This window comes from Streptomyces sp. NPDC003247 (genome assembly GCF_042888135.1).
In the GTDB taxonomy this organism is placed as follows: Bacteria; Actinomycetota; Actinomycetes; order Streptomycetales; family Streptomycetaceae; genus Streptomyces.
Genome location: NZ_JBIAPF010000020.1, coordinates 1 through 114,143, shown reverse-complemented (window position 1 = coordinate 114,143; position 114,143 = coordinate 1). Strand labels below are relative to the sequence as shown.

The following is a 114,143-nucleotide window of genomic DNA, read 5'->3' as shown; positions in this document are numbered from 1 at the left end:
CCGCGGTGATCTCCCTCGCGCTGGTCGCCGTCGCCGTGTTCGTCTATCTCCCCGGGACGTACGCGGACCTGGACGGCGTCACCGACGCGGCGATCCAGGGCAAGAGCGGCGACCCGCGGATCCTCGCCCTCGTCGCGGTGGCGATCGGCATCCTCCTGGCGGCCGTCATCCAGCAGCTGACCGGCTACTTCACCGAGACCACCCGCCGCCCGGTCCGCGACATCGGCAAGACGTCGCTCACGGGCCCCGCCACCGTCGTCCTCGCCGGAATCTCCGTCGGACTCGAATCGGCCGTCTACACCGCCCTGCTGATCGGCCTGGGCGTGTACGGGGCGTTCCTGCTCGGCGGTACGTCGATCATGCTGGCGCTGTTCGCCGTGGCCCTGGCCGGCACCGGGCTGCTCACCACCGTCGGTGTGATCGTCGCGATGGACACCTTCGGCCCGGTCTCCGACAACGCCCAGGGCATCGCCGAGATGTCCGGCGACGTCGAGGGCGCGGGCGCACAGGTGCTCACCAACCTCGACGCCGTCGGCAACACCACCAAGGCCATCACCAAGGGCATCGCCATCGCCACCGCCGTCCTCGCGGCCTCGGCGCTCTTCGGGTCGTACCGTGACGCGATCACGACCGGCGCGCGGGACGTCGGGGAGAAGCTCAGCGGGGACGGGGCGCCGATGAGCCTGATGATGGACATCTCGCAGCCCAACAACCTCGTCGGCCTGATCGCGGGTGCGGCGGTCGTCTTCCTCTTCTCCGGGCTGGCGATCAACGCGGTGTCGCGGTCGGCGGGATCCGTGGTGTTCGAGGTACGGCGGCAGTTCCGTGAGAAGCCAGGGATCATGGACTACAGCGAGACACCGGAGTACGGCAAGGTCGTCGACATCTGTACGAAGGACGCGCTCAGGGAACTGGCGACCCCGGGGCTGCTCGCCGTCATGGCGCCGATCTTCATCGGGTTCACGCTCGGCGTCGGCGCGCTCGGCTCCTACCTCGCGGGCGCGATCGGCGCGGGCACGCTGATGGCGGTCTTCCTCGCCAACTCCGGGGGAGCCTGGGACAACGCCAAGAAACTCGTCGAGGACGGTCACCACGGCGGCAAGGGCAGCGAGTCCCACGCGGCCACGGTGATCGGCGACACGGTCGGCGACCCCTTCAAGGACACGGCCGGCCCCGCCATCAACCCGCTGCTGAAGGTCATGAACCTCGTGGCGCTGCTCATCGCGCCCGCCGTGATCAAGTTCAGCTACGGCGACGACGCGAACATCGGCGTGCGGATCGTGATCGCGGTCCTCGCGCTCCTGGTGATCGTCGGCGCGGTGTACGTCTCCAAGCGGAGGGGGATCGCCGTGGGTGACGAAGACAACGCCGACTCGTCGTCCAAGTCGGCCGATCCGGCGGTGGTTTCGTAGGGCACGGACAGGATGTGCTGATCAAGGGGCGGGCGGACGGCGCGGGTTGACGTGCCGTCCGCCCGCCTCCGTCGTGCGCGGGCCCGGCCCGTGAGCCTTCTCTCTCTTGGTTCAAATGGATCCATTCATGGAGACAGTGGACATTCGTCCTGGGGCTGTCGCCCGGTCGGCGTGTATGTTTCCGGGGCCGAGAGCCATGGAAGGGACCGATCCGGTGAACAAGAAGCTCGCGGCCGCACTGTCCGGCGGTGCGGTACTGGTGCTGGCGCTGTCGGGATGCAGCAGCAGCGACGACGACGGCAACAAGGAGCTCGACGCCTGGGCCAAGAAGGTCTGCGACGCCCTGCCCGCCCAGGACGCCAAGGTCGACGCGGCCAACGAGGCCATCAAGCAGGCCGCCACGGACAACAACGCCCCGGCGAACGTCCAGAAGACCGACTCCCAGGCCTTCCAGGACATGTCCGACGCCTACAAGGCGCTCGCGCAGGCCGTCCAGAAGGCCGGCACGCCCCCCGGCGTCGAGGACGGCAAGAAGAAGCAGCAGGCGGCCGTCACGGCCCTCAACGACCTCTCCGCCTCGTACGCCGACCTCAAGACGCAGGTCGACGCGCTCGACACGAAGGACCAGGCGAAGTTCGCCGACGGCCTCCAGGACATCGCCACCGATCTGGGCGCACTCAGCCAGAGCGGCAACACCGCGCTGAAGAACCTGGAGCAGGGCGACGTCAAGACGGCCATGGCCCAGCAGGCCAGCTGCAAGAAGGTGGCGGCCTCCGCCTCGGCCCGCGCCACGACCGGCTGACGCCGGTCATCCCCGCCCGACCCCGTTCCTCCGCCCGACGCCGTTCCTCCGGTTCGTCCCCGGTCGTCACCGGGGCCGTCGGCCGATCCGTGCCCGTCGGTAGATCCGGGCGGGGCGGCGGGTCCGGGCGCGGCGGCCGGTCGGGCGGGGTGGGCGGTCCGGGCGGGGCGGGCGGCAGGCGTGCGGGACACAATGGGGGGCGTGAGTAACGCCACCCTCTCCCCCCTTCCCTCCGCCGACCGCCCCGACGTCGCCGCCCGGCTGCGCGAGGCCCTGCTCGCGGTCTCCTTCACCGCCGACGGGCTGCTCGACCTCCTCGGCGCCCCCGCCTACGCGGCCCTGGCCCGCAGCGAGGTCGTGCCCGCGCTGCGCGCGACCCGCGGGGACACGCCGCTGGAGACGCTCGTCCGGCTGTTCCTGCTCCAGCAGCCCGTTCCGCACGCGCGCGTGGAGGGCGTTCTGCCCGTCGACGCGTGCGTGGAGACCGGCTGGCTGAGGCGGGCCGGCGAGGACGACGTCGCCGCGACCGTGGACGTACGGCCCTACGGCGGGCCGGACGGCGAGGACTGGTTCATGGTGTCCGACCTGGGGTGCGCGGTCGGCGGGGCCGGAGGCATCGGCAGCCGGGACGAGAACGTCGTCCTCGGCGTCGGCGGGGCGTCGACCACCCTCGCCGGGATCACCGTGCGGACGCCCGTCGCCTCCGCCCTCGACCTCGGCACCGGCTCCGGGATCCAGGCGCTGCACGCAGCCCGGCACGCCACCCGCGTGACGGCGACCGACCTCAACCCGCGCGCGCTGCACATCACCGCGCTCACGCTTGCGCTGTCCGGCGCTCCGTCGGCCGACCTGCGCGCGGGGTCGCTCTTCGAGCCCGTGCGGGACGACGAGACGTTCGACCTGATCGTGTCGAACCCGCCGTTCGTGATCTCGCCGGGGGCGCGGCTGACGTACCGGGACGGCGGGATGAGCGGGGACGATCTGTGCCGGTCGCTCGTTCAGCAGGCGGGGGAGCGCCTGAACGAGGGCGGGTTCGCGCACTTCCTCGCCAACTGGCAGCACGTGGAGGGGGAGGACTGGCAGGACAGGATCAGGTCGTGGGTGCCGCGCGGGTGCGACGCGTGGGTCGTGCAGCGCGAGGTGCAGGACATCACGCAGTACGCGGAGCTGTGGCTCAGGGACTCCGGTGACCACCGGACCGACCCGCAGGAGTACCAGGCGCGGTACGACGCGTGGCTGGACGAGTTCGAGGCGCGCAAGGTGAAGGCCGTCGGCTTCGGCTGGATCACCCTGCGCAGGACGGCGTCCGCCGAGCCCACTGTCACCCTCGAGGAGTGGCCGCACCCGGTCGAGCAGCCGCTCGGCGACACGGTCCGGGCGCACTTCGAGCGTCTCGACCATCTGCGGGCGCACGACGACGCGGCCCTGCTGGCCGGGCACTTCAGGCTCGCCGCGGAGGTCGTGCAGGAGCAGGTCGGGCTCCCGGGCGCCGAGGACCCGGAGCACGTCGTGCTGCGCCAGCACCGCGGCATGCGCCGGGCCACCAAGGTGGACACGGTCGGCGCCGGCTTCGCGGGCGTGTGCGACGGCTCGCTGAGCGCGGGCCGCATCCTGGACGCCATCGCGCAGCTCGTCGGCGAGGACCCCGTGCTGCTGCGCGACCGCACGCCGGCGCAGATCCGGCTGCTGGTGGAACAGGGCTTCCTGGAGCCTGCCTGACGGATGCCTCGTTCCGGCGCCGGAGACGTCCTGGCGCCGGAGAGGCCCCGATGCCGGAGACGCGCCCCGATGCCGGAGACGCCCCGGCATCGGCGACGTTCTCCTGGCACCGGCGACGTCCTGGCACCGGCGACGTCCCGGGCGCGCCCGGTGTCCGAGCCGCCCTCACGGATCGCGACACAGCGCACACGCACCACGCGACACAGCGCACACCCACCAGGTGATCGGAACCGTGCAGACGCCCGACAAAAAAGAGCTGGAAGAAGGGCATCGACAACGCGGTCCGGTCCGTTCCGACGAATTCGAGTCGGTCCGGACGCCCGGTTCGCAGCGCGTCGCGGCCCGAAGGGCGACCGATGAGGATCAGGGGAACACCGGATTCGCCAAGATCTTGTGCGCGATGAGCGGAGTCGGCGACGGGAACACCACGGGAACGACACCCGCGCGCCGAACGGTGTGAGACCGGTCGCACTCCGGCGCGCGGCTTCCGGCGGCACGCCGCCCCCGACCGTCGACCGGGCGTTCACCCCGGGTTCGCCCGGGCGCCGCCCGCGCGTGTCAGCCTCGCGGGACGGGGCACGCGCGGGCAGCGGAAGAGGGGCTCGGACGATCATGGAGAGTGGACCGGCGATCTTCGCTGGAGCGGTGTTCGCCCTGTTCGGAGGCGGTCTGCTGCTGTGGACGGCGGTCCGGGTACGACAGCGCCAGCCCGTCGCCCACGGTGTGAGCCCCCTCGCATCGGCGACGCTCGCCGGCATCGCCGCCGTGGTCGCCCTGGCCCTCGGAACGTGGTGCTTCACCCGCCTCTGAAAACCTTGCGAAGCGGCGGACAGGCGGCGCCGAAGACCTTGCGCGAGGCCGCGTGAGAACCACGTCGGCGCGGCAGCGCGGACAATTGAGAGGTCACGCTCCGGTCCGGCGGAAAAGTGCGGGTCGGCACTCCGGGCGGCAGGAATGGCGGTAGTCGGGTTACCGTTCGAGTGGCCGTTGCGGGCTTTTCCCGTTTGACACGGGGGCGGGCTGTACCGTCACACTCCGCAGCGTCACCATGACCCAACCCCGGGAGCAAGGCCTGGGGAGGCCCCAGCGTCGACCGGAGAGAAGAGCGAAGTTGTCCCCGACCAGCGAGACCGCGAAGGGCGGCCGCCGACTCGTCATCGTCGAGTCGCCTGCCAAGGCGAAGACGATCAAGGGCTATCTCGGCCCCGGATACGTTGTCGAGGCGAGCGTCGGGCACATCCGCGACCTCCCCAACGGCGCCGCGGAGGTGCCGGAGAAGTACACCGGCGAGGTCCGCCGCCTCGGTGTGGACGTCGAACACGACTTCCAGCCCATCTATGTGATCAACGCCGACAAGAAGGCACAGGTCAAGAAGCTCAAGGACCTGCTCAAGGAGTCCGACGAACTCTTCCTCGCCACCGATGAGGACCGGGAGGGCGAGGCGATCGCCTGGCACCTCCAGGAGGTCCTCAAGCCGAAGATCCCCGTCAAGCGGATGGTCTTCCACGAGATCACCAAGGACGCGATCCGAGCGGCCGTCGCCAACCCGCGCCAGCTCAACCAGAAGCTGGTCGACGCCCAGGAGACCCGCCGCATCCTCGACCGCCTCTACGGCTACGAGGTCTCGCCGGTCCTGTGGAAGAAGGTTATGCCGCGCCTGTCGGCCGGCCGGGTTCAGTCGGTCGCCACGCGGCTCGTCGTCGAGCGGGAACGCGAGCGCATCGCCTTTCGTTCGGCTGAGTACTGGGACCTGACGGGCACCTTCGCGACCGGCCGCGCGGGAGACCCGTCGGACCCGTCGTCGCTGGTCGCCCGACTCCAGGCCGTCGACGGCAGGCGGGTCGCGCAGGGCCGCGACTTCGACTCCCTGGGACAACTGAAGAGCGCGAACACCCTCCACCTCGACGAGGCGAACGCCCGCGCGCTCGCCGCCGCCCTGGAGGACACGCGGTTCTCCGTGCGGTCCGTCGAGTCGAAGCCGTACCGCCGCTCGCCGTACGCCCCGTTCCGGACGACGACGCTGCAGCAGGAGGCCAGCCGTAAGCTCGGCTTCGGCGCGAAGGCCACGATGCAGATCGCGCAGAAGCTGTACGAGAACGGCTTCATCACGTACATGCGTACGGACTCCACGACGCTGAGCGACACCGCCGTCACTGCGGCCCGCGCCCAGGTCACGCAGCTGTACGGCGCCGACTACCTGCCGGACCGGCCGCGCACGTACGCCGGCAAGGTCAAGAACGCGCAGGAGGCGCACGAGGCGATCCGCCCCTCGGGTGATCGTTTCCGCACGCCCGCCGAGACGGGTCTGACCGGCGACCAGTTCCGGCTCTACGAGCTGATCTGGAAGCGGACCGTCGCCTCCCAGATGAAGGACGCGACCGGCAACAGCGTGACCGTGAAGATCGGTGGCACCGCCGCCGACGGCCGGGACGTCGAGTTCAGCGCCTCCGGCAAGACGATCACCTTCCACGGCTTCCTCAAGGCGTACGTCGAGGGCGCCGACGACCCGAACGCCGAGCTGGACGACCGCGAGCGCCGCCTGCCGCAGGTCGGCGAGGGCGACGCCCTCACCGCAGAGGAGATCACGGTCGACGGGCACGCCACCAAGCCCCCGGCCCGCTACACCGAGGCCAGCCTCGTCAAGGAGCTCGAGGAGCGGGAGATCGGCCGCCCGTCGACGTACGCGTCGATCATCGGCACGATCCTCGACCGCGGCTACGTCTTCAAGAAGGGCACGGCCCTCGTGCCGTCCTTCCTGTCCTTCGCCGTGGTCAACCTCCTGGAGAAGCACTTCGGGCGGCTCGTCGACTACGACTTCACCGCCAAGATGGAGGACGACCTCGACCGCATCGCCCGCGGTGAGGCGCAGTCCGTGCCGTGGCTGAAGCGGTTCTACTTCGGTGAGGGCGAAGGCGCGGGCATCGGCGGCGCGGCCGAGGCCGGCAACGGCGACGGAGACCACCTCGGCGGCCTCAAGGAGCTGGTGACCGACCTGGGCGCGATCGACGCGCGGGAGGTGTCGTCGTTCCCCGTGGGCAACGGCATCGTGCTGCGCGTCGGGCGCTTCGGGCCGTACATCGAGCGGGGCGAGAAGGACGCGGAGGGTCACCAGCGGGCCGACATCCCCGACGACCTGGCGCCCGACGAGCTGACCCTCGAACTGGCCGAGGAACTGCTCGCCGCGCCGAGCGGCGACTTCGAGCTGGGCACCGACCCGGCCACGGGCCACCAGATCGTCGCCAGGAAGGGCCGCTACGGGCCGTACGTCACCGAAGTGCTCCCCGAGGGCACCCCGAAGACCGGCAAGAACGCGGTCAAGCCGCGCACGGCATCGCTGTTCAAGTCGATGTCGCTGGACACGGTGACCCTCGACGACGCCCTCAGGCTGATGTCGCTGCCGCGGACCGTCGGCACCGACGCCGAGGGCGTGGAGATCACCGCGCAGAACGGCCGCTACGGCCCGTACCTGAAGAAGGGCACGGACTCGCGGTCGTTGCAGTCCGAGGACCAGCTCTTCACGATCACGCTCGAAGAGGCGCTGGAGATCTACTCCCAGCCCAAGCAGCGCGGCCGCGCCGCCGCCAAGCCGCCGCTGAAGGAACTCGGCGCGGACCCGGTCAGCGGCAAGCCGGTCGTCGTCAAGGACGGCCGCTTCGGACCGTACGTCACCGACGGGGAGACCAACGCGACCCTGCGCTCCGGCGACAGCGTCGAGGCGATCACCCCGGAGCGCGGGTTCGAGCTGCTCGCCGAGAAGCGGGCCAAGGGGCCCGCGAAGAAGACGGCGAAGAAGGCGCCCGCCAAGAAGACGGCCGCGAAGAAGGCGGCACCGGCGAAGAAGACGGCCGCCAAGAAGACCGCGGCGAAGAAGACGACGACCGCGGCGAAGAAGACGACCACGACGGCCAAGAAGGCGACGACGTCGAAGGCGGCGGCCTCGAAGACGTCCGGAGAGGACTGAGCCGCCCGGGGCCGCCCGGGGCCTCCCCGGCGCCCGGCGTCCGGCGCCCGGCGTCCCGCCTCGGTCGCGCCGGGGCTGGGACTAGGGCTGGGACTGGGACTGGGACTGGTGGGGCGTGTGGGGATTCCCCGCGCCTGTTCCTCGAAACGCACGCTCCGGCATCGCTTTGGTGTCGGGGTGTGCGCGGGTTGGTGTCGGCGTGTGCGGGTGCGTGGACGGGTGACTCGGTGTGTCGGTCGCTGCCGATAGGCTGAACGCATGACGCGAGCCGAGCAGCCAACGGCCCATCACCCGGCCCCAGACGACGCCCTGGTAGCGGACTCCCGCGAGCGCGCCGTCCGCGCCCTGCTCCGCCGGCCGCAGCTCAGGCGGTTGTGGAGCGCGCAGTTGGTGAGCGGCGTCGGTGACGCCCTCGCCCTCCTGGTGCTCGTCCTCCTCGCCCTCCAGGCGGCCATCGCCGAGGGGTCCTTCGGAGGCGGCTACCGGGGTGTGGCGTTCGCTGTGGCGATCGTCTTCGGGGTGCGGATCCTCGCCACCCTGCTCTTCGGCGCGGTCCTCCTCGGGCCGCTGACCTCGCTGACGTCGCCGGACGGTCCGCTCGACCGCCGCTGGACCATGGTCGGCGCGGACGGCCTGCGTGCCGCTCTGCTGATCATCGCGCCGCTGTGGATCGACTGGATCCCCGACGACGCCCTGGCCCTGCTGCTGGTCACCGTGTTCGTGACCGGCGTCGCCGAGCGGTTCTGGACGGTCGCCCGTGAGGGTGCGGCGCCCGCGCTGCTGCCCGCCCCGCCCTTGGAGGGCGCCACGGTACGGCCGCTGCCGGACCATCTCGACGCGCTGCGCCGGCTGTCGCTGCGCACGGGCTTCGCGGCGATCCCGCTGGGCGCGGCCGCGCTGCTCGTGGCGGCGCTGCTCAACAACCTGCTGGGGGCCGGCATCGCCTGGTTCGACCAGCACCAGGCGGCCCTCGCCTCGTACGTGGCGGCGGGCCTGTTCGCCGCTTCGCTGTCCGTCGTGGTGTTCCTGGAGCTGCCGGGCACGCGCACCCCGCGCGCGCGGTCCCCGCTCGAAGGGCTGCGCCGGCCCCGCACCGCCACCGGCGTCGACACGGGCCGCACGGGCGTGATCCCGCTGCTGGTGCTCGCCTGCGCGGCCGTCGCCGGCGCGATCGCGGCCGCGGTCGCCGTGGCGGTGCTGCACGCCAAGGACCTGGGCGGCGGCCCGGTGACGTACGGCCTGCTCGTGCTCGGGCTGACCGGCGGGGTCGTCGTCGGCGTCCGGACCGCGCCGAAGGTGCTGGTCACGCTGTCGCGGCGGCGGCTGCTCGCGCTCGCGATCGCCTTCACCGGCGTGGCGCTCCTCGCGGCGGGTCTGGTCCCGGACGTCACCAGCGTGCTGCTGATCGTCACCCTGGCCGGCGTCGGCTCCGGCGTGGCCGCCAACACCGGGCACGCGCTGCTCGACCAGGAGACCGAGGACCACCGCCGCGCGCGCGTGACGGAGCACCTGCACGCGGTCGTCCGGGTCGTCGTCGCGCTGGCCGCGCTGATCGCCCCCCTGGTGGCCGCGCTGATCGGGCCGCACCGGCTGGAGAACGGCAAGTTCGTCTTCGCGCACGGCGGGGCCGCGTTCACGCTGATGCTGGTGGGTGCCCTGTTGCTGCCGGTGGCCGCGCTGGTGCTGGCCAAGGTCGACGACCGCTCCGGAGTGCCGCTGCGCCACGACCTGCGGGACGCGCTGCTCGGCGGCGACGACCCCGTGCAGGCCCCCGCGTCGAACGGCTTCTTCATCGCCCTGGAGGGCGGTGACGGCGCCGGCAAGTCCACCCAGGCCGAGGCGCTCGCCGAGTGGATCCGGGCCAAGGGCCACGAGGTCGTCCTCACCCGCGAGCCGGGGGCCACGCCCGTCGGCAAGCGGCTGCGGTCGATCCTGCTCGACGTGTCGAGCGCGGGCCTCTCGCACCGCGCGGAGGCGCTGCTGTACGCGGCGGACCGCGCGGAGCACGTCGACACCGTCGTACGTCCCGCCCTGGAGCGCGGCGCGGTGGTGATCACCGACCGGTACATCGACTCCTCGGTGGCCTACCAGGGCGCCGGCCGCGACCTGTCGCCGACGGAGATCGCCCGCATCTCCCGGTGGGCCACGAACGGGCTGGTGCCGCAGCTGACGGTCCTGCTGGACGTCTCCCCGGAGACCGCCCGCGAACGCTTCACGGAGGCGCCGGACCGGCTGGAGTCGGAACCGGCCGAGTTCCACGCGCGCGTGCGCTCCGGCTTCCTCACCCTGGCCGCCGCCGATCCCGGCCGCTACCTCGTCGTGGACGCCGGTCAGGAACCGGAGGCCGTCACCTCGGTCGTCCGGGCCCGGCTCGACCGGATGCTGCCGCTGTCCGAGGCCGAGATCAGGGCCCAGGAGGAGGCGCGCCGCAAGGCCGAGGAAGAGGCCCGGAAGAAGGCCGAGGAGGAGGCCCGCCGCAAGGCCGAGGAGGAACGCCTGGAGCGTGAGCGCCAGGAGCAGCTGGCCAAGCTGCGCGCCGAGGAGGAGGAGCGCAAGCGGCGCGAACTGGAGGAGGCGCAGCGGCGCGAGGCCGAACGGCAGGCCGAGGAGGCCCGCAGGCGGGCCGAGGAAGCGGCCCGGCGCGCTGAGGAGGAGCGGGCCCGCCTCCTCGCCGAGGAGAAGGCCCGGGCCGAGGAGGAGGCCCGCCGCAGGGCGGAGGAGGAACGGCGCCGCAAGCAGGCCGAGGAGGAGTCCCGGCTGCGCGCCGAGGCCGAGGCGCGGCGCCTGGAGAAGCAGCGCAAGGCGGAGGAGGCGCTGCTGCGGGCAGAGGAAGCGCGGCGCGCCGCCGAGCAGGCCGCTGCCGCGGCGCAGGCCGGCCCCCGGCCGACGCGTCCCGCGGCGGCCGCTGCCCCGGCGCCGGCTGTCGCGCCGGACGCGGCGACCGTGCCGACGCCCGTGGTGACGCCGACGAACGCGTCGGGCGGACCGGTCGAGGACACGGCCGTGCTGCCCCGGGTACGGATGGACAAGGATCCCGTGGAGAGCCCGCGGGAGCCGGTGGGCCGGTCCGGGGCGGGAGCTTCGAACGCGTCGGACGCGTCGGCGTCGGGCGCGTCGGCGTCGGACGCGTCGGGCGCCTCCGAAGGGCACGGGCCCGACTCCGAGGTGACGGCCGAGCTGCCGCAGCCGCCGGCACCGGCCGACGCGCCCGACGAGACGGCCGTCCTGCCGCCCGTGGCCCCGCAGGGGACCGCCGACGAGACGGCCGTGCTGCCCCCGGTGCGCGAGGCGCGTCCCACGGAGGAGGCGGCCGTACGGCCCCCCGTCCCCGGGGAGAGCCCTGTCGACAGGGTGCCGCAGGGGTACTTCCGCGACCAGCGGGACGGAGCGGGGCCGGACGGCTCCGAGGGCCGTACGCGTGAACTGCCGCAGGTCGACGAGTCGGGCACGCCCCGGCAGCGGCCGCGGCCGGACTGGGCCGAGGAGACCCCGCTGGACGACCTGCCGACGCTTGCGGACGAACTGCTGGGACCGCACCGCGGCGAGGACGGACCCGACGGCGGCTTCGACGACGGACGCGGCGGCGGCCGAGGGCGCGGACGGCGCCGGTGACGCGCGGCCGTCGGCGGTAGGACGCGGCCGGGCGTCGGGGGCGTACCCGACGCCTGACGCCTGACGCCTGACGGCCGATGGCTGCTGGTGCCTGGTGCCTGGTGCCTCGTGCCTGGTTTCCGGAACCTGGTGCCCGGTGGCCTGGTGACCGGCGCCCGTGCGGTGCTCGCCTCCCTCGCGCCGACCGCCCTGTGCCCCCGCCCGCCGGGGGCACTGTCAGTGGCAGCGCGCACAATGGAATCCGCACTGGGCGGCATCGTGACGAAAGGGGCGGCGTAACCCATGACCGTGTGGGACGACCTCGTCGGGCAGGAGAAGGTGAGCGAACAGCTCGCCGCCGCCGCCCGGGACGCCGACGCGTCCATCACCGCGTCCGCCTCCGACGCGCCGCCGCCCGAGGCGTCCAAGATGACGCACGCCTGGCTGTTCACCGGCCCGCCCGGCGCGGGCCGGACACAGACCGCCCGCGCCTTCGCCGCCGCCCTCCAGTGCGTGAGCCCCGACCGGGCGCTCGGCGGCGCCCCAGGGTGCGGGTTCTGCGACGGCTGCCACACCGCGCTCATCGGCACGCACGCCGACGTCAGCACCGTCGCCGCCGTGGGCACGCAGATCCTCGCCGAGGACATGCGCGACACGGTGCGGAAGTCGTTCACCTCGCCCGCCAACGGCCGTTGGCAGGTGATCCTCGTGGAGGACGCGGAGCGGCTCAACGAGAAGTCCGCCAACGCCGTCCTCAAAGCGGTGGAGGAGCCCGCGCCGCGTACCGTCTGGCTCCTGTGCGCCCCCTCCATCGAGGACGTCCTGCCCACGATCCGCTCCCGCTGCCGCCACCTGAACCTGCGGACGCCGTCCGTCGACGCCGTCGCCGACATGCTCGTACGGCGCGAAGGCATCGAGCCCGCCGTCGCGGCGGCCGCCGCCCGCGCCACCCAGGGGCACGTCGACCGGGCCCGGCGCCTGGCCACCGACCCCGCCGCGCGGGAGCGCCGTGCCGCCGTGCTCAAGCTGCCGCTGCGCGTCGAGGACATCGGCGGGTGCCTCCGGGCCGCCCAGGAACTCGTCGACGCCGCCACCGACGACGCGAAACAGCTCGCGGAGGAGCGGGACGCCAAGGAGACCGAGGAGCTGAAGGCGGCACTGGGCGCCGTCCAGGGCGGCCGGATGCCGCGCGGCACGGCCGGCGTGATGAAGGACCTGGAGGACAAGCAGAAACGGCGCAGGACGCGGACCCAGCGCGACAGCCTCGACCTCGCGCTCACCGACCTCACCGCCTTCTACCGGGACGTCCTCGCCCTCCAGCTCGGCTCCCGCGTCGCACTGGCCAACACGGACGCCGAGGACGCCCTGGAGCGACTGGCCCGCGGCAGCACCCCCGAGTCCACCCTGCGCCGCATCGAGGCCATCGGCGCGTGCAGAGAGGCCCTCGACCGGAACGTGGCGCCGCTGCTGGCGGTGGAGGCGATGACGATGGCGCTGAGAGCGGGCTGAGCCCGGCGCGGGCCGGGACGGAGGTGCCCGGGGTCCCCCCCACGAGCCGACGACCCCATGACCCCACGACCCGACGACCCGATGCGACGATCGACCGGACCGTTTCACTCGTCCGTGGCGGTTTGCGTACACACCGCATCGGTGTCATTGCGCACAGTTACGCTCGCTGGATGCACATCAGGCGCTCCCGCTTCCCGCGCAGGTCCCGAACCGGCGTCACCCTCGTCTCCCTCGCCGCCCTGTTTCTCTCCGCCTGCTCCACCGGGGGCGTGACGAGCACCGCCACGCGTGCGGGGGCGGAGGTGACACTGGCCGCGCTGCCCCGCGCCACACCGTCCGCGCTCGCGCCGTACTACGGACAGAAGCTGACCTGGCGCGGATGCGGCGTCCCCGGTTTCGAGTGCGCCACCCTGAAGGCGCCGCTCGACTACGACCGGCCCGGCGACGGCGACATCCGGCTCGCCGTCTCCCGCAAGAAGGCGACGGGCCCGGGGAAGCGGATCGGCTCGCTGCTGGTGAACCCCGGCGGGCCCGGCGGCTCCGCGGTCGGCTACCTCCAGCAGTACGCCGGCGTCGGCTACCCGGCCGCGGTCCGCGCCCGCTACGACATGGTCGCCGTCGACCCCCGGGGCGTGGCCCGCAGCGAACCCGTGGAGTGTCTCGACGGGCGCGCGATGGACGCGTTCACACAGGCCGACGTCACACCCGACGACCAGCGGGAGACCGACCGGCTCGTCGAGGCGTACAAGGGGTTCGCCGAAGGGTGCGGGGCCCGGTCGCCCCGGCTGCTGCGGCACGTCTCCACCGTCGAGACCGCCCGCGACATGGACGTCCTGCGGGCGGCCCTGGGGGACCGCAGGCTGACGTACGTGGGGGCGTCGTACGGGACGTTCCTCGGGGCGACGTACGCGGGGCTGTATCCGGACCGCGTCGGCCGGCTGGTGCTGGACGGGGCGATGGACCCGGCGCTGCCCGCCCGGCGCATGAACCTGGACCAGACGGCGGGCTTCGAGACGGCGTTCCGGTCGTTCGCGAAGGACTGCGTACGGCAGCCGGACTGCCCGCTGGGCACCAAGGCGGACAAGGTCGGCGGCAACCTCAGGGCGTTCTTCGAGAAGGCCGACGCGCGTTCCCTGCCGACCGGCGACAAGGACGGCCGCAGGCTCACCGAGTCCCTCGCCACCACCGGCGTGATCGCGGCGATGTACGACGAGAGCGGCTGGGGGCGACTGCGCGATGCGCTCACCGCCGCGATCAAGGACCAGGACGGCGCGGGCCTGCTCCTGCTCGCCGACAGCTACTACGAACGGGACGCCGAGGGTCGCTACGCGAACCTGATGTACGCCAACGCGGCCGTGAACTGCCTGGACTCGCCGGCCGCCTTCGACGGCCCCGACCAGGTGCGCCGAACCCTGCCGACGTTCGAGAAGGCGTCCCCCGTCTTCGGCGAGGGCCTCGCCTGGTCCTCCCTGAACTGCGCGTACTGGCCCGTCGCGCCCACCGGCCAACCGCGCCGCATCGAGGCGAAGGGCGCGGCCCCGATCGTCGTCGTCGGCACCACCCGCGACCCGGCGACCCCCTACCGCTGGGCGCGCTCCCTCGCCCGCCAGCTCTCCTCGGCCCGCCTCCTCACCTACGACGGCGACGGCCACACCGCCTACGGCCGCGGCAGCAGGTGCATCGACTCCGCGATCAACGCCTACCTGCTCCGCGGGACGCCCCCGACGGACGGAAAACGCTGCACGTGACCCAGCCCGCCACCCCCGGAACCGCCACCTCCGGGGGTGGTACGGAGCACCCCCGGAAACTGTGTAGACTTACCGACGTTGCTGATCGCACCATGGTGTGGGCAGCGCGCCGCCTTAGCTCAGATGGCCAGAGCAACGCACTCGTAATGCGTAGGTCTCGGGTTCGAATCCCGAAGGCGGCTCCGGTGGAGGCCAGGTCAGATGTTATCTGACCTGGCCTTTCGTGTTGTGCCCCTCTTTGGTTCGTGTGGTGCCCCCTCTGGGGAGGAGAACCGGCGGAGGCCGAGGTGTCGCCGCCAGGTGTCATCCGGAGAGCCCCAGGTCACGTGGGCGGCCTGGGGTTTCTCGGTGTGCTCGGGGTTCCGGGGAGTCGGGGAACGATCAGGCCCGTCTCGTAGGCCACCACGACCGCCTGGGCGCGGTCGCGCAGCCGGAGTTTGGCGAGGATGCGGGCGACGTGGGTCTTCACCGTCGCCTCGCTCAGCCCGAAGTGGGCGGCCAGGTCGGTGTTGCTCAGTCCGCGGCCCAGGGACTGGAGGACCTGGAGTTCGCGCGGGGTCAGGACCGAGAGGTCGCGGTGGAGGACGGGGGTGTCCGCGGCGGAGGTGAACCGTTCGACCAGACGGCGGGTGATGGCCGGGGAGAGCAGGGCGTCGCCGGTACGGGCGAGGCGGACGGCGGCCACCAGGTGCTCGGGCGTGACGTCCTTGAGGAGGAAGCCGCTGGCGCCGGCGGTGAGGGCCGCGTAGACGTAACGGTCGAGGTCGAAGGTGGTCAGCATGATCACGCGGGGCGTGTCGGGCCCGGCGCCGGAGAGGATGCGGCGGGTGGCCTCCAGACCGTCGGTGCCGGGCATGCGGATGTCCATCAGGACCAGGTCGGGGCGGGTGCGGTGGACCGCCTCGACCGCCTCGTCGCCGTCGGCCGCCTCGGCGACGACGTCGATCCCGTCGGCGGCCAGGATGAGGCCGAAGCCGGTGCGGACCAACGCCTGGTCGTCCGCGATGACGACGCGGGGCTGTGGCGGTTCGGTCACGGTCTCCGGTCCGTCCTCGCGGAGCGCGGGACGACCGCGTGCACCCCGTAGCCGCCGACGGGCAGCGGGCCGGCGTCGAGGGTGCCCTCGTGGAGGGCCAGACGTTCGCGGAGGCCCAGGAGGCCGCGACCGGTACCGGGGCCGGCGGCCGGGGCGGGAGCGCCGCCGGTGCACGTGACGTCGATGTGCAGGGCGTCGGGGGTGTGGTCGAGGGCGACCCGCACACGGGCGCCCGCAGCGTGCCGGACGGTGTTGGTGAGGGCCTCCTGCACCACCCGGTACGCGGCGAGGTCGGCGCCGGCCGGCAGCGGCGACGGGGTGCCGGTGACGGTCAGCTCCACGGACACCCCCGTCCCGCGGACGCGGTCGACGAGGGCGGGGATCCGGTCCACGCCCGGTTGCGGACTCAGGTCCGGGTCGTCGGCCTCGTCGGGATCGTCACCGGACGGGGCGAGCAGGCCCATGACGTGCCGGAGCTCAGCCATGGCCGTGCGCCCGCCCGCCTCCACGGCCAGCAGCGCCTCACGGGCACGGTCGGGCGCGGCGTCCATCACCTTGCGGGCCGCGCCCGCCTGGATCACCATCACGCTCACATTGTGGGTGACGATGTCGTGCAACTCGCGCGCGATGCGCGCACGTTCACGGTCGACCGCGATCCCGGTGGCGGCCTTCTGCTGCTCCTGAAGCGTGTGCACGCGCTGCTTCCAGACGTGCAGGGCGTTGGCGCCCAGTCCCACGCCGAGCAGCACCAGGAACGGCATCATGCTGGGCGTGAAAGGCAGGAAGTTCTCGTCCGGGAACAACGCGATCAGGCCCGCGCCGACGACCAGCCCGGTGAGCGCGCGCAGGCGGTACGGGCTGTACACGGCGGCGCCGTAGGCCGCGATCACGCACGACAGGAACGGGTACACGGACGCGGTGTCGCCGCTCAGGCGCTGGTCGAGCAGCAACGTCGTGACGATCACGGCCCCGTACACGGTCAGCGGGCAGCGGCGGCGCAGGACCAGGGGCAGCGCCGTCAGCGCGGCCAGGACGAGGTGCCACGACGGGACGGGACCGACCTGCTGGGCCCATTCCACCGGCGGGGGCGGTATGGGCGGAACCGTCGGAACCGTCGGCGTCGTTCCGGGAGCCAACGCCTGCCCCGGCAGTGCTGGGACGACCAGGCCGGCCGTGTCCTGCCACCGCACCGAAGCCACGGTGCAGGCGGCGAGGGCCACGGCCAGGATCGCGTCGGCGGTCCACATCCAGCGGGAGGGCCGCGGCAGGGGCTGTGGGGGGTGCGGCAGCGACGTCGTGCCCGACGTGCCTGCCGTGCCTGCCGTGCCAGATGTGTCTGTCCTGTCCGTCGTGCCCGTCGTCCACCGGCGCGCCGCTGCCAGCCGTTCCGTGCCCAGCCGCAGCGCACTCTGCCGCACGGCCGTCGGCCGTAACGCTCCCAGCCGTGACCATCTCGGCAGTGACGCTCCCAGCCGTGACGCTCCCAGTCGTGGCCATCCCGGCCGTAGCGCCCTGTGTGGCACGGTTTTCCGCCGGTTCGTCTCCGTCTGCGGCCCGAGCGTGTCCGCCCGAGGAGCCCCGCCGGTCTCGCCGGTCTCACCGGTCGCGCCGTCCATGGGCCCAGTGTGGCAAGGCGGCGGACCGGGGCACATCCCTCCCGGAGCGGACGGACGCTCCCTCTTCGGCGTACATCGCGGGGATGACGTCGCGGGCGGGTCAGCCCGGTGCGGCAGCCGGGACCGCCGTCACGGGGGACGCCCCGGACGGGGGTGCGTCCCTAGCGTCGGGGCGAATCCTCGACCACCGCCTGGGAGGCACCGTGGCAGCGACCGCGCCCGTCATCGACATCCGCGACGTGAGCAGGACCTACGGCGAGGGGCCGCCCGCCCTCGCCGGGGTCACGCTGAGCGTCGGCACGGGGGAGGCGCTGGCCGTCGTCGGGCCGTCGGGCAGCGGCAAGTCGACGCTGCTCAACCTGATCGCCGGGCTGGACCGTCCGAGCGCGGGCAGCGTCACCGTCGACGGGCTGCGCGTGGACGGGATGAGCGAGACCGCCTCGGCCCGGTACCGGCGGACGAGGATCGGCATGGTCTTCCAGTTCTTCCACCTCCTCGACGACCTGACGGTCACCGACAACGTGCTGTTGCCGGCCCAACTGGCCGGCGTCTCACGGGCCGAGGCCCGCAAACGCGCCGCGGAGCTGCTGGAGTACCTCGGGGTCGCCCGGCACGCCGGGGCGTTCCCGGGGCGGCTGTCCGGCGGCGAGCGCCAACGCGTCGCGGTGGCCCGCGCGCTGATGCACCGTCCTGCGCTGCTCCTGGCCGACGAGCCGACGGGCGCGCTGGACACCGCCGCCGGTGCGGACGTCCGCGAACTGCTCGTCAAGCTCAACGCGGGTGGACAGACGGTCGTCCTGGTCACCCACGATCTCGGCCTCGCCGCGACCTGTGCGACCCGGACCGTCGAACTCGTCGACGGCCGGATCGTCCGGGACACCGGCACCGGCCTCGGCACCGGCACCGGCCTCGGCACCGGCACCGGCCTCGGCACCGGTACCGGCTTCGGTGCCAGTAACGGCACCGACGGTGCCGCGTCCGCCACGGGGGTGGGCTGGTGAGCGCCCTGGGCCGGGTGGTGCGCGCGGGGGTCGCGCGCCGGCGGGTGCAGACGACGGTGATGGTCCTGACCACGCTCGTGGCCGTCACCGCGTCGATCCTCGCCGTCGGACTGACGGCCGCGTCCCGGGCGCCCTTCGACCGGGCCTTCGCGCGGCAGCACGGTGCGCATCTGAACGCGCGGTTCGACGGGACGAAAGTGACGTCCGCGCAGCTCATGGCGACCGCTCGGGCGTCCGGTGTGAGTGCCGTCGCCGGCCCGTTCCGGACGCTCTCGGCACGGCCGCGCACCGCCTCCGCCTCCGACGGCCTGCCGGCCGAGCTGGACCTCCCGCCGGTGACCGTCGTCGGGCGGGCGGACGCCGGGGGCCCGGTCGACCGCATCGACCTCGTCGACGGCGCGTGGGCTACCCGTCCGGGCGAGATCGTGGTGGCCGAAGGCGTGCTGCCGGTGCGGAAGGTGGGCGCACGGTTGGCGTTCCCCGACGCGCCGGACAGCCCGACGCTGACCGTGGTGGGTGTCGCCCGCTCGGTGACCGGCACGGCGGATGCCTGGGTGACGCCCGCACAGGCCGAGGCGCTGGCCGAGCCGCAGGCCGGGAGGCAGACCGACGCGTCGTCGTCAGCACCGTCCGGCTCGGACGGCTCGGACGGCTCGGACGGCTCGGACGGGTCAGACGGGTCAGACGGGTCAGACGGTTCGGAGGGCTCGGACGGGTCCGGCGGGTCCGGCGGGGCCGCTGGGTCCAGTGGGTCCGGTGGGTCCGGCAGGGCCGGTGGGTCCGGCGTCTCGTACGAGATGCTCTACCGGTTCCACGACGCCGACACCGACGACGAGGTGGCCGCCGGGCGGGACGCGGTGGCGGCGCTCGTGCCGCGGGGCGCGATGACCGGGACGCTCCCGTACCTGACCGTCCGGCAGGATCAGACGGCCAACGCGATGGCGTTCGTGCCGTTCCTGGCCGCTTTCGGGGTGCTCGGGCTGTCGCTGTCGGTCCTGGTCATCGGCATCGTGGTCAGCGGCTCGGTCGGTGCCGCGACCCGGCGCATCGGCGTTCTCAAGGCCCTCGGGCTCACCCCGGCGCAGATCGTCCTGGCCTACGTCGGGCAGGCGCTCATCCCGGCGGCGGTGGGCTGTGCGTCGGCGGTGGTGCTCGGCAACCTGCTGGCCGGGCCGGTGCTGGCCGAGGCGGGGGAGGCTCTCGGCGGGCCGGCCGAATCGATCCCCCTCCGGGTCGACCTCGTGGTGCCCGCCGCCGCCCTCCTCCTGGTCGCGGGCGCCGCCCTGTGGCCGGCCCTGCGCGCGGGCCGGCTGCGCACCGCCGACGCGCTCACCGGCGGGCGGGCGCGCGGCACCGGCCGTGGGTGGGCGCTACGGCGGCTCACGGCACGGCTGCCGGTGCCGCGCGCGGTGAGCCTCGGGCTCGCCCACCCCTTCGCGCGCCCGGCGCGGTCGGGCACGATGGCCGCCGCGGTCGCCTTCGGCGCCGTCTCCGTCACCTTCGCCGTGGGCCTCGCGCTCTCGCTCGGCGCGGTCTCCGACGGGCGCAGGCTCAACTCGGCCGGCTCGGTCGTCGTACAGGCGGGCGGAAGCCAGGGTCCGCCCGGCGCCGACGTGGTCCCCGCGGCGGGTGAGGCCGACGTACCGAAGGCCGATCCGGAGCGGGTCGCCGCCGTGCTGCGCGCGCAGCGGGGCACCAGCCGCTTCTACGGCACGGCCCAGGCCCAGGCCGGGGTGACCGGGATCGCCGGCGAGACCACGGTCGTGGCGTACGAGGGTGACTCGTCGTGGGGCGCCCCGCGGACGGTCTCGGGCCGCTGGCCGGACGGGCCGGGCCAGGCGGCGGTCACCGGCCGGTTCCTGAAGGCCGCCGGTGTCGAGGTCGGTGACACCGTGACCCTGACGCAGGAGGGACGGCACGCCTCGGTGCGGATCGTCGGCGAGGTGTTCTTCACGGAGGGGAAGGGCATGGCGCTGCTGACCTCGACCTCCACCCTCTCCGCACTGGGTGGGGACGCGACGCCCGGCCGGTACGACGTGAGAACGGAGCCGGGTACGGACGCGGACGCGTACCTCGCCGCGCTGAACGCCGCTCTGGAACCGGTCGGCGCGACCGCCCTGCCCAACACCTCCGGCTCGTCCAGCGTGGTCCTGGCCATGGACGCGCTGATCGGGATGCTCACCCTGATGCTGGTCGCGGTGGCCGGCCTGGGCGTGCTCAACACGGTCGTCCTCGACACCCGTGACCGCGTCCGTGACCTGGGCGTCTTCAAGGCCCTGGGGATGACGCCCCGCCAGACCGTGGCCATGGTGGTCGTCTCCGTCGCCTGGCCCGGCCTGCTCGTCGGCGCGGCCGCGGTCCCCGTCGGCGTCGCGCTGCACCACTGGATCACCCCCCTCATGGGGGACGCCGTCGGCCTGGCCCTGCCCGCCGCGACGATCTCCGTCTACGACCCGTCGTGGCTGCTCGTGCTTGCCCTGGGGGGTCTGGCCATCGCGGTGGCGGGAGGCCTGCTCCCGGCCGGCTGGGCGGCCCGCGCGGACACGGCCACCGCGCTGCGCACGGAATAGCGGGTCGGCGCCGCCGTGCGCGCCGCCGTGCGCGCCGCCGTGCGCGCCGGCGGGCGGGCGGCCGAGGGCCGGTCGGGGCGGGAGTCGGCCGGGGCGGGAGCCGGTCAGCCGAGTACGCGCACCGGCTCCCCGGCCAGGAACGCCCGGATGCCGTCCACGGCCTGCCCGTAGTAGCGCTCGTAGTTGGCGCGGGAGACGTACCCCAGGTGCGGGGTCGCCAGGAGCCGGGGTGCCGTCCGCATCGGATGGTCGTGGGGCAGGGGCTCGACGTCGAACACGTCCACCCCGGCTCCCGCGATCCGGCCCTCCCGCAGCGCGGCCAGCAGCGCGTCCTGGTCGACGATCGCCGCACGCGAGGTGTGGACCAGGAACGCGGTCGGCTTGAGGAGGGCGAGTTCGGCGGGGCCCAGCAGGCCGCGGGTGCGGTCGCTCAGGGCGAGGTGCACGGAGACGAAGTCGCTCTCGCGGAGCAGTTCCTCCTTCGAGGCGGCCGGACGGACGCCGACCTCGTCCGCGCGCTCCGGGGTGAGGTTCTGGCTCCAGGCCGTCACCTCCATGCCGAAGGCGAGGCCGACCCGGGCGACCAGGCTGCCGGTCCTGCCCAGGCCCAGCAGACCGAGCCGGCGGCCGTGCAGGTCGGCGCCGACGGTGGACTGCCACGGGCCGCCCTCGCGCAGGGCGGTGGTCTCCTGGACCAGACCGCGGGCGAGCCCGAGCAGCAGGGCCCAGGTGAGCTCGACCGGCGGGGTGGAGGAGCTCTCCGTGCCGCAGACGGTCACGCCGTTCCTCCGGGCCGCCGTGTAGTCGATCGCCGAGTTGCGCATGCCGGAGGCGATCAGCAGCTTCAGGCGCGGCAGCCGGTCCAGCAGCGAGGCCGGGAAGGCGACGCGCTCGCGCAGGGTGACCACACAGTCGAAGCCGGCCAGCGCGGCCACGAGTGCGTCGTCGGTGGCGACATGCTCGGTGAAGGTGACGACCTGCACCCCGTCGCCCAGGACCGACCAGTCGACGACCTCGGTGGCGACGTTCTGGAAGTCGTCGAGCACGGCACAGCGGAAAGGCATGGCGGTCGGGTCCTCCTGCTCGGGGAAAACGGTAAAAACGATGCAAAGCCGACACGAAGTGAACCGGCGTCGGGGCAGCCTCCGGATCTGAGGCAACATCTTGGTGAACGACGGGCACCGCCGGGACGGGCCGGGGAGCCGTCGAGGGCCGGACGGAGCGTGGGACGTGGTGGAGCCGAGGATCGCCGTTGCCGTGGTGACGATGGGCAACCGGCCCGTCGAGGTCGACGCCCTGCTGGAGTCGGTGGCGAAACAGGACCTCGCGCCCGCCCGCATCGTGATCGTCGGCAACGGCTGCCGGCTGCCCGAGTTCGCCCGCCGGCTCTCCCTGCCCGGCGAGGTCACCACCGTCGAGACCGACGAGAACCTCGGCTGCCCCGGCGGCCGCAACGTCGCCCTCGCCCGGCTCCGGGAGTACGGCGACGTCGACGTCGTCGTGGAGCTGGACGACGACGGGCTGCTCGTCGACGCCGACGTGCTGCGCCGCGTCCGCGACCTGTACGCCGCCGACCCGCGCCTGGGCATCGTCGGCTTCCGCATCGCCGACGAGCACGGTGAGACCCAGCGGCGGCACGTGCCGCGCGTGGGCGCCTCCGACCCGATGCGGGGCGGGTACGTCACCGGCTTCCTCGGCGGCGGCCACGCCCTGCGCATGGAGATGCTCGACCGGACCGGCGACTGGCCCGCCGAGTTCTTCTTCGCCCACGAGGAGACCGATCTGGCCTGGCGCGCCGCGGACGCCGGCTGGCACATCCTGTACGCGCCCGAGCTGCTGCTCCAGCACCCGAAGACCTCGCCCGCCCGGCACGCCATCTACCACCGGGTCACCGCCCGCAACCGGGTGTGGCTGGTCCGGCGCAACCTCCCGCTGCCGCTCGTTCCGGTGCACCTGGGGGTGTGGGTCCTCGTCACACTGCTGCGCACCCGTTCCCTCGGTGGTCTGCGGGCCTGGTTCGGCGGGTTCGCCGAAGGGGTGCGCACGTCGGCCGGCCCACGGCGGCCCATGCGCTGGCGGACGGTGTGGCGACTGACCCGGCTGGGCAGGCCCCCGGTCATCTGAGACCCCGCCCGGACGCGGGACCCCGCCCGAACGCACGACCCCACCCGAACGCACGACCCCACCCGAACGCGGGGCCGTGGCCACCGGTCGTCACTTGGCGTCCGCATAGCACTCCACCACGGCCGTGGTGAACGGGAACCGCACCGGCGTCTCGCCGAACGTCAGCCGTCCGGCCAGGTCCGCCGCCTCCCGGATCGCGGCGACGACCGTCTCGGCCTCCTCCTCCGGGCAGTGCACGATCACCTCGTCGTGCTGGAAGAAGACCAGCTCGGCCGCCAGACCGGCGCACGTCCGGCGGAGTGCGGCGAGCAGCAGCAGGGCCCAGTCGGCGGCGCTGCCCTGGACGACGAAGTTGCGGGCGAAGCGGCCGCGCGCGCGGGCGTCGGAGGAGGAGTGGCCGGGCGCCCACGGCCGGCTCTCGGCCTCCTCGTCCCCGGCGGGGATGCCCGCCTCCTCCGCCGTGCCGTCCGTCGCCCCGGCCACGGGCGGACAGGTCCGGCCCAGCCAGGTGCGCACGAGCCGGCCCTCCTCGCCGGCCCGCGCCGCCTCGTCGACGTAGGCCACCGCGCGCGGGAAGCGGCGGCGCAGCGCGGCGAGGTTCTTCAGACCGTCGCCGGACGTCTGGCCGTACACCGCGCCGAGCACGGCGAGCTTGGCCTGGGCGCGGTCGCCGGAGAAGGCGCGGTCGGAGACGGACTGGTAGAGGTCGGTCCCGCGGCCCGCCACCTCCATCAGCCCGGGGTCGCGGGAGATCGCCGCGAGCACCCGCGGCTCCATCTGGTCGGCGTCGGCGACGACGAGCCGCCAGCCGGGGTCGGCGACCACGGCCCGCCGGATCACCTTGGGGATCTGCAGGGCGCCCCCGCCGTTGGTCACCCAGCGCCCGCTGACCGTGCCGCCCGCGAGGAACCCGGGCCGGAAGCGGCCCTCCCGCACCCAGTCCTGGAGCCAGGACCAGCCGTGCGCCACCCAGATGCGGTACAGCTTCTTGTACTCGATCAGCGGCCGCACGGCCGGATGGTCGACCGACTCGATCTCCCAGCGCCGCGTCGACCTGATCCTGATCCCGGCCTGCGCGAACGCCTTGATCACATCGGCGGGCAGATCCGGCCGCACCCGGCGCCCGAAGGCGGCGGACACCTCGTCGGTGAGTTCGGCCAGCCGACGGGGCTCGCCCCCGCCCGCGTACCGCTCGCCGAGGAGATCGTCGAGCACCGCGCGGTGCACCCGCGCGCTCCACGGCAGCCCCGCCCGGTTCATCTCGGCGGCCACCAGCATCCCCGCCGACTCGGCCGCCGTCAGCAGCCGCATCCGCTCCGGGTGCTCCGCCCGGTCGTGGCGCCGCTGCTGGCCGGCGTAGACGGTGAGGAGGTCGGCGAGCGGCAGCCCGGCGGCCTCCGGTTCGAACAGCGAGGACTGCGCGCCGGGCTCGGCGGAGCGCTGCGGCGGGTCCGGCGGTACGGGCCCGCCGCGCAGCCGGGCCAGGGCGGCGGCGGCCGACCGGGGCTCGCCGTGCCGTCCCTCGTGGCCGAGCAGGAGGGTCTCGGCGTCCTCCACGTCGTAGCACCGCTCGACGCGCACCCCCGCGGCGAGCAGCCGCGGATACACCTCGGCCGTCGAACGCCAGACCCACCGCGCCACCCCGGGCCGCCCCCGCACCGCCTCCACCAGATCCCCCTCCCGCACCACCGGCCCCACCGGCAGCCCGTCCCCGCCGAGGGCGACCAGCTCCGCACCGCCACCCTCGACCGGAGCGAGCACCCACCGATCACCCATACCGCGAGTCTGCCAGGGGGGTCTGACAACGCCCCGCGCGTCCGTGGCCGGCGAGCCCGAACGGCCCGAACGGCCCGGCCCGGCCCCCGCTCATTCCCCCTGCTCTCCCTCTTCCTTCCCCTCCCGCTCCCCCTCCTGCGCCTTCACCAGCTCGGCGAGCGCTTCCGCCACGTACCGCTCGACCTCCGTCTTCCGGATGCCGAGGCCGCTGAGCACGCCCTCGCCGTTCTCGAACTCCAGGAGGGCCAGGAGGACGTGCTCGGTGCCGATGTAGTGGTGGCCGAGGCGGAGGGCCTCGCGGAAGGTGAGTTCCAGGACCTTCTTGGCGTCCGAGCCGTAGGGGATGAGTTCGGGCACCTCCTCGGCGGCGGGCGGCAGCGCGGCCGTGGCGGCCTCGCGGACCGTGTCCGCGGAGACGCCCTGCCCGGCGAGGGCCTTCGCCGCGATGCCCTCCGGCTCGGCGAGCAGCCCGAGGACCAGGTGGGCGGGGAGGCCCTCCGGTGTGCGGGCTGCCCTGGCCTCGGTGTGGGCGGCCATGACGACGTTCCGCGCGCGCGGGGTGTACCGGTTGAAGCCCTGGCTCGGGTCGAGGTCGGTCGACTCCTTGGGCACGAACCTCTTCTGCGCGGCCTGCCGCGTCACGCCCATGCTCCGGCCGATGTCCGTCCAGGAGGCGCCCGAACGGCGGGCCTGGTCGACGAAGTGGCCGATCAGGTGGTCGGCCACGTCATCGAGGTGCTCGGCCGCGATGACCGCGTCCTGGAGCTGGGCGAGGGGCTCCGGGTGGACCTTCTTGATCGCGTGGATGAGGTCGTCGAGACGGATGGACGCCGTGGGGTTCTGGGACGAGGAAGTCATGTGTCAACCTTAGGTTGACGCCCTTAGGTCGTCAACCCTGAGTTGACACTTGCCGGAACTCGTCCCCGTCCCCGCCCGTGACACCATCACCGGATGACCAGCAGCACGCCCACCGTCGACCGGGCCCTCCGCGCGGCCCTCTACGAAACGGGCGACACCGCCCTCGACGCGGGCGCGTCCCTGCTCGCCGCCGACCCCTCGGCGGACGCCGGACTCGCGCGCCGCGGTGAGGAGTTCGTGGCGGCGGCCTGGCGGCGCGGCTGGCAGCCCGCCGACGTCGTACGGCTCGTGCGCCGCGACCTGGACGAGCCCCACGTCCGCCTGCTCGCGTCACTGATCCGCGCGCAGGACCGCCGGGAGGAGGGGCGCCCGCGCGGCCGGCGCTGGACGGCTCAGCTGGAGGAGCTGCCCACGGAGGCCCCGCCGCGCACCGACCGCTTCTCGCACGCCACCGCGGTCCTGGAGCTGTACCGCCTGCTGCTGCGCCTGCCCACCCTCGAACCCCTCCAGGAACCGCGCCGGGACCGGGCGGCCCGCTCCGACTCCCGCATGCTCACCCGCATCCGCGCCCTGCTCGCCAAGGCGGAGGCGACCGGATACCCGGAGGAGGCGGAGGCGCTCACCGCGAAGGCGCAGGAACTGATGGCCCGGCACAGCGTCGACGAGGCCCTGCTCGACGCCCGGGCCCCGGCTCCGGACGCCCCCGGCGCCTGCCGGATCGGCGTGGAGCCGCCGTACGAGCAGGCCAAGGCGGTGCTCCTGGACGCGGTCGCCGACGCCAACCACTGCCGGGCGGTGTGGAACGAACCCTTCTGCTTCTCCACGGTCGTCGGGTTCGAAGCCGACCTGGAGGTGGTGGAACTGCTCTTCACGTCCCTGCTGGTGCAGGCGCAGACCGCGCTGACCAGGGCGGAGGCGGCCCAGCGGGCGGGCGGCCGCAGACGCACCAAGACCTTCCGCCAGTCCTTCCTCGCCGCCTACGCCCACCGCATCGGCACCCGCCTCGCGGCGGCCGCCGACACTCAGGTGACCGACGACCTGCTCCCGGTCCTCGCCACCCGCGACCTCGCGGTCACCGACGCGACCGACCGCATGTTCCCGGAGACCGTCACCACCCGCCTGCGCGGCGTCACCGACGAGGCGGGCTGGACGGAGGGCGCCCAGGCGGCGGACCGGGCCCGGATGAACTCCCGGCCCCGCCTGCCCGGACGAGCCCCGGGCACCGGCTGACGCCGACGCGGCCCGCCCGCCGGACCGTTGACACGGCCGGCGGGCGGGCGGGCGGGTGGGCGGACAGGGCCTACTGGTAGGTCACGTCCGAGGAGTCGTAGATGCAGTACGTGCCGTCCGGGCCGCTGCCCAGCTCGGTCGGCTCGTCGCCGCTGCTGTTGCCCTCGAAACGCTCGCACACGGTGATCTTCTTGCTGCTGTCACCGACGATCGTCACGTCGGACAGCGTGGCCGTGTCACCGTAGTTGGAGTTGATCCCGACGACGACCTTGCCGGGGCTGGTGACCTGGACGTTGCTGACCACCACGTGCCGGGTGTACTGCGTCGAGCAGTTGCCGCACGACCGGTAGAGCTTGCCGAAGTCGGAGACCTGGAAGTTCTTGATGGTCAGGGTGCCGGCGCCGTTGTGCTGGAAGACCTTGTCGTCGGCCTTCTGCGCACCGCCGCCGTCGATCACGTAGGTCGCCGAGGAGGACTTGCCCTTGAAGGTCGCGGCGTCCTCGCCGACATCCTCCCACCACACGTTCTGGAGCGTGCAACTGCCGGAGCAGTGGACGCCGTCGGCGGCCGGGGAGCCGAGGATCACGTTCTTCAGCGTCGCGCCGTCGGCGAGCTTGAAGATCGGGTCCTGGCCCTCGTCCTGGCCGTCGCCGCCCAGGTCGCCCGAACCGTAGAAGCGCTTCAGGGAGCCGTCGTACGTCCCGCTCACCTCGATGGTCTCGGTGACGGCCTGCTCGCCGGTGGCCGTGGGCCAGGAGGCGAACGTGGTGCCGCTGGAGGCCGTGGCACTCGCCGTCGCCGTCGCCGTCGCCGTCGCCGTCGCGGAGGCGGAGGCGGTGGCCGAGGCGGAAGCCGAAGCCGAGGCCGAGGTGGTGGCGGTGGCCGACGGAGACGCGGAGGCGGACGTCGTCGCACCGGCCGACGGCGTGGCCGACGCACCGCTCACCGTGTCCAGGGTCCAGCTCTTGGTGGCCGCCTTGTCGCAGGAGTTCTGCTGCGCCCGCGCGGACTTGGCGTTCAGGCACTTCTCGCTGTGCGCGTTGACCAGGTGGTACGCGTCGTCCAGCGCGCTGATCCGCCAGACCTGCGAGGTGCCGTCGTCGCAGGTCTGTTGCTGTACGGCCTTGCCGGCGGAGGCCGAGTCGCCCTGGACCCCGGCGCACAGCCCGGTGGCGGAGGACGCCACGGTGAACCCGTCCCCGGACGCGGTCAGCTTCCAGTTCTGGTCGGCGCCCCCGTCACACGTGGCCAGCGTCAGCTGGACACCGTCCGCCGTGCTCGCCGAGGGGACCTCCAGACAGGTGCCGTCCGAGTTCACCAGACGGTAGGTGCCCGCGCCCGGTCCGGAGGCGGACGCCGTCATCAGCACTCCGCCGACGACGGCGCCGCCGACCAGCGATGCGGCGATGGCACCGACCAGGACGGTACGGCGACGTCCGTTCCTCCGGCGGTGCCCCGGGCGTGGGGCTGTCTCTGTACTCATGTCGCAGCTTTCGTTCGGCGTGCGATGGCCTTCCTCGTCCATCTGGCCCTTTGTCGCCGCCGCCCGGCCGGAGGTTGCCGGGCGGCGAGATTTTTTTCTCGGGCCCGCGCCAGGGCTGTTCTCGACGGTCAGTCGCCCGCCTGCTGGAAGGCGCTCACCGAGGCGTCCGGGGTGTCCTCGCTCTTCAAAGCCACGTCGCCGTACGTCCACGCGAAGCTCTGGTCCGCCTCGCCGCCCGGCAGCCCGTACTTCACCGTCGTCACGGCAAGGCCCTCCGAGCCGCCTTCCTCGGCACGGACGTACGTGATCGTGAAGGAGGTCGTGCCCTGCTCCGGCAGGGTCAGCTCCTGTGCCTCGGCGGCCTCGTTCCGCGGGACGGCGGTGCTGGTGCCGTCGGCGTCGAACGCGACCTCGGGGAAGCCGTCCAGGGTGCACTCGGCGCCGTTGTTCGTGACCGTGACGGTGACGTTGCCGGTGTCCCCGGCGGCGGGAGCGGCGTTCACCGCGCCCAGCTCCATGGCGAGGTCACCGGCGGCACAGGCGGAGCCGGACGCGGCCTTGTTCTCCTCGCCACCGGAGGAGTTGTCGTCCCCGCCGCCGCACGCGGTGAGGAGGAAGGCGGCGGCGAGGGCGGTGACGGTGATCGGAACGGCGCGCATGTATGGGTCCCTTGCATGACGTGACGGTGCTCGAAGGATCATCACGCATGTCCGCCCCGAACCGCCGCCCACCCCGCCATCCGGACCACCGGTCACAGACCCCGGCCACGACGGTCACAGGGTGTCCGGTCACGGCATGCGGTCACAGGGCGCTCAGGGCCCGGACGGCGTCCAGGGCCCGGACGGCGTCCGGCCACGGCGCCTGGCCAGGGCGACCTGCCACGGTGCCTGGCCAGGGTGTACGGCCACGGCGCCTGGCCAGGGCGACCTGCCACGGTGCCTGGCCAGGGTGTACGGCCACGGTGCCTGGCCAGGGCGACCTGCCACGGTGTATGGCCACGGCGCCTGGCCATGGTGTCCGGTCACCCCAGGCCGGCGGTCGGCAGTCCCGACGGCAACTGGCCGCCCTCCGCCTTGGTGAACGACTCCTGACCGGCCCCACCCTCCCAGGTGATCCGGAGGGAGTCCGTGTCGACGGAGTCGACCATGCCGGTCGTCCGGTCGTCCGTACCGGTCGTGCACTTCAGGCGGATCATCTGCATGTCCGCCTCCTCGCCGGCGGTCCCGCTGCACACGGTCCCGCCGGTCGCGAAGAGGGCGGCCTGCGAACCGGTGACGACCAGGGCGACGGCCTTGCCGTCCGTGGTGGCGAGCCAGCTGCCCTCCAGCTCGGAGGAGGCCCGCGCGGACGCGGATCCGCCGGTGCTGTCGGAGCCGCCGGTGCCGCCCCCGGTGGCCGCGCCCGACGCCGTGCCGGACGCCGTGCCGGACGTGGCCGACGGCGTGTCGTCGGACCCGCCGCCGTCGCTGCACGCGGTCAGCGCGAGCGCGCCGGCCAGCGTGGCCGTCACGACGGCGGCCCGCACCGCCCGGAGGGCCGTCCCACGCGCGGGGCGCGCCGAAGGGGAGGTCGGGAGGGCGGTCGAGAGGGAGGGGGAGTGGCTCGAGGAGGGCGTGGTGCGCGAGAAGTTCGCCGTGGTCACTGCTAGCTCCCAAGCGGTAGCCGGGCGGCCCGGTCGGCCGGAAGGACCGCAGCAAGCTACCAGCCGCCCCCGCCCCGGCAGCACCCCCGGCGACGGCTCCGACCGACCCCCGGCGGTATTCCCGGCGGCGTCCCCGGCGGGGCCCCGACTGCACTCCCGGCAGGACTCCGGCGACGGCTCCGACCGACCCCTGGCGGTATTCCCGGCGGCGTCCCCGGCGGGGCCCCGACTGCACTCCCGGCAGGACTCCCGGCGGCGACCCCGGTCGCGCCCCGGTCGCGCCCCGGCCGCACCCCAGGGCGCACCCCCAGCACCACCCCCGGCCGCCCCCTCGGCGACCGCCCTCCCCGCACCGTCTCCACCCTCACCACGACCCCTTCCGCACCCCCGGCAGATACCCCGCGTGCGCCTGCTCCCGCAGGCTCACCCGGGACAGCCCGAACGCGCGGAAGTACCCCCGCGGCCGTCCGTCCACCTGGTCACGGTTGCGTACGCGCGTGGCGCTCGCGTCACGCGGCTGGCGGCGCAGCTCGCGCCGAGCGGCCTGCCTTTCCGCGTCCGCCGACGACGGGCGCCGGAGGATCTCCTTCAGCTCGGCCCGCCGCCCGGCGTACCGGGCGACGGTCTCCCGCCGCTGCTCGTTCTTCGCGATCTTGCTCTTCTTCGCCATCAGAGCCTCACCCCCCGGGCGCGGATCCGGGCCACGGCGGCCTCGACGCCGATCGCGTCGACGGTCCGGATCCCGCGGGCGCTCAACCGCAGCCGCACGTACCGGCCTTCGCCGGGCAGCCAGTACCTCTTGGACTGGATGTTCGGGTCGAAGCGGCGCGAGGTGCGCCGGTGGGAGTGGGAGACGCGGTTGCCGAAGCCGGGCCGGGCGCCGGTCAGCATGCAGTGCGCGGACATGGGTGACGTACCTCTCCTGAAGCGGTAGTGCTAATGGAATTCATTTTCAGTAAGGTATCAGCATGGCACGCAACGAACTGCGCCCGGTCGTCAGACTCCGCTCCACGGCGGGCACCGGCTACACCTACGTCACCCGCAAGAACCGCCGCAACGACCCGGACCGCATGACCCTGCGCAAGTACGACCCCGTCGTCGGCCGTCACGTCGACTTCCGAGAGGAGCGCTGAACCACCGCCATGCGCAAGGGAATCCACCCCGCCTACGGTCCCGTCGTCTTCCGCGACCGGGCCGCGGGCCACGCCTTCCTCACCCGTTCGACGATGACCGGCGAGAAGACGATCGAGTGGGAGGACGGGCACACCTACCCGGTCGTGGACGTCGAGATCTCGAACGTCAGCCACCCCTTCTACACCGGCACCGCCCGCGTCCTGGACACGGCCGGCCGCGTGGAGCGCTTCGAGCTCCGGTACGGGAAGCGGGGCGGGGCGTGAGCCTGTCCGTGGTCCTGGTCGGCGGGCTGCACGCCGACGCCCGCGGGGCGGCCGTCGCGCGGCTGCTCGCCGACGTGCCCGGCGCCGTCGTCCTCCACCACGACCTGTCGACGGCCGCCGCCGGTACGGTCGTACGGACCGTGCGGGACGCCACCGGCGTCCTCTCGGTCCGCGAGGCGCCCCTGGTCGACGACTGCGCCTGCTGCGCCCTGCGCGAGGACCTGGTGCCCGAACTGCGCCGCCTCGCCGACGACGGCACCACGCGGCTCGCGGTGGTCGAGCTGTGGGACTCCGTCGAGCCCAAGGCGATGGCCGAGGCGGTGGTGGCCGGCGGTCTCACCGTCACCGGCGTGATCACGGCCGTCGACCCGGCACTGCTGCTGCCGTACCTCGCCGACGGCGACGACCTCGCGGACGTCGGCCTCGCCGCGGCCGCCACCGACCGGCGGACCGTCGCCGACACCTTCGCGCGGCAGCTGGAGTACGCCCCGGTCCTGGCCGTCGTGGACTCCCCGGAGGCCGACGACGAGGACCACGAGCTGCTGGCCCAGCTCCACCCCACGGCCCGCAGGGTCGGGGTCCCCGTGCCGGGCGGCCGGCCGGGGAACAGGCCAGGGAACAGGTCGGGGAACCGGGCGGGCACCCCGTCGTCCGCCTCCGAGAGCCCCCCACCCACACCCCCACCCGGCCCCCTGCCCGACACGCCCGGTTCCCCGCTGGCCGCCGCCGCCCTCGCCGGCTTCGACGTGGAGGCGGCCACCGCAGCACAGCACCCGGCCTGCGCGCTGCTGCCCGCCGAGGCCGACGCGCACGGTGTCACCACGCTCGTCTGGCACCGCCGCCGCCCCTTCCACCCGGAGCGGCTGTACGCGGCGCTGGAGGGTCTGACCTGTGCCGCGGCCCGCAGCAGGGGCCGGTTCTGGCTCGCCGACCGGCCCGACACGCTGCTCCACTGGGACGCGGCCGGCGGAGCCCTGTGCGTGGAGCCGGCCGGGCCGTGGCTCGCGTCCCTGCCCGACGCGGCCTGGGACCTGGTGCCGCCCGTGCGCCGCGCGGCCGCCGCGCTGGACTGGCACCCCGAACACGGCGACCGCTGCCAGCACCTGGTCTTCACGTCCCCCGCGCTCGACCGGGACGGCCTGACCGGTCTGCTGGAGTCCTGCCTGCTCACCGACGCCGAGTACGCCGCCGGGCGCGACGCCTGGAAGCGGCTGCCGCCCGCCTTCGACACCCTTCTGGAGGTCTGACCCCCGATGCCCCGCAGGAGCGAGCGCGAGCCCGCCCGGAACCGGCCCAACCCGCTGTACCGGGCCGGGATCACGTACATCGACTACAAGGACACCGACCTGCTGCGGACGTTCCTCTCCGACCGCGGCAAGATCCGCAGCCGCCGGGTCACCCGGATCTCGGCCCGGCAGCAGCGCCAGGTGGCCCGAGCGATCAAGAACGCCCGGGAGATGGCCCTCCTGCCGTACGGCGGCCGCTGACGCCGAGGGCATGAGCGGAGACCGGCCACCGGCGTAGGCACGGTCGCGCCGGTGGCGTATGCCCGGACGCCGTTCCGAGGAGCGGGAATACGACCGCTGTCCGGTTCCGTCGCGTGCCGGCTCCGGGTGAATCTGCGCCGACGTGCCCTCGGCGCGGCCGTGTGCGCGCCGGTCCCGCCGCTCGCCCCTGTGGACGATCTCCCCGTCGTCCGCGGGGGCGAGCGCTTGTCGCGGACGCCGGGGGTGGGGGAGGCGGCCCGGCCTGTTCGCGCCGGGGGCGGGGGAGGTGCGTGGCGTTCCGGTTGGCGCGGCGCGAGGGCCTCGTGGGCCGTCCGCGCGCCGCGCGGGTGCGGTGAATGGACGGTCCGAGTCCGCCCGGGCACGGGGGCCCCGGCCGGAACCCGCGGTGCGCACGGTGCGTCGCCGGCCGAACCGGATGCGCGACGGCGGAACACGGGCGCCACCCGGTGCGTCTTCTCCTGTGCGCGATAGTTCGATCCGAACCATCTGTGGGCGGCCGGCGGCCTACGCAGGCCACCCACAGGAACCGGTGGTCGCATGGCCCGTGGACCCCGGGGCAGACGCGCGACGGGGACCGAAGGGCGAAGGCATCGGGTAGGGCGGGCGTCCCCGCTGTAACCGCACAGGCACCCGGCGTGCACGTGCATCTGCTCATGCAGCTGCACATGAACGGGGTTATGATCCGGAACAGTTGACCACGGCACCTATGGCCACACGAGCCAGTGCACCACCAGGGAGCGACCTGTGGACCACGACGTTGACGGGGGGCATGACGTGTACAACGGCATGGCGGCCACACAGCTGTCCGGGGTTGCCTGGCAGAAGAGCCGGCACAGCAATTCACAGGGTTCCTGCGTGGAGTTCGCGCGGTTGCCCGGCGGTGAGGTGGCCGTGCGCAACTCGCGCTTCCCGGACGGTCCCGCGCTCGTCTACACGCGTGCCGAGATCGAGGCGATGCTGCTGGGCATCAAGGACGGCGAGTTCGACCACCTGATCGCGAGCTGACCACCGTCTGCCGTCTGCCGTCTGACCCGTCTGCCGTCTGCCGTCTGACCCGTCTGCGTCCGCTGTCCATCGCCTGCTGCCCGGCTGCCCGGCTGCGTGACCGTCTGGCGGTGGAGGCGGTGGTGGCGGCGGAGATTCTGCGGGAAGGGGTGGAAAAGTGGCTACGACGCGCGTAGAACCGCGGCGTCACAAGACGCCGCGGTTCTCATTCATCCGCGGTGGGCAGCCGGAACAGCGCCCACACGACCTTCCCGCCCAGCGTGCCGGCGAACGGGTGCCAGCCCCAGCCGTCGGCGAAGGAGTCGACCAGGAACAGGCCGCGGCCGCACTCGGCGGCGAAGTCGTCCGCCTCGCGCGGCAGCGGGCTGTCGTCGCTGTGATCGCGCACCGCGCACACCAGCCGCTCGGTCCACCGCATCAGGTGCAGCCGCACGGGCGGATGCTGCTCGTGCGGGAGGCGGGGGGCGCAGTCGGACGGCAGTCCGTGCCGCAGGGCGTTGGTCACCAGCTCGGAGACGACCAGACAGACGTCGTCGAAACGGTCGCCGACATCCCACTGTCCGAGCGTTCTGCGGGTGAACTGCCGTGCCTCGCGCACCGCTTCGTAACGGGCGGGCAGTGCACAGGAGGCGGCGTCGGACACGGCCGCGGGATCAAGCGGCGGAAGGCCCTGCCGTAACGGCTCGAGCATGGTCGATCCATTCGTCCCCATGCGAGGCACTCCCGGGATTCGCGGTCGTTGCGATGCAGCGGTGGCGCGAGACCATCGTTTCCGATGCGTAGGGCAGATGCAAGGGCAGATGCACGTGCACGTGACCGAAATGGACCTCCCCGTACCGCTTCTTGGCCATTTTTTCCGCCATCTTCTTGCCGATCAGGGGCATGCCCTTGCCTTCTCCCCTCTCTTCCCTGAGGCCACTCTGTGCGTATCCTTTGGCTTCTTTCCATCTCTGTAATCGGACGAGTACAGCTCGAAGTGTTTTAGTGGCAGACTGCGGGACCCTGAGAACGGTTGGGGAGGCTGGCGAAGGTGAGCGCGGGAGAGCCCGGATCGGTGGTGCGGCGGATGCTGCTCGGCTCGCAACTACGGCGACTGCGGGAGGCGCGCGGCATCACGCGCGAGGCGGCCGGCTACTCGATCCGTGCGTCGGAGTCGAAGATCAGCCGCATGGAGCTGGGCCGGGTGAGCTTCAAGACGCGGGACGTCGAGGACCTGTTGACGCTGTACGGCATCACGGACGACACCGAGCGCCAGGCGCTCGTCTCGCTCGCCCGCGAGGCCAACGTGGCGGGCTGGTGGCACAGTTACTCCGACGTCCTGCCCAACTGGTTCCCGACGTACGTCGGCCTGGAGGGCGCCGCCTCGCTGATCCGTGCCTACGAGGTGCAGTTCGTGCACGGGCTGCTCCAGACCGAGGCGTACGCGCACGCGGTCGTGCGGCGCGGCATGAAGGGCGCGAGCGTGGCCGACATCGACCGCCGGGTGGCGCTGCGCCTGGAGCGGCAGAAGTACCTGGTGGCCGAGAACGCCCCCGACTTCCACATCGTCCTCGACGAGGCCGCCCTGCGCCGGCCCTACGGCGACCGCGAGGTGATGCGCGGGCAGCTCCAGCACCTGATCGACATCTCCGAGCGCCCCAACGTGCGGCTCCAGATCATGCCGTTCGGCTTCGGCGGGCACTCCGGGGAGAGCGGCGCCTTCACCATCCTCAGCTTCCCGGAGTCGGACCTGTCGGACGTCGTCTACCTGGAGCAGCTCACCAGCGCCCTCTACCTGGACAAACGCGAGGACGTCGCCCAGTACGAGCAGGCGCTGAAGGAGCTCCAGCAGGACAGCCCCGGGCTCGACGAGAGCCGGGACCTGCTGCGCGGTCTCCTCCAGCTTTCCTAGGGTTTTCCCCAGAGAAGCCCGGAGAAGCCACAACCCCCTTGCCGCGCTCGTACGATGACGTCCCATCAGATGGTGACGCGGTCGCAGCGCAGGGATTGAGGGATCACATGTCGTCGTACTTCACCGACCTGGCCCAGCAGTACATCGACGGTGAGTGGCGCCCGGGCACCGGCTCGTGGGACATCATCGACCTCAACCCCTACGACGGCGAGAAGCTCGCCTCGATCACGATAGCCACGGTCGACGAGGTCGATCAGGCCTACCGGGCCGCCGCCCGCGCCCAGAAGGCCTGGGCCGCGACCAACGCCTACGCCCGCCGCGCCGTCTTCGAGAAGGTGCTGCGCCTGGTCGAGGAGCGCGAGCGGGAGATCACCGAGGTGATCATCGCCGAGCTCGGCGGCACCGGCCTCAAGGCCGCCTTCGAACTGCACCTCGCCAAGGAGTTCCTGCGCGAGTCGATCCACCTGGCGCTGCGCCCCGAGGGCCGGATCATCCCCTCGCCGGTCGACGGCAAGGAGAACCGCCTCTACCGACTCCCGGTGGGCGTCGTCGGCGTGATCAGCCCCTTCAACTTCCCCTTCCTGCTGTCGCTGAAGTCCGTCGCGCCCGCCCTGGCGCTCGGCAACGCCGTGGTCCTCAAGCCCCACCAGGACACCCCGATCGTCGGCGGCACGCTGGTCGCGAAGCTCTTCGAGGACGCGGGCCTGCCCGCCGGCCTGCTGAACGTGGTCCTCACCGACGTCGCCGAGATCGGTGACGCCTTCCTCGAACACCCGGTCCCGCGGGTCATCTCCTTCACCGGCTCCGACAAGGTCGGCCGTCACGTCGCCACCGTCTGCGCCGCGCACTTCAAGCGCACGGTCCTGGAACTGGGCGGCAACAGCGCCCTCGTGGTCCTCGACGACGCCGACGTCGACTACGCCGTCGACGCGGCCGTCTTCAGCCGCTACGTCCACCAGGGCCAGGTCTGCATGGCCGCCAACCGCGTCCTGGTCGACCGCTCGATCGCCGACGAGTTCACCGAGAAGTTCGTCGCCAAGGTGAAGTCCCTCAAGGCCGGCGACCCGAGCGACCCGCAGACGGTGATCGGCCCGGTCATCAACTCCTCCCAGGCGGAGTCCCTGACGGCCGCCGTGGAGCAGGCCGTCGCGGGCGGCGCGACGGCCCTCGTCCACGGCGCCACCACCGACAACCTCGTCGAGCCCAGCGTCCTCACGGACGTCCCCGCCGACTCGCCCCTGCTGCGCCAGGAGCTCTTCGGCCCGGTCGCCTTCCTCATCCCCTTCGACGGCGAGGAAGAAGCCGTCCGCCTCGTCAACGACACCCCGTACGGCCTCAGCGGCGCCGTCCACACCGGCGACGTCGAGCGCGGCGTCCGCTTCGCCCAGCGGATCGACACCGGCATGTTCCACGTCAACGACGGCACCGTCCACGACGAGCCCCTCGTGCCCTTCGGCGGCGAGAAGAACTCGGGCGTCGGCCGTCTCAACGGCGAGACGACGCTGGAGGCGTTCACCACCACCAAGTGGATCTCCGTCCAGCACGGCCGGAGCGGCTTCCCGTTCTAGGGCCTGCCAGGGCCTGCCCAGGGCCCGTCGTCCGGCTCGGGTCGCAGGGGCCGGTCCGCGCCCCTGAGCTGCTGGGACCCGCCGGGGAGGGCGGTCGGCGGGCTCCGGCGCGCCTCAGTGGTGGAACCCGGTCGCCGCCCCCTTGTCCCGGACCGCCGGTCCCGACTGGCGCCGCAGCTCCGGCAGCAGCCGTCGCAGGTCCTCCACGAACAGTTCCGCGAGGTCCTCCGAGAAGCCGTTGCGGCAGACGACCCGCAGGACGGAGAGGTCCTCCCGGTTCGGCGGGAAGGTGTACGCCGGGACCAGCCAGCCGTTCTCCCGCAGCCGGCGGGAGACGTCGAAGACGTCGTACGCCGTCACGTCCGGTGCCGTCGTGAACGCGAAGACCGGCAGCTGGTCGCCCCGGGTGAGGAGCCGGAAGTCACCGAGGGCCTCCACGCGGTCGGCGATGCCCCGGGCCACGTCCCGCGTGGTCTGCTGCACCGCGCGGTAGCCCTCGCGGCCGAGTCTCAGCAGCGTGTAGTACTGGGCGACGACCTGGGCGCCGGGCCGGGAGAAGTTCAGCGCGAAGGTCGGCATGTCGCCGCCCAGGTAGTTCACCCGGAAGACGAGCTCCTCCGGCAGGGCCTCCTTGTCCCGCCACAGCGCCCAGCCCACCCCGGGGTACACCAGGCCGTACTTGTGCCCCGAGGTGTTGATCGACGCCACGCGCGGGAGACGGAAGTCCCACACCAGGTCCTCGTCGAGGAAGGGGGCGACCATCGCGCCGGACGCGCCGTCGACATGCACCGGGATGTCGAGGCCGGTGCGCTCCTGGAGGGCGTCCAGGGCCGCGCACAGGTCGGCGATCGGCTCGTAGGACCCGTCGAAGGTGGAGCCGAGGATGCCCACGACCCCGACGGTGTTCTCGTCGCACAGCTCGGCGGCGGCCTGCGGGTCGAGGTGGAAGCGGTCGCCCTCCATGGGGACCAGACGGGCCTCCACCTCCCAGAAGTTGCAGAACTTCTCCCAGCACACCTGGACGTTGACACCCATGACGAGATTCGGCCGCGCTCCGGGCGCCTGACCACGCTTGCTCCAACGCCGCTTCAGCGCCATCCCGGCCAGCATGCACGCCTCGCTGGACCCGGTCGTCGAACAGCCCACCGCCGCCGACGGATCCGGCGCGTTCCACAGATCGGCGAGCATCGCCACACAGCGGCGCTCCAGCTCGGCGGTGCGCGGGTACTCGTCCTTGTCGATCATGTTCTTGTCCCGGCACTCGCCCATCAGGACGCCGGCCTGCGGCTCCATCCAGGTGGTGACGAAAGTGGCCAGGTTCAGCCGTGCGTTGCCGTCGAGCATCAGCTCGTCGTGGACCAGCTGGTAGGCCGCCGACGGAGCCATCGGTTCGTCCGGCAGCCGGTGCTTGGGCGGGGCCTCGGTCATGCCGCCGACCGGGTTCGCCTCACCGTAGAACGGGTTCACGGACAGGGGGCGTTCGTCGGGCTTCTGGGGACCTTTGTGCAGGGGCACGGGCTTCCTCCCAACCGCGGACCGGCCTCCGGCCGGCTCGCATCGGCTTGCATCACTTCATCGGATCGAGGGGTGTGATCGGTTCATCGGATCGAGGCGCGTGTTCGGTTCGTCGGGTCGAGGGGGTCTGTCCGGTTCATCGGATCGAGGGATCTGTCCGGTTCATCGGATCGAGGCGGCTGTCCGGTTCATCGGATCGGGGGGGCCTGTCCGGTTCACACGCTCAGCGCACCGCCGTTCCGTCGTCGCGCAGCTGCATCTGCGGCCGGCCCGTCACCAGCAGCCACGCGGGGAGCGAGGCGATGCACAGCAGCGCGACGATCGTCGGGGAGGACACCAGGACGGCCGCGACGAACAGGCTCACCCAGCCCTGCCGGGTGATGGCCAGCAGCAGGCCCAGCACGCCCGTGGCCACGCCCACCGCCGGATGCACCCCGGGCACCAGCGCGTGGGCGGTGAGGCCGAGAGCGGAGCCGATGAACACGGCGGGGAAGATCCGCCCGCCCCGGAACCCGCAGGACGCCGCGACGAGCAGCGCCGCCAGCTTCACCACCGTCATCGTGGCCAGCTGCCCGGCCGACCAGCCGTCCGGATCGGCCGCGAGCTCCCCGACCTCCTCCAGTCCCTTGAAGAGCGTCAGATGGCCGCCCAGGGCAGCCAGCAGCCCCAGCACGAGCCCGCCGGCGGGCAGCGCCAGCATCGGGTGTCCGAGGCGCGTGAACGCGCCGTGCACGTAGGGGAAGGCCCGTACGGCGCACATGCCGAGCAACGCGGCCACGGACGCGATCACGAGCGCCGCGAGCAGGTCGGCCCAGCCGGGACGGCCGAACGGGGGGAGGTGCAGGTCGAAGCTCGGCTCGGCCACCAGAGTGGTGGTCATCGAGCCCGCCGCCGCCGCGACCAGCGGCGCGAAGACGCTGTCCCACAGCGGCCCCTTGGTCCCTCTGCCCGCCAGCGCCTCGGAGATCAGCAGCGCCGCCGCGACCGGGGTCCCGAACAAAGCCCCGATGGTCGCCGCCTCGGCGAGCACCGGCCATACCGGGCCCGGCATCCGGGGCACCAGCCTGCGCCCCAGCCAGAAGGCGAGCGCGACGTTCACCGCGATGATCGGGTTCTCCGGGCCCAGGCTCGGCCCGCCCGCCAGCATCAGCGCGGTCGCCACCACCAGGCCCGGGAGGACGACGGGCGGCAGCACGGGCGCGTCCAGGCCCGTCGTGGCGGGGTCGGGTCCCGCGTGCCCCGGAGCCTTCCACACCACGAGACCCACCAGGATCCCGGTCGAGGTCAGCATGACGAGCATCCACAGCACCGAGTACCGGCCCACCCCCAGCGCGTCCGGGAGATCCCCCCACAGCACGTCCTGGAGCCGCTCGGCCGCCCCGCTCACCAGCAGGAGCAGCAGGCTCGCCAGGACGCCGACGGCCAGGGCGGGCAGGATCAGCGGCAGCAGGGCGCGTGCCGGGGTCGTGGGAGCGGTGGGCGCCTGCCGCGTGCTGTCCTGGGCCACGACCTCACGATAAGCAGGCAAAACGGACATGACATCCGGGGGGAGCCGAAAGGGGGGCGTGCGGGCCGGCGGGACTTGCACCTCACGCGGCGTGAGGGCGCACCGTGGAACGCGAACCGAGAAGGGAGCGGACGAAGTGAGCTACGCCATAGGACAGGTGGCGGGTTTCGCCGGGGTCACGGTGCGCACCCTGCACCACTACGACGAGATCGGCCTGCTCGTCCCCGGCGGCCGCAGCCACGCGGGCCACCGGCGTTACGACGACGCCGACCTCGACAGGCTCCAGCGGATCCTGTTCTACCGCGAGCTCGGCTTCCCGCTGGAGGAGGTCGCCGCCCTGCTGGACGACCCGGACGCGGACCCGCGCGCGCACCTGCGCCGCCAGCACGAACTGCTGACCGCGCGGATCGAGAAGCTCCAGAAGATGGCCGCGGCCGTGGAACACGCCATGGAGGCACACGAGATGGGCATCAGGCTCACGCCCGAGGAGAGGTTCGAGGTCTTCGGCGACAAGGACCCCGAGCGGTACGCGGAGGAGGCGGAGGCGCGCTGGGGCGGCACCGAGGCCCACGCCGAGTCCCGGCGCCGCGTCTCCAGCTACACCAAGGACGACTGGAAACGGCTCCAGGCCGAGGTCGACGCCTGGAGCGGGCGCTACGCGGACCTCGTGGAGGCCGGTGAGCCGTCCACCGGCGAGGCGGCCATGGACCTCGCCGAGGAACACCGACGGCACATCTGCACCTGGTACTACGACTGCCCGTACGAGATGCACCGCTGTCTGGGCGAGATGTACGTCTCCGACGAGCGTTTCAAGGCGTTCTACGACTCCATGCGGCCCGGTCTCGCCGAACACCTCAAGGAGGCGATCACGGCGAACGCGGCCCGGTACACCTCTTAGCGCCGGGTACGTCCGCCGGGGCCCTGCCCGCCGGCGTGGTTGCCGGTACCCGTGCCACAGGTTTCACCGACCGGGATCACAGTGCATCCTGGGAAGCCCCATGGAACCTGGGCCGTGGCGGCTGCGTTGATACGTTGGGGCAGCCAGTCCCAGCCCGCACCCACAGCAGGAGCCACATCCCCGTGACCACGCTTGCGCTAGGCCCCGAGTGGCTCAGCCCGGACTACCTGATCGAGACCTTCAGCCTGCCCGGCATCCTGCTGATCGTCTTCGCCGAGTCCGGCCTCTTCGCCTTCCTCCCGGGTGACTCCCTGCTGTTCACGGCGGGTCTCTTCGTGGCCCAGGGGCAGTACATCAGCCAGCCCCTGTGGCTGGTCTGCGCGCTGATCGTGATCGCCGCCGTCGTCGGCGACCAAGTGGGCTACATGATCGGCAAGTTCTTCGGTCCCAAGCTCTTCAGCCGGCCCAACTCCAAGCTCTTCAAACAGGAGAACCTGGAGAAAGCGCACGAGTTCATGGAGAAGTACGGCCCGAAGGCGATCGTCCTGGCCCGCTTCGTGCCGATCGTGCGCACCTTCGCCCCCATCGTGGCGGGCGCCGGCCGCATGAAGTACCGCACCTTCCTGTCGTACAACGTCATCGGCGGCGTCGCCTGGGGCACCGGAGTCACGCTCGCGGGCTACTGGCTCGGCCAGATCGAGGTCATCCGGACGAACGTCGAGGCGATCCTCGTCCTCATCGTGGTCGTCTCCGTCGTGCCGATCATCATCGAGTACCTGCGCGAGCGGGGGAAGAAGAAGCGCGCGGCGGCGGAGGAGCCCCCCGCCCCGGCCATGGCCCAGGCCCACACCCCGGTCATGGACGACGCCACGACCCAGCTCCGCCGCATCGAGCAGCACGAGCCGTACGCCGCCCACCAGGGCCAGGGCGACTACCGGGACGGTCACCAGGAGGAGTACCGGGACGGTCACCAGGCCGGCTACCAGGACGACTACTACGGCCGGCAGCAGTACCCCCACCAGCAGCAGTACCCGCAGGAGCAGCCGTACCAGCAGCAGCAGCAGTACCCGCCGCAGCAGGACTGGCAGCCGCAACAGCAGCCCCAGCAGCAGCCGTACGACGCCCGGCAGCACCAGAACGGCCAGTACCCCCACAACCAGGGCTACTGACCCCGGCCGGAAAGGGGCGCGGGGAACTGCGCGACAAGCCACGACGAACCCGCGCCCGCCCGGAACGGAACGCACCACACCGGAACGCACCACACGGGAACGCACCGGCCGGAAAGGGGCGCGGGGAACTGCGCGACAAGCCCCGACGAACCCGCGCCCGCCCGGAACGGTACGCACCGCACGGGAACGCACCGCACGGGAACGCACCGCACGGGAACGCGCCGGCCGGAAAGGGGCGCGGGGAACTGCGCGACAAGCCACGACGAACCCGCGCCCGCCCGGAACGGAACGCACCGCACGGGAACGCACCGCACCGGAACGCACCGCACCGGTACGCACCGGAAGCGAACACACCGCACCGCACAGCGCAGCGCCCCGCTCAGAATCCCCGCGTCCTCTTGGCCGCCCGCCGTTTCTCGGCGGAGCCGATCCGCAGGAACATCCGCGACACCTCGGACCCCAGGTTCACCCCGATGGCGATGGCCATGGCCAGCGCCGCGGCCTTGGTCAGCGAGGTCAGCCCCGTGTCCACCTCGCTCTGGGCGATCGACAGCAGCCCGAAGTAGGTGGCCGACCCCGGCAGCAGCGGCCCGATCGCCGCGGTCGTGTAGGGCAGCGCGGAGGCGAACCGGTACCTCGACAGCAACTGCCCGAACAGTCCCACCACCCCCGCCGCGACGGCGGTGGAGGCGACCGGCGAGATGTCGCCGGCGTAGCGCATGGCGCCGTACACCGACCAGGCGACACCGCCGTTCAGCGTCACGGCGAGCACGGTGGTCCGTTCCTGCTGGAGCAGGACCGCGAAGGTCAGCGACAGCAGCATCGACGCGCCGATCTGCACCACGGGCCGCTCGGTGATGCCGAGGGCCACGTCGGGGTTGAGATGGGCACCGAGCTGCACACCCACGTACAGCATCAGCAGCACGCCGACGACGATGCCCACGAAGAAGTACAGCACCTCCAGCAGGCGGGCGGCCGCGGTGATGTAGAAGCCGGTCAGACCGTCCTGGACGCCCGCCACCAGCGCCCGCCCGGGCAGCAGCGCGAACAGCCCACCGGTGATCACCGCGGACGCCTTCACGTCGACGTGCGCCAGCGTCAGCGCGACCCCGATCGCGGCCGGCGGCATCGCGGCCACCAGGAACTGGTAGAACTCCGGCAGTCCGCGCCCCGCGCAGAGCCAGGCGAGCCGGTCGCCGAGCATCGCGCCGAGAGCGGCGGCCACGAACACGACGACGTCACCGCCGACGAGCACCGAGGCCGCGCCCGCGAGCAGCCCGCTCGCCGAGGTCAGCACCCAGGTGGGGTACGGGTGCCGGTTGCGCCGTATCTCGGCGAGCCGCCGGTAGGACTCCTCCAGGGACAGGTGCGTCTCGGGGTCGCTGAGGTCGTCCACCAGCTGGAAGACGGCCGCGAGCCGGGTGTAGTCGGTGCCCCGGCGGCGCACGGTCCGCGACGCCGTCACCGGGTCCTCCACCAGGGACGGCTGGTAGGAGATCGACAGCAGGGTGAAGGTGACGTTCGGCTCGCAGCGGTCGAGCCCGTAGGAGCGGCAGACCGCGAACATCGCGGCCTCCACGTCCTCGGCGCCCTCACCGCCGGCCAGCAGCAGCTCCCCGATGCGCAGCGTCAGGTCGAGCACGCGCGGGACGGCCGGACCGCCCTCCTCCTCCGCCTTCGGCACCCGCTCCGGCGCGGGCCGCTCGGCCACCGGCATGCGCAGCATCGTGCGCATCCGGTCCTGCCAGGGCACGTCCTTGGTCAGGCTGACCACCGGGACGCCCTCGGCGGGTGTGAACGCCGCCGACGCGTGGCGGGTGCTGTAGGTGCTCGGCGTGCTGAACGCCGACCCCTCGGGCTCCCCCGACGCCGGCTGCGGGGCGCCCAGCCCCTTGGGAACGGCGAACTCCGACGTCGTCTCCGACTCGCCGCCGGCCCTGGGCAGGGCCAGACCCGGCGGAACCGCGAACTCGGAGGTGATCTCGGAGTCGGGCACGCTCCTGGCCTCGTCCGACTGCGGTTTGCGGTCCTCCGCCTCCGTCACTGAGCAACGCTCCCTGAACGACACATTCCGTAAGCCTCAGTATGCGCAGACGCCCGTCCGCGCACCGAGGTACCTGTGCCCACGGTCACGCGACCCGCACAGGGGCTTTCCGTCCGCGGACATGCGAAGGGGGCCGCACGCGCGCGTGCGGCCCCCTTCGCTGCGGGGAGGTCAGTGACCGCCCTGCTCCTTGAAGCGCTTGTACGACCGCTCGATCTCGGTCTCGGCGTCGGTGCGGCCGACCCAGTTGGCGCCCTCGACGGACTTGCCGGGCTCCAGGTCCTTGTAGACCTCGAAGAAGTGCTGGATCTCCAGGCGGTCGAACTCCGACACGTGGTGGATGTCGCGCAGGTGCTCCACGCGCGGGTCGGTCGCCGGGACGCACAGCAGCTTGTCGTCGCCGCCGGCCTCGTCCGTCATCCGGAACATGCCGATCGCGCGGCAGCGGATGAGGCAGCCCGGGAAGGTCGGCTCGTCCAGGATGACCAGCGCGTCCAGCGGGTCGCCGTCCTCGCCGAGGGTGTTCTCGACGAAGCCGTAGTCGGTCGGGTAGGCGGTCGAGGTGAAGAGTCGACGGTCCAGGCGGATCCGACCGGTCTCGTGGTCCACCTCGTACTTGTTCCGCGAACCCTTCGGGATCTCGATCGTGACGTCGAACTCCACCGGTGGCTCCTCCATGATCAGCACATAGTTCTGGTGGTTAAGTGTCCCTCACGCAGGGGTGTGATCGCGAAAGGGGCTGGTGGTCGTGCCGGAACTGAGGCCTTGGCGCGCCGCGAGACCGCACGTGGTGCGGGCCGCGAACGCCGTACGACCGCGTCTGGCACGGGCCGCAGGGATCGTACGGCCTCGCGCCGAACGCGCCGCGGCCGCCGCGAAGCCGCGGATCGCACGGCTCACGCAGGCGGCGAAACCGCAGCTCGCGCGGATCGCGATGCCGAAGGCCGGCCGGACCTGGCAGTACACCACGTGCGCGGCGACCGCCGGACTGGCCCTGGCCGTCGGCGTGGCGACCGCCGCCGGCCCCTGGGACTCCACCGGTCAGCGTACGGCCGAGCGCCACCGGGCCGCCGCACTGGAACGGGCGGGTGGCGCAGATCACGGCGCCACGGCCGGGGCGCCGGACACCGGCCCGTCCGATGCGTCCGGTACGTCCGGCGCGGCGGCCGGCGCGCCGGAGCCCGCCCCCAGCGCGGCCTCCGTCCTGACCGGCCTGGGCGGCACCACGACCACCGTGAAGGCCGCCCCTGCGGCCGACGCCCTCGCCGGCGTCCTGGACCCCCTGCTCGCCGACCCGGCTCTCGGCGCCCGCCGCACGGCCGCGGTCGTCGACGTGGCCACCGGCACGCTCCTGTACGGCGCCGGAGCCGACGAGGCACTCACCCCGGCCTCCACCACCAAGATCGCCACCGCGGTCGCCGCGCTCGCCGCGATGGGCGCCGACCACCGCCTGACCACCCGCGTCGCCCTCGAACCCGACACCGGGGAGGTCGTCCTCGTCGGCGGCGGCGACCCCACCCTCACCGCCCGCGCCGACGCCGAGGGCTACGCCAGCCTGCGCACCCTCGCCGCCTCGACCGCCGCGGCCCTGAAGAAACGCGGCATCACCCGGGCCACGCTCTCCTACGACACCACCCTGTACGCCGGCTCCGAGATTCACCCCATCGGGGTCAACCCCAATCTCGCCCCCGTCACCGCCCTCACCGCTGACGAGGGCCGCACGGACGGCTCGGCCAAAGGCCCGGCGACCCGCGTGGCGGACCCGGCGGCCGACGCGGCGAGCGGGTTCGCGGACCTCCTCCGGTCGCACGGCATCGACACCACGCCCCCCGGCCCGTCGAAGGCGACCGCCCGCGCGGAGACCCTCGCGACGGTCTCCTCGCCCCCCTTGTCCACCCTGGTCGAGCGGATGCTGACCAACAGCGACAACGACATCGCCGAGGCGCTCGCCCGCCAGACGGCCGTCGCCACCGGCGAACGCGCCGACTTCGCCGGCGCCGGCCGGGCCATCCGCGCGCAGCTGGCGAAGCTCGGACTGCCGCTGTCCGGCGCCGAGTTCAAGGACGGCAGCGGCCTCGACCGCGAAGACCGGCTGACCGCGAGCCTGCTGACCGCCCTCCTCGCGAAGGCCGGCGACCCGGCCCACCCCGACCTGCGCCCGACCCTCACCGGTCTGCCCGTCGCCGGCTTCACCGGCACCCTCAGCAGCCGCTACACCGATGGCGCGGCCGGTGTCGTCCGTGCCAAGACCGGCACGCTGACCGGCGTCAACACCCTCGCCGGCACCGTCGTCGACCAGGACGGCCGCCTCCTGTCCTTCGCCCTCCTCACCTCGGACACGACCGACCCGACGGCGGCCCAGGCCGCGCTGGACCGCGCGGCGACGGCCCTGGCGGGGTGCGGATGCCGGTGAGGGCGGAGCGGGGGCCGGAGCCGGGGCTCGGGACGCCGTAGGGGCGGAACGGCGTCGCCGTCCCGCCCGGCCTCCGGGCCACCCTGATCTGTCCCCCACCCCTCTTCCGCGATCTGCCCCCAGCGCGGGCGCTCACGTACGGTTGACACATGACGAGCTTCGGTGGTGCCTCTTCCGGGATGGTCGACTGGAATCTCGCGGTGGCGACCGCGACGCGGCTCGTGCGGCCGGGCCCCGAGGTGAGCCGCGACGAGGCGCGCGCCGTCGTCGCGGAACTGCGCCGGCACGCCAAGGCCTCGGAGGGACACGTCCGGGGCTTCACTCGTATGGGGACCGAGGACATCCACGACACCCCCGTCCTCGTCGTCGACCGCCCCGGCTGGGTCCGGGCGAACGTCGCCGGCTTCCGCGAGATCCTCAAGCCGCTCCTCGACAAGATGCAGGAGCGGCGGGGCAACACCCCCGGCGGCGCGGTGTTCGGCGCCCTGGGCGGCAAGGTCACCGGCGTCGAACTCGGCATGCTGCTGTCGTTCCTGGCCTCCCGGGTCCTCGGCCAGTACGAGACCTTCGCCCCCTCCACCCGCGACCTCCCCGCCGGCGCCGACGGCGGCGGCCGCCTCCTCCTCGTCGCGCCGAACATCGTCCACGTGGAGCGCGAACTCGACGTCGAACCGCACGACTTCCGCCTCTGGGTGTGCCTCCACGAGGAGACGCACCGCACCCAGTTCTCCGCGGTGCCCTGGCTGCGCGACCACCTCGAGGGCGAGATCCAGGCGTTCCTCGCCGAGACCGACGTCGACCCCATGACCTTCCTGGAACGCATCCGGGAAGCCGCCCAGTCCCTCGCCGGCGGCCGCCCCGAGGGCGACGAGGACGACGGCGGCCGCTCCCTGGTCGAACTCGTGCAGAGCCCCGCCCAGCGCGAGATCCTCGCCCGCCTCACCGCCGTGATGTCCCTCCTGGAGGGCCACGCCGACTTCGTCATGGACGGGGTCGGTCCGGCCGTCGTCCCGACCGTCTCCGAGATCCGGGAGAAGTTCCAGCAGCGCCGCGCCAAGGGGGCGTCCCGCCTGGACATGGCGCTGCGCAAGCTGCTGGGGCTGGACGCCAAGCTCAAGCAGTACAAGGACGGCGAACGATTCGTCCGGGCGGTCGTCGACCAGGTCGGCATGGACGGCTTCAACCACGTGTGGACCTCGCCCAACACCCTCCCGACCAAGGCCGAGATCGCCGCACCGGCGGACTGGGTCGCGCGGGTGCACCGCAGGGCCGAGCCGTGAACCGGACCGGTCCGCCGCGATCCCCCGCGATCCCCAGTGATCCCCAGTGATCCTCCATGGTCCCTCGTGAACCACGATCCGGCCCGACGGCAGTCGAATGCCCCTGCAATCACCCGTCCGAGGGACCGTGAGCCCACGGCAGGCGTGCAATGCTCGGGGAACGGCCCGGTTCTGTCACCATCTACACACTCTGAGTGACCGAGCTCGGGTTCACCCCCGACAACTTCATGAAGGGAACCGGACATGGGTCCCCATCCTGCGGTCGCGGCGATACGCCTGGCGGTCCGCCGCGTCCTCCACGACCTCCTCACCGAACACACCAGCACCCCAGACGCCCCCGACACCCCCCGGGGTGTCCCGCCGCGCACCCCCCTGAGCGTCCCCCCGCACGAGCGCCCACCGTCGCCGCTCGTGCTCGTGGCGTGCTCCGGCGGCGCCGACTCCATGGCGCTCGCCTCCGCCCTCGCCTTCGAGGCCCCCAGACTCGGCATCCGCGCCGGCGGCATCACCGTCGACCACGGTCTCCAGGCCGGCTCCGACCTGCGGGCCGAGGAAGTCGTCCTGCGCCTGCGCGAACTCGGCCTCGACCCGGTCGAGTCCGCCGCCGTGACCGTCGGCCGCACGGGCGGACCCGAGGCCGCCGCCCGGGACGCCCGCTACGCCGCCCTCGACGCCGCCGCCGAACGCCACGGCGCCACCGCCGTCCTCCTCGGCCACACCCGCGACGACCAGGCCGAGACCGTCCTCCTCGGCCTCGCCCGCGGCTCCGGCATCCGCTCCCTGTCCGGAATGGCCGCGGTCTCGGGGGCCGGCGGCCGTTACCGCCGCCCCTTCCTCGCCCTCGACCGGCAGACCGCCCGCAAGGCCTGCATGGTCCAGTCCCTGCCCGTCTGGGACGACCCGCACAACACCGACCCCGCCTACACCCGCTCCCGGCTGCGCCACGAAGGTCTGCCCGCCCTGGAGAAGGCCCTCGGCAAGGGCGTCGTCGAAGCCCTCGCCCGCACGGCCCGGCTCTCCCGCGACGACGCCGACGCCCTCGACGCCTGGGCCCGCCAGGCCGAGGCCGCCGTACGGGACTCCGCCGGGCTCCTGGAGTGCGCCAAGCTCTACGCCCTCCCGCCCGCCGTGCGCCGCCGCGTCCTGCGGCGCGCGGCCATCGAGGCGGGCGCCCCGGCCGGTTCGCTGTTCGCCCGGCACATCGAGGAGGTCGACCGGCTGATCACCGGCTGGCGCGGTCAGGGAGCCATCAATCTCCCCGGCCGGGTCGTCGCCCAGCGCCAGGGTGGCAGACTGGTGATTCGGCAAGGCTGAATCCCGACCCCCTCCGAGCACCTCGGGGAGGGGTCGGCCGGCCGGTGGGACGACCGAAAGTGATGCGGGTGGACGCGAAAGACATGGGTGCCGACCTCCAGCAGGTACTCATCACCAAGGAAGAGATCGACGCGAAGCTGGCCGAGCTGGCCGCGAAGATCGACGCGGAGTACGCGGGCAAGGACCTGCTGATCGTCGGTGTGCTCAAGGGCGCGGTGATGGTCATGGCGGACCTCGCCCGGGCGCTGTCCACCCCCGTCACGATGGACTGGATGGCCGTGTCGTCGTACGGCGCGGGCACCCAGTCCTCCGGTGTGGTGCGGATCCTCAAGGACCTCGACACCGACATCAAGGGCAAGCACGTCCTGATCGTCGAGGACATCATCGACTCCGGACTGACGCTGTCCTGGCTGCTGTCCAACCTCGGCTCGCGCGAGCCCGCCTCCCTCAAGGTGTGCACGCTGCTGCGCAAGCCCGAGGCCGCCAAGGTCGCCATCGACGTCGAGTGGGTCGGTTTCGACATCCCCAACGAGTTCGTCGTGGGCTACGGCCTCGACTACGCCGAGAAGTACCGCAACCTCCCGTTCGTGGGGACGCTCGCGCCCCACGTCTACGGCGGCTGAGCCACACGAGTCCCTTGCAGGACGAGCGGGAACCCCAGCGGGTTCCGCGCCGTTGAAGCATGCAGACGGGTTCGCCAGCCGTCCCGTGCCGCTTCGGGCGACAATGCTGGGGTACCGTCAGAAGAACTGTCTTATCAAACTCACTATGGCAGGAGGGACGGGGCGGCACCGCTCCGTATGGATGGACGTGAAGCGATACTTCCGTGGGCCGGTCATGTGGATCGTGCTGGCCGTCCTTGCCGTGGTCGTGTTGATGCAGGTCGTCGGCTCGTCCGGCGGCTACAAGACGGTGGACACCGGCCAGGTCGTGGCAGCGATCAACGACAACAAGGTCGAGTCGGCCAAGCTCACCACCGGTGACGAGCAGATCATCAAGGTCACGCTCAAGGACGGCGTCAAGGTCGAGGACAGCTCGAAGATCCAGGCGAGCTACATCGGCGACCAGGGCGTGACCATCGCCAACACGCTGCAGACCAAATACCAGGACAAGCAGATCCCGGACGGCTACACCGTGGCGCCGTCCAAGCAGAACCCCATCGTGGGCATCCTGCTCTCCCTGCTCCCCTTCGTCCTCATCGTGGTCGTCTTCCTGTTCCTGATGAACCAGATGCAGGGCGGCGGCTCCCGGGTCATGAACTTCGGCAAGTCCAAGGCGAAGCTCATCACCAAGGACACCCCGAAGACGACGTTCTCGGACGTCGCCGGTTCGGACGAGGCCGTCGAGGAGCTCCAGGAGATCAAGGAGTTCCTCCAGGAACCGGCGAAGTTCCAGGCCGTCGGCGCCAAGATCCCCAAGGGCGTGCTGCTCTACGGGCCTCCCGGCACCGGCAAGACCCTGCTCGCGCGCGCCGTCGCCGGCGAGGCGGGCGTCCCCTTCTACTCGATCTCCGGTTCCGACTTCGTCGAGATGTTCGTCGGTGTCGGTGCCTCCCGAGTCCGTGACCTCTTCGAGCAGGCCAAGGCGAACGCCCCGGCGATCGTCTTCGTCGACGAGATCGACGCGGTCGGCCGCCACCGCGGCGCCGGCCTCGGCGGCGGTCACGACGAGCGCGAGCAGACGCTGAACCAGCTGCTCGTCGAGATGGACGGCTTTGACGTCAAGGGCGGCGTGATCCTCATCGCCGCGACGAACCGCCCCGACATCCTCGACCCGGCCCTTCTGCGCCCCGGCCGCTTCGACCGCCAGATCGCGGTCGACCGCCCGGACATGCAGGGCCGTCTGGAGATCCTCAAGGTCCACCAGAAGGGCAAGCCGGTCGCGCCCGACGTCGACCTCTCGGCGGTCGCCCGCCGCACGCCGGGCTTCACCGGCGCGGACCTGTCGAACGTGCTGAACGAGGCGGCGCTGCTCACCGCGCGCTCCGACCGGAAGCTGATCGACAACCAGATGCTGGACGAGGCCATCGACCGCGTCGTGGCGGGCCCGCAGAAGCGGACCCGGATCATGTCGGACAAGGAGAAGAAGATCACCGCGTACCACGAGGGCGGTCACGCCCTGGTCGCGGCGGCCTCCCCCAACTCCGACCCCGTCCACAAGATCACGATCCTGTCCCGTGGCCGTGCCCTCGGCTACACGATGGTGCTCCCGGACGAGGACAAGTACTCGACCACCCGCAACGAGATGCTCGACCAGCTGGCCTACATGCTGGGCGGACGCGCGGCCGAGGAACTGGTCTTCCACGACCCGACCACGGGTGCCGCGAACGACATCGAGAAGGCCACCGCCACGGCCCGCGCGATGGTCACCCAGTACGGCATGACCGAGCGGCTCGGCGCCATCAAGTTCGGCGGCGACAACACCGAGCCCTTCCTCGGCCGTGAGATGGCCCACCAGCGCGACTACTCGGAAGAGGTCGCCGCCCTGGTGGACGAGGAAGTCAAGAAGCTCATCGAGAATGCCCACAACGAAGCGTGGGAGATCCTCGTCGAGAACCGCGACGTCCTCGACAACCTGGTGCTCCAGCTGCTGGAGAAGGAGACGCTGGGCAAGGAGGAGATCGCCGAGATCTTCGCCCCCATCGTCAAGCGCCCGCCGCGGCCCGCCTGGACCGGCTCCTCGCGGCGCACGCCGTCCACCCGCCCGCCGGTGCTCTCCCCCAAGGAGCTCGCACTGACCAACGGTGCCAACGGCGCGACGCCCGCGATCACCACCGCCAAGTCCACCGTGGCGGACTCCGCCGCGGTGGCCGAGCCGGCCTCCGAGGAGCGTCCGGAGAACTGACCCTCCGGCCTCCGGCGGCCCACCAGGCCCGGAATGGATGCCGCGCCCCCCTGGTTCTAGCCTTGGGGGGCGCGGCATTTCCGTTATGCCCGCACGCACACGCGTGACCGATACGCGACCCGCACAGGAACGAGGCACCCAGGATGACCGACCCCGTGACGCTGGACGGCGAGGGCCGCATAGGCGAGTTCGACGAGAAGCGCGCCGAGAACGCCGTACGCGAACTGCTGATCGCGGTCGGCGAGGACCCGGACCGCGAGGGGCTGAGGGAGACGCCTGCGCGGGTGGCGCGCGCCTACAAGGAAATCTTCGCCGGGCTGTGGCAGCTGCCCGAGGACGTCCTGACGACGACGTTCGACCTGGGGCACGACGAGATGGTGCTGGTGAAGGACATCGAGGTGTACTCGACCTGTGAGCACCATCTGGTGCCGTTCCGGGGAGTGGCGCACGTCGGGTACATCCCGGCCACCACGGGCAAGATCACGGGTCTGTCCAAGCTGGCCCGCCTGGTGGACGTCTACGCCCGCCGCCCGCAGGTGCAGGAACGACTCACCACGCAGATAGCGGACTCCCTGATGGACATCCTCGAACCGCGCGGTGTCATCGTCGTCGTGGAGTGCGAGCACATGTGCATGTCCATGCGGGGCATCCGCAAGCCCGGCGCGAAGACCCTCACCTCGGCGGTGCGCGGGCAGCTCCGGGACGCGGCCACGCGCAACGAGGCGATGAGCCTGATCATGGCGCGCTGACGCCCGTGGGGCGGTCGGCGGCTCAGGCCGTCGAAGCCGCCCCGGTGTTGTCGTCGTCGTCCTCCGGGAGCTTGCAGACGCGCTCCAGGAAGAGGGCCGCCGCTATGACCGCGACGCCGGCCAGGACGGAGAAGCCGGCGTAGATGGCCTGGTCGCGGCGGGCGGGGATGTCGAGGGACTCCAGGAGGAAGACGCCCGTGCCGCCGTACATGCCGGCGACCAGGGCGGCGACCAGGGCGCTGGACTGGCCGAAGACGACCGCGCGGGCTGCCATCAGGGGGTCGACGCCCTTGGCCTCGGGGCGGCGCTCGCGCTGGGCCTTGAGCCGGGCGCGCAGGGAGAGCGCCGTGGCGAGCAGGATCGCGGCGATCACGGCGAGGACGATGGGGGCGGCGAGCGGAACGCTGGGGAGGGTCCCGACCGAGTTCCAGAGGCGGGCGCCCGCCCAGGACAGGACGCCGGCGACGACGAAGACGCCGGCCAGCGTCCTGATGCGCAGCTCTCTCACGGTGTCCCTTCGGTTCCCCCGGATGCCACGGGCTGTGGTCGGGCGACGGTGGTCGTCGTCGACCTTAACGACTACTCGGGCAGCCGGAGTTCCAGGTCCTTGCGGGCGGCCACGCCGTCGCGTGTGACGACGTCCAGCAGGTCGGCGACCGGGCCGCGGCCGGCCAGCAGGGCGTCCGGCTCCACGTCGTGCCAGGGGGCGAGGACGAAGGCGCGTTCGTGCGCGCGGGGGTGGGGGAGCGTGAGGTGGGGGTCGTCGGAGACGACGTCGGCGTACGCGACGATGTCGACGTCGAGGGTGCGGGCGCCCCAGCGCTCGTCGCGGACGCGGTGGAAGGCCTCCTCCACCGCGTGGGCTCGCTCCAGGAGCGAGGACGGGGGCAGGGTCGTCTTCAGCAGGACGATCGCGTTGAAGTAGGACGGCTGGCTGCCGGGCTCGACGCCCCACGGCTCCGTCTCGTAGACGGCGGAGACGGCCTTGACCCGGACGCCGGGGGTGTCCTCCAGGGCGTCGATGGCACCCTGGAGCGTCTCCAGGCGGTTGCCGAGGTTGGAGCCGATGGAGATGACGGCCTGCTTCGGGTTGTGCAGGGTGGTGTCGGCGGCGTCGACCTTCTCGACGACGGAGGCGGGTACCGGCTGTACGGTCGGGTCGCTGTGACCCTCGGTGAAGGACGCGGTCATACTCGGCTCCGGGTGATGGTGACGGTCACGTCGTCGAAGGGGACCGTGATCGGCGCGTCCGGTTTGTGGACGCAGACCTCGACCTCCTGGACTCCTTCGTGCTTCAGACAGGCCTGGGCGATGCGCTCGGCGAGCGTCTCGACGAGGTCGACCGGCTCGCCCTCGACGACGGCCACGACCTCCTCCGCCACGATGCCGTAGTGCACGGTCTTCGCCAGGTCGTCGTCCGCCGCGGCCGGACGGGTGTCCAGGCCGAGGGAGAGGTCCACGATGAAGGTCTGCCCCTCCTCGCGTTCCTTGGGGAACACGCCGTGGTACCCGCGGGCCTTCAGGCCGCGCAGCGCGACACGATCCACGCGAATCACTCCTGCAGTCGTCGGTGACGGCCGGTCCTGCCCTGTGCGGGCGGAGCACCGACCTCGAACGAATGTACCCGCGAACACCGGTGGGACCGGGCCGCGGGGGGCTCCGGCACGGCCGGCCGCCACGAGGTTTCACCCTGCGTTTCCCCCGGAGAACCCGGTGGCTCATGGGTCGGTGGCCGCGCCTACCCACGGGTTCGTGATTCCAACCACTTCTTTCGCCTACCCCCTCAGGAAGGACCCTCCACCTCCCTCAGGAGGGGCTTTCCACCTCCCTCGGAAGGGGCCTTCCACCTCCCTCAGGAGGGGCTTTCCACCTCCCTCGGAGGGGGCCTTCCACCTCCCTCAGGAGGGGCTTTCCTCGTCCTCCTCCTCGCCGTTCTCGGCCAGGACCGGGGAGGCGTGGTGCGCCCAGATCTTCCAGCCGTCCGCGGTGCGGCGGAACACGTTCGTGGCGACGACCAGCTGGCCCACGAGCGGGCCCAGCTCCTCGCCGGCCTCCGGGGCGGGGCCGCCGCTGAGGATGTTCTCCGTGCAGGTCACCAGGGCGGTGTCGCCGGTGACGGACACGTGGACGTCGGTGAGGAAGAACTGGATGTAGTCGGTGTTCGCCATGATCAGCGCGTACGACCGCAGCACCTCGCCGCGCCCGGTGAGCACGGGCCAGCCCGGGTGCACGCAGGAGATCACGCCCGTGTCGGCCGGGTCGTGGTACTCCTCGTCGACCCCCAGGTCGGCCGGGGTGAGCCAGAGCGAGGACACCGTCTCGAAGTCACCCTGTTCCAGTGCTTCGTAGAAGGCGGTGTTGGCTGCCTCGACCTGCTCGACATCGGTGTGGGGGGCGCTCACCGGGCTCCTTCTGCGCCGTCGCGGCCGTCGCGGGTGCCCGCGGTGGTGGGCGCCGGGGTGGAAGCGTCCATGCCCTGGGCGCCCGCGCCGGGTGTGTCCGCGGGCGTGCGCGCCCCTTCCACGGCGCGCGCGACCCGTACCGCGTCCGCCGTCGCGCGTACCTCGTGCACGCGTACCGCCCACGCGCCGCCGTGGGCCGCGAGGGCGGAGACGGCCGCCGTCGCGGCGTCCCGCTCGCGCGCGGGCGGCGGGGCGCCCTCGGGCCCCGCCAGCACCCGGCCGAGGAACCGCTTGCGGGAGGCGGCGACGAGCAGGGGGTGCCCGAGGGCGTGCAGCCGGTCCAGGTGGGCGAGCAGGGAGAGATCGTGCTCGGCGCCCTTGGAGAAGCCGAGACCCGGGTCGACGACGATGCGGTCGGGGGCGATGCCTCCGGCCAGCACGGCCTCCACGCGCGCGTGGAGCTCGTCGACCACCTCGGCGACGACGTCGTCGTAGACGCCCCGGACGTTGCCGCCCTCGAGGAAGCCGCGCCAGTGCATGACGACGAAGGGAGCGCCCGCCTCGGCGACGGCCGGGACCATCTCCGGGTCGGCGAGGCCGCCGCTGACGTCGTTGACGAGGGCGGCGCCGGCGGCGAGGGAGCGGGCCGCGACGGAGGCGCGCATGGTGTCGACGGAGACGACGACGCCCTCCGAGGCGAGGCCGCGGACGACGGGGATCACGCGACGGAGCTCCTCGGCCTCGTCGACGCGGGTCGCGCCGGGGCGGGTGGACTCGCCGCCGACGTCGACGAGGTCGGCGCCCTCGGCGACGAGCTGGAGGCCGTGTTTGACGGCGGCCGTCGTGTCGAACCAGCGGCCGCCGTCGGAGAAGGAGTCGGGGGTCACGTTGACGACTCCCATGACCGCGCAGCGGTCCCATTCCGGAAGGCCGGCGACGCGCCCGCGTCCGCTCTGCTTGCTCATACGTTCAGCGTAGGCCCCGGAGGGGGCGGCCATGCGGCGCGGCCCGGGCGGACGCCCCCGGGCCTGGGGTGGGGGAGAGGCGCGGTCGGCGGGGGCGCCCATCCGGGGATGGGGGTTCACCCGTCTCCCCGAAGCTGCCGAAAAGGCCGAGGAGGGTCCGGGGCGGGCTCAGGCGGTCGGGAACACATGGCGGACGGGAACGCGCATGGGTCTGACGAGCACCACGGTGCTGCTGCTGGCGGTCTCGTCCGCCGTGCTGCTGTTCGCCGGGACGGTGTGGCAGTGGCCGCGGCTGGCCGGGCCCGGCGCGCGGGCCGTCAGCGGGCGCGTGGGCCTGCTGCTCGCCACCCAGTCGGCGCTCTTCGTGGCGGTGGGGCTCGCCGCCAACCAGGCCTTCGGCTTCTACGCGAGCTGGGCGGACCTGTTCGGCCGGGAGACTGGCCAGGGCGTGGTCGTCGACCACGTGGCGGGCGGCGGCGCGGTGGGCGACCACGTGGCGGGCGGCGGCGCTGCGGGCGGCGGCGCTGCGGCGCTGCGGGTGGTGGCGACCCGGCGGGTGGAGGGCGCGGGCGGGCGGCCGCGGTCCGGCGGGCAGGTGCACGAGGTCGCCGTCTCCGGCCGGACCACGCGCATCGCCACGCCCGCGTTCGTGTACCTGCCGCCGGAGTACTTCGACCCCCGCCGGCCGACGCGTACCTTCCCGGCGGCCGTGGTCCTGACGGGATATCCCGGTACGGCGGAGGCGCTCGTCGACAAGCTGGACTACCCGCGCACCGCGCGGCGGCTCGCGGCGGAGGGGCGGATGCGACCGATGATCCTGGTGATGCTGCGGCCGACGGTGGCGCCACCGAGGGACACGGAGTGCGTCGACATACCGGGCGGACCGCGGACCGAGTCGTTCTTCGCGAAGGACCTGCCGGAGGCCGTGGCGGCGCGCTACCGGGTGGACAGGGAACCGGGCGGATGGGGCGTCATCGGGAACTCCACGGGCGGTTACTGCGCGCTGAAGCTCGCGATGCACCACCCCGGCGTGTTCGCGGCGGGCGCCGGCCTCTCGGCGTACTACAAGGCGCCGATCGACCCGACCACCGGCGACCTCTTCCACGGGAACGCGACGCTGCGGAACGAGGCCGACCTGCGGTGGTTCCTGAAGAACCGGCCCGCGCCGGACACCTCGTTGCTCGTCACCAGCAGCAAGGCCGGGGAATCCAACTACAAGACGACGCTGAAGTTCATCGAACAGGTGAAGGCGACGAACAGGACCAGGATCTCGTCGATCATCCTCGAAAGCGGCGGGCACAACTTCAACACCTGGCGGCGCGAGATCCCATCGGCGCTGGAGTGGATCGGCGGGCGGTTGAGCGGTTGAGCGGGGTGGTTGAGCGGGGTGGTTGAGCGGTCGGGGATGCCGGCCGAGGGGTGCGTCGATCAGAAATGATCTTGATTCTTGTCGAATTCCGCGACATGAGTGATTGCTGATGCTCTGTGAAGCCTTCGGTATGACTGTGTTTTTACGGGGCGGGGCGCCAACATTCGTCTACGCGCGGTAAGTTTCTGGCCATGCCACGTGGACGTCACCGCCATTCCCCGCCTTTGCACAGGCTGCTGCCTCCTTCGGCGATCGCAGGCGTCTCCGTCGTCTGCGCCCTCGGCCCCTGGGCGTTCTCGGAGCCACTGGTGCTCCGAGGTCTGGCCGCGGTCGCCGCGGTGACGGCGGTCGCCGGCGCGTTCGTCATGCGCCGCTGGGACATCCAGGCCGGCAAACAGGTCGCCGAGCTCACGCGCGCGCGTGCGAGCGACGAGTGGCGCTTCGAGGAGCGCGTCGCCGAACTGGAGAGCGACCTCGACGAATCGCGGGAGCTGCGCGGCAAGCTGGAACAGCGGCTGCGCGCCAAGCGTGCCGAGCTGGCCGGCCTGCGCAACGAGCACGCGGCACTGCTGCGCCGTTACGCCACGGCGGAGACCGAGCGGGCGAGCGCCCTGGAGGGCCGCCGCCTCCTCGAGATCGAGACCACCGCTCCGTCGCTCGCGCTGCCGCCCGCACGGTCCGCGCAGGACGCGCCCGACGCGGACGGGACCGGAAGCGTCGAGGACACCGAGAACGCCGAGAGCGTCCGGAGCGTCGAGAACGCCGACGGCATCGAAGACGACGGCATCGAAGACGTCGACAAGGTCGACGATGTCGAGAACGTCGAGGACTTCGAGAGCGAGGCGCCCGGCGGTGGCGTCGCCGGGAGCGCCGGGGCCGGGACCGACGGGGAGACCGACGAGACCGTCGACGCGGCCGAGGACGAGCCCGAGGCTCCCGCGGTCTTCTCGCCGGAGGGCTCCTCGCTGTTCCGGCGGGCGCGGGCGGCGCTCGCCCGGTTCGGCTCCGACGCCGACGCGGCCGAGCCGGAGAAGCGGACCGCGCCCGTCGAAACGGCGGCGCCGGCCGAGCCGGTGAGCGGCGAGGAGTCCGCCGGGGCGGAAGGGCCCGTGCGGGCCGCCGTCGCGGAGACCGGCGGCGACGCGGAGGCCGCGCGGGAGGACGAGGCGAAGGGGAAGCCCGAGGCGGCCGACGAGCACACGCGCGCGGTCGCCCCCCACACGGCTGTCGGACAGAGCGGGAACCCCGCCGAACCGGCCACTGCCGAAGAGGCCGCCGACCGGCCGCAGGACATGGAACTCCCGGCCGCTTCCGCCGACATCGACATCGACACCGCCGCCGACCTCGCGGACGTGCCGGACGTTTCGGACGGACCCGACGCCGAGGCCGCCGTCCCGCCCTCGGAGGCCGGGCAGCCGGTCGAGTACGCCGCCTCCGAGGCCGAGGCGCCCGGCACCGCCGCCCTGGACGCCGGCGCCCGCGAGACGGGTGCCCCCGAGGCCGGCGCCCCCGAGGCCAGCCGTGCCGAAGCCGACTCCCTCGAAGCCGACGTCCTCGAAGCCGAGTCCCCCGAAGCCGAGTCCCCCGAAGTCGACTCCCCGGAGTCCGGCGCGCCCGAGGCCGCCCTCGCCTCCGACACCGGTGACCTCGTCCCGCGCCCCGCGGGCCCCGTGCAGCCCCCCTCCGGGCACTTCACCGTGCCGACCGCCGTGGCCGTCGTACCGGCCGCGCAGCCGGTGCGGCCTCCGGCGGCCGAGGGTGGGTTCGACTTCTTCGGTACGAAGACCTCCTCGACGCCCGAGGAGCCGGACGCCGTTCACAACGAAGACCTCGCCGACGTCGTCGGCCAGGAGGCGATCGTCCTGCACAAGGCCGAGGCGGAGGCGGAGTTCAAGCCCGCGGACGAGGCGTCGCGCGGGATCGGCCAGGTGATCGACCTGACCGCGCACGACGAGACCGAGCACATCGAGTTCCAGGGGCTGCGCAGCGCCGTCTCCTGAACCACCGCGCCCGCACAGCCCCACCAGGGACTGACGCCTCACGAGTCCGACCCACAGGGCCCGTCCCGCCGCTCTCCGCGCGCGGGGCGGGCCCTAGGGCGCTTCTGACGGATCTCCGCGGCGTCGCGACGCCCGGCACGCTCCCCCACTGCCTGAACGGCGTGGGCGGTACCCCCACTCACCGCACGCCGAGGGCACGCACCGAACGCCGCTCCTTCTCCCACGGAGATCCGTCAGAAGCGCCCTGGCCGTTCCCTACGCCATCCACCGGTCGGGCCGCGCGTCCCGGCGCCCGGTGCGGGACCGCTCCGCCTGGGCCCGCAGCAGTTCCCCGGCCTCGCTCGCGTCCCGTAGACGCGCCGTCACGGTCTTCCCGGCTCCCGTGTCCACGTGCACGTCCGCGACGCCCCAGAGCCGCTGCCAGGGCCCCTGCGAGAGCCGTACGCTCTGCACCTTGGCGTGTGGCACGAGCGCCAGGCTCCGGCGCAGGAGCCCGTGCCGCACGGCGAACACCGCTTCCGTGACGGCGAGGCCGTAGCCCCGCCACCAGAGGGGGACGCAGCGCCCGGCGCGGCGCGGGGGCCGGGACAGCGCGGCCGCCGCCGGGACGGCCGTGCCGGGCAGCACGCGCGCGACGACGGCCTCCGCCGCCCCGCGCGGGGCGACCGGCACGAGCACGGAGTTCGCCGAGCCGGCCACGTCCAGCTCGACCCGCACCCACCCCCGTCGCCGCCACAGCAGCGGCTCGACGATCCGCACGGTCTGCACGCGCCCGGGCGGCACCGTCTCGTGCGTTCGGTCCAGCAGGCCGTGGTCGATCCGCAGTCCGTCCGGCGACTCGCCGACCGTCCAGTCGTACTCGACGGCGAACCGGCCCGCGCTCCTCGCGCCCGCCGCGCCGAGCAGGGGCACGCCGGTCGCGAGGACCGTCCACACGCTGTGGGTGGCCAGCCACAGCACCGGCGGCACGACGAGCGCGGCCGCGAGCGCGCCCCAGGTCGCGCCGGTCAGGACCAGCGAGACCGCCAGCTCGCGCGCCGGCACGCGCAGCAGCTCGTGCGCCGGTGCCTCACCGACCTCGTGCGCCGTCTCGGGCGCGAACCCCGCGGCGCGCGCGAGCAGCTCGGCCCGCAGCGCGCGGGCCTCGGCCTCGCCCAGGAAGGCGAGCTCGTCCTTCTTGTCCGTGCCGACGACGTCGAGGCGCAGCTTCGCCACGCCCGCGATCCGCCCGAGCAGCGGCTGGGTGACGTCGACGGCCTGGACGCGCTCCAGACGGATGTGGGCGGTGCGCCGGAACAGCAGGCCGGTCCGTATGCGCAGTTCGGAGTCGGTGACCGCGAAGTGTGTGAACCACCAGGACAGGAATCCGTAGAGGGCGGCCGCGGGGACGACCACGGCGAGCGCGATCAGCAGGGTCGTCGCGGTCAGCCGGGTCAGCTGCGCGTGCGCCTGGTTCGGGTCGTGCGCGGCCCAGCCGACCAGCACCGCGACGGGCGCCCACGCCCGCCGGAACGGTGTGACGGGATGCAGCCGGCGCTCGGCGACGGCCCGCGCGGGGGGCCCGCCGGGTCCGGCCTCGTCGGCGTCCGGGGCCGTCACAGACCCGCCGATCGGGCCTCGCCGAGTGCGGTGAGACGGTCCCGCAGCCGTTCCGCCTCGGCCGGGTCCAGGCCCGGGATCCTCGCGTCGGTCGCGGCGGCCGCGGTGTGCAACTGGACGCCGGTCAGGCCGAAGTGCCGCTCGACGGGACCCGAGGTCACCTCCACGAGCTGCATCCGCCCGTACGGCACGACCGTCTCCTCGCGCCACAGCACACCCCGGCTGATCAGCAGGTCGTCGGCGCGTTCCGCGTACCGCCAGGACCGCCAGTTGCGGCCCAGCACGACCCAGCCCCAGCCGATGCCCGCCAGCGGCAGCAGGGCGAACGCGGCCCACGCCGGGCCGACGAGCAGCCCGAGCGGCACCCCGAGGCCGGCGGCCGCCGCCCCGAGCCACACCACCAGCAACAGCCGTCGCATCCGCAGCAGCCCCGGAGGCAGCCCGGTCCACACGGGACCGGCCCCCTCCGCCCGCTCGCCCGCCGTGCTCCCCGTTTCCATGCGGCCAGCGTACGTAGGGGAGACTGGGGCCATGACTCCTACGACGGAGACCACGGTCGGGATCGGCGGTGCCGCGGAGAGCACCGACATGGTGCTCAACATCGGGCCGCAGCACCCTTCTACGCACGGCGTGCTGCGGCTGCGGCTCGTGCTGGACGGCGAGCGCATCACCCACGCGGAGCCGGTGATCGGCTACATGCACCGCGGCGCGGAGAAGCTGTTCGAGGCGCGGGACTACCGGCAGATCATCATGCTGGCCAACCGCCACGACTGGCTCTCGGCCTTCTCGAACGAACTGGGCGTGGTCCTCGCCGTGGAGCGCATGCTCGGCATGGAGGTCCCCCCGCGCGCGGTGTGGACGCGCACGCTCCTGGCGGAGCTGAACCGGGTGCTCAACCACCTGATGTTCCTGGGCTCGTACCCGCTGGAACTCGGCGGCATCACGCCCGTCTTCTACGCCTTCCGCGAGCGCGAGGTCCTCCAGAACGTCATGGAGGAGGTGTCCGGCGGGCGCATGCACTACATGTTCAACCGCGTCGGCGGCCTCAAGGAGGACCTGCCGGCCGGATGGGCCGCACGCGCGCGTGCGGCCGTCGCCGCCGTGCGCTCGCGCATGGACGTCTTCGACGACCTGGTGCTCGGCAACGAGATCTTCCGCGGCCGCACCCGCGACGTCGGCACCCTCACCCCCGGGGCCGTGCACGCGTACGGCGTGAGCGGGCCGATCGCGCGCGCCTCGGGGGTCGCCCTGGACCTGCGCCGCGACGAGCCCTACCTGGCGTACGGGGAGCTCCAGGACACCCTGAAGGTGGTGACCCGGACCGAGGGCGACTGCCTCGCCCGCTTCGAGTGCCTCCTGGAGCAGACGCACAACGCGCTCGACCTCGCCGACGCCTGCCTGGACCGGCTCGCCGACCTCCCGCCGGGCCCGGTCAACCAGCGGCTCCCGAAGGTCCTCAAGGCGCCCGAGGGCCACACGTACGCGTGGACCGAGAACCCCCTCGGCATCAACGGCTACTACCTCGTCAGCAAGGGCGAGAAGACCCCGTACCGGCTGAAGCTGCGCTCGGCCTCGTACAACAACGTCCAGGTGCTCACCGAGCTGCTGCCGGGCACGCTGGTCGCGGACATGGTGGCGATCCTGGGGTCGATGTTCTTCGTGGTCGGCGACATCGACAAGTAGGCGGCGACCGGCAAGCGGGCGTCGACCGGCAAGCGGGCGGCCACCGGCAAGTAAGCGGCGACCGGCAAGCGGGCGGCGGGGGAGGGCCGGCCGCCGAGCCGACCGGCCCGTCAGCCCTCGGGGAGGAGCGGGTCCGGCATCCCCACCGGCTGGAGCAGCCATCCGAAGTCGCCCAGTCCGCCGGGCGCGGTGAGCTCGGCGGCCTCCCCGGCGCCCGCCAGGGCGCGCACGTACGCGGAAGGGTCCGTGGTCGCGAGCGAGAGCGGGGGGCGTGCGCCGGTGACGCCGAGCGCGCGCAGTGCGGCGCGCTGGCTCAGCAGACGCGCTCCCAGGGGCGCGCACGCCGTGACCTCCGCCTCCTCGTACGCCGTCGCGCAGGGTGCGCCCTCCGACCCCGCACGTGCCGTGCCCTTCGCCTCGGCGCACGCCGTGGGCTCCGCCTCCGCGTGCCCCGCGGCCCCCGCCCCCGCATCCGCGCACGCGTCCAGCGCCACGTGTGCCGTGATGTCGCACGACCCGTCCGGGACGGGCGCCGTCTCGCGCCCGTCCCGGAATCCGGTGAGCGTCCCGGACGCGGGGCGCGTGTCCACGGTGTGCGCGTAGTCGACCGCCACCGCGAGCCCCCGCGCGAGGCACGAGACGGCGGACGCCCACGCGGTGTCCCGGGGCCGCCCGATCTCGGCCCGCAGCCCCTCCTCATCCGGCAGCGGCCACCACCGCGCGAGCCACTCCGCGTCCGCGCCGGACACCGGCTCCCCGAGCCGCTCGGACCCGTCGTCCCGCACGAGCACCAGCCGCGCCACGCCCGCGGAGTCCGTCTCGGCGACCTCGACGGGCACGTTGTCCAGCCACTCGTTGGCGAAGAGCAGGCCGGTGACCTGCGGTGGAGGCTCCGTGAGCCAGGCGATCCGGTCCGCGAGGCCCGCCGGGCGGGCGGCGACCTCGACGGCGTACGCGCGCGTGCGGGCGGCCACGTCGGCGGGGAGCGCGGCGAGCACCCCGGTGACCAGTTCGCCGCGTCCGGCGGCCATGTCGACGAAGTCCAGCGTCGCGGGCCGGCCGAGCGCCCCGTCGACGCGGCACAGCAGCCGGGCCACCGCCTGGGCGAAGAGCGGCGACGCGTGCACGGACGTACGGAAGTGCCCGGCGGGCCCCTCGGGCCGCAGGTAGAAGCCGCCCGGTCCGTACAGGGCGGCCTGCGTCGCCGCCCGCCAGCCGCGCCACCCGCCGGGGTCCGTCACCTTCTCCACCACCTGGTCAGACTATGCGCACAGCTGATCACCGCCTCCACCTTGCGGAGTACGCGCGCCGGTCGCGGATCGGCCCTCCGGTTGACCCGTGCACTCGTCACGCTTCCCTACTCTGGGTTACGTGCAGCGCCTCTATGACTTCCTCCGTAGGCACCCGACCGGGGTCGACGGCTTCTGGGCCCTCGTCCTGTTCGGGATCTCCCTCGTCTCGGAGACGACACGGCAGGAGGCCCCCGGCACGGACTCCCCGGCGGTCGTCGTGCCGGTCGTGCTCCTGTTGTGCCTGGTGATCGCGTTGCGCCGCCGGCTGCCGGAGAAGATGCTGCTGCTGGCCGGCGCGCTCGGGCTGGCGCAGCTGGTGCTGGACGTCCCGACGACGGCCGCCGACTTCGCTCTGCTGGTGATCGTGTACACGGTCGCCGCGACCGGCGCCCGCTGGGCGTCCAGGCTCGCGCTGGGCACGGGCCTGTGCGCCGCCACGCTGGCGCAGCTGCGCTGGCCGACCGCGCAGACGGGCGTCGCGGGCAACATCGCGATCGTCGTGTTCCAGACGGTGCCGTTCGCCCTCGCCTGGGTCCTCGGCGACTCCATACGCACCCGCCGCGCCTACTTCGCCCAGCTGGAGGAGCGCGCGGCGCGCCTGGAGAAGGAGCGCGAGGCCCAGGCGAAGGTCGCGGTAGCCGCCGAACGGGCCCGGATCGCGCGCGAGCTGCACGACGTCGTCGCACACAACGTGTCGGTGATGGTGGTGCAGGCCGACGGCGCCGCCTACGTCCTCGACGCAGCCCCCGACCAGGCGAAGAAGGCCCTGGAGACGATCTCCTCCACCGGCCGGCAGGCCCTCGCCGAGATGCGCCGCCTGCTGGGCGTGCTGCGCACCGGCGAGCACGAGGAGGGCGGCGAGTACGTGCCGCAGCCGGACGTCGAGCAGATCGAGGACCTCGTGGAGCAGTGCCGCGGCTCCGGACTGCCCGTGGACTTCAAGATCGAGGGCACTCCACGGCCGCTGCCCAGCGGCGTCGAGCTCACCGCGTACCGCATCGTGCAGGAGGCGCTGACCAACACGCGCAAGCACGGCGGTCCCGACGCGGGCGCCAGCGTGCGCCTGGTCTACTTCGACGACGGCCTCGGCCTGCTCGTCGAGGACGACGGCAAGGGCGCCCCGCACGAGCTGTACGACGAGGGCGGCGCCGACGGCCAGGGCCACGGCCTGATCGGGATGCGGGAGCGGGTCGGCATGGTCGGCGGCACCCTGGACGCGGGCCCGCGCCCGGGCGGAGGATTCCGCATCAGCGCCCTGCTCCCGCTGAAACCGGCACATTGACGTCCGCGTACGCGCCCCGTTGACACCTGTCACGACCCGGCGGGACGACACTGGCCCACCACAGCGCGAAAGACCCTTCGCACCCTGCGAAACGACACGGAAGAGGACTCGATCCCGATGACGATCCGCGTGATGCTCGTCGACGACCAGGTGCTGCTGCGCACCGGCTTCCGGATGGTGCTCGCCGCCCAGCCGGACATGGAGGTCGTGGCCGAGGCGGGCGACGGCGTCGAAGCCCTCCAGGTGGCACGGTCCACGGCGGTCGACGTCATCCTCATGGACGTGCGCATGCCGAAGCTGGACGGCGTGGAGGCCACCCGGCGCATCTGCGCGGAGCCCGACCCGCCGAAGGTGCTGATCCTGACCACCTTCGACCTCGACGAGTACGCCTTCTCCGCGCTGAAGGCGGGCGCCTCCGGGTTCATGCTCAAGGACGTGCCGCCCGCCGAGCTGCTCGCCGCCATCCGCTCCGTGCACAGCGGTGACGCGGTGGTCGCCCCGTCCACCACCCGCCGGCTCCTCGACCGGTTCGCGCCGATGCTGCCCAGCACGGTCAAGGAGCCCCGGCACAAGGAGCTGGAGCGGCTCACCGAACGGGAGCGCGAGGTCATGGTGCTGGTCGCCCAGGGACTGTCCAACGGCGAGATCGCGGCCCGGCTGGTGCTGTCCGAGGCGACCGTGAAGACCCACGTGGGCCGCATCCTGACCAAGCTGGGACTGCGGGACCGCGTGCAGGTGGTGGTCCTCGCCTACGAGACGGGCCTCGTACGGGCCGGAGGGCGCTGAACCGCAGGAGTCTCCGCCGGGCCACCGGAGTACCGGTCTGCCGGAATCCCGGTCCGGCCGCCGGAGTCCCGGCCGAACCCGGCGAACGTCACCCGTGCGCGGCGGACACGCATTAGGGTCTGCGCATGCTCCTGTGGATCAACGGCCCCTTCGGGGGCGGCAAGACACAGACGGCACACGAGATACAGCGCCGGCTGCCCGGCAGCGTCGTCTGCGACCCCGAGCACGCCGGCTTCGGCCTGCGCCGCGTGCTGCCGCCCGAGCTGCGCGGTGCCCGGGGAGGGACACCGCTGATCGAGGACTTCCAGGACCTGGTGTCCTGGCGGCAGGGCGTCGTCGAGGTCCTCGACCTGGTGCTCACCCGGCACGACGGCGTGGTCGTCGTCCCCATGACGGTCACCGACCCGCGCTGCTTCGACGAGACCGTCGGCCGGCTGCGCGCACTGGGCCACGACGTCCGCCACTTCACGCTCCTCGCGGAGCGGGAGACCGTCCTGCGGCGACTGCGCGAGCGGGGCTTCGGCCGCCTCCTGTCGTACGTCGCCCGCGGCGCCGGTCCCCGGCGCGAGAGCTGGGCCGTCCAGCGGCTGGACCACTGCCTGGAGCGGCTGCGCGAGCCGGAGTTCGCCGAGCACCTGTGGACCGACCACTCGACGGTGCCGAAGACGGCGGACCGGATCGCCGTCCTGGCCGGTCTCACCCTGCGCCCGAACACGGAGGGCGCGCTGCGGACACGCCTGCGACAGACACGGGTGGGACTACGGCACGTCCGCATCGACTGACGGGTGGGACGGGGCGTCGTCGGCTGCTGCTGCCGCTGCCGGCATCAGCGTCGGCGTCAGCGCAGTATCCCTTCGAGGAAGTCGCTGCCCAGCCGGGCCACCGCCGTCACGTCGAGCTGGTGCAGCACGTACCGCCCACGCCGGCGCGTGGTGACCAGGCCCGCCTTCTTCAGCACGCCGACGTGCCGGGATATCTCGGGCGCCGTCATCGCGTGCACCTGGGCCAGTTCGGTCGTCGTGTAGGCGCTGCGGGCCAGCAGACGGCAGATCCGCATCCGCACCGGGTGGGACAGCGCGGTCATCCGCAGCGTGAGCTGCTCGACCGAGGGCGGCGAGGCCAGCTCCGGCGAGCCCAGCGGATAGTGCACCACCGGCTGCCAGCCGTACTGGTGCAGGACCAGCAGGTGCGGCCAGCCGAGGCTCGTGGGGACGAGGAGGAGGCCGCCGTCCTCGGTGGCGGTGCGGCCCTCGACCAGCTTGTCCACCGTGATCCTCGCGGCCCGCTCCTCCAGCGCCACGGCTGAGGAGACCGCGGCGAGCGCGTCCGCGAGGCCCTTGCGGTGCAGCAGCTCCGTCTTGTGACGGGCGTCCGCGGCGAGCGGGTGGCGGACCCGCGCCCAGACGTCGGAGAAGAACGCCTCGTCGCACTCCTCCAGGAACTGCCGCACCCAGGCACGCACGCGCGGCGGGTCGTCGAGCAGCCGCCGGGTGAAGCGCACCTGGCGCGGGCCGCGTGTGGCGGCGAGGTCGAGGGCCCGGCGGCGCAGGTCCGGGTCGGAGAGGACGCCGGGGCCCGGCAGGTCGTACCCCGGCGCACAGGTGAACTCCAGCGCCGAGTCCGCGAACTGCTCGTCCGTCAGCTTGTCCAGGAGGTCCAGGTCCTCGGCGAGGGTGGCGCCGGGGAGCGTGGTCCTGCCGGGGACGCCCGCGCAGGGCAGGAACAGGTCGGAGAACGTGGTGCGCCACAGGAAGTCGGCCTCGCACATCCGGTCGGCCAGGTGCGGGTCGAGACGTGCGGTGACGCTCGTGACCCAGCCCTGGAGGCCGGGGTGGTGGCCCGGCTCCGACAGCGCGTGCAGCGCCATGCCGAGCTCGGCCAGGGGGGAGGGCACGATCGCGACCCTCTCCGGCCGCAGCCCCGCGATGTCGATGCTCACGCTCATGCCCTCATGGTGCACCCCGCCACTGACAACGCCGTCGTCGATTGACGACCGCCGTCAATCGACGCGACGCGGCGCACGGGCCCGGCGCAGTCTGGGACACCGGGGCGACCGGAGCCTTCCGGATCCCCGTTCCCCCGTCACGATCCCCGTTCCCCCGTCACGATCCCCGTTCCCGCTTCACGATCCCCGTTCCCACGTCACGAAGGGAAGCCGGCCATGAGCATCACGCAGCAGTACGCCCTCGACACCTACCGGGCCCGGCAGCTCGGCGAGCCCGCCCCGCCCGCACCCGGCGCCCACGACCGGCAGGTCGTCCGCGGCCTGCGCGACCGGCGCCGCTTCCGCGCGGTCCTCGCCGGCCGCCCGGCCCGCGGGCGGATCCGGACGGCCCTGGGGCGCCTCACGCACCCGGGACCGCGCTCCATCCGCTGACCTCGTCCGTCGTCGTCCCGTCCGTCAGCGCGGTCACCCCCGCCACGAACCGGGCGACCGCGGCCCGTACGTCCGCCGCCGTCCAGGCCAGGCCGTCGGCGCGCACGGTGACCTCGGTGACGCCGAGGCCCGGCCCGCCCCGCATCCAGTTCACGCCGAACAGCAGCGTCCCCGTCTCCTCGGCCTGCCGCAGCGCCGCCTCGGTGAGCACCTCCGGGTCGTACGGCAGCCAGACCTGGAACTCGTGGGTGTGCGGCACCTCGGGGTGCACGCGTACCCACGGCACGCCGGCCGCCGCGAACCCCTCGCGCAGCGCGGTGGCCACCACGCGCGCGTGAGCGACGTATTCCGGAAGCCGGGGCAGTTCCCGTTCGAGGCCGACGAGCGCCGACAGGGCCGTCGGGAACTGCTGGAAGACCGTGCCGCCGTAGCGGTGGCGCCAGATCCTGGCCTCCTCCACCAGGGTCAGCGGACCGGCGAGGGCCGCGCCGCCGAAGCCGTCGAGGGACTTGTAGAACGACACGTAGACGCTGTCCGCCAGGCCCGCGATCTCCTCCAGGGGGCGGCCGAAGTGGACGGTGGACTCCCACAGGCGCGCGCCGTCGAAGTGCACCACCGCGTCGCGTTCGCGGGCCGCCGCGACGACGTCGGTGAGCTCCTCCCACGAGGGCAGCAGGAAACCGGCGTCCCTGAGGGGCAGCTCCAGCATCAGCGTCCCGAAGGGCTCCTCGTGGTCGCGCACCTCCTCGGCCGTCGGCTGCCGGTGCTCGCCGGTCAGCCGCACCGGGCGCAGCCCGCTGACCAGGCTGAGCGCGCTGCGCTCGTGCACCTCGGGATGGGCCAGGGCGTGCAGCGCGACCGTGGGGTCGCCGGTGCGGCCCGCCCAGCAGCGCAGCGCGACCTGCTGCGCCATCGTGCCCGTCGGGAAGAACGCGGCGGCCTCCGTGCCCAGCAGCGCCGCGACCCGCCGTTCCAGGGCCTCCACGACCCGGTTGCCGTACATGTCGCCGGGCTCGTCCACGTCGTACACCTGCGGCGCCGCCTCCTGGAGGAGGGCGAGCTGTTCGCGCAGGGTCCTGCGGAAGCCCGCGCGCGACAGGACGCGTTCCGCCGTTCGGTAAGCGTTCGCGCGGCGCTCCCTGAGCCGTTCCCCCGCCGACCGGCCGGTCGCCTCGCGCTCCACACTGTCGTGCGCCGCCGGGCCCACGCTGTCGTGCGCCGTCCGACCCGCGCTGCCCTGCGCCGTCGGGTCCGCTGCCGCCCGGTCCGTCGCCGCCCCATCCGTTGCCGCCCGGTCCGTCGCCGCCCGGCCCCTGCTGTCCCGCCCCGTCTCCGTCATGCCCCGGATCATGCCGTGCGGCGCCCGCGCGGGTCATCGTCGTTTTCGCGAGGAGACGGCGGACCGCGCGGCCTTTCGCCTTGCCGCTTCCTGCCTTGCCGCTTCCCGTCTTGCGGGCTTCCGCCCTGCGGCTTCCTGCCCAGCGCCCTCTTGCCCGGAGCCCGCCAGCCCCGCGGGCCTCCCGCCGGGGCGCTTGCCGGGGCGCCCGCCCCTCCCCGGTCGGTCGGCCGCGGTCCGCCGGCCACCCACAGCCTGTGGACGAACGGACGCCCCGGGAACCGATCGCGTTAACATGACGAGAAATCGTCCGGTACCCCGAGCGGACTGGAACGGGAAGGCCGCCGTCGCGTGAGTACAAGCCAACAGCCAGATCCCAGGGACCGCCCCGCGCGGCTCACCGTCGGCGTCGTCGGCGCCGGCCGTGTGGGTCCCGCGCTCGCCGCCTCCCTCCAGCTCGCCGGGCACCGCCCGGTCGCCGTCTCCGGAGTCTCCGACGCCTCCCGGCGACGGGCGGCCCTCCTGCTGCCCGACGTGCCGCTCGTGCCGCCCGCCGAGGTCCTCCAGAGGGCCGACCTGGTCCTGCTGACCGTCCCCGACGACACCCTGCCCGGTCTCGTCGAGGGCCTCGCCGAGACCGGCGCCGTACGGCCGGGACAGCTGCTCGCGCACACCTCCGGGCGGTACGGCGTGCGCGTGCTCGACCCCGCCCTGCGCGCGGGCGCGCTGCCGCTGGCCCTGCACCCGGCGATGACCTTCACCGGCACGCCCGTCGACGTCCAGCGGCTGGCCGGCTGCTCGTTCGGCGTGACCGCGCCCGACGAGCTGCGGCTGGCCGCCGAAGCCCTCGTCATCGAGATGGGCGGCGAACCGGAGTGGATCGCCGAGGAGAACCGGCCGCTCTACCACGCGGCCCTCGCCCTGGGCGCCAACCACCTGGTCACCCTGGTCGCCCAGTCCATGGAGCTGCTGCGCGCGGCCGGCGTCGAGGCTCCCGACCGGATGCTCGGCCCCCTGCTGGGCGCCGCCCTGGACAACGCGCTGCGCTCCGGCGACGCGGCGCTCACCGGCCCCGTGGCCCGCGGCGACGCGGGCACGGTCGCCGCGCACGTCAGCGAACTGCGCAAGCACGCCCCCCAGACCGTGGGCGGTTACCTGGCGATGGCCCGGGCGACCGCCGACCGCGCGCTCGCCCACGGACTGCTCAAGCCGGAGCTCGCCGAGGACCTCCTCGGGGTACTCGCCAACGGGACCGACGGCGCCGAGGGAGATGCCGGATGACCACGACCCTGCTGCGCACCGCCGACGAACTGCACGCACGCGCGCGTGCGGGCCGCCGGGCCGTCGTGATGACGATGGGTGCCCTGCACGACGGACACGCCACCCTGATCCGCGCCGCCCGCGAGCTCGCCGGGGCGGACGGCGAGGTCGTCGTCACGGTCTTCGTCAACCCGCTCCAGTTCGGTGCGGGCGAGGACCTCGACCGCTATCCGCGCACCCTGGACTCCGACGTCAAGATCGCCGAGCAGGCCGGCGCGGACGTCGTGCTCGCCCCGTCCGTGGACGAGGTCTACCCGGGCGGCGAGCCCCAGGTCCGCGTCGCCGCGGGCCCCATGGGGGAGCGCCTGGAGGGCTCCTCACGCCCCGGCCACTTCGACGGCGTGCTGACCGTCGTCGCCAAGCTGCTGCACCTCACGCGGCCGGACGTGGCCCTGTTCGGGCAGAAGGACGCCCAGCAGCTCGCCCTGATCCGCCGCATGGTGCGCGACCTGAACTTCGGCGTCGAGATCGTCGCCGTACCGACCGTGCGCGAGGAGGACGGGCTGGCCCTGTCCAGTCGCAACCGCTACCTCTCCCGGGCCGAACGGCGCACCGCGCTCGTCCTCTCGCAGGCGCTGTTCGCCGGCCGGGACCGGCACGCCGCGCAGGAGGCGCTGCGGGCACGCGCGCGTGAGGTGCCCGCCACGCAGGCGCGTGCCGAGGCGCTCAGCGCCCTGGGGGAGTCCCGCGCGGCCGCCGACGCGCACGCCGTCGCCCAGGCCGTCCCCGGTGCCGCCGCGGCCGTCCGCGCCGCCGCCCGCCTCGTCCTCGACGAGGCCGTCCGGCTGAGTCCGCCACTGGAGCTGGACTACCTCGCCCTCGTCGACCCCTCCGACTTCACCGAGGTCGAGGACGACTACACCGGCGAGGCCGTCCTCGCCGTCGCCGCCCGGGTAGGGACGACCCGGCTGATCGACAACCTTCCCCTCACCTTCGGAGCCGCCTCGTGACCAGCACAGGCATACGACTGCACGCGCCCGCCCCCGGGTGGTCCATCTCCGCGGACGTCGTGGTCGTCGGTTCCGGGGTCGCCGGCCTGACCGCCGCCCTGCGCTGCGAGGCCGAGGGGTTGACCACGGTCGTCGTCACCAAGGCCCGCCTGGACGACGGCTCCACCCGCTGGGCGCAGGGCGGCATCGCCGCGGCGCTCGGCGAGGGCGACACCCCCGAACAGCACCTGAACGACACGCTGGTGGCGGGCGCGGGCCTGTGCGACGAGGAAGCGGTGCGGATCCTGGTCACCGAGGGCCCCGACGCCGTACGGCGGCTGATCTCCACCGGCGCCGCCTTCGACACCGACGACGAGGGCGGCATCCAGCTCACCCGCGAGGGCGGCCACCACCGCCGCCGTATCGCGCACGCCGGCGGCGACGCGACCGGCGCGGAGATCTCCCGCGCCCTCGTCGAGGCGGTCCGCGCGCGCGGGCTGCGCACCATCGAGAACGCGCTCGTCCTGGACCTCCTGTCCGACGCCGACGGCCGCACCGCGGGCGTCACCCTGCACGTCATGGGCGAGGGCCAGCACGACGGCGTGGGCGCCGTGCACGCCCCGGCGGTCGTCCTGGCCACCGGCGGCATGGGCCAGGTCTTCTCCGCCACCACCAACCCGTCCGTCTCCACGGGTGACGGCGTGGCCCTCGCCCTGCGGGCCGGCGCCGAGGTCTCCGACCTGGAGTTCGTCCAGTTCCACCCGACCGTGCTGTTCCTCGGCCCGGACGCGGAGGGCCAGCAGCCCCTCGTCTCCGAGGCCGTACGCGGTGAGGGGGCCCACCTGGTCGACGGGGACGGCGTCCGCTTCATGGTGGGACAGCACGAACTGGCCGAACTCGCGCCGCGCGACATCGTCGCCAAGGGCATCACGCGCCGCATGCACGAGCAGGGCGCCGACCACATGTTCCTCGACGCCCGTCACTTCGGCGCCGACATGTGGGAGCACCGCTTCCCGACGATCCTGGCCGCCTGCCGCGCGCACGGCATCGACCCGGTCACCGAGCCGGTCCCGGTCGCCCCGGCCGCCCACTACGCCTCCGGGGGCGTGCGCACCGACTCCCACGGCCGCACCACCGTCCCGGGCCTGTACGCGTGCGGCGAGGTCGCCTGCACGGGCGTGCACGGCGCCAACCGGCTCGCCTCCAACTCGCTCCTGGAGGGCCTCGTCTACGCCGAGCGCATCGCCGCCGACATCGCGGCGGGCCGCGCGGACGGCGGCCTCCCCGCGCGCGTGCCCGCGCCGGCCGAGCAGCGGCCCGAGGGACCCGAGCGGTCCGCGCAGCCGTCCCAGCGGCCCGAGCAGCCGTCCGAGCAGCGGCCCGAGCACCCGCTGCTGGGCGCCGAGGCCCGCTTCGCGATCCAGCGGATCATGACCGACGGCGCGGGCGTCCTGCGCTCCGCCGACTCCCTGGAGAAGGCCGCCGACCACCTCCAGCGGCTGCACGCTGAGGCCCGCGACGCGCTGGCCGAGAACGGCAAGACCGCCGAGCCCGGCGTCGACACCTGGGAGGCCACCAACCTCCTGTGCGTGGCCCGGGTCCTGGTCGCCGCCGCGCGGCTGCGCGAGGAGACCCGCGGCTGCCACTGGCGCGAGGACCACGCCGACCGCGACGACACCGACTGGCGCCGTCATATCGTCGTACGGCTGAATCCGGACCGGACCCTCGCCGTACGCACCACCGATACCGCAGACTTCCCCCCTACCCGGCAGCACCAGCAGGAGCAGTGACACAAGTGAGCACCCCCGAGGACCTTCCCCTCGTCCAGAGCGGCGGCTGCGGCGACGGCTGCGCCTGCGGCGCGGACGCCGGCCACGACGACGAGGAGTACCTGGAGTGCGGGCTGGACCCCGCGCTCGCCCAGCTCCTGGCCGACGCCGGGCTCGACCCGCTGGAGGTCGAGGACATCGCCAACGTCGCCATCCAGGAGGACCTGGACAACGGCGTGGACGTGACGACCGTCGCGACCATCCCCGAGGACGCGGTCGCCACCGCCGACTTCACCGCGCGGGAGGCGGGCGTGGTGGCGGGCCTGCGCGTCGCCGAGGCCGTGCTCTCGGTCGTCTGCACGGACGAGTTCGAGGTCGAGCGGCACGTGGAGGACGGCGACCGCGTGGAGGCCGGACAGAAGCTGCTGTCGGTCACCACGCGTACCCGCGACCTGCTCACCGCCGAGCGCAGCGCGCTCAACCTGATGTGCCGCCTGTCCGGCATCGCGACCGCCACGCGCGCGTGGGCGGACGTCCTGGAGGGCACCAAGGCACGGGTGCGGGACACCCGCAAGACCACCCCGGGCCTGCGCGCCCTGGAGAAGTTCGCCGTCCGCTGCGGCGGCGGGGTGAACCACCGCATGTCGCTGTCCGACGCGGCCCTGGTCAAGGACAACCACGTGGTCGCCGCGGGCGGTGTCGCCCAGGCCTTCGAGGCCGTGCGCGAGGCCTTCCCGGACGTGCCGATCGAGGTCGAGGTCGACACCCTGCACCAGCTGCGCGAGGTCGTGGACGCCGGCGCCGACCTGGTCCTGCTCGACAACTTCACCCCCGGCGAGTGCGCGGAGGCCGTCGGCATCGTCGGCGGGCGCGCGCTGCTGGAGGCGTCCGGCCGGCTCACCCTGGACAACGCCAAGGCGTACGCCGACACCGGCGTCGACTTCCTGGCCGTGGGCGCCCTGACCCACTCCTCGCCGATCCTCGACATCGGCCTGGACCTGCGAGCGGCGGAGTAGGAGCGGGATCCGGCCATGCTGCTGACGATCGACGTGGGGAACACGCACACCGTGCTCGGCCTGTTCGACGGTGAGGACATCGTCGAGCACTGGCGCATCTCGACGGACTCCCGCCGTACGGCCGACGAGCTCGCGGTGCTCCTCCAGGGCCTGATGGGCATGCACCCCCTCCTCGGGGTGGAGCTGGGCGACGGCATCGACGGCATCGCGATCTGCGCGACCGTCCCCTCGGTGCTCCACGAGCTGCGCGAGGTGACCCGCCGCTACTACGGCGACGTGCCCGCGGTGCTCGTCGAGCCCGGCGTGAAGACCGGCGTGCCGATCCTCTTCGACAACCCCAAGGAGGTCGGGGCCGACCGCATCATCAACGCGGTCGCCGCGAACGAGCTCTACGGCGGTCCCGCGATCGTCGTCGACTTCGGCACGGCGACGACGTTCGACGCGATCAGCGCGCGCGGGGAGTACGTCGGCGGCGTCATCGCCCCCGGCATCGAGATCTCCGTGGAGGCCCTCGGCATCAAGGCCGCGCAACTGCGCAAGATCGAGGTGGCCCGCCCCCGCAGCGTGATCGGCAAGAACACGGTCGAGGCGATGCAGGCGGGCGTGGTCTACGGCTTCGCGGGCCAGGTGGACGGCGTCGTCAGCCGGATGGCACGCGAGCTGGCGGACGACCCGGACGACGTCACGGTGATCGCCACCGGCGGCCTGGCGCCGATGGTGCTGGGCGAGTCCTCGGTGATCGACGAGCACGAACCGTGGCTGACGCTGATCGGACTGCGCCTGGTGTACGAGCGGAACGTGTCGCGCATGTGACCGGCGCACGCCCCCCGGGCCGCCGCGCGCCGGTCCAGGCGGCCGCGGGGGCGCGCGGACCGGGGCGTGCCCGGACAGGTACGCCCCGCTCCGCGCGGAGACGGGACCCGTCTTCCTACGGCCCGGCCTGGAACCGGTCTGGAACGGGACCGGACAAGACCGGACCCCAGGACCGGAACGGGACCGGACAAGACCGGACCGCAGGACCGGAACAGGACCAGACAAGCCCTGACCGGGACCGGATCAGGACCGGCCCGCGCCGACCTGCGCCGGCCCGCGCCGGGTCGCCCGCACGGGTGAGCCGGCGCAGGCCGCGGGCGGATTCGGGCACGCCACGCCTGACCGTTATGCCGAGATTGTCTGATTAGCGCGTATCGTCGCCGCATGCCCACGCCATACGGATCCCGCGGCGGCATGGCGTTCGGCGCGGAGGAGCTGCGTGTGCTCCGCCGCGCTCTCGCCCTCGCCCTCCACCCCGGTCCCGCCTCGGCCGAGGACGTCCAGGACTGCCACCGCCTCGCCGAGTCCCTCGACGAGGCGGTGCGTGAGACCGCCCGGCTGCGGGCCTTCCTGGTGGCCGACCTCGCCCGGTACCGCGCCGCCCTGCCCGGCACCGCGGCCGGATACCTCACGCTGCTGGAGGAGGTCCTGGCAGCCGGCCACCGGCCCGGCGCGGACGACCTCGCCGCCCTGCGCGCCCTGCGCGGCAATCCGGCGGCGGCCGCCCTCCTGGCCCACTGCCAGGTCCTCGCGGAACAGGACGTACGCGCCCGCCTGGCGCGCCAGACGGCCCGTCGGCCCGCTCCGGCGGCTCGCGTCGTGCCGGTGTCCCGTACGCGCCTCCTGGCCCTGCCGGGGGGCCGGGCGGGGGTGGTCGTGGACCGGGTGCCCGGCGGCCGGGCCGCCGTGGCCGCGGACGGCACGGACGGGGAGCCGGGGAAGAAACCCGCCCAGCGGCCCGCCGCACCCCACCCCGCCCCCGGCCCCGTGCCCGTGAAGCCCGCCGCGCCCGAGCCCCCGCGCCGGCCCGTCCCCACGCCGGGCGAGGTCTTCCCGCGCCGCAAACCGGTCCCGCCGCCCGCCGGGGCCGGGAAGCGGCGGCTCGCGGTCTGCTGAGGGAACGGCACCGGGGCGCCCCGCCGCGCCCGACCCCGCCCCGGAGCCCCCCTCGACCCTGGCTACCCTGGATCCATGGACTACGTCTCCGCGCTCGTGCCCCCCGTCGTCATGGCGGCGTTCTTCATCGGTGTGGTCAGGGTGATCGTGAAGACCCAGGGCGGGGCCGCCAAGGCCAAGGAGGACGCGGCCGTCGACGCCGCCCTCGCGCGCGCGGAGCGTGCCCCCCGGCCCTCCGCCCAGCCCGACGCCTGACCTGGACGCCCCCCCCGCACGGCGTACGGCAGCCTCCCGGCAGCCGTACGCCCTTTTTGTTCGCCTTCGGCAGTGAACGTGCACGTCCGGCACGCGATGGGCGAGATCTCCCACTATTGTTCTGAGGTGTGCCTCGCCCATTGGGAGAACTCGAAGACGCGGTCATGACGCGGGTGTGGAAGTGGAACCGCCCGGTGACCGTTCGAGAAGTCCTGGAAGACCTCCAGCAGGAACGGTCCATCGCCTACACCACGGTGATGACCGTTTTGGACAATCTCCATCAGAAGGGCTGGGTCCGCCGCGAGGCGGAAGGCCGGGCCTATCGATATGAGGCGGTCTCCACCCGCGCCGCCTACGCCGCAGCCCTGATGAACGACGCCTGGGCGCAGAGCGACAACCCCGCCGCCGCTCTCGTCGCCTTCTTCGGCATGATGAGCGAGGAACAGCGGTACGCCCTGCGGGACGCGGTGCGCATCGTCCAAGGTCCGGAAACCTCCGAAGCCCCCCGGCCGACGAGTGCCGGGGAGAACCAGAACCCCGGCTCGGCAACCGGACCCGACGGGCGATAGCGTCCGCACATGTCAGCACGGAGTCCCGAAGTCAGCGCTAAAGCCATCACCGTCCGCCGGGCCCGGACCAGCGATGTCCCCGTCGTCCGCCGTCTCCTTGACGCGTACGTCCGCGACCGCATCCTGCTCGACAAAGCGACCGTGACGCTTTACGAGGACATCCAGGAGTTCTGGGTCGCCGAACGGGACGACAACGCCGAGGTCGTCGGCTGCGGCGCCCTGCACGTGATGTGGGAAGACCTCGCGGAAGTCCGCACTCTCGCGGTGAAGCCCGGCCTGAAGGGCGCCGGCGTGGGTCACCAGTTGTTGGAGAAGTTGCTGCACACCGCCCGCTGGCTGGGCGTTCGCCGCGTTTTCTGCCTGACCTTCGAAGTCGACTTCTTCAGCAAGCACGGCTTCGTGGAGATCGGCGAGACGCCGGTCGACACCGATGTCTACGCGGAGCTGTTGCGTTCCTATGACGAGGGCGTCGCCGAGTTCCTCGGACTCGAACGAGTGAAACCGAACACCTTGGGCAACAGCCGGATGCTTCTGCATCTGTGATCGTCCCGTCCATTCCGGGCCGGACGCCGTTGCCCGGGTGCCCTATGTCCGAAACGCGTATCTTTCCGGACGGTGGGCGGGCCGCAGGCCTCTGCCGGGGGTTTGTGTTTTTCCAGCAAAAGCGGTTTGCTTTCCGACGTACTGCAGTACTGCATATAACAGGGGCGGCGAAACGGCGCACGCCGCAGAGCCCCGGCCCTCACGTTATCGATGAAAGGAAATCCGGTGGCACAGAAGGTTCAGGTCCTTCTTGTCGACGACCTCGACGGCGGCGAGGCGGACGAGACCGTTACGTTCGCGCTGGACGGCAAGACCTACGAGATCGATCTCACGACGGCCAATGCGGACAAGCTGCGCGGCCTTCTCGACCCCTATGTGAAGGGTGGCCGTCGTACCGGTGGCCGCGCTTCGGGCGGACGCGGAAAGACACGCGCCGCTTCCGGTGGCAGCCAGGACACCGCGCAGATCCGCGCATGGGCGAAGGAGAACGGTTACGAGGTCAACGACCGTGGCCGCGTTCCCGCTTCCATTCGCGAGGCTTACGAGAAGGCCAACGGCTGAGCGCAGGCGCGCCACAGCCGGACACGGTGACACTGCGTCGCCAGCGTGTCCACCCACCGCACCAGATCGGGGGCGCCCCCACCGCCCCCCAGGGCCGACACCGTCGCCAATGAGGCCTCGATCTCGCGCCCGGCCACGGGGGGCCGTACCCACAGGGCGGCCCCCTGCGCAGTCCCGGCGGACTCCGCGCCCGGCGGCAGGGGCGCCTCGATGAGGCCGCCCGCGCCGATCGCCCGAAGCTCCAGCGGCAGCACCCCCCAGTCGAGCCACTGAAGGATCCCCGGCAGCTCCCCCGCGCTGCCCGCGGCCACCAGGAGCCACATCCGCTCCCCCTCGACGGCCACGGGAGAGCCCGGCGCCAGGCGCCGCAGAGCCGCGTGACCCGCCTCGGCCGGTACCTCCAGGACGTCGAACCGCACGCCGACCGCAAGCCGCACCGGCGTCCCGGGCACCGTCGCCCACCCCAGTTCGTTCTCGTACCAGCCGCGGACACGGGCGGCCGTACCGGCGATTTCGGCGGTATCGGCGGTATCGGCCGCGTCGGCGGCGTCGGCCGTATCAGTCGTATCGGCGGTATCGGCCGTATCAGATGTGACGAGAGCGGCCGGAAGAGTCGGGAGAGCCGGAGGAGTGCCCGGGGGAACGGCCGGGCGACCGTCCCGGAGGGTGTCCGAGAGGACCGAGCCAACCATGCCAAGCGCAACCGTCCGGAACGCCCGCGAGTTACGCTGAGTATTCATTCGGATGCCCAGCGTGCCGAAAGTGGGGGCGCGCGGGGATCCCGGGGGGCGTGAGGTTGTTCGCCCATAGCGGAGGGAACCGGTGCACGCGGCATGGACTGTCAGTCGCAGCGGGTAAGACATCCCTAGTGGGAGGGGTCGACACGCAGGACGGGACGTCTCACGTTCGCCATCGGCGTACTGGCGAAGGGGGTAACTGTCTGGCCTGCGGGAACATCGTCTCGCACCATCGGGTTGGAGCAGATGTCGGCGTTCGGGGTCAGGAGGCCATCGACGGTGTCGGCAGTTGGAATGAGCGGTCCCCGCTTGCGGGACTAAGCTGCGGAAGGACAGGGAGGGGAAGTTCCCCCCACTGCCTGACCGCTCTGAGGAGCGATTAACGATGTTCGAGAGGTTCACCGACCGCGCGCGGCGGGTTGTCGTCCTGGCTCAGGAAGAAGCCCGGATGCTCAACCACAACTACATCGGCACCGAGCACATCCTCCTGGGCCTGATCCACGAGGGTGAGGGTGTCGCCGCCAAGGCCCTTGAGAGCCTCGGGATTTCGCTCGAGGCGGTCCGCCAGCAGGTGGAGGAGATCATCGGCCAGGGCCAGCAGGCTCCCTCGGGCCACATCCCCTTCACTCCCCGTGCCAAGAAGGTCCTGGAGCTGTCGCTCCGCGAGGCCCTTCAGCTGGGTCACAACTACATCGGCACGGAGCACATCCTGCTCGGCCTGATCCGCGAGGGCGAGGGCGTCGCCGCCCAGGTCCTGGTCAAGCTGGGCGCAGATCTCAACCGGGTGCGGCAGCAGGTCATCCAGCTGCTCTCCGGCTACCAGGGCAAGGAGACCGCCACCGCCGGCGGGCCTGCCGAGGGCACGCCCTCGACGTCCCTGGTCCTCGACCAGTTCGGCCGGAACCTCACCCAGGCCGCTCGTGAGTCCAAGCTCGACCCGGTCATCGGGCGCGAGAAGGAGATCGAGCGGGTCATGCAGGTGCTGTCCCGCCGTACCAAGAACAACCCGGTGCTGATCGGTGAGCCCGGCGTCGGCAAGACCGCCGTCGTCGAGGGCCTCGCCCAGGCCATCGTCAAGGGCGAGGTGCCCGAGACCCTCAAGGACAAGCACCTCTACACCCTGGACCTCGGCGCGCTGGTCGCCGGCTCCCGCTACCGCGGTGACTTCGAGGAGCGCCTGAAGAAGGTGCTCAAGGAGATCCGCACCCGCGGCGACATCATCCTGTTCATCGACGAGCTCCACACGCTGGTCGGTGCGGGTGCCGCCGAGGGCGCCATCGACGCGGCCTCCATCCTGAAGCCGATGCTGGCCCGCGGTGAGCTCCAGACCATCGGTGCGACCACGCTGGACGAGTACCGCAAGCACCTGGAGAAGGACGCGGCCCTGGAGCGCCGCTTCCAGCCCATCCAGGTCGCCGAGCCGTCCCTGCCGCACACCATCGAGATCCTCAAGGGCCTGCGCGACCGGTACGAGGCACACCACCGCGTCTCCATCACCGACGAGGCACTGGTCCAGGCCGCCACCCTGGCCGACCGGTACATCTCGGACCGCTTCCTGCCGGACAAGGCGATCGACCTGATCGACGAGGCCGGTTCCCGGATGCGCATCCGCCGGATGACCGCTCCGCCGGACCTGCGCGAGTTCGACGAGAAGATCGCCGGCGTCCGCCGCGACAAGGAGTCCGCGATCGACTCGCAGGACTTCGAGAAGGCAGCCTCCCTCCGCGACAAGGAGAAGCAGCTCCTGGCCGCCAAGGCCAAGCGGGAGAAGGAGTGGAAGGCCGGCGACATGGACGTCGTCGCCGAGGTCGACGGCGAGCTGATCGCCGAGGTCCTCGCCACGGCGACGGGCATCCCGGTCTTCAAGCTGACCGAGGAGGAGTCCAGCCGGCTGCTCCGCATGGAGGACGAGCTCCACAAGCGGGTCATCGGCCAGAACGACGCCGTCAAGGCGCTGTCGAAGGCGATCCGCCGTACCCGCGCCGGTCTGAAGGACCCCAAGCGCCCCGGTGGTTCGTTCATCTTCGCCGGCCCGTCCGGTGTCGGTAAGACCGAGCTGTCCAAGGCGCTCGCCGAGTTCCTCTTCGGTGACGAGGACGCGCTGATCTCCCTCGACATGTCGGAGTTCAGCGAGAAGCACACGGTGTCGCGTCTCTTCGGTTCCCCGCCCGGATACGTGGGCTACGAAGAGGGCGGCCAGCTGACCGAGAAGGTCCGCCGCAAGCCGTTCTCCGTCGTCCTCTTCGACGAGGTCGAGAAGGCCCACCCGGACATCTTCAACTCGCTGCTGCAGATCCTGGAGGACGGTCGCCTGACCGACTCCCAGGGCCGGGTCGTGGACTTCAAGAACACGGTCATCATCATGACGACCAACCTCGGCACCCGGGACATCTCCAAGGGCTTCAACCTCGGCTTCGCGGCCGCAGGCGACACGAAGACCAACTACGAGCGCATGAAGAACAAGGTTTCGGACGAGCTGAAGCAGCACTTCCGGCCCGAGTTCCTCAACCGCGTCGACGACGTCGTCGTGTTCCCGCAGCTGACGCAGGCGGACATCCTGCGGATCGTCGACCTGATGATCAGCAAGGTCGACGAGCGCCTGAAGGACCGGGACATGGGCATCGAGCTCTCCCAGTCCGCCAAGGAGCTGCTGTCCAAGAAGGGTTACGACCCCGTGCTGGGTGCGCGTCCGCTGCGCCGCACCATCCAGCGCGAGATCGAGGACACGCTGTCGGAGAAGATCCTCTTCGGCGAGCTGCGCCCCGGTCACATCGTGGTCGTGGACACCGAGGGCGAGGGCGAGACCAAGACCTTCACCTTCCGGGGTGAGGAGAAGTCGGCCCTGCCGGACGTCCCGCCGATCGAGCAGGCGGCCGGCGGCGCCGGACCGAACCTGAGCAAGGACGCGTGAGCGTCCAGGAGTTCGCCCGACGGACCTGACGGAACCCGACGGGTCTGACGGACCTGACGGACCTGACGTAAGGGGCCGGTGCTCTGAGGAGCACCGGCCCCTTACGCGTGCCCCGGTGAGGGCCGTTCGTCGTCGGCTACGACAGCTGCCCGTCGTAGTCGGGCAGCTTGAACGTCTTCTCGGCGTGGCCGCCGGACAGGTCGGTGGCGCTGTTGCCGATGTTCGCGATGATCGTGTAGCCGTCGGCCTCGATGTCGACGCGCTGGGCGGTCTTGTAGTCGGCGACGTCCTGGAAGAGGTCCAGGAGGCCGCGGACGTAGAGACCGGAGACCTGGTAGCCGACGTGCTGGAGGTTGTAGTCGGTCACCGAGGCGATGATCCCGGGGCGGGCCGTGACGAAGAACAGTGCGACGCCGTGCTCCTGCGCGTACTCGGCGACGTCGAGGACGGGGGCGTTGGCCGGCTGGGGGTAGCTGAAGCCGAAGTCGGTCTCCAGGGTGGTGTTGTCCACGTCGAAGACGATCGCCTGCTTCTCGCCCGGCACCGGGGCGGCGATGCGCTGCTTCAGGTAGGGCAGGGCCTGGTCCATCACGGCCTGGCAGTCCGCCTGCCAGGTGTCGTAGTCCACGGCCACCGCGGCAGCGGCCGCGGCCGACACGGCCGTGGTGCCGGTGTCGGCCGCGTCCGCTGCCGGGACGGCCATCGCGGTGACGGCGGCCGTGGCCGCGGCGGTCAGGGCGATGTGGCGTGTCCAGCTGCCTCTGCTCATGGTGGGGGTCCTCTCGCGTCCAGGGCGCTGTGGATGTCGTGAGCATGCTCATCGAAGGGTATGGCTTGAGGGGAACCAGCGGGTTACTGGACGGTAGTGCACCCTGAGAGCCCGGTCACAGCCTTGAGCGCGTGATCGTGGTGTGGGCCACAACTCGCCGAAAAGGAGAGGGAGTAGGGGCGAGTAGCCCCCGTCACATTCCGAAGTCCCTTGGGGCGGGTGGCTGGTGACGTGCCGCACAGGCGATTTGTCCGTTACTAGCCTGATTAGTGGATCAGATGAACCCGACAAAACGGCCCAAAGGTGCAGAACGGTGCATCGAATGTGGGCGATATGGGTCGAATTGGGGGAAGTGGTAGCAAGGTGCGAACTGTCAAGAAGTGCTCTCTTTCGCGACGATCTACTAGATTCTGTCGTAGATCACACGTTTGAGGCTTTCCGGGTCCGTGGGTTACCAAGGAATGGCCCATCCGGCGGACGTCCGTCGGGTGGTTTTCTCTGCCCCCGGCTCCCATGAGGTTTCGATGTTCCAGCGCGTCACGTTCCGTTCCTCCCGTACGTCCCAGTTCCGCACCCGCGTGGCGGTCGGGGCCGCCACTCTCGGCGCCTCGGTCGTCCTGGGGAGCGGAGTGGCGTCCGCCGTCCAGCCCGCAGCTCAGCCCGCCGTCCAGGCCGCGGCGGTGAAGGCGGCCGCCTCCACCGGCTGGGTCAAGCCGGTCGCGAAGTACACCAAGTCCGCCAGCTTCCACCAGAACGGTGCCATGTGGCAGTCCACCCACAGCGGGCAGGACTTCGCCGTCCCGAGCGGCACCAAGGTCGTGGCCGCGCACGGCGGCACCGTGGTCAAGGCCGGCGGCAACGGCGCCGGTGACGGCCCCGCCTACGGCAACGCCATCGTCATCAAGCACGGCAACGGCACGTACTCCCAGTACGCCCACCTGTCGCGCATCGAGGTGAAGGTCGGCCAGATCGTCAAGACCGGCCAGCGCATCGCCCTGTCCGGCAACACCGGCAACTCCAGCGGCCCGCACCTGCACTTCGAGATCCGTACGACCCCCAACTACGGCTCGGCGATCGACCCGGTCGCGTTCCTGCGGGCCAAGGGCCTCAGCGTCTGACCCGAGAGGGCTGCCCTAGGGCCGCGCGCCCTGGTGGGCCTGGGTGACCAGATCGATGGCGACCTCGAGGACGGCTTCGCGCTTGTCCTCGGGGTCGCCTTCGATGTCCTGGAGGAAGAACATGCCGGCGTGCAGCGTGAAGATCGCGCTCACGCAGCGGACCTGGTCGGCCAGGGGGGCGTCCGGGTCGATGATGATGTCGCGCAGACTGCCCAGACGGTCCTTGAAGGACCCCCCGATCTGCAGCTCCCGCACCGTCGCCTGGTTCTCCTGCATGAACCGGAAGAGGGGGACGGCGTTGTTGAGGGCCTGGCTGTAGCGGCGGACGAGTTCCCGCTTGGTCTCGAGGGTGTGCGGCTGCGCCTTGCCCCACTCGATCAGGTCCTCGATCGGTTTCATCAGATCCGTGAAGATGCTGACGACGATCTCTTCCTTGGTCTTGAAGTGGTAGTAGAGGGCCGCCTTCGTGACCGACAGGCGCTCGGCGATCTCGCGCAGCGAGGTCTTCTCGTACCCCTGCTCGGCGAAGAGTTCAAGGGCCACGTCCTGAATGCGCTGGCGGGTGTTGCCTCGGCGCTGCTGCCTGGTGCCGTCCATGGTGACGTCCATCCTCGTACTCCTCGCGCTGCCGCGACACTCGCCCACGACTCGGTAAGAAAAACTTACCCGCCGCCCCGGGCTGGAACTTACTTGACGCCCGGCTAGTTAGGGGTCTACTTTCCCAGTGTAGTGAACTAGCCGGGCGGCAAGTAAGTGAGCGCCCTGGGGGAGTGGGAACGATGGCGGACACACCAAGCGAACAGACGGGCGCCGGCGTCACGCCGGCCGCCAAGGAACCGAAGAGCGTACGGGTCGTCATGCTCGCGCTCATGATCACGATGATGCTCGCGATGCTCGACAACATGATCGTGGGTACGGCGATGCCGACGATCGTGGGCGAGCTCGGAGGCCTGGAGCACCTGTCGTGGGTGGTCACGTCGTACACCCTCGCGACCGCCGCCTCCACCCCCATCTGGGGCAAGCTCGGCGACATGTACGGGCGCAAGGGCGCCTTCCTGAGCTCGATCGTGATCTTCCTGATCGGGTCGGCGCTGAGCGGCATGGCCCAGGACATGGGCCAGCTGATCGCGTTCCGCGCCGTTCAGGGCCTGGGTGCCGGCGGACTGATGGTCGGCGTCATGGCGATCATCGGTGATCTGGTCCCGCCGCGGGAGCGCGGCAGGTACCAGGGCATGATGGCCGGAGTGATGGCGATCGCGATGATCGGCGGTCCGCTCGTCGGAGGCACCATCACCGACCACTGGGGCTGGCGCTGGGCCTTCTACATCAACCTGCCGCTCGGCATCGTGGCCCTGGGCCTCATCACCGCCGTCCTCCACCTGCCGAGGAAGCGGTCCCAGGCCCGCATCGACTACCTGGGCGCCGCACTGCTGACCATCGGCATCACGGCCATCGTGCTCGTCACCACCTGGGGCGGCACGGAGTACGCCTGGGGCTCCGCGCGGATCATGGAGCTGATCGGCATCGGTGTCGCCTCGCTGGTCGGGTTCGTGTTCTGGCAGACCAGGGCCGCCGAGCCGATCGTGCCGCTGCACATCTTCCGCAGCCGCAACTTCACGCTGATGTCCCTCATCGGCTTCATCACCGGCTTCGTGATGTTCGGCGCCACCCTCTTCCTTCCGCTGTACCAGCAGTCCGTGCAGGGCGCGTCCGCGACCAACTCCGGGCTGTTGCTCCTGCCGATGCTGGGCGCGATGCTCGTGACCTCGATCGTCGCGGGCCGCATCACCACCAACAGCGGCCGCTACAAGATCTTCCCCATCGTCGGCGGCGCCCTGATGATCGTCGGGCTGTACCTGCTGTCCACGATGGACACCGGGACCTCCCGGCTCACCTCCGGCGTGTTCATGGCCGTCGTGGGTCTCGGCATGGGCTGTCTGATGCAGATCACCATGCTGGTCGCGCAGAACAGCGTGGAGATGAAGGACATGGGGGTCGCCTCCTCGTCGACCACCCTCTTCCGTACGCTCGGCTCCTCCTTCGGTGTCGCGATCATGGGCGCGCTGTTCAACAGCCGGGTCGAGGACGTCATGGCCGAGCGGGCCGGCGCGCTGGGCTCCGCGGTCACCGAGCAGTCCGCGCAGCTGGACGCGGCCAGCCTCGCCAAGCTTCCGGCGGCGGCCCGGGAGGCCTACCAGTACGCGGTCTCCGACGGAACCCACGCGGCGTTCCTCCTCGGCTCGGTGGTGGCTGTGATCGCGCTGGTGGCGTCCTTCTTCGTCAAGGAGGTTCCGCTGCGGGGGACCGGCCCGAAGCCGGAGGGGCCCGCGGACGAGGCCGCAGTCCCGACGGTGCCGGTGGCGGAGTCCGTCTGACCGGATGACATGACGGGACCGGTGCCGCGCCGACCGCGCCGACGGACGGCGCGGCACCGGTCCCGGCCTCACCGGAGGCCCCCGGCGGGTGACCGCTCAGGGGGCCATTCCCGTCGTAGGAGCAGCCGGGGCCGCGACGGGGGGGCGAGGCCGCCGGAGCCGGGGCACGCACGCGGTGGTCACCCGGGGGTGCTGGGGTGCCGGGGGCGCCCGCAGCTACCCGGAGCCACCGGGGGGGCCTGGAACCATGGCCTCCCGCGAAACCGGTTTGCCCAGGGGTGCCGGGGCCGCCGGGGTCGCCTGAGCTGTTCGGAGCCGCCGGGGTCGCTGGAGCCGCCCAGGGGCGCCGGAGTCGTCGGGCCGGTGAGACCCGCGCACGGGATCGCTATGGCCCGGACCACGGGACTGCTTCGGCCCCGCGCACGGGATCGCTATGGCCCGGACCACGGGACTGCTTCGGCCCGGACCACGGGATCGCTATGGCCCGGACCACGGGACCGCTTCGGCCCGTACGGCGGTCTACTGCCCGGACATCGGCAGCATCGGGTAGCTCCCCGTGTTCGTCGGTGCGTGTTCCGGCAGCCACAGGACGGCGACGGCGCCGTCGGCGGGTATGTGCTCCGGCGCCCCGGCCGGTCGTACGTTGCGGAAGGTGAGCCGGGCGCCCAGGACGCGGGCCTGGCCCGCGGCGATGGTCAGACCGAGCCCGTGACCATGGCCGGCGCGGTCGCTGCTGCCGGTGCGGAAGCGGCTCGGGCCCTCGGCGAGCAGGTCGTCGGGGAAGCCGGGGCCGTGGTCGCGGACCCGGATGACCCGGCCCTCCACGGTGACCTGGACGGGCGGTCTGCCGTGCCGGCCGGCGTTGGCGAGCAGGTTGAACAGCACGCGCTCCAGACGCCGGGGATCGGTGGTCACCATCGACTCGTGCACCACGCGGACCTCGACCGCGGGATCCTTGGCAGCGACACGCCGGGCGACGAACTCGCCCAGCAGGACGTCCTGCAACTCCGCGCGCTCCGAGGCGCCGTCGAGGCGGGCCACCTCCAGCACGTCCTCGACGAGGGTGCGCATGGCCTGGGCCCGGTCCAGGACCAGTTCCGTGGGCCGGCCGGGCGGCAGCAGCTCGGCGGCGGTGAGCAGTCCTGTCACGGGCGTGCGCAGCTCGTGCGCGATGTCGGCGGTGACTCTGCGCTCGGCCTCCAGCCGCTGCTGGAGGGCGTCCGCCATGGCGTCGACCGCCCGCGCCAGGTCGTCGGTCTCGTCCCGGACGACCCCGCCGATGGCGTCCCGCACCCGGACGTCCGTCTCGCCCTTGGCGACCTGGTTGGCGGCGGCCGCCGCCTTGCGCAGCCGGCGGGACAGCTGCCCCCCGATGAGTACACCGAGCGCGCTGCCGCCCAGGACGACCGCGATGGAGCCGATCACCAGGGCCTGGTCGAGGTCCTTGAGGATGTCCGTGCTGCGGTCGGTGAACCCGGTGTGCAGGGAGAGCACATGGCCGCCCTTGAGCGGCACGGCCGCCCAGATGCTCGGCGCGCCGCCCGCCGCGTGCTCGGAGACGAACGTCGCCCGTCGGCCCTCCTCGACCTTCTCCCGCAGCTCCGACGGCAGACGGGGGTCGTCGATCTCGATGCTGGGGAAGTTGGCGCGGCCGGACACGTCGTAGTTGCGCTGCGCGATCTGGATGCGTTCGTCGGCGAGGTCCCGTGCGTTGTCCAGCATGGACACCCGGGCCGCGTTGTGCACGACCAGGCTGAGCGCGACCGCCACCAGCGCGCCTACCAGCGCGATGGCCGCGCTCAGCTTCCACCGCAGGCCGGTGCGGATGCCCGCGCTCGGCCTCCACCACAGGCCGGTGCGGACGGCCGCGCGCTCCACGCGGGCCGGAACCAGGTGCCCCCGCATCCCCCGCATCCCCCGCATCCCCGGCATCCCCCGTCCCGCTCAGGCCTTCAGTTTGTAGCCGAAGCCGCGGACCGTCTCGATGCGGTCCTGGCCGATCTTGGTCCGCAGGCGCTGCACATGGACGTCCACGACCCGGGTGTCGCCTCCCCAGCCGTAGTCCCAGACACGTTCCAGCAGTCTGTCCCGCGACAGGACCGTGCCCGGGGCCGAGGAGAACTCCAGCAGCAGACGCATCTCGGTAGGGGTGAGGGCCACCGGCCGTCCGGCCCGGCGCACCTCCATCCCCTCGGTGTCGACCGCCAGTTCGCCGAAGGTCAGCACCCCGCCCGTGGCAGAGCCGCCGGGCTCGGTGCGGTCGCCGCCGCCCGCGTGCCCGAAGCGGCGCAGGACGGCGCGGATACGGGCGACCAGGACGGCTCCGTCGAACGGCTTGGTGACGTAGTCGTCGGCACCGGCCTCCAGACCGAGGACGACGTCGATGGAGTCGGCGCGCGCGGACAGCATGATCACCGGCACGGTGGACTCGTCGCGGATGCGCCGGCACAGGCTCACGCCGTCCAGGCCGGGCACCATGACGTCCAACAGCGCGATGTCCGGGCGGTCGGCCCGGAACGCCTCCAGGCCGGACAGGCCGTCGGGCATCGCGGTGACCGCGAAGCCGTCCCGCTCCAGGGCGAGTTGGGTGGCCTCGCGGATGACGTCGTCGTCCTCGACGAACAGGACGTGGGTCTGGTCTGCCATCCCGGTGCTCTCAGTCCTCGTGGGTGTCGGCCGTACGTCTGTCGGCTGTGTCGTTCACTGGTTCATCGGACCGGGCGGCCCGAACGGTTCACGCGACGGGAGATTTTCTCCCGGACCCTCCGCGGCCCCGGCTCCCGGACTCTCCGCGGCCCCGGCTCCCGGACCCTCCGCGGCCCCGGCTCCCGGACCCCCCGCGGCCCCGGCTCCCGGTCCCAGCTCCTGGCTCCCGGTCCCAGCTCCCGGGAGGGCTCAGCCCGCGCCGGCCGGGGCTCATCCCCCCTCGGACTCCGTCGAGCCGTCCCCGCCGACGACGCTGCTGTAGTCGTTGTGCCAGCTGTACTCCTCGACGAAGCGGTCCGAGGCCCAGCGGTACGTGGTCACGTTCTCGCCGGACGGACTGGAGACCGGGTCGCCCTTCTCGTACACCTGCTTGGTGACCACCAGGGCGCCGCGGTCCAGCTCCGCGTACACCGGGGACTCCTCGGCCTTGAACACGTTCTCGTAGCGGCCGTCGCGCTTCCGGTACACGTAGGAGCCGACGCCGATGGCATCGCCGCAGGTCAGTACGTTCACGACGATGTCGTTGCCGGAGCCGCCGGTGAGAGCGCCGTAGGACACGTCGACCGGGTACTCGTCGCCGGCGCACGGCTTCAGCTCGCGCTTGACCTCCGCCGAGACCGCGGGGTCCTCCTTGACGAGCCGTACCGCGTCCACCCGGTCGGAGGCTTCGGTGGGAGCGGCCGACGGGGAGGCCGTGGCCGCGCCGACGGCCGCGTCGCCGCGGGCCGGCCCCTCGTCGCGGGCGCCGGTGCCGCCGGCGGCGCACGCGGAGACGACCAAGGCGAGGGCGGCGAGGACGGCCGCCGCCGTGGTCGCCGCCTGGACGGTGCCCCGGACCGGTGTGGTGGGCCGGGCCTCGGTCAGGCCGCCGCGCAACGCTCCCGCTCCTCACGCTCCAGCGCGCGTGCGTCGAGATCGCGGGCTTCCAGCTCCTCGCGGAGCCGGGCGAGTGCCCGGTGCAGCGTGCTCTTGACCGTTCCCGCCGACATGCCGAGGGCGGCCGCCGTCTCCTCCGTGGACATCTGCTCCCAGTGCCGCAGGACGACGACGCTGCGCTGCTTGGGAGCGAGCACCTTCAGCACGTCCATCAGAAGGGCGCGGTCCGCGTGCTGCTCGGTGGAGTCGTTCACGGAGGCGTCCGGCAGCTGCTCGGTGGGCACTTCCTCCAGCCTCCGGGCCCGCCACCACTCCGTCCGCGTGTTGATCATGACTCGGCGCAGATAGGCGTCGGCGAGCCGCTTGTCCGCGATGCCCTCCCAACGGCCGTACGTCCGGGCCAGCGCGGTCTGGAGCAGGTCCTGCGCCTCGACCGGGTCCGGCACCAGCCGACGGGCGCTGCGCAGCAGCGCGTCCTGCCGGGTGCGGACGTACTCCTCGAACTCGAGCACCTCGCCCTGCGCCATGATCAACCGCCTCCGTGTCCCCGTGCCGGTCGGCCGGAGCCGCCGGTTTCCCCGCTTCTGGTCTGTGCCCGCGTGTCGCTGCCGGGTACGCGAACGACGCTACGGAGGTGTTGTCACGGCACTGTCCGAGGCAGCCCGCGGTCACCCCTCGGCTGTCCGTCGGTTGTGTAACGGAAGTAGGGCGCAGATAAAGAAGCGAACCGTATCGTGCGGTTATGGGGTGATTCGTCGGGTGAGTGGGTGGGGTGAGGCGTGACGAACGGCCGGGTGCGGGCCGGGGGAGAGGGCCGCCGTCTGTGACGTGACCCTGTGTCAGGTCGAACGCGACCCTGTGCCAGGTCAGGCGCGACGCCGTGTCAGGTCAGGGGGAGGCGGTACAGGCCGCCGGGCAGCGGCTCCACCAGACCGTCCGCGACGAGCCCGTCCAGGGCACGCGCGCGTTGCACCGGTTCGTGCCAGACCCGGTCGAGGGCCGCCTGCGGCACGGGCGCGTGCGCGTCGCGCAGCACGGCGAGCAGCTTGCCCCGCACCTGCCGGTCCGTCCCGGCGTACGTCTGCCCCCGGCGGGGCGGACCGTCGTGCTCCGGCTTGCCCGCGAGCCGCCAGGCGCACTGCGCGGTGATCGGGCAGCGGTGGCAGGTCTCGTTCTTGGCCGTGCACACCAGCGCCCCGAGTTCCATGGACGCGGCGGCCCAGCGGGCGGCGGTCCGCTCGTCCTCGGGGAGCAGGGCGCGCGCCAGCCTGCGCTCGGCGGCCGTGGTGGCGTTCGGCGGGTACTGCACGCCAGTCACCGCGCGGGCGAAGACCCGGCGCACGTTGGTGTCCAGAACGGCGTGCCGCTGGCCGTACGCGAAGGAGGCGACGGCGGCGGCCGTGTACTCGCCGATGCCGGGCAGGGCCAGCAGTTGCGCGTGGTCCGACGGTACGTCGCCGCCGTGCCGTTCCGTTATGGCCGACGCGGCGCCGTGCAGGCGCAGGGCGCGGCGCGGGTAGCCGAGCCGGCCCCACGCGCGGACGGCCTCGCCGGGCGCCTCCGCCGCCAGGTCGGCGGGGCGCGGCCAGCGCGCGAGCCACTGCTCGTAGACCGGCAGGACACGGTTGACCGGCGTCTGCTGGAGCATGAACTCGCTGACCATCACACCCCAGGCGCCGGCCTCCGGGCGCCGCCAGGGCAGGTCGCGGGCGTTGTCGTCGAACCAGTCGATCACCGGGGAGTGCAGGTGCGCGCCGGAGACCTCCCCGGCGGCGGTTCCGGTGAACGTCCCGGTGAGTGTGCCGGTGGTCGGTGCGGTGGTCGTTCCGGTGGTGGGGGCGGTGCTCGTCCCGGCGGTGGGGGCGGAGGGCGACTGCTCTCCGAAGGGGGGTCCGGGGACGGCGTCGGCGTCGGTGGGGCTGCTGTGCGGGGGCTTCGTGGGCGCAGTCATGGCCTTTCGATCCTGCCATGCGCACCGGGGCACGCGCGCGTACCGCCACCCGGCGGCGTGGGCGCGGAGCGGCGCGCCCCCGCCGGCTGCGGGGACGGCCCGCCGGTAGCTATGGCCAAAGCTGCAAGGCGTGCGAATGCGAAATTTCGGCGACGTCACCGAGCGTGGGCGTTCTGTTGTGGGTCGTCACGCGGGGTGACCGGCCATGTGGGCGAGAGGCGTAAGTAAGGTGCGGGGCCGCCGTGTCCGGGATGATGATCCGGAAAAGTTGTAGTCCTGGCGGCGGGTGGGGCCAGGGAACGCGATGATCTCTCGTACAGTTTGCGCCGTGGGATCTCTGCGCAATCCGGTCGGGCCGCTTCCCTCCTCCATCTACTGGCGACGGAGGGTTGTACTGCTGTCCGTGGCAGCCCTGTTGGCGTTGGTGATCGCGTTGATCGTCACCTCGGGCGGGGGCGGCGGTGACAACGGCGCAGACGGGGGCAACGGCAAGAATCCGGCGCCCTCCATCACGCCGGGGCCGTCGGGGTCGGGGCCGGCGATCAGTCAGAACCCGGGCGGGCGCGACGAGTCGGGCGATGAGAGTTCCGCCGGGTCCGGTGACACCGGTGGGTCCGGCGGCTCCGGTGACACCGGTGGGTCCGGTTCCTCCGATGGGTCCGGTGCGGACGCGGGTTCGGGTGGCGGCTCCGGGTCGGGAGGTTCCGGCACGAGCGGCGGGGGCTCGGCGGGCTCCGGCAGCGGCTCCGCCGGAACGGGTTCGTCCGCGGCGCTGCCGGCGGGGACCACTCTGCCCAACTGCACCGCGAGCGTGGTCACGTTGAGCCTGCGCAGCGTCCGCAACACGTACTCGCCCGACCAGACGCCCACGTTCCAACTGACGGCGAAGAACTCCTCGGGCAGCGACTGCAAGGTCGATCTCGGGCCGGAGAACGCGGTGTTGACGATCACTCAGGCGACCGCCGAGGACGCCTACTGGTCGTCCGCCGACTGCCCCGCGGTGTCCGGAAGCGTGCTGTACCGCGTGCCGGCGGGCGGCACCTTCACCTACACCCTGAAGTGGGACCGCAAGCCCAGTGCCGCGGAGTGCGCGACGCCTCCCGCGGGGGTGGCGGGAGCCGGGACGTATCTGGTGGAGGCGAAGGCTCCGGGCTTTGCGAAGGCGCAGACGTCGTTCGTGCTGGAGGCCGACTGAGGCAGGGGCAGTGCGTCGGGGCCGTACCCGGAGCCCTGGAGGCGCCGCCGGCTCACCCGCCGGTCGGGCGTGGCGCTCCGCCGCTCGGACGTACTGCTCCACCGATCGGACGCACTGATCGCGTCGGTCGGGCGTACTGCGCCGCCGGTCGTACGTACCGCTCCACCGATCGGGCGTACCGCCTCGGCCGTCGGAGGTGGTGCTTCGGCCGTCGGACGTACCGCCGTGACGGTCGGGTGCACCGTTCTGGTCGTCAGGTGTGCCGCTCCGGTCGTCGTACGTACCGCTCCGACCGTCGGCCGTACCGCACCGACTGTCGTACGTACCGCACCGACTGTCGTACGTACCGCTCCGGTCGTCAGACGTACCGTTCCAGGATCGAGGACTCCGCCAGTCGGGAAAGTCCCTCGCGGACGCTGCGGGCCCGCGCCTCGCCCACGCCGTCGACCGTCTGGAGGTCGTCGACGCTGGCGGCGAGGAGTTTCTGGAGTCCGCCGAAGTGCTCCACCAGGCGGTCGATGATCGCTCCGGGCAGCCGCGGGACCTTGGCCAAGAGGCGGAAGCCGCGCGGCGAGACGGCCGAGTCGAGGGCCTCGGGGGAACCGGTGTAACCCAACGCGCGTGCCACCGTGGAGAGTTCCAGGAGCTCGGCGTGGGACAGGGCGTCCAGTTCGTGCAGTGCCTCGTCGACCGTGCGGGAGCGCTTGGCGGTGGGCTCGGGGACGTAGTCCCGGACCACCAGTGACCGCTCCGGCTCCACGCCCGCGATCAACTCGTCGAGCTGGAGGGCGAGGAGACGGCCGTCCGTGCCCAGTTCGACCACGTATTCGGCGATTTCGGTGGCGATGCGGCGCACCATCTCCAGTCGCTGGGCCACCGCGGAGACGTCCCGGACCGTCACCAGGTCCTCGATCTCCAGTGCCGACAGCGTCCCCGCGACCTCGTCGAGGCGGAGTTTGTACCGCTCCAGGGTGGCGAGGGCCTGGTTGGCGCGGGACAGGATCGCCGCCGAGTCCTCCAGGACGCGGCGCTGGCCGTCGACGTACAGCGCGATCAGCCGCATGGACTGGGAGACCGAGACGACCGGGAAGCCGACCTGTTTGCTGACGCGGTCCGCGGTGCGGTGGCGGGTGCCCGTCTCCTCCGTCGGGATCGTGGGGTCCGGCACGAGCTGGACGCCGGCCCGGAGGATCTTCGACAGGTCGGAGGAGAGCACGATGCCGCCGTCGAGCTTGCACAGCTCGCGCAGGCGGGTGGCGGTGAACTCGACGTCCAGGACGAAGCCGCCCGTACACATCGGCTCGACCGTCTTGTCGGAGCCCAGCACGATGAGCCCTCCGGTGTTGCCGCGGAGCACCCGCTCGAGGCCGTCACGCAGCGCCGTGCCGGGGGCCACCGCGCTCAGCGCGGCGCGCATCAGGCCGTCGGCACCGGAGCTCCCACCGGACTTTCCGGGAGCTGCCGCCCGGTCGTTGGCTGCCACTGCACTCCTCCGGTCGCGGGGTCTGGGGCGCTCCCGTTTCGCGCACTCGGTTCGTACGGACGGGCGAGACCAGGGCAAAGTCTACCGGCGGTCCTCCTCGTCCCGTGGGGCGTCTCGGCGACGGGAGCGCGGCAGGACCCGCAGGGCGTCCCCCATGTCCGCGACTTCCAGCACCTTCATCCCGGAGGGGATCTTGCCGGGATCGCCCGGTACGAGGGCGTGCGTGAAGCCCAGACGGTGGGCTTCCGTAAGCCGGCGCTGGACGCCCGTGACCCGTCTGACCTCGCCCGCGAGGCCCACTTCGCCGATCGCGACGAGGTTCTTGGGCAGCGGGGTGTCACTTGCCGCGGAGGCCAGCGCGAGGGCGATCGCCAGGTCCGCCGCCGGCTCCGAGAGCTTCACTCCGCCGACCGTCGCGGAGTAGATGTCCCGCTTGCCGAGCGCGCTGATCCTGCCGCGCTGCTCCAGGACCGCGAGCATCATCGAGACCCGGGACGTCTCCAGGCCGGACGTCGTCCGGCGCGGGGAGGGGATCTGCGAGTCGACGGTGAGCGCCTGCACCTCGGCGACCAGGGGGCGGCGGCCCTCCAGGGTGACCGTCAGGCAGGTGCCGGGGACCGGTTCGTCACGACGGGTCAGGAACAGCCCGCTGGGGTCCGCGAGGCCGGTGATGCCCTCGTCGTGCAGTTCGAAGCAGCCGACCTCGTCGGTGGCGCCGTAGCGGTTCTTGACACCCCGCACGAGGCGCAGGCGTGCGTGCCGGTCGCCCTCGAAGTGCAGGACGACGTCCACCAGGTGTTCCAGGAGGCGTGGGCCGGCGATCGCGCCGTCCTTGGTGACGTGGCCCACGAGGAGCGTGGACATGCCGCGTTCCTTGGAGGCGCGGATCAGGGCGCCCGCCACCTCGCGGACCTGGGCCATGCCCCCGGGCGCTCCGTCGATCTCGGGGGAGGCCACCGTCTGCACCGAGTCGAGGATCAGCAGCGACGGCTTCACGGCGTCCAAATGACCCAGGACAGCGGCCAGATCCGTCTCGGCGGCCAGGTACAGGTGGTCGTCGATGGCGCCGATGCGGTCGGCGCGCAGGCGGACCTGGCTCGCGGACTCCTCGCCCGTCACATAGAGCGTGCGGTGCTCGTCGCTCGCCGACTTGGCGGCCACGTCGAGCAGGAGTGTGGACTTGCCGACGCCCGGCTCGCCGGCGAGGAGGACGACCGCGCCGGGGACCAGCCCCCCGCCGAGGACGCGGTCCAGCTCGGGCACGCCGGTGGGGCGCGCGGTGGCCTGACGGCCGTCGACCTGGCCGATGGGCAGGGCGGACGTGGTGACGCGCCCCGGCGTCGTCGTACGGACGGCGGGCGTGCCGTACTCCTCGACCGTGCCCCAGGCCTGGCATTCGGGGCAGCGGCCGAGCCACTTGGCCGTCTGCCAGCCGCATTCGGTGCAGCGGTAGGACGGGCGGTCCTTGGTGGTCTTCGTACGGGCAGCCATGGAGGAAACCGTAACCGCCGGGACTGACAACCGGCCGGGAGCATGGAGGAGCGGTACCGGATCGAGGCGCCCCTCCGGCCCCTCTCGCCCCTCCGGCCCCGATCGCCCCTCTCGCCCAGATCGCCCCTCCGGCCCCGATCGCTCCTCCCGCCCCTGTCGTCTCTCCACCGGCCCGGCCCGGCGAGCCTGCCCGCCTTACCCGTATGAGGGATCGTTTCACCCATACGGATTAAAAGGACGCCAGGGGGCAGAAGAGGCCGTTCCGTGCCGCCTACGGTCGCACGGATGATGAGCAGCAGTCCGGAGATTCCGACCCGCACGATCGGCGCACACCGGGCGAACAGGGAGGCGCGCGACCGCGCCGCGGCGCGCACGGTGGCGCAGCGGCCGGCCGCGCGCCACGAGCCGTACTTGGACGGCCTGTTCACCTACTGCCTGTCCGTCCTGTGCGACCACGACACGGCCACCGCGGCCCTCGCGGACGCCCTCACGCTCGCCGAGCGGCGCGGGCAGCGCGTCCCGGAGGCCACCGGGGACCGCAGGGCGTGGCTGTACGCGCTGGCCCGCTGGGCGTGTCTGCGCAAGCTGGCCGAGGCCAAGCAGAAACGTCAGGGCACGCACGCGGCGGGACGCCCCGGCGCCTCCCGGGGCACCGCCGCCGGTCCCGCCGGCGAGCCGGTCCCCGACGAGGTGCAGGAGCGGCGGCGGCGCGAACTCACCCAGCTGGCCTGGCCGGAGGCGGCCGGCACCACCCCCGAGCAGCGTGAGGCCCTCGAACTCGCCGTCCGCCACCAGCTAGGCGCCCACGAGGTCGCCGCCGTACTCGGCATGGACGTAGCCGGGGCCCGTGAACTGCTCGCCTCCGCCGCCTGCGAGGTCGAACGCACCCGCGCGGCCCTGGCCGTCGTCGAGACCGGCGGCTGCCCCGGCGTGGCCCGTCTCACCGGCGACCACCAGCTCGTGCTCAGCGCCGCCCTGCGCCGCGAACTCGTCCGGCACGTCGACGACTGCCCGCACTGCCGCCGGGGTGTCGGGCGCGCGGATTCCGGCCGGTGGCCCGGCGCCGGCGTCACCCCCGCCGAGCTGCCCGTCCTGGAAGCACCCCGCGCGGAGCTGCGCCTCGCCCTGGCGCACCGCCCGCGCGCGCGGGGCACCGCGGCACCCCGCTTCGACCGGCGGGGTTTCCCGATGGACCCCAAGGACCACGCCGCCCGCCGTGACCGCCTCCGCGCGCGTGCGGTCACGACGACCGTCGTCGCCACCGTCGTCGCCGCGCCCGTGCTCGCCCTGTGGGCGGCCTACCGGTCCACCCCGACCAGCGAGGGCACCGCCGGCCACGCCGCCACGGCCGGCGAGGCGCACGGCACCGACGGTCTCGACGGCGGGACGGCGGGCGGCTACCAGAACGCCGGCAACGCCAGCACCCGGCCCGGCTCCGGCTTCGCCAAGGGCGACGAGCCGGACGTGTCGGTGGAGGTCATCAGCGTCACCGGGGCCGACGCGAAGGGCGCGAGCAGCCTCGCGGTGGCCGCGAGCAACAGCGGCGACACCACGCTGATCACCCTCACCGCCTCCGCCGAGGCGGGCGGGCCCGTCCGCTGGTCGGCGACCACCGGAGCGCCCTGGCTCTACCTGAGCCGCTCCTCCGGCACGCTGGAGCCCGGCGGGACGGTGACGGTCAAGGTGCACGTCGACCATCTGCGCGAGCCGTCCGGCCCCTGGGACGCGCGCGTGGCGATCGCCCCGGCGGGAGCCGTCGTCTCCATCGAGGGCAACGGCATCGCACCCGTCCCCGCCGACCCGGGACCCGGTCCCGCCCCCGGCACCCCCGGTGACCCGCCCGCCTCGCCCGACCCGGGCCTGGACCCCGACCCGGAGCCGACCCCCACGGACCCTGCCTCCCCCGACCCGGGCCCCGGACCGAGCGAGCCGCCGTCCTCGCCCGGTCCGGAGCCCACGCCCGGCGAACCGTCGCCGTCCGGCCCGGGGAGCCCGGCGCCGCCGGCGGGCGACGGCGGTGATCCCGGCCCCACCGCGCTGTGACGTCCGGCTTGGCCTGGCTCGGTCCGCTGCGCTGTGACGTCCGGCTTGGCCTGGCTCGGTCCGCTGCGCCGTGACGTCCGGCCCGGCTCGGTCCGCCGCGCGCTGTGACGTCCAGCCCGGCCCGGCTCGGCCCGGACGCAGCGCGCCGCGCCGTGTACGGCGGCGGCCCGGCGCCTCAGCCCGCCCGGTCCGCGGCCTTCAGCGGGTCAGGGGGTTCGCAGGGGGTACGGCCTCCACTGGGCCACGGGGGTTCGCAGGGGGTACGACATCCACTGGGCCACGAGGGCTCGCAAGGGCGTACGGCCTCCACCGGGCCACGGGGGCGGCTCGCAAGGGCGTACGACATCCACCGGGCCGGGGAGGCCGCGGCGCTCACGGCCTCCGCCGGATCACGGGAGCTCGCGGGGACTCACGGGATCCGCCGGATGCGGGGCCAGCAGCGGGAGCTGGGCGGCGAGCCGTTCCTCGCACAGCTCGACCAGCCGGTCGTACCCGGCCTTGCCCATCAGCTCGGTCAGTTCCGCCCGGTAGGAGACGTACACCGGCTCGCCCGCACCGTGCGCCGACGTCGCCGACGTGCACCACCAGTGCAGGTCGTGGCCGCCCGGGCCCCAGCCGCGGCGGTCGTACTCGCCGATCGACACCTGGAGCACGCGTGTGTCGTCGGGCCGGTCGATCCAGTCGTACGTACGCCGGATCGGAAGCTGCCAGCAGACGTCCGGCTTGGTCTCCAGCGGCTCGCGGCCCTCCCTGAGCGCCAGGATGTGCAGCGAGCAGCCGGCGCCGCCCGGGAAGCCGGGGCGGTTCTGGAAGATGCACGAACCGTTGAACGGGCGGGTCTGGCGGGAGCCCTCCTCGTCCTCGGCGACCCAGCCGTCCCGGGTGCCCTCGTCGTAGTGCTGCCAGATGTCGGGAGTGAGCCGCGCCACGTGCTCGGCGACCCGCCTCTCGTCGTCCTCGTCGGAGAAGTGGGCGCCCAGCGTGCAACAGCCGTCGTCCGCGCGGCCCGCCTGGATGCCCTGGCAGCCGCTGCCGAAGATGCAGTTCCAGCGAGAGGTCAGCCAGGTCAGATCGCAGCGGAAGATCTGCTCGGCGTCCGCCGGATCAGGAAACTCCACCCACGCGCGCGCGAAGTCGAGGCCCTTCTCGTCCGCGACCGGAGCCGTCCCCGACGGGTTCGATGACTTCGGCCGCGAAGAACCCTTGGTGGATTTGACCGTCTTGGCAGTCTTGTCGGCCTTTTCGTCCTTCGCCTTTTTCGTCTTTGGCACGCGTCCAGGGTAAGTCGCCCCCGCCCGCTCACGGCACCGTCTCAGGATGCGCACCGGGCACGGAGGGAGCGATCTCGGGCAGTAGCGTTCCCTCCATGAGACTCGGTGTCCTCGACGTGGGATCGAACACGGTGCATCTGCTGGTGGTGGACGCGCACCCCGGCGCGTGTCCGCTGCCCGCCCACTCGCACAAGGCGGAGTTGCGTCTCGCCCAACTCCTCGACGAGAGCGGGGCGATCGGCCCCGAGGGCGTCGACAGACTGATCAGCGTCATCCGGGAGGCCCTCCAGGCCGCCGAGGACAAGGGTGCCGAGGACGTGCTGCCGTTCGCGACCTCCGCGGTGCGGGAGGCCACCAACGCCGACGAGGTCCTCGCGCGCGTGCAGGCCGAGACCGGCGTCGAGCTGCGGGTCCTCGCCGGTGAGGAGGAGGCCCGGCTCACCTTCCTCGCCGCCCGCCGCTGGTTCGGGTGGTCGGCCGGCAAGCTGCTGGTCCTCGACATCGGCGGCGGCTCGCTGGAGATCGCCTACGGCATCGACGAGGAGCCCGACGCGGCCGTCTCCCTCCCGCTCGGCGCGGGCCGGCTCACGGCCGGCTGGCTGCCCGGGGACCCGCCCGACCCCGAGAACATACGGGCGCTGCGCCGGCACGCGCGCGCGGAGATAGCCCGCACCGTGGGGGAGTTCAGCCGCTTCGGCGCCCCCGACCACGTCGTCGCCACCTCGAAGACCTTCAAGCAGCTCGCCCGCCTCGCCGGCGCCGCCCGCACCGCCGAGGGCGTGTACGTCCAGCGCGAGCTCAAGAGGGAGTCCCTGGAGGCCTGGGTGCCGCGCCTGGCCGGTATGACCGCCGCCCAGCGCGCGGAACTCCCCGGCGTCTCCGAGGGCCGCGCCAACCAGCTCCTCGCCGGCGCCCTGGTCGCCGAGGGCGCGATGGACCTGTTCGGCGTGGAGACGCTGGAGATCTGCCCCTGGGCGCTGCGGGAGGGAGTGATCCTCCGGCGGCTCGACCACATGCCCACGGACTGAGCAGAAGCGGCGGCCCCGACGGAGCGGAGCCGACGGAGCGGAAGCAACGGGCGGCCCGCGGAAGCAACGGGCGAACCGGAAGCGGAACACGAAACGGAAGCCTCAGGCAGACCGGCAGGAACAATCGCACCGGCAGGAACAGCCGGACCGACGGGAACAAGCGGACCGGCAAGAACAACCGCACCGACACGAACAACCGCACCGCCAGACGTGAAGTGCGCCACGCCCGGCCCGCGCGCCGCCCCCGCGGACGGCCCCCGCTCACACCGCTCCGTCGCAGGTTGTGCGCGTGGCCGGTTCCGCCGCCCCCGCCCGGCCGGCACCGCGGCTCGCTCCCCGGCGTGAAGCGGGGGACCGTACGCTGTCCCTCGTGGCAGAACCAGTGGTGCGCATCCCGGATGCGAAGGTCGCGCTGTCGACGGCCTCGGTCTATCCGGAGTCGACGGCGACGGCCTTCGAGATCGCCGCGCGCCTCGGGTACGACGGGGTCGAGGTCATGGTGTGGAACGACCCGGTCAGCCAGGACATCGACGCGCTGCGCCGGCTCAGCGACTACCACCGGGTCCCGATCCTGGCCGTTCACGCCCCCTGTCTGCTCATCACGCAGCGGGTGTGGTCGACCGACCCGTGGGTGAAGTTGCAGCGGGCGCGCGCGGCGGCCGAGAAGCTGGGGGCGACCACCGTCGTCGTCCACCCGCCGTTCCGCTGGCAGCGGCAGTACGCGCGCGACTTCGTCCAGGGCATCTGGCGGATGGTGGACGAGACGGACGTACGGTTCGCCGTCGAGAACATGTACCCCTGGCGCTACCGCGACCGCGAGATGCTCGCGTACGCGCCGGACTGGGACGTGACGAAGGACGACTACCGCCACTTCACGATCGATCTCAGCCACGCCTCGACGGCCCGCACGGACGCGATGCACATGCTCGACCGCATGGGCGACCGCCTCGGGCACGTCCACCTCGCCGACGGCAACGGCTCCGCCAAGGACGAGCACCTCGTCCCCGGGCGCGGCTCGCAGCCCTGTGCCGAACTGCTGCGGCGCCTCGGGGCGAGCGGCTTCGACGGGCACGTCGTCATCGAGGTCAACACCCGGCGCGCGATGTCCGGCGCCGAACGGGAGGCCGACCTGGCCGAGGCCCTCGCCTTCACCCGCCTGCACCTGGCCTCGGCCGCGAACGTCCCGCGCCGGTAACGGGGTACCCCACCGGTAACCGTGACGGCACCCCCACCCGCCGGAACGAGACACGCATCCCGCATTTCGGACGGCGTGTCCCGCACCGTGGATGACGGGCGTACGCTCGATAGCAGCCATATCTGTCTGAAGGAGCGAGCGACGATGCCCGAGCTGAGGTCCCGCACAGTCACCCACGGCCGCAACATGGCGGGCGCCCGCGCCCTTATGCGCGCCTCCGGTGTACCCGGTGCGGACATCGGCCGAAAGCCGATCATCGCGGTCGCCAACAGCTTCACCGAGTTCGTGCCGGGCCACACGCACCTCCAGCCGGTCGGCCGGATCGTCAGCGAGGCGATCCGCGAGGCCGGCGGCATCCCGCGCGAGTTCAACACGATCGCCGTCGACGACGGCATCGCGATGGGCCACGGCGGCATGCTCTACAGCCTGCCCTCCCGCGACCTGATCGCGGACAGCGTGGAGTACATGGTCGAGGCCCACTGCGCCGACGCCCTGGTCTGCATCTCCAACTGCGACAAGATCACCCCGGGCATGCTGAACGCCGCCCTGCGGCTCAACATCCCCACGGTCTTCGTCTCCGGCGGCCCGATGGAGTCCGGCCGCGCCACCCTCGTCGACGGCACGGTCCGCACGCTCGACCTGGTCGACGCGATCTCCGACGCCGTGAACGACAAGATCTCGGACGAGGACATCCTCCGTATCGAGGAGAACGCCTGCCCGACCTGCGGCAGCTGTTCCGGCATGTTCACCGCCAACTCGATGAACTGCCTGACCGAGGCCATCGGCCTCTCCCTCCCCGGCAACGGCTCGGTCCTCGCCACCCACACCGCGCGTAAACAGCTGTACGTCGCCGCCGCGCGCACGGTCATGGACATCACGCGCCGCTACTACGAGCAGGACGACGACACGGTCCTGCCGCGCAGCATCGCCACCTTCGCCGCCTTCGAGAACGCGATGGCCCTGGACATCGCCATGGGCGGTTCGACCAACACGATCCTGCACCTGCTGGCGGCGGCGCAGGAGGCCGAGGTGCCCTTCGGCCTGAACGAGATCGACGCGGTCTCGCGCCGGGTCCCCTGCCTGGCCAAGGTCGCCCCGAACGTCGCCAAGGACCGTACGTACTACATGGAGGACGTGCACCGCGCCGGCGGCATCCCCGCCCTGCTCGGCGAGCTGCACCGCGCGGGCCTGCTCAACGAGGACGTGCACTCCGTGCACAGCCCGTCCCTGGCGGACTGGCTCAAGACCTGGGACGTCCGCGGCGGCTCCCCGTCCGCCGAGGCGGTCGAGCTGTGGCACGCGGCCCCCGGCTGCGTCCGCTCCGCCGAGGCCTTCTCCCAGTCCGAGCGCTGGGCGGCCCTCGACACGGACGCCGAGGGCGGCTGCATCCGCTCCGCCGAGCACGCGTACTCCAAGGACGGCGGTCTGGCCGTCCTCAAGGGCAACCTCGCCGTCGACGGCTGCGTGGTGAAGACGGCCGGCGTCGACGAGTCGATCTGGACCTTCGAGGGCCCGGCCGTCGTCTGCGACTCGCAGGAGGACGCCGTCCAGAAGATCCTCACCCAGCAGGTCAAGGAGGGCGACGTCGTCGTCATCCGCTACGAGGGCCCCAAGGGTGGTCCCGGCATGCAGGAGATGCTCTACCCGACCTCGTACCTGAAGGGCCGCGGTCTGGGCAAGGCCTGCGCGCTGGTCACCGACGGCCGCTTCTCCGGCGGCACCTCGGGCCTGTCCATCGGCCACGCCTCGCCCGAGGCGGCCGGCGGCGGCACGATCGCCCTCGTCGAGGACGGCGACCGCATCCGCATCGACATCCCGAACCGCACGATCGAGCTGCTCGTCGACGACGCGGAACTCGCGCGTCGCGACCAGGCGTTGAACGGCGTGTACGCCCCGAAGAACCGCGAGCGGAAGGTCTCCGCCGCCCTGCGCGCCTACGCGGCGATGGCCACGAGCGCCGACAAGGGCGCGGTCCGGGACGTGTCGAAGCTGGGCTGACGAGGACTGGCGGGCCTGACGGTCCCGCCAGGCCCGCGACTACCGGTGGGGCCGTTCCTCGGGAGCGGCCCCACCGTCGTACGTGCTCGTGCTCGTGCTCGTGCTTGCGCTCATGCCCGCGTCGGGGGACGTGCCCGGGGACGTGTGTGGGGACGTGCCCGGGACGTGTGTGGGACATCCCCGGACCGCCGGGATTCACCAGGCCGCCGGGTCCGTCCCGTCCATGGCGAAGACGGTGCCGTCGGGCGCGGTGGCGTAGACACGGCCGTCGGCCGGCTCCGGCGCGGGCAGGGTGGTCACCACGTCACCCGAGTTCTCCCCGAGCCGCAGCGGTGTCTGCCCGAGGAGCCTGCCCGCGTCGGCGTCCACGGCCAGGAGACGGCCGTCGGGCGCGCTGAAGTACACGTGCTCGTCGTCGGCCGCCGGCACAGACCCCCGGCTCACCGCCGTCTGGAGCGACCACAGCCGCTCCCCCTTCGCCGTGTCGACGGCCACCAGCGCACCGTCGAACGTCAGCAGGTAGACGCGGTCGCCGCGCACGGCCGCGCTCGCCTGCTGGAGCTCGACGCTCAGCGCAACCCGCCGGGACCGGCCGGTCCCGGGGGAGTAGCGGACCACGGCGTCGACCCGGCCGTACTCCCCGCCGCCGGACAGCAGGACGAGGCTGTCCCCGTCGCTGCCCGCCAGGGTCAGCGTGCCGTCGAACCGCTCCTCCCAGCGCACGTCCCCGGTGGCCGGGTCCACCGCCGTGACGAGGGTGCGCCCGTCGTCGGACGTGCTCGTCACGTACGCCAGCGGGTCACCCGTGAACGACGCGAAGTAGGCCTCGCCGGCCCCGGGGACGCGCCGCTGCCACCCGGTCCGCCCCGACGCGGCGTCCACGCCGGTCACCGTGCCGTCGGCCGAGGTCAGCAGCAGGGTCCCGCCCGCGTACCGGACGCCCGAGTACGCCGACACGTCCCGCTCCCAGCGCGTCTCGCCCGACGACGGGTCGAGGGCCTCCACACGCTTGCCCGAGTCGGTGAGCACCTGCGCCAGCCCGCCCGCGAGCACCGGCGCCTCGCCGCGCCCGTCCCCGTCGGAGAGGGGGTGCCGCCACAGCACCCGCCCGTGCGCCGTGTCGAGCGCGGACACCTGCCCCGGCTGGACGCAGATCAGCCGATCCGCGTCGTACACGCACCGGGGCATGCCGCCCGTACCGTCGGCGACCGGCTGCGTCGCCCACGGAGTGAACGTTTCCGTGCCCGAGGAAGCCCGCGCCCCGCCCGCGCCACCGCCGCCGTCCGTGGCGTCGCCGAGCAGCAGTACGGAGCCGAGGCCGACACCCGCGACGAGCACCAGCGCGCCGAGGACGAGCCCGACCCGTCCCCGCAGTCGCCCCCGCGCCCCCGCCGACGACGACGCCCTCGCGTCCCCGGCACCTACCGAGTCTCCCGGGCCCGCCGTGCCCTCCGCGTCCCCTGGGACCCCTGGGACCCCCGGGACCGCCGCCCCGCTCCCGCCCTCCGGGCCCCCCAGGCCCGCCGCACCGCTGCCCCCGCCCTCCGGGCGCGCGGGCCCCGCAGCGTCCGAGTCCGCCAGGCCCGAGTCTGCCAGGCCCGAGTCCGCCAGGCCCGAGTCCGCCAGGCCCGGGGCTACCGCGTCTGGCCCCGCCGCCTCCCCGGCCCACGCGCCCGGCCTCGCCCCCGCCGCCTCCGAGGCCCGTTGCGCCGGTATGAACGCCTGCGTGTCGTACGAGGCCGCCACCGCACGCAGCTCCCGCATCAGCTCGTCCGGCGTCGGCCGTTCCTCGGGCTCCTTGGCGAGACAGCCCCGCACCAGCGGCGCGAGGCTCTCCGGTACGCCCGTGAGATCCGGCTCGTCGTGCACGACCTGGTAGGCGACGACGTACGGGCTGTCGGAGTCGAACGGCCCCCGCCCCGTCGCCGCGTGCACCAGCACCGACCCGAGCGCGAAGATGTCGGCGGCCGGCCCGACCTCCCGCGGCCGCCGGAACTGCTCCGGCGCCATGAACGGCGGTGTACCGATCAACTTGCCGGTCTCGGTGCGCAGTTCACTGTCCTTGGGACGCGAGATGCCGAAGTCGATCACCTTCGGCCCGTCCTCCGCGAGCAGCACGTTGCTGGGCTTGAGATCCCGGTGCACGACCCCGACCCGATGGATGTCGCGCAGCGCCTCCGCGAGCCCGGCCGTCAGCCGCCGCAACTCGCCCGCCCCCATCGGCCCGTTCCGCTTCACATGGTCCGACAGCGTCGACCCCGGGATGAACAGCGTGGCCATCCACGGCCGTTCGGCCTCCGGGTCGGCGTCGACGACGGGGGCGGTGAAGGCGCCGCTGACCCGTCGCGCGGCCGCCACCTCCTGCCGGAAACGCCCCCTGAACTCGGGATCCCTGGCGAACTCGGCGTGCACGACCTTCACGGCGAGCTTCATGCCCGAGGTACTGCGGGCCAGGTGGACCACGCCCATGCCGCCGGAGCCCAGACGGGACTCGAGACGGTAGTGGCCGGCGTACTCCGGAAGTTCCGCTTCCGCGCCCGCCCCGGTGTTGCGCTGTGGCGTCATGGACCACCCCCGTGCTGCTTCGGCCGCGCGCGCGACGCACGGAGCCTAGTCGATGACTCGTACGGGACCGAGGCGACTTGCTAGCCTCCCGATGTGAGTTGCGTACATGTGTTTCATGGCGTGATTCGGGGGAATCAACGGGTCCCCATGGCAGTCATGGGGTTCAACGGGGGAGGTCTTGCATGTCTGTCGAGCACGTGGAAGGGGTCGAGAGCGGTGACGAGGCGGAAGCCGTCGTCGCGGCGGCCCTGACGTACTACCCGATCGCGCCCGGCGTCCGCCTGAACGTCCGCAGCGGACCCGGCACCAGCTACCCCGTCGTGAAGGTCCTGGCCGAGGGCACGAAGGTGCCGATCTTCTGCCAGACCCCGGGCACCACCGTGAGCGGCCCGTACGGCACCACCAACATCTGGGACAACATCGCCGACAGCCAGTTCGTCTCGGACGCGTACGTGCGGACCGGCAGCGACGGCTACATCGCGGCGCGCTGCGCCTGACCCACCCCCCGGGGAGCCCGCCCCCGTCCGGCGCCATAATCGTCCCGTGAGCGACGAAAACGGCACCTCGGACACTCCGGCGGGTTCCTCGGGCCCGGGCACGCCCGGCGGCCCGCGCCCCGAGCCGCTGCGCTTCTTCGAAACCACCTGGGTCGAGCACGACGACGGCTACCGCACCCGCCGGGTCGCCGCGGCCGCCGGCTCCCTCCTCGCCGCCGCCGTCTCCTGCCTCGTCCTCCGCTTCGCCTACGAGGGCCTCGCCCTCGCCGCCGTCGGCGGCTTTGTGACCGTGCTCGTCGTCGCCATGTTCGCGATCTGCACCGCCCTGGCCTTCCGCCACACCTGGAGCGGCTTCACCGAGCGCCCCGACCCGGACCGCCAGGCCTCCCTGCGCGGCCTCCTGGCCATCGGCTTCGTCGGCTCCCTCCTCGCCTACTTCCTCCGCTCCCTCACCGAGGCCCCGGGCGAGGAACTCCACCGCCGGGAGTACGAGGAGGCCCGCGCCCGGCACGACCGCCGCAGCACCCGCCGCACCGGCGACCCGTCGAAGAAACGCCGCCGCTCCTGATGCGCGCGCCCCCGGTCACCCCGCGCGGTTCCCCTCCCCTCTCACCGCACGCGGTTCCCCTCCCCACCCGCCCCGCGCCACCATGACCCCATGACGGCTCACTCCCACACCATCCGAGCCCATTCCTTCAACTCCGCCGCCGCCCAGTACGCCGCGAATCGCCCCTCCTACCCGCCCGCCCTGCTCGACGCGATCGAGGAGACGGCGGGCCGCCCCCTCACCGGCGCCCGGGTCGCGGACGTCGGCGCCGGCACGGGCATCGCGACCGCCCTCCTGCACGCCCGCGGCGCCACCGTCCTCGCTGTCGAACCCGGTGCCGGCATGGCGGCCCAGTTCCGCCGCGCGCTGCCCGGCGTGCCGATCGTCCGCGGCGACGGGAACCACCTCCCCCTGGCCGGCGCCTCCCTCGACTTCCTCACCTACGCCCAGTCGTGGCACTGGACCGACCCGGCCCGTTCGGTGCCGGAGGCCCTGCGCGTGCTGCGTCCGGGCGGCGCCCTGGCGCTGTGGTGGAACGCCGCCGCCCTCGACGTACCGTGGATCGACGCCCAGACGGACCGCGTCCACCGCCACTTCGGCACCGAGCCCCTCGGCAGGAACGGCGACGGCACCCACGCCGCGCTCGCCACCGCCGGGGACCGTTTCGACTTCGTCCGCCGCCGCATCCGCTGGAGCCGCCGCGTCCCCCTCGACACGCACCTGGCCAACATCGGCAGCCACTCCGTCTTCCTGGTCCACGACGAGCGGAGCACCGCCGCCTTCCTCACCGAGGAGCGCCGCCACCTCCTGGCCGTCTTCCCCGACGGCGAGGTCGAGGAGACCTACGACGTGGCACTGCTGCTCGCCACCCGCCCCTGAACCGAACCCTGCCCCTCGCCCGCGAACCCCGCCCCTCGGCCCGAGGGGCCGGCCCATTGCCCCTCGGGCCGGCCCCTCGCCCACCGGGCCCGCCCTTCACCCCCCGGGCCGCCCTTCACCCCCCGGCCTGCCCTTCACCCCCCGGACCTGCCCATCACCCACACCCGGTCCCGGCACCCCACCGCCCACCACCGACGCCTTGACGGCACCCCACCCCGGAGAGACGGTTCACGAGTGATGGACAACCCCGCTCCGGACCCACCCCCGGGCACGCCCGACCCCACCCCCACCACCTTCACCACCCCCACCACCCCCACCACCACTGCCCCCACCGCCCCCACCCCAGCCGTCCACGCCTCCGCCCTGACCGTCGTCCGAGGCCCCCGCACGGTCCTCCGCTCCCTCGACTTCACCGTCCCCCGCGGCCAGGTCACCGGGCTCCTCGGCCCCTCCGGGTGCGGCAAGTCGACCCTGATGCGTGCGATCGTCGGCACCCAGGCCAAGGTCACCGGCACCCTCGACGTCCTCGGCCACCCCGCGGGCCACCCCACCCTGCGCACCCGCATCGGCTACGTCACGCAGGCGCCCTCCGTCTACGACGACCTGACGGTCCGCCAGAACCTCGACTACTTCGCCGCGATCCTCGACCCGGGCCGCGCGGCCGCCGCCCGCCGCCACGACGACGTCACCCGGGCCCTCACCGACGTCGACCTGACCAGCCACGCCGACGCCCTGGCCGGCACCCTCTCCGGCGGCCAGCGCAACCGCGTCTCCCTCGCCGTGGCCCTGCTGGGCACCCCCGAACTCCTCGTCCTCGACGAACCGACCGTCGGTCTGGACCCGGTCCTCCGCCGCGACCTGTGGACCCTCTTCCACGACCTCGCGGCCACCCGGGGAGCCACCCTCCTCGTCTCCTCCCACGTCATGGACGAGGCCGAGCGCTGCCACCGCCTGCTGCTGATGCGCGAGGGCGAGATCCTCGCCGACGACACCCCCGACGCCCTGCGCACCCGCACCGGCTCCGACACCGTCGAGGCGGCTTTCCTCCAGCTGGTCGACGAGGCCGCCGAGGCCGCCCGGGCGAAGGAGCAGACCCCATGACCCCGCCCGCGAACCCCGCCCCCGCCCCGGCCCCGGCCCCGCGCACACCACCCACGCCCACCCCCACCCCGCGCACGACCCCCGCGCCCACCACCCCCCTCGACCTCTCCCGCACCACCGCCACCGCGTCCCGGGTCCTGCGCCAGCTCCGCCACGACCCGCGCACGATCGCGCTGATGATCCTCGTCCCGTGCGTGATGCTGTTCCTGCTGCGCTACGTCTTCGACGGCAGCCCCCGCACCTTCGACAGCATCGGCGCCTCCCTCCTCGGGATCTTCCCGCTGATCACGATGTTCCTGGTCACGTCCATCGCCACCCTCCGCGAACGCACCTCGGGCACCCTCGAACGCCTCTTCGCCCTCCCCCTCGGCAAGGCCGACCTGATCGCCGGCTACGCCCTCGCCTTCGGCGCCCTCGCGATCGTCCAGTCCGCCCTGGCCACAGGCCTCGCCGTCTGGGCGCTCGACCTGGACGTGACGGGCAGCCCCTGGCTCCTCCTCCTGGTGGCGCTCCTCGACGCGCTCCTGGGCACCGCCCTCGGCCTCTTCGTCTCGGCCTTCGCCGCCTCCGAGTTCCAGGCGGTCCAGTTCATGCCGGCGGTGATCTTCCCCCAGCTCCTCCTCTGCGGCCTGTTCACCCCGCGCGACGCCATGCACCCCGCCCTGGAGGCCGTCTCCGACGTCCTCCCCATGTCCTACGCCGTCGACGGCATGAACGAGGTCCTCCGGCACGCGGAGATGACGACCGCCTTCGTCCGCGACGTGCTGATCGTGGCGGGCTGCGCCCTGCTGGTCCTGGTCCTGGGCGCGGCCACCCTGCGACGCCGTACCGCCTGACGCCGGTTCCCTGCCCGCCCCGCGCGCGCAGGCGACGTGGGCAGCACGGGTGCACCCGCACCGCCCGAGCGGTCGGCCCCCCACGGCCCACGTCCGCCCACCGGACACGCCCGCCACCCGCCCGCCTCCCGGTGCGAGGATGACTGCGGACGACGCACACTCCCGAAGGACCCCCGCCATGACCCAGAAAGTCGCAGTCCTCGGCACCGGCAAGATCGGCGAAGCCCTGCTCAGCGGAATGCTGCGGGGCGGCTGGCCGCCCGCCGACCTCCTCGTCACCGCCCGCCGGCCCGAGCGCGCCGAGGAACTCCGCACCCGCTACGGCGTCACCCCCGTCACCAACGCCGAAGCCGCCAAGACCGCGGACACCCTCATCCTCACGGTCAAGCCGCAGGACATGGGCACCCTCCTCGACGAACTCGCCCCCCACGTCCCCGCCGACCGCCTGGTCATCAGCGGAGCCGCCGGCATCACCACCTCCTTCATCGAGGAGCGCCTGACCCCCGGCGTGCCCGTCGTCCGCGTCATGACGAACACCCCGGCCCTCGTCGACGAGGCCATGTCCGTCATCTCCCCCGGCAGCCACGCCAGCGAGGCGGACCTCGCGCACACCGAGGAGATCTTCGGCTCGGTGGGCAAGACCCTCCGCGTCCCCGAGTCCCAGCAGGACGCCTGCACCGCCCTCTCCGGCTCCGGCCCGGCGTACTTCTTCTACCTGGTCGAAGCCATGACGGACGCCGGCATCCTGCTCGGCCTGCCCCGCGACAAGGCCCACGACCTGATCGTCCAGTCCGCGATCGGCGCCGCCACGATGCTCCGCGACAGCGGGGAGCACCCCGTCAAGCTCCGCGAGAACGTCACCTCGCCGGCCGGCACCACCATCAACGCCATCCGCGAACTCGAGAACCACGGCGTACGGGCCGCCCTCATCGCGGCCCTCGAGGCCGCCCGCGACCGCAGCCGCGAGCTGGCCTCCGGCACCAAGGACTGACCCGGCCGGGGGCGGTCACCGCGCGGCCCCGACCACCTCCGCCGTGGTCACCACCCGCGCGAACCCGCCCCCGTGCAGCGACACCGCCGACGCCCGCGCCGCCTCCTCCGCCGAGAGCCGCCACCCGAACGGCCCCGCCAGGTCGAAGGTGTACGTGGCGTCGTACGCGACCACGACGTCGTACCCCGCGTTCCCGCCCATCCGCGCGGTCGTCTCCACGCACATGTTGGTCTGGATCCCGGCCACCACGACCTGCGAGATCCCCTCGGCCCTCAGCCAGGCGTCCAGGTCCGGCGTCCCGTAGAAGGCCGAGTTCACCGTCTTGGTGACCAACAGCTCCGGCCCGGCCCCCTTCCCCCTCCGCTCCTCCACGTACTCCTTGAGGCCGTTCCCCTCGTGCCCGGCCCGCAGCGGCGACTCCGGCCTGGACGAGTCGTGCCGTACGAAGACGACCGGCCGCCCCGACGCCTGCCACACGTCGATGAGCGAAGCGATGTTGTCGTCGGCCCCCGGGTTGTTCCGGGGCCCCAGAAGCCGGTCTCATCGACCACCCCACCCCGTCCACGGACCGCGACGCCGACACCCTCGCCGCCGTCCGCGAACACGCCCTGCGCCACCTGGACGAACCGCTCACCGTCGCCGCCCTGGCGGCCCACGCCGGTATGTCCCCGCGGAGCTTCGCCCGCCACTTCACCGCCGAGACCGGTACCACCCCGCTCCGCTGGCTCCTCGACCAGCGCCTCGCCGCGGCCCAGAGGCTGCTGGAACGCACCGACCTGCCCATGCCCGAGGTCGCTCGCCGCGCCGGCTTCGGCAGCGAGGTCACGATGCGCCAGCACTTCGCATCGCGCCTCGCCACCAGCCCCCGCGCCTACCGCACGGCGTTCAGCACCGGGTCCGCCACCGGCGGCAGCAGCCCGATGGCGCGGTAGGCGGCATCCACCACGGGCCGGGCCATCGCCCGGGCCTTCCGCGCACCCTCGCCCAGCACCCCCTCCACGTACGCCGGGTCGGCGCACAGCTCCTTGTGCCGGGCATGGAGCGGCCGGAGCGCCTCCACCACGGCCTCGGCCGTGTCCTTCTTCAGGGCCCCGTACGACTCGTACGCACCGCCCAGGGCCTCCGGGTCCCCACCCGTGCAGGCCGCGAGGATCTCCAGCAGGTTCGCGACCCCGGGACGTCCCTTCCGGTCGTACACGACGTCCCGCCCGCTGTCGGTCACGGCCCGCGCGATCTTCCTGCGCACGACGTCCGGCTCGTCCAGCAGGTAGACGATGCCCGGCCCGGAGTCGTCGCTCTTCCCCATCTTCGACGTCGGTTCCTGGAGGTTCATCACCCGCGCGGCCACCGTCGGAAGCGTCGCCCTGGGCACCACGAACGTTTGCCCGTACCGCTGGTTGAACCGCAGCGCCAGATCCCGCGCCAGCTCCACGTGCTGCGCCTGGTCGTCACCCACGGGCACCTCGTCCGTCCCGTACGCCAGGATGTCCGCGGCCATCAGCACCGGATAGGTCAGCAGCGACAACCGCACGCTCCCGCCCCGCGTGCGCTCCCGCGCGGCCTTCTCCTTGTACTGGATCATCCGCCGCATCTCACCGTCGGTGGCCACGCACTCCAGCAGGTACGACAGCCGTGCGTGCTCGTCCACGTGACTCTGCACGAACAGCGTGCACAGCTCCGGGTCCAGTCCGGCCGCCAGCAGCAGCGTGGCCGTCTGCCGACTGAGCCGACGCACCCGCGCCGGATCGTGCTCGACGGTCAGCGCGTGCAGGTCGACGACGCAGAACAAGGCGTCTGCCCGGTGCTGGTCGACCGAGGCCCACTGCCGCATGGCCCCGAGGTAGTTCCCCAGCGTCAGATGCCCGGTCGGCTTGACCCCGCTGAAGACCCGCTTCATCTCTCCACCTCCTGGTCGGGCCCGCCGCCCCCGGCCGGCCGCCCCTCAGGAGGGAGAAACAGAAACGGCCGCCGAGGCGGCGGCCGTTGAGTGCATACGTGAGGACGGCCGCCGTCAGGCGGCCCACCACTGTCGGGTGCACGTACGCGTAGTCATGGCCTCAGCGTACGCCTCAGGGGTGCTCCTGGGACATGAGTTGACACGCTGCTGACGGATGCGTAATGTTCTCCGAGTTGTCCGACGTGAGCGCCGACTCCGGTCGGTCCCCGGACAGCCATTCCGCAAGTAGCAACCACCTCTCGGCGAACAGTCGATTCGACTGTTGTCGTGTTGTCGGCGTGCGTATTCGTGGAATGAGGAATCCGCGTTCGAAAGGGCGCAGGCCCCGATTGGCTTCGGGCGCCGGGAATCCGCTAAAGTCTCACTCGTCGGAACGGCCCAACGGCCGGGAAGACAACCCCCCTCTGACGGGGAATCAGACGCCGAAAGGATCTGATAGAGTCGGAACCGCCGGAAAGGAA

99 protein-coding genes, 1 tRNA gene and 2 pseudogenes (1 of these 102 running past the window's edge) are annotated in these 114,143 nt (G+C 72.7%); 61 read left to right on the top strand and 41 right to left on the bottom strand.

What is annotated here, in order from left to right; genetic code table 11:
• The 10 genes from ACFYWQ_RS40880 to ACFYWQ_RS40835 form a co-directional block, all read left to right on the top strand.
• Window positions 1-1,412 carry the 3' portion of a sodium-translocating pyrophosphatase gene (locus tag ACFYWQ_RS40880; protein WP_389525049.1) on the top strand. Its footprint begins 994 nt before the window's first position, so only the last 1,412 of its 2,406 coding nucleotides appear in the window; its start codon lies beyond the left edge, outside the window; it ends in the stop codon at window positions 1,410-1,412.
• A gap of 196 nt (window positions 1,413-1,608) precedes the next feature.
• Window positions 1,609-2,214, top strand: coding sequence for a small secreted protein (locus tag ACFYWQ_RS40875; protein WP_389525045.1), 606 nt, complete (start codon window positions 1,609-1,611; stop codon window positions 2,212-2,214).
• Window positions 2,215-2,406: 192 nt separating this feature from the next.
• Window positions 2,407-3,933: a methyltransferase gene (locus tag ACFYWQ_RS40870; RefSeq protein ID WP_389525042.1), complete on the top strand. Its 1,527-nt coding sequence runs from the start codon at window positions 2,407-2,409 to the stop codon at window positions 3,931-3,933.
• 232 nt (window positions 3,934-4,165) lie between these two features.
• Window positions 4,166-4,393, top strand: coding sequence for a hypothetical protein (locus ACFYWQ_RS40865; protein WP_389525039.1), 228 nt, complete (start codon window positions 4,166-4,168; stop codon window positions 4,391-4,393).
• Window positions 4,394-4,545: 152 nt separating this feature from the next.
• Complete coding sequence (locus ACFYWQ_RS40860; RefSeq protein WP_389525037.1) at window positions 4,546-4,743, top strand: hypothetical protein; 198 nt, start codon at window positions 4,546-4,548, stop codon at window positions 4,741-4,743.
• A gap of 301 nt (window positions 4,744-5,044) precedes the next feature.
• Window positions 5,045-7,894 carry a type I DNA topoisomerase gene (gene topA, locus ACFYWQ_RS40855; RefSeq protein WP_389525033.1) on the top strand — a complete coding sequence of 950 codons (2,850 nt, stop codon included), beginning with the start codon at window positions 5,045-5,047 and terminating at the stop codon, window positions 7,892-7,894.
• 258 nt (window positions 7,895-8,152) lie between these two features.
• Window positions 8,153-11,506, top strand: coding sequence for a dTMP kinase (tmk, locus tag ACFYWQ_RS40850; RefSeq protein WP_389525030.1), 3,354 nt, complete (start codon window positions 8,153-8,155; stop codon window positions 11,504-11,506).
• A gap of 282 nt (window positions 11,507-11,788) precedes the next feature.
• The gene (locus ACFYWQ_RS40845) at window positions 11,789-12,994 is read left to right on the top strand and encodes a DNA polymerase III subunit delta' (RefSeq protein ID WP_389525027.1); all 1,206 of its coding nucleotides are present in this window, start codon (window positions 11,789-11,791) and stop codon (window positions 12,992-12,994) included.
• Window positions 12,995-13,164: 170 nt separating this feature from the next.
• On the top strand, window positions 13,165-14,742 hold the full coding sequence (locus ACFYWQ_RS40840; RefSeq protein ID WP_389525024.1) for an alpha/beta hydrolase: 1,578 nt from the start codon (window positions 13,165-13,167) through the stop codon (window positions 14,740-14,742).
• Between the two features lie 108 nt (window positions 14,743-14,850).
• Window positions 14,851-14,924, top strand: a tRNA-Thr gene (locus ACFYWQ_RS40835).
• 140 nt (window positions 14,925-15,064) lie between these two features.
• Here ACFYWQ_RS40835 and ACFYWQ_RS40830 read toward each other — a convergent pair.
• Both ACFYWQ_RS40830 and ACFYWQ_RS40825 read right to left on the bottom strand, forming a co-directional pair.
• Window positions 15,065-15,778 (bottom strand): response regulator, encoded by a 714-nt coding sequence (locus ACFYWQ_RS40830; protein ID WP_389525021.1) that lies wholly within the window; start codon window positions 15,776-15,778, stop codon window positions 15,065-15,067.
• Window positions 15,775-17,025, bottom strand: coding sequence for a sensor histidine kinase (locus ACFYWQ_RS40825; RefSeq protein ID WP_389525018.1), 1,251 nt, complete (start codon window positions 17,023-17,025; stop codon window positions 15,775-15,777). Before ACFYWQ_RS40825 ends, ACFYWQ_RS40830 begins: the two co-directional genes overlap by 4 nt.
• Window positions 17,026-17,597: 572 nt before the next feature.
• Between ACFYWQ_RS40825 and ACFYWQ_RS40820 the strand changes: the two genes are divergently transcribed.
• Complete coding sequence (locus tag ACFYWQ_RS40820; RefSeq protein ID WP_389525015.1) at window positions 17,598-18,395, top strand: ABC transporter ATP-binding protein; 798 nt, start codon at window positions 17,598-17,600, stop codon at window positions 18,393-18,395.
• Window positions 18,392-20,965: an FtsX-like permease family protein gene (locus ACFYWQ_RS40815; protein ID WP_389525012.1), complete on the top strand. Its 2,574-nt coding sequence runs from the start codon at window positions 18,392-18,394 to the stop codon at window positions 20,963-20,965. Before ACFYWQ_RS40820 ends, ACFYWQ_RS40815 begins: the two co-directional genes overlap by 4 nt.
• A 104-nt stretch (window positions 20,966-21,069) precedes the next feature.
• Here ACFYWQ_RS40815 and ACFYWQ_RS40810 read toward each other — a convergent pair whose 3' ends face one another.
• The gene (locus ACFYWQ_RS40810) at window positions 21,070-22,029 is read right to left on the bottom strand and encodes a D-2-hydroxyacid dehydrogenase family protein (RefSeq protein ID WP_389525009.1); all 960 of its coding nucleotides are present in this window, start codon (window positions 22,027-22,029) and stop codon (window positions 21,070-21,072) included.
• 166 nt (window positions 22,030-22,195) lie between these two features.
• On the opposite strand from ACFYWQ_RS40810, the gene ACFYWQ_RS40805 reads away from it, so the two are divergent.
• Window positions 22,196-23,089: a glycosyltransferase family 2 protein gene (locus ACFYWQ_RS40805; RefSeq protein WP_389525007.1), complete on the top strand. Its 894-nt coding sequence runs from the start codon at window positions 22,196-22,198 to the stop codon at window positions 23,087-23,089.
• Between the two features lie 90 nt (window positions 23,090-23,179).
• Here the strand turns inward: ACFYWQ_RS40805 and ACFYWQ_RS40800 are convergent, their stop codons facing one another.
• Both ACFYWQ_RS40800 and ACFYWQ_RS40795 read right to left on the bottom strand, forming a co-directional pair.
• A complete protein-coding gene (locus ACFYWQ_RS40800; RefSeq protein WP_389525005.1) occupies window positions 23,180-24,865 on the bottom strand; it encodes a bifunctional 3'-5' exonuclease/DNA polymerase in 1,686 nt (561 codons plus the stop codon).
• A 90-nt stretch (window positions 24,866-24,955) separates the two neighbouring features.
• Window positions 24,956-25,723, bottom strand: coding sequence for a Clp protease N-terminal domain-containing protein (locus ACFYWQ_RS40795; RefSeq protein WP_389525002.1), 768 nt, complete (start codon window positions 25,721-25,723; stop codon window positions 24,956-24,958).
• Window positions 25,724-25,816: 93 nt separating this feature from the next.
• Between ACFYWQ_RS40795 and ACFYWQ_RS40790 the strand changes: the two genes are divergently transcribed.
• Window positions 25,817-26,953 (top strand): DUF2786 domain-containing protein, encoded by a 1,137-nt coding sequence (locus ACFYWQ_RS40790; protein ID WP_389524999.1) that lies wholly within the window; start codon window positions 25,817-25,819, stop codon window positions 26,951-26,953.
• A 70-nt stretch (window positions 26,954-27,023) separates the two neighbouring features.
• Here ACFYWQ_RS40790 and ACFYWQ_RS40785 read toward each other — a convergent pair whose 3' ends face one another.
• The 6 genes and pseudogenes from ACFYWQ_RS40785 to rpmB form a co-directional block, all read right to left on the bottom strand.
• Window positions 27,024-27,899, bottom strand: a complete 876-nt coding sequence (locus ACFYWQ_RS40785) for a pectate lyase (protein WP_389525162.1) — start codon at window positions 27,897-27,899, stop codon at window positions 27,024-27,026.
• Window positions 27,900-27,902: 3 nt separating this feature from the next.
• Window positions 27,903-28,316 (bottom strand): annotated as a pseudogene (locus tag ACFYWQ_RS40780) (RICIN domain-containing protein); the annotation flags it as partial.
• Between the two features lie 248 nt (window positions 28,317-28,564).
• Window positions 28,565-29,095: a DUF4232 domain-containing protein gene (locus ACFYWQ_RS40775; RefSeq protein ID WP_389524996.1), complete on the bottom strand. Its 531-nt coding sequence runs from the start codon at window positions 29,093-29,095 to the stop codon at window positions 28,565-28,567.
• A gap of 362 nt (window positions 29,096-29,457) precedes the next feature.
• Window positions 29,458-29,961, bottom strand: a complete 504-nt coding sequence (locus ACFYWQ_RS40770; RefSeq protein ID WP_389525159.1) for a hypothetical protein — start codon at window positions 29,959-29,961, stop codon at window positions 29,458-29,460.
• 481 nt (window positions 29,962-30,442) lie between these two features.
• Window positions 30,443-30,748, bottom strand: coding sequence for a 30S ribosomal protein S14 (rpsN, locus tag ACFYWQ_RS40765; RefSeq protein ID WP_389524993.1), 306 nt, complete (start codon window positions 30,746-30,748; stop codon window positions 30,443-30,445).
• Entirely contained in the window at window positions 30,748-30,984 is a 237-nt protein-coding gene (gene rpmB / locus ACFYWQ_RS40760) for a 50S ribosomal protein L28 (RefSeq protein WP_389524990.1), read from the bottom strand. Before rpmB ends, rpsN begins: the two co-directional genes overlap by 1 nt.
• 62 nt (window positions 30,985-31,046) lie before the next feature.
• Between rpmB and rpmG the strand changes: the two genes are divergently transcribed.
• The 5 genes from rpmG (at window position 31,047) to ACFYWQ_RS40735 (ending at window position 33,988) form a co-directional block, all read left to right on the top strand.
• Window positions 31,047-31,211, top strand: coding sequence for a 50S ribosomal protein L33 (gene rpmG, locus ACFYWQ_RS40755; RefSeq protein ID WP_171170554.1), 165 nt, complete (start codon window positions 31,047-31,049; stop codon window positions 31,209-31,211).
• Window positions 31,212-31,220: 9 nt separating this feature from the next.
• Window positions 31,221-31,475, top strand: coding sequence for a type B 50S ribosomal protein L31 (locus ACFYWQ_RS40750; RefSeq protein WP_389524987.1), 255 nt, complete (start codon window positions 31,221-31,223; stop codon window positions 31,473-31,475).
• Window positions 31,472-32,722, top strand: coding sequence for a GTP-binding protein (locus ACFYWQ_RS40745; protein WP_389524984.1), 1,251 nt, complete (start codon window positions 31,472-31,474; stop codon window positions 32,720-32,722). Before ACFYWQ_RS40750 ends, ACFYWQ_RS40745 begins: the two co-directional genes overlap by 4 nt.
• A 6-nt stretch (window positions 32,723-32,728) precedes the next feature.
• Entirely contained in the window at window positions 32,729-32,962 is a 234-nt protein-coding gene (gene rpsR / locus ACFYWQ_RS40740) for a 30S ribosomal protein S18 (protein ID WP_389524981.1), read from the top strand.
• Between the two features lie 765 nt (window positions 32,963-33,727).
• Window positions 33,728-33,988 (top strand): DUF397 domain-containing protein, encoded by a 261-nt coding sequence (locus tag ACFYWQ_RS40735; RefSeq protein ID WP_389524979.1) that lies wholly within the window; start codon window positions 33,728-33,730, stop codon window positions 33,986-33,988.
• 205 nt (window positions 33,989-34,193) lie between these two features.
• Here ACFYWQ_RS40735 and ACFYWQ_RS40730 read toward each other — a convergent pair whose 3' ends face one another.
• Both ACFYWQ_RS40730 and ACFYWQ_RS40725 read right to left on the bottom strand, forming a co-directional pair.
• Window positions 34,194-34,700 (bottom strand): ATP-binding protein, encoded by a 507-nt coding sequence (locus ACFYWQ_RS40730; protein WP_389524976.1) that lies wholly within the window; start codon window positions 34,698-34,700, stop codon window positions 34,194-34,196.
• The gene (locus ACFYWQ_RS40725; RefSeq protein ID WP_389525164.1) at window positions 34,642-34,872 is read right to left on the bottom strand and encodes a hypothetical protein; all 231 of its coding nucleotides are present in this window, start codon (window positions 34,870-34,872) and stop codon (window positions 34,642-34,644) included. Before ACFYWQ_RS40725 ends, ACFYWQ_RS40730 begins: the two co-directional genes overlap by 59 nt.
• A 182-nt stretch (window positions 34,873-35,054) precedes the next feature.
• On the opposite strand from ACFYWQ_RS40725, the gene ACFYWQ_RS40720 reads away from it, so the two are divergent.
• Window positions 35,055-35,879 (top strand): helix-turn-helix domain-containing protein, encoded by an 825-nt coding sequence (locus ACFYWQ_RS40720; protein WP_389525156.1) that lies wholly within the window; start codon window positions 35,055-35,057, stop codon window positions 35,877-35,879.
• 107 nt (window positions 35,880-35,986) lie between these two features.
• Window positions 35,987-37,447 (top strand): aldehyde dehydrogenase family protein, encoded by a 1,461-nt coding sequence (locus tag ACFYWQ_RS40715; RefSeq protein WP_389524973.1) that lies wholly within the window; start codon window positions 35,987-35,989, stop codon window positions 37,445-37,447.
• A gap of 114 nt (window positions 37,448-37,561) precedes the next feature.
• On the opposite strand, the gene ACFYWQ_RS40710 is transcribed toward ACFYWQ_RS40715, so the two are convergent.
• The gene (locus ACFYWQ_RS40710; protein ID WP_389524970.1) at window positions 37,562-38,962 is read right to left on the bottom strand and encodes a glutamate decarboxylase; all 1,401 of its coding nucleotides are present in this window, start codon (window positions 38,960-38,962) and stop codon (window positions 37,562-37,564) included.
• A gap of 223 nt (window positions 38,963-39,185) precedes the next feature.
• Window positions 39,186-40,469: an ion channel protein gene (locus ACFYWQ_RS40705; protein WP_389524967.1), complete on the bottom strand. Its 1,284-nt coding sequence runs from the start codon at window positions 40,467-40,469 to the stop codon at window positions 39,186-39,188.
• 136 nt (window positions 40,470-40,605) lie between these two features.
• On the opposite strand from ACFYWQ_RS40705, the gene ACFYWQ_RS40700 reads away from it, so the two are divergent.
• Together ACFYWQ_RS40700 and ACFYWQ_RS40695 are read left to right on the top strand one after the other, a co-directional pair.
• On the top strand, window positions 40,606-41,367 hold the full coding sequence (locus tag ACFYWQ_RS40700; protein WP_389524964.1) for a MerR family transcriptional regulator: 762 nt from the start codon (window positions 40,606-40,608) through the stop codon (window positions 41,365-41,367).
• A 182-nt stretch (window positions 41,368-41,549) separates the two neighbouring features.
• A complete protein-coding gene (locus ACFYWQ_RS40695; RefSeq protein WP_389524961.1) occupies window positions 41,550-42,536 on the top strand; it encodes a DedA family protein in 987 nt (328 codons plus the stop codon).
• A gap of 379 nt (window positions 42,537-42,915) precedes the next feature.
• Here ACFYWQ_RS40695 and ACFYWQ_RS40690 read toward each other — a convergent pair whose 3' ends face one another.
• Both ACFYWQ_RS40690 and ACFYWQ_RS40685 read right to left on the bottom strand, forming a co-directional pair.
• A complete protein-coding gene (locus ACFYWQ_RS40690; RefSeq protein ID WP_389524958.1) occupies window positions 42,916-44,580 on the bottom strand; it encodes a threonine/serine exporter ThrE family protein in 1,665 nt (554 codons plus the stop codon).
• A 171-nt stretch (window positions 44,581-44,751) separates the two neighbouring features.
• Window positions 44,752-45,243: an inorganic diphosphatase gene (locus ACFYWQ_RS40685; RefSeq protein WP_030734045.1), complete on the bottom strand. Its 492-nt coding sequence runs from the start codon at window positions 45,241-45,243 to the stop codon at window positions 44,752-44,754.
• A gap of 79 nt (window positions 45,244-45,322) precedes the next feature.
• On the opposite strand from ACFYWQ_RS40685, the gene dacB reads away from it, so the two are divergent.
• From dacB to folE, 6 genes are all read left to right on the top strand, one after another.
• Window positions 45,323-46,993: a D-alanyl-D-alanine carboxypeptidase/D-alanyl-D-alanine-endopeptidase gene (gene dacB / locus ACFYWQ_RS40680; protein ID WP_389524955.1), complete on the top strand. Its 1,671-nt coding sequence runs from the start codon at window positions 45,323-45,325 to the stop codon at window positions 46,991-46,993.
• Between the two features lie 149 nt (window positions 46,994-47,142).
• Window positions 47,143-48,273 (top strand): zinc-dependent metalloprotease, encoded by a 1,131-nt coding sequence (locus ACFYWQ_RS40675; protein WP_389524952.1) that lies wholly within the window; start codon window positions 47,143-47,145, stop codon window positions 48,271-48,273.
• A 243-nt stretch (window positions 48,274-48,516) separates the two neighbouring features.
• Window positions 48,517-49,587 carry a tRNA lysidine(34) synthetase TilS gene (gene tilS / locus ACFYWQ_RS40670; protein WP_389524949.1) on the top strand — a complete coding sequence of 357 codons (1,071 nt, stop codon included), beginning with the start codon at window positions 48,517-48,519 and terminating at the stop codon, window positions 49,585-49,587.
• Between the two features lie 62 nt (window positions 49,588-49,649).
• Window positions 49,650-50,210: a hypoxanthine phosphoribosyltransferase gene (hpt, locus tag ACFYWQ_RS40665; RefSeq protein WP_094057060.1), complete on the top strand. Its 561-nt coding sequence runs from the start codon at window positions 49,650-49,652 to the stop codon at window positions 50,208-50,210.
• A gap of 181 nt (window positions 50,211-50,391) precedes the next feature.
• Window positions 50,392-52,431, top strand: a complete 2,040-nt coding sequence (gene ftsH / locus ACFYWQ_RS40660; RefSeq protein ID WP_389524946.1) for an ATP-dependent zinc metalloprotease FtsH — start codon at window positions 50,392-50,394, stop codon at window positions 52,429-52,431.
• Between the two features lie 143 nt (window positions 52,432-52,574).
• On the top strand, window positions 52,575-53,180 hold the full coding sequence (folE, locus tag ACFYWQ_RS40655; RefSeq protein WP_389524943.1) for a GTP cyclohydrolase I FolE: 606 nt from the start codon (window positions 52,575-52,577) through the stop codon (window positions 53,178-53,180).
• 22 nt (window positions 53,181-53,202) lie between these two features.
• Here the strand turns inward: folE and ACFYWQ_RS40650 are convergent, their stop codons facing one another.
• From ACFYWQ_RS40650 to folP, 5 genes are all read right to left on the bottom strand, one after another.
• Window positions 53,203-53,688 (bottom strand): DUF3180 domain-containing protein, encoded by a 486-nt coding sequence (locus ACFYWQ_RS40650; protein ID WP_389524942.1) that lies wholly within the window; start codon window positions 53,686-53,688, stop codon window positions 53,203-53,205.
• A 71-nt stretch (window positions 53,689-53,759) separates the two neighbouring features.
• Entirely contained in the window at window positions 53,760-54,371 is a 612-nt protein-coding gene (gene folK, locus ACFYWQ_RS40645; RefSeq protein ID WP_389524939.1) for a 2-amino-4-hydroxy-6-hydroxymethyldihydropteridine diphosphokinase, read from the bottom strand.
• Window positions 54,368-54,727 (bottom strand): dihydroneopterin aldolase, encoded by a 360-nt coding sequence (folB, locus tag ACFYWQ_RS40640; protein WP_389524936.1) that lies wholly within the window; start codon window positions 54,725-54,727, stop codon window positions 54,368-54,370. The genes folK and folB overlap by 4 nt, the downstream gene beginning before the upstream one ends.
• 351 nt (window positions 54,728-55,078) lie before the next feature.
• Window positions 55,079-55,582, bottom strand: coding sequence for a nuclear transport factor 2 family protein (locus ACFYWQ_RS40635; protein ID WP_389524933.1), 504 nt, complete (start codon window positions 55,580-55,582; stop codon window positions 55,079-55,081).
• Window positions 55,579-56,547: a dihydropteroate synthase gene (gene folP, locus ACFYWQ_RS40630; RefSeq protein WP_389524931.1), complete on the bottom strand. Its 969-nt coding sequence runs from the start codon at window positions 56,545-56,547 to the stop codon at window positions 55,579-55,581. Before folP ends, ACFYWQ_RS40635 begins: the two co-directional genes overlap by 4 nt.
• 205 nt (window positions 56,548-56,752) lie before the next feature.
• On the opposite strand from folP, the gene ACFYWQ_RS40625 reads away from it, so the two are divergent.
• Both ACFYWQ_RS40625 and ACFYWQ_RS40620 read left to right on the top strand, forming a co-directional pair.
• Window positions 56,753-57,916, top strand: coding sequence for an alpha/beta hydrolase (locus ACFYWQ_RS40625; RefSeq protein ID WP_389524928.1), 1,164 nt, complete (start codon window positions 56,753-56,755; stop codon window positions 57,914-57,916).
• A 191-nt stretch (window positions 57,917-58,107) separates the two neighbouring features.
• Window positions 58,108-59,916 (top strand): hypothetical protein, encoded by a 1,809-nt coding sequence (locus ACFYWQ_RS40620; protein WP_389524926.1) that lies wholly within the window; start codon window positions 58,108-58,110, stop codon window positions 59,914-59,916.
• Between the two features lie 255 nt (window positions 59,917-60,171).
• Here the strand turns inward: ACFYWQ_RS40620 and ACFYWQ_RS40615 are convergent, their stop codons facing one another.
• Together ACFYWQ_RS40615 and ACFYWQ_RS40610 are read right to left on the bottom strand one after the other, a co-directional pair.
• On the bottom strand, window positions 60,172-61,515 hold the full coding sequence (locus ACFYWQ_RS40615; RefSeq protein ID WP_389524923.1) for a PH domain-containing protein: 1,344 nt from the start codon (window positions 61,513-61,515) through the stop codon (window positions 60,172-60,174).
• Window positions 61,512-62,015: a PH domain-containing protein gene (locus tag ACFYWQ_RS40610; RefSeq protein ID WP_389524921.1), complete on the bottom strand. Its 504-nt coding sequence runs from the start codon at window positions 62,013-62,015 to the stop codon at window positions 61,512-61,514. Before ACFYWQ_RS40610 ends, ACFYWQ_RS40615 begins: the two co-directional genes overlap by 4 nt.
• Before the next feature lie 31 nt (window positions 62,016-62,046).
• On the opposite strand from ACFYWQ_RS40610, the gene ACFYWQ_RS40605 reads away from it, so the two are divergent.
• Window positions 62,047-63,198, top strand: a complete 1,152-nt coding sequence (locus ACFYWQ_RS40605) for an NADH-quinone oxidoreductase subunit D (protein ID WP_389524918.1) — start codon at window positions 62,047-62,049, stop codon at window positions 63,196-63,198.
• A gap of 110 nt (window positions 63,199-63,308) precedes the next feature.
• Here the strand turns inward: ACFYWQ_RS40605 and ACFYWQ_RS40600 are convergent, their stop codons facing one another.
• Window positions 63,309-64,451 (bottom strand): SAM-dependent methyltransferase, encoded by a 1,143-nt coding sequence (locus tag ACFYWQ_RS40600; protein WP_389524915.1) that lies wholly within the window; start codon window positions 64,449-64,451, stop codon window positions 63,309-63,311.
• Between the two features lie 118 nt (window positions 64,452-64,569).
• On the opposite strand from ACFYWQ_RS40600, the gene ACFYWQ_RS40595 reads away from it, so the two are divergent.
• From ACFYWQ_RS40595 to ACFYWQ_RS40585, 3 genes are all read left to right on the top strand, one after another.
• Window positions 64,570-65,772: a sensor histidine kinase gene (locus ACFYWQ_RS40595; RefSeq protein WP_389524913.1), complete on the top strand. Its 1,203-nt coding sequence runs from the start codon at window positions 64,570-64,572 to the stop codon at window positions 65,770-65,772.
• Between the two features lie 117 nt (window positions 65,773-65,889).
• On the top strand, window positions 65,890-66,558 hold the full coding sequence (locus ACFYWQ_RS40590; RefSeq protein ID WP_389524910.1) for a response regulator: 669 nt from the start codon (window positions 65,890-65,892) through the stop codon (window positions 66,556-66,558).
• Between the two features lie 125 nt (window positions 66,559-66,683).
• Window positions 66,684-67,340 (top strand): AAA family ATPase, encoded by a 657-nt coding sequence (locus ACFYWQ_RS40585; RefSeq protein WP_389524908.1) that lies wholly within the window; start codon window positions 66,684-66,686, stop codon window positions 67,338-67,340.
• A 56-nt stretch (window positions 67,341-67,396) separates the two neighbouring features.
• Here the strand turns inward: ACFYWQ_RS40585 and ACFYWQ_RS40580 are convergent, their stop codons facing one another.
• Window positions 67,397-68,503: a DUF5937 family protein gene (locus ACFYWQ_RS40580; RefSeq protein WP_389524905.1), complete on the bottom strand. Its 1,107-nt coding sequence runs from the start codon at window positions 68,501-68,503 to the stop codon at window positions 67,397-67,399.
• 216 nt (window positions 68,504-68,719) lie between these two features.
• On the opposite strand from ACFYWQ_RS40580, the gene ACFYWQ_RS40575 reads away from it, so the two are divergent.
• Window positions 68,720-68,935 carry a hypothetical protein gene (locus tag ACFYWQ_RS40575; RefSeq protein WP_389524902.1) on the top strand — a complete coding sequence of 72 codons (216 nt, stop codon included), beginning with the start codon at window positions 68,720-68,722 and terminating at the stop codon, window positions 68,933-68,935.
• Here the strand turns inward: ACFYWQ_RS40575 and ACFYWQ_RS40570 are convergent.
• Entirely contained in the window at window positions 68,904-70,274 is a 1,371-nt protein-coding gene (locus ACFYWQ_RS40570) for a threonine aldolase family protein (protein WP_389524899.1), read from the bottom strand. The genes ACFYWQ_RS40575 and ACFYWQ_RS40570 overlap by 32 nt on opposite strands.
• Window positions 70,275-70,622: 348 nt before the next feature.
• Here ACFYWQ_RS40570 and ACFYWQ_RS40565 point away from each other — a divergent pair, with 348 nt between their 5' ends.
• From ACFYWQ_RS40565 to ACFYWQ_RS40520, 10 genes are all read left to right on the top strand, one after another.
• Complete coding sequence (locus ACFYWQ_RS40565) at window positions 70,623-71,552, top strand: Rossmann-like and DUF2520 domain-containing protein (protein ID WP_389524897.1); 930 nt, start codon at window positions 70,623-70,625, stop codon at window positions 71,550-71,552.
• Window positions 71,549-72,541: a pantoate--beta-alanine ligase gene (panC, locus tag ACFYWQ_RS40560; RefSeq protein WP_389524894.1), complete on the top strand. Its 993-nt coding sequence runs from the start codon at window positions 71,549-71,551 to the stop codon at window positions 72,539-72,541. Before ACFYWQ_RS40565 ends, panC begins: the two co-directional genes overlap by 4 nt.
• A complete protein-coding gene (locus ACFYWQ_RS40555; RefSeq protein ID WP_389524891.1) occupies window positions 72,538-74,310 on the top strand; it encodes an L-aspartate oxidase in 1,773 nt (590 codons plus the stop codon). The genes panC and ACFYWQ_RS40555 overlap by 4 nt, the downstream gene beginning before the upstream one ends.
• Window positions 74,311-74,315: 5 nt before the next feature.
• Complete coding sequence (gene nadC / locus ACFYWQ_RS40550; protein WP_389524888.1) at window positions 74,316-75,305, top strand: carboxylating nicotinate-nucleotide diphosphorylase; 990 nt, start codon at window positions 74,316-74,318, stop codon at window positions 75,303-75,305.
• Window positions 75,306-75,320: 15 nt separating this feature from the next.
• Window positions 75,321-76,118, top strand: coding sequence for a type III pantothenate kinase (locus ACFYWQ_RS40545; RefSeq protein ID WP_385065933.1), 798 nt, complete (start codon window positions 75,321-75,323; stop codon window positions 76,116-76,118).
• Between the two features lie 414 nt (window positions 76,119-76,532).
• The gene (locus ACFYWQ_RS40540; protein WP_389525152.1) at window positions 76,533-77,234 is read left to right on the top strand and encodes a hypothetical protein; all 702 of its coding nucleotides are present in this window, start codon (window positions 76,533-76,535) and stop codon (window positions 77,232-77,234) included.
• Between the two features lie 75 nt (window positions 77,235-77,309).
• A complete protein-coding gene (locus ACFYWQ_RS40535; RefSeq protein ID WP_389524885.1) occupies window positions 77,310-77,489 on the top strand; it encodes a hypothetical protein in 180 nt (59 codons plus the stop codon).
• A gap of 140 nt (window positions 77,490-77,629) precedes the next feature.
• Window positions 77,630-78,058 (top strand): BlaI/MecI/CopY family transcriptional regulator, encoded by a 429-nt coding sequence (locus tag ACFYWQ_RS40530; protein WP_389524882.1) that lies wholly within the window; start codon window positions 77,630-77,632, stop codon window positions 78,056-78,058.
• Between the two features lie 9 nt (window positions 78,059-78,067).
• Window positions 78,068-78,601: an amino-acid N-acetyltransferase gene (locus ACFYWQ_RS40525; RefSeq protein WP_385065924.1), complete on the top strand. Its 534-nt coding sequence runs from the start codon at window positions 78,068-78,070 to the stop codon at window positions 78,599-78,601.
• A gap of 225 nt (window positions 78,602-78,826) precedes the next feature.
• Window positions 78,827-79,162 carry an Lsr2 family protein gene (locus ACFYWQ_RS40520; RefSeq protein ID WP_385065922.1) on the top strand — a complete coding sequence of 112 codons (336 nt, stop codon included), beginning with the start codon at window positions 78,827-78,829 and terminating at the stop codon, window positions 79,160-79,162.
• Here the strand turns inward: ACFYWQ_RS40520 and ACFYWQ_RS40515 are convergent.
• Window positions 79,141-79,674: an SCO3374 family protein gene (locus ACFYWQ_RS40515; RefSeq protein WP_389525149.1), complete on the bottom strand. Its 534-nt coding sequence runs from the start codon at window positions 79,672-79,674 to the stop codon at window positions 79,141-79,143. The two genes, ACFYWQ_RS40520 and ACFYWQ_RS40515, sit on opposite strands and share 22 nt — an antisense overlap.
• Before the next feature lie 610 nt (window positions 79,675-80,284).
• Between ACFYWQ_RS40515 and ACFYWQ_RS40510 the strand changes: the two genes are divergently transcribed.
• The gene (locus tag ACFYWQ_RS40510) at window positions 80,285-82,810 is read left to right on the top strand and encodes an ATP-dependent Clp protease ATP-binding subunit (protein WP_389524877.1); all 2,526 of its coding nucleotides are present in this window, start codon (window positions 80,285-80,287) and stop codon (window positions 82,808-82,810) included.
• A gap of 136 nt (window positions 82,811-82,946) precedes the next feature.
• Here the strand turns inward: ACFYWQ_RS40510 and ACFYWQ_RS40505 are convergent, their stop codons facing one another.
• Complete coding sequence (locus ACFYWQ_RS40505; RefSeq protein ID WP_389524874.1) at window positions 82,947-83,579, bottom strand: HAD family acid phosphatase; 633 nt, start codon at window positions 83,577-83,579, stop codon at window positions 82,947-82,949.
• 524 nt (window positions 83,580-84,103) lie between these two features.
• Here ACFYWQ_RS40505 and ACFYWQ_RS40500 point away from each other — a divergent pair.
• The gene (locus ACFYWQ_RS40500; protein WP_389524871.1) at window positions 84,104-84,697 is read left to right on the top strand and encodes a M23 family metallopeptidase; all 594 of its coding nucleotides are present in this window, start codon (window positions 84,104-84,106) and stop codon (window positions 84,695-84,697) included.
• Window positions 84,698-84,712: 15 nt separating this feature from the next.
• Here the strand turns inward: ACFYWQ_RS40500 and ACFYWQ_RS40495 are convergent, their stop codons facing one another.
• Window positions 84,713-85,306 (bottom strand): TetR/AcrR family transcriptional regulator, encoded by a 594-nt coding sequence (locus ACFYWQ_RS40495; RefSeq protein WP_389524868.1) that lies wholly within the window; start codon window positions 85,304-85,306, stop codon window positions 84,713-84,715.
• A gap of 170 nt (window positions 85,307-85,476) precedes the next feature.
• Between ACFYWQ_RS40495 and ACFYWQ_RS40490 the strand changes: the two genes are divergently transcribed.
• Window positions 85,477-87,072, top strand: coding sequence for an MDR family MFS transporter (locus ACFYWQ_RS40490; RefSeq protein WP_389524865.1), 1,596 nt, complete (start codon window positions 85,477-85,479; stop codon window positions 87,070-87,072).
• A 519-nt stretch (window positions 87,073-87,591) separates the two neighbouring features.
• On the opposite strand, the gene cseC is transcribed toward ACFYWQ_RS40490, so the two are convergent.
• From cseC to ACFYWQ_RS40465, 5 genes are all read right to left on the bottom strand, one after another.
• Window positions 87,592-88,986, bottom strand: coding sequence for a two-component system sensor histidine kinase CseC (cseC, locus tag ACFYWQ_RS40485; RefSeq protein WP_389524862.1), 1,395 nt, complete (start codon window positions 88,984-88,986; stop codon window positions 87,592-87,594).
• Between the two features lie 30 nt (window positions 88,987-89,016).
• On the bottom strand, window positions 89,017-89,718 hold the full coding sequence (gene cseB, locus ACFYWQ_RS40480) for a two-component system response regulator CseB (protein ID WP_389524859.1): 702 nt from the start codon (window positions 89,716-89,718) through the stop codon (window positions 89,017-89,019).
• A 270-nt stretch (window positions 89,719-89,988) separates the two neighbouring features.
• The gene (locus ACFYWQ_RS40475; RefSeq protein WP_389524856.1) at window positions 89,989-90,654 is read right to left on the bottom strand and encodes a hypothetical protein; all 666 of its coding nucleotides are present in this window, start codon (window positions 90,652-90,654) and stop codon (window positions 89,989-89,991) included.
• Window positions 90,639-91,181 carry a SigE family RNA polymerase sigma factor gene (locus ACFYWQ_RS40470; protein ID WP_389524854.1) on the bottom strand — a complete coding sequence of 181 codons (543 nt, stop codon included), beginning with the start codon at window positions 91,179-91,181 and terminating at the stop codon, window positions 90,639-90,641. Before ACFYWQ_RS40470 ends, ACFYWQ_RS40475 begins: the two co-directional genes overlap by 16 nt.
• 356 nt (window positions 91,182-91,537) lie before the next feature.
• The gene (locus ACFYWQ_RS40465; protein WP_389524851.1) at window positions 91,538-92,605 is read right to left on the bottom strand and encodes an A/G-specific adenine glycosylase; all 1,068 of its coding nucleotides are present in this window, start codon (window positions 92,603-92,605) and stop codon (window positions 91,538-91,540) included.
• Window positions 92,606-92,933: 328 nt separating this feature from the next.
• On the opposite strand from ACFYWQ_RS40465, the gene ACFYWQ_RS40460 reads away from it, so the two are divergent.
• The gene (locus ACFYWQ_RS40460; protein WP_389524848.1) at window positions 92,934-93,800 is read left to right on the top strand and encodes a hypothetical protein; all 867 of its coding nucleotides are present in this window, start codon (window positions 92,934-92,936) and stop codon (window positions 93,798-93,800) included.
• Between the two features lie 358 nt (window positions 93,801-94,158).
• Here ACFYWQ_RS40460 and disA read toward each other — a convergent pair whose 3' ends face one another.
• Both disA and radA read right to left on the bottom strand, forming a co-directional pair.
• Window positions 94,159-95,283 (bottom strand): DNA integrity scanning diadenylate cyclase DisA, encoded by a 1,125-nt coding sequence (gene disA, locus ACFYWQ_RS40455; protein ID WP_389524846.1) that lies wholly within the window; start codon window positions 95,281-95,283, stop codon window positions 94,159-94,161.
• Window positions 95,284-95,364: 81 nt separating this feature from the next.
• Window positions 95,365-96,774, bottom strand: a complete 1,410-nt coding sequence (gene radA, locus ACFYWQ_RS40450) for a DNA repair protein RadA (RefSeq protein WP_389524843.1) — start codon at window positions 96,772-96,774, stop codon at window positions 95,365-95,367.
• 285 nt (window positions 96,775-97,059) lie between these two features.
• On the opposite strand from radA, the gene ACFYWQ_RS40445 reads away from it, so the two are divergent.
• Window positions 97,060-98,817 carry a hypothetical protein gene (locus ACFYWQ_RS40445; RefSeq protein ID WP_389524839.1) on the top strand — a complete coding sequence of 586 codons (1,758 nt, stop codon included), beginning with the start codon at window positions 97,060-97,062 and terminating at the stop codon, window positions 98,815-98,817.
• A gap of 389 nt (window positions 98,818-99,206) precedes the next feature.
• On the opposite strand, the gene ACFYWQ_RS40440 is transcribed toward ACFYWQ_RS40445, so the two are convergent.
• Window positions 99,207-100,088: a hypothetical protein gene (locus ACFYWQ_RS40440; protein WP_389524836.1), complete on the bottom strand. Its 882-nt coding sequence runs from the start codon at window positions 100,086-100,088 to the stop codon at window positions 99,207-99,209.
• A 95-nt stretch (window positions 100,089-100,183) separates the two neighbouring features.
• Between ACFYWQ_RS40440 and ACFYWQ_RS40435 the strand changes: the two genes are divergently transcribed.
• From ACFYWQ_RS40435 to ilvD, 3 genes are all read left to right on the top strand, one after another.
• On the top strand, window positions 100,184-101,116 hold the full coding sequence (locus ACFYWQ_RS40435) for a Ppx/GppA family phosphatase (protein WP_389524833.1): 933 nt from the start codon (window positions 100,184-100,186) through the stop codon (window positions 101,114-101,116).
• A gap of 370 nt (window positions 101,117-101,486) precedes the next feature.
• Entirely contained in the window at window positions 101,487-102,311 is an 825-nt protein-coding gene (locus tag ACFYWQ_RS40430) for a sugar phosphate isomerase/epimerase family protein (protein WP_389524830.1), read from the top strand.
• A 144-nt stretch (window positions 102,312-102,455) separates the two neighbouring features.
• Window positions 102,456-104,309: a dihydroxy-acid dehydratase gene (gene ilvD, locus ACFYWQ_RS40425; RefSeq protein WP_389524828.1), complete on the top strand. Its 1,854-nt coding sequence runs from the start codon at window positions 102,456-102,458 to the stop codon at window positions 104,307-104,309.
• A 195-nt stretch (window positions 104,310-104,504) separates the two neighbouring features.
• On the opposite strand, the gene ACFYWQ_RS40420 is transcribed toward ilvD, so the two are convergent.
• Entirely contained in the window at window positions 104,505-106,874 is a 2,370-nt protein-coding gene (locus ACFYWQ_RS40420) for a PQQ-binding-like beta-propeller repeat protein (RefSeq protein WP_389524825.1), read from the bottom strand.
• Between the two features lie 182 nt (window positions 106,875-107,056).
• Here ACFYWQ_RS40420 and ACFYWQ_RS40415 point away from each other — a divergent pair, with 182 nt between their 5' ends.
• From ACFYWQ_RS40415 to proC, 6 genes are all read left to right on the top strand, one after another.
• Entirely contained in the window at window positions 107,057-107,371 is a 315-nt protein-coding gene (locus ACFYWQ_RS40415; RefSeq protein WP_389524823.1) for an SH3 domain-containing protein, read from the top strand.
• 46 nt (window positions 107,372-107,417) lie between these two features.
• Complete coding sequence (locus ACFYWQ_RS40410; protein ID WP_389524820.1) at window positions 107,418-107,939, top strand: EamA/RhaT family transporter; 522 nt, start codon at window positions 107,418-107,420, stop codon at window positions 107,937-107,939.
• A 90-nt stretch (window positions 107,940-108,029) separates the two neighbouring features.
• On the top strand, window positions 108,030-108,797 hold the full coding sequence (locus ACFYWQ_RS40405; RefSeq protein ID WP_389524817.1) for a class I SAM-dependent methyltransferase: 768 nt from the start codon (window positions 108,030-108,032) through the stop codon (window positions 108,795-108,797).
• A gap of 237 nt (window positions 108,798-109,034) precedes the next feature.
• On the top strand, window positions 109,035-109,898 hold the full coding sequence (locus ACFYWQ_RS40400; RefSeq protein ID WP_389524815.1) for an ABC transporter ATP-binding protein: 864 nt from the start codon (window positions 109,035-109,037) through the stop codon (window positions 109,896-109,898).
• A complete protein-coding gene (locus ACFYWQ_RS40395; protein ID WP_389524812.1) occupies window positions 109,895-110,734 on the top strand; it encodes an ABC transporter permease in 840 nt (279 codons plus the stop codon). The genes ACFYWQ_RS40400 and ACFYWQ_RS40395 overlap by 4 nt, the downstream gene beginning before the upstream one ends.
• A 178-nt stretch (window positions 110,735-110,912) precedes the next feature.
• Window positions 110,913-111,725, top strand: a complete 813-nt coding sequence (gene proC / locus ACFYWQ_RS40390) for a pyrroline-5-carboxylate reductase (protein ID WP_389524810.1) — start codon at window positions 110,913-110,915, stop codon at window positions 111,723-111,725.
• 15 nt (window positions 111,726-111,740) lie between these two features.
• Here proC and ACFYWQ_RS40385 read toward each other — a convergent pair whose 3' ends face one another.
• The gene (locus ACFYWQ_RS40385) at window positions 111,741-112,202 is read right to left on the bottom strand and encodes an isochorismatase family protein (RefSeq protein ID WP_389524808.1); all 462 of its coding nucleotides are present in this window, start codon (window positions 112,200-112,202) and stop codon (window positions 111,741-111,743) included.
• A 53-nt stretch (window positions 112,203-112,255) separates the two neighbouring features.
• On the opposite strand from ACFYWQ_RS40385, the pseudogene ACFYWQ_RS40380 reads away from it, so the two are divergent.
• Window positions 112,256-112,657, top strand: a pseudogene (locus tag ACFYWQ_RS40380) (helix-turn-helix domain-containing protein); the annotation flags it as partial.
• Here ACFYWQ_RS40380 and trpS read toward each other — a convergent pair.
• Complete coding sequence (trpS, locus tag ACFYWQ_RS40375; protein ID WP_389524805.1) at window positions 112,597-113,622, bottom strand: tryptophan--tRNA ligase; 1,026 nt, start codon at window positions 113,620-113,622, stop codon at window positions 112,597-112,599. The pseudogene ACFYWQ_RS40380 and the gene trpS sit on opposite strands and share 61 nt — an antisense overlap.
• Window positions 113,623-114,143 lie beyond the last annotated feature (521 nt).

What these genes read in the sequence shown, in the direction of transcription:
- ACFYWQ_RS40875 (WP_389525045.1), top strand. Translation starts at nt 1,609, where the DNA reads ATGGAAGGGACCGATCCGGTGAACAAGAAGCTCGCGGCCGCACTGTCC.
- ACFYWQ_RS40870 (WP_389525042.1), top strand. Translation starts at nt 2,407, where the DNA reads ATGGGGGGCGTGAGTAACGCCACCCTCTCCCCCCTTCCCTCCGCCGAC.
- ACFYWQ_RS40860 (WP_389525037.1), top strand. Translation starts at nt 4,546, where the DNA reads ATGGAGAGTGGACCGGCGATCTTCGCTGGAGCGGTGTTCGCCCTGTTC.
- tmk (WP_389525030.1), top strand. Translation starts at nt 8,153, where the DNA reads ATGACGCGAGCCGAGCAGCCAACGGCCCATCACCCGGCCCCAGACGAC.
- ACFYWQ_RS40845 (WP_389525027.1), top strand. Translation starts at nt 11,789, where the DNA reads ATGACCGTGTGGGACGACCTCGTCGGGCAGGAGAAGGTGAGCGAACAG.
- ACFYWQ_RS40840 (WP_389525024.1), top strand. Translation starts at nt 13,165, where the DNA reads ATGCACATCAGGCGCTCCCGCTTCCCGCGCAGGTCCCGAACCGGCGTC.
- ACFYWQ_RS40825 (WP_389525018.1), bottom strand. Translation starts at nt 17,025, where the DNA reads ATGTGGACCGCCGACGCGATCCTGGCCGTGGCCCTCGCCGCCTGCACC.
- ACFYWQ_RS40810 (WP_389525009.1), bottom strand. Translation starts at nt 22,029, where the DNA reads ATGCCTTTCCGCTGTGCCGTGCTCGACGACTTCCAGAACGTCGCCACC.
- ACFYWQ_RS40800 (WP_389525005.1), bottom strand. Translation starts at nt 24,865, where the DNA reads ATGGGTGATCGGTGGGTGCTCGCTCCGGTCGAGGGTGGCGGTGCGGAG.
- ACFYWQ_RS40795 (WP_389525002.1), bottom strand. Translation starts at nt 25,723, where the DNA reads ATGACTTCCTCGTCCCAGAACCCCACGGCGTCCATCCGTCTCGACGAC.
- ACFYWQ_RS40790 (WP_389524999.1), top strand. Translation starts at nt 25,817, where the DNA reads ATGACCAGCAGCACGCCCACCGTCGACCGGGCCCTCCGCGCGGCCCTC.
- ACFYWQ_RS40775 (WP_389524996.1), bottom strand. Translation starts at nt 29,095, where the DNA reads ATGCGCGCCGTTCCGATCACCGTCACCGCCCTCGCCGCCGCCTTCCTC.
- rpsN (WP_389524993.1), bottom strand. Translation starts at nt 30,748, where the DNA reads ATGGCGAAGAAGAGCAAGATCGCGAAGAACGAGCAGCGGCGGGAGACC.
- rpmB (WP_389524990.1), bottom strand. Translation starts at nt 30,984, where the DNA reads ATGTCCGCGCACTGCATGCTGACCGGCGCCCGGCCCGGCTTCGGCAAC.
- rpmG (WP_171170554.1), top strand. Translation starts at nt 31,047, where the DNA reads ATGGCACGCAACGAACTGCGCCCGGTCGTCAGACTCCGCTCCACGGCG.
- ACFYWQ_RS40750 (WP_389524987.1), top strand. Translation starts at nt 31,221, where the DNA reads ATGCGCAAGGGAATCCACCCCGCCTACGGTCCCGTCGTCTTCCGCGAC.
- rpsR (WP_389524981.1), top strand. Translation starts at nt 32,729, where the DNA reads ATGCCCCGCAGGAGCGAGCGCGAGCCCGCCCGGAACCGGCCCAACCCG.
- ACFYWQ_RS40730 (WP_389524976.1), bottom strand. Translation starts at nt 34,700, where the DNA reads ATGGGGACGAATGGATCGACCATGCTCGAGCCGTTACGGCAGGGCCTT.
- ACFYWQ_RS40725 (WP_389525164.1), bottom strand. Translation starts at nt 34,872, where the DNA reads ATGCCCCTGATCGGCAAGAAGATGGCGGAAAAAATGGCCAAGAAGCGG.
- ACFYWQ_RS40720 (WP_389525156.1), top strand. Translation starts at nt 35,055, where the DNA reads ATGCTGCTCGGCTCGCAACTACGGCGACTGCGGGAGGCGCGCGGCATC.
- ACFYWQ_RS40715 (WP_389524973.1), top strand. Translation starts at nt 35,987, where the DNA reads ATGTCGTCGTACTTCACCGACCTGGCCCAGCAGTACATCGACGGTGAG.
- ACFYWQ_RS40675 (WP_389524952.1), top strand. Translation starts at nt 47,143, where the DNA reads ATGACGAGCTTCGGTGGTGCCTCTTCCGGGATGGTCGACTGGAATCTC.
- tilS (WP_389524949.1), top strand. Translation starts at nt 48,517, where the DNA reads ATGGGTCCCCATCCTGCGGTCGCGGCGATACGCCTGGCGGTCCGCCGC.
- hpt (WP_094057060.1), top strand. Translation starts at nt 49,650, where the DNA reads ATGCGGGTGGACGCGAAAGACATGGGTGCCGACCTCCAGCAGGTACTC.
- ftsH (WP_389524946.1), top strand. Translation starts at nt 50,392, where the DNA reads ATGGACGTGAAGCGATACTTCCGTGGGCCGGTCATGTGGATCGTGCTG.
- folE (WP_389524943.1), top strand. Translation starts at nt 52,575, where the DNA reads ATGACCGACCCCGTGACGCTGGACGGCGAGGGCCGCATAGGCGAGTTC.
- folK (WP_389524939.1), bottom strand. Translation starts at nt 54,371, where the DNA reads ATGACCGCGTCCTTCACCGAGGGTCACAGCGACCCGACCGTACAGCCG.
- folP (WP_389524931.1), bottom strand. Translation starts at nt 56,547, where the DNA reads ATGAGCAAGCAGAGCGGACGCGGGCGCGTCGCCGGCCTTCCGGAATGG.
- ACFYWQ_RS40625 (WP_389524928.1), top strand. Translation starts at nt 56,753, where the DNA reads ATGGGTCTGACGAGCACCACGGTGCTGCTGCTGGCGGTCTCGTCCGCC.
- ACFYWQ_RS40620 (WP_389524926.1), top strand. Translation starts at nt 58,108, where the DNA reads ATGCCACGTGGACGTCACCGCCATTCCCCGCCTTTGCACAGGCTGCTG.
- ACFYWQ_RS40610 (WP_389524921.1), bottom strand. Translation starts at nt 62,015, where the DNA reads ATGGAAACGGGGAGCACGGCGGGCGAGCGGGCGGAGGGGGCCGGTCCC.
- ACFYWQ_RS40605 (WP_389524918.1), top strand. Translation starts at nt 62,047, where the DNA reads ATGACTCCTACGACGGAGACCACGGTCGGGATCGGCGGTGCCGCGGAG.
- ACFYWQ_RS40590 (WP_389524910.1), top strand. Translation starts at nt 65,890, where the DNA reads ATGACGATCCGCGTGATGCTCGTCGACGACCAGGTGCTGCTGCGCACC.
- ACFYWQ_RS40585 (WP_389524908.1), top strand. Translation starts at nt 66,684, where the DNA reads ATGCTCCTGTGGATCAACGGCCCCTTCGGGGGCGGCAAGACACAGACG.
- ACFYWQ_RS40580 (WP_389524905.1), bottom strand. Translation starts at nt 68,503, where the DNA reads ATGAGCGTGAGCATCGACATCGCGGGGCTGCGGCCGGAGAGGGTCGCG.
- ACFYWQ_RS40575 (WP_389524902.1), top strand. Translation starts at nt 68,720, where the DNA reads ATGAGCATCACGCAGCAGTACGCCCTCGACACCTACCGGGCCCGGCAG.
- ACFYWQ_RS40570 (WP_389524899.1), bottom strand. Translation starts at nt 70,274, where the DNA reads ATGACGGAGACGGGGCGGGACAGCAGGGGCCGGGCGGCGACGGACCGG.
- panC (WP_389524894.1), top strand. Translation starts at nt 71,549, where the DNA reads ATGACCACGACCCTGCTGCGCACCGCCGACGAACTGCACGCACGCGCG.
- ACFYWQ_RS40545 (WP_385065933.1), top strand. Translation starts at nt 75,321, where the DNA reads ATGCTGCTGACGATCGACGTGGGGAACACGCACACCGTGCTCGGCCTG.
- ACFYWQ_RS40540 (WP_389525152.1), top strand. Translation starts at nt 76,533, where the DNA reads ATGGCGTTCGGCGCGGAGGAGCTGCGTGTGCTCCGCCGCGCTCTCGCC.
- ACFYWQ_RS40535 (WP_389524885.1), top strand. Translation starts at nt 77,310, where the DNA reads ATGGACTACGTCTCCGCGCTCGTGCCCCCCGTCGTCATGGCGGCGTTC.
- ACFYWQ_RS40525 (WP_385065924.1), top strand. Translation starts at nt 78,068, where the DNA reads ATGTCAGCACGGAGTCCCGAAGTCAGCGCTAAAGCCATCACCGTCCGC.
- ACFYWQ_RS40510 (WP_389524877.1), top strand. Translation starts at nt 80,285, where the DNA reads ATGTTCGAGAGGTTCACCGACCGCGCGCGGCGGGTTGTCGTCCTGGCT.
- ACFYWQ_RS40505 (WP_389524874.1), bottom strand. Translation starts at nt 83,579, where the DNA reads ATGAGCAGAGGCAGCTGGACACGCCACATCGCCCTGACCGCCGCGGCC.
- ACFYWQ_RS40500 (WP_389524871.1), top strand. Translation starts at nt 84,104, where the DNA reads ATGTTCCAGCGCGTCACGTTCCGTTCCTCCCGTACGTCCCAGTTCCGC.
- ACFYWQ_RS40495 (WP_389524868.1), bottom strand. Translation starts at nt 85,306, where the DNA reads ATGGACGTCACCATGGACGGCACCAGGCAGCAGCGCCGAGGCAACACC.
- ACFYWQ_RS40490 (WP_389524865.1), top strand. Translation starts at nt 85,477, where the DNA reads ATGGCGGACACACCAAGCGAACAGACGGGCGCCGGCGTCACGCCGGCC.
- cseC (WP_389524862.1), bottom strand. Translation starts at nt 88,986, where the DNA reads ATGCGGGGGATGCGGGGGCACCTGGTTCCGGCCCGCGTGGAGCGCGCG.
- cseB (WP_389524859.1), bottom strand. Translation starts at nt 89,718, where the DNA reads ATGGCAGACCAGACCCACGTCCTGTTCGTCGAGGACGACGACGTCATC.
- ACFYWQ_RS40470 (WP_389524854.1), bottom strand. Translation starts at nt 91,181, where the DNA reads ATGGCGCAGGGCGAGGTGCTCGAGTTCGAGGAGTACGTCCGCACCCGG.
- ACFYWQ_RS40465 (WP_389524851.1), bottom strand. Translation starts at nt 92,605, where the DNA reads ATGACTGCGCCCACGAAGCCCCCGCACAGCAGCCCCACCGACGCCGAC.
- radA (WP_389524843.1), bottom strand. Translation starts at nt 96,774, where the DNA reads ATGGCTGCCCGTACGAAGACCACCAAGGACCGCCCGTCCTACCGCTGC.
- ACFYWQ_RS40445 (WP_389524839.1), top strand. Translation starts at nt 97,060, where the DNA reads ATGATGAGCAGCAGTCCGGAGATTCCGACCCGCACGATCGGCGCACAC.
- ACFYWQ_RS40435 (WP_389524833.1), top strand. Translation starts at nt 100,184, where the DNA reads ATGAGACTCGGTGTCCTCGACGTGGGATCGAACACGGTGCATCTGCTG.
- ilvD (WP_389524828.1), top strand. Translation starts at nt 102,456, where the DNA reads ATGCCCGAGCTGAGGTCCCGCACAGTCACCCACGGCCGCAACATGGCG.
- ACFYWQ_RS40420 (WP_389524825.1), bottom strand. Translation starts at nt 106,874, where the DNA reads ATGACGCCACAGCGCAACACCGGGGCGGGCGCGGAAGCGGAACTTCCG.
- ACFYWQ_RS40415 (WP_389524823.1), top strand. Translation starts at nt 107,057, where the DNA reads ATGTCTGTCGAGCACGTGGAAGGGGTCGAGAGCGGTGACGAGGCGGAA.
- ACFYWQ_RS40405 (WP_389524817.1), top strand. Translation starts at nt 108,030, where the DNA reads ATGACGGCTCACTCCCACACCATCCGAGCCCATTCCTTCAACTCCGCC.
- ACFYWQ_RS40400 (WP_389524815.1), top strand. Translation starts at nt 109,035, where the DNA reads ATGGACAACCCCGCTCCGGACCCACCCCCGGGCACGCCCGACCCCACC.
- ACFYWQ_RS40395 (WP_389524812.1), top strand. Translation starts at nt 109,895, where the DNA reads ATGACCCCGCCCGCGAACCCCGCCCCCGCCCCGGCCCCGGCCCCGCGC.
- proC (WP_389524810.1), top strand. Translation starts at nt 110,913, where the DNA reads ATGACCCAGAAAGTCGCAGTCCTCGGCACCGGCAAGATCGGCGAAGCC.
- trpS (WP_389524805.1), bottom strand. Translation starts at nt 113,622, where the DNA reads ATGAAGCGGGTCTTCAGCGGGGTCAAGCCGACCGGGCATCTGACGCTG.